Below are 115343 nucleotides of genomic sequence, written 5' to 3'. Positions count from 1 at the left end.
ACCACTCGCGCGTGCCCGTGCTTGAGGCGCTCGAGGCCTTCCGGCGCCGGGGCGACATCGCCTACGGCCCGCCGGGCCACAAGCAGGGCAGGGGAGTGGACCCCCGGGTCGCCGAGATCGTCGGACTGGACGTGTTCCGCTCCGACGTGCTCTCCCTCAACGGACTGGACGACCGCCGCCAGTCGCAGGGGGTCCTGAGCCAGGCGCAGGAGCTCATGGCGGACGCGGTCGGCGCCGAGCACGCGTTCTTCTCGACCTGCGGCAGCTCCCTGTCCGTGAAGACCGCCATGCTGGCCGTGGCCGGGCCGGGCGAGAAACTCCTGCTGTCGCGCAACGCCCACAAGTCCGTCATCGCCGCCGTCGTCGTCAACGGTGTCGAACCGATCTGGGTGCACCCGAAGTTCGACGCCGAACGGCATCTGGCCCACCCGCCCGAGCCGGAGGACGTCCGGCGACGGCTCCGGGAGCACCCGGACGCCAAGGGCATGCTGCTCATCACCCCCACCGACTGGGGATCCTGCGCGGACGTCGGGGGAGTGGCCCGGGTGTGCCACGAGTTCGACGTGCCCGTCATCGTCGACGAGGCCTGGGGCGCCCATCTGCCGTTCCACCCCGCCCTGCCCGCCTGGGGCATGGACGCCGAGGCGGACCTGGTGGTGACCAGCGTGCACAAGATGGGCGGGGCCGTGGAGCAGAGTTCCGTCTTCCACCTGCAGTACGACCGCGTGTCGCCCGAGGTCCTCGCGCAGCGCGAGGACCTGCTCGGCACCACCAGTGCTTCCTCTCTCGTGTTCGCCACGCTCGACGGCTGGCGCCGGCAGATGGTGGAACAGGGCCAGGAGCTGCTGGAGGGGGCCATCCGCCGCGCCGGACGCGTCCGGGAGGCGGTGGCCGAGATGCCGGGCCTGCGCACCATGGGGCGCGAGGTCGTGGAGGAGGGGCTCACCGCCGACCTCGACCCGCTCAAGCTCGTCATCGACGTACGCAAGCTCGGCATGAGCGGTATGCAGGCCGCGGAGTGGCTGCGCACCTACCGGCACGTGGACGTGGGCGGCTCGGACAGCTGCCGCATCAGCGCCTCCATCACCCACGCGGACGACGACGAGACCGAGGAGATCCTGATCGACGCCCTGCGTTCGCTCGTCGAGCACGCCGAATACGTCGAACGGCGCCCCCCGGTCCGGCTCCCCGAACCCTCGGCGCTGGAACTGGAGCAGGCGATGCTGCCCCGCGCGGCGTTCTTCGCCCCGGTCGAGCACGTGCCCGCCGAGCGGGCCGCCGGACGGATCGCCGCGGAGACGATCAGCCCCTACCCGCCGGGCGTGCCCGTGGTGGCGCCCGGCGAGGTCATCACCGACGAGGTCCTGGACTACCTGCGCAGCGGGGCCGAGCACGGCGTCCTCATCCCCGACGCGGCAGACTCCTCCGTCCGGACGCTGCGGGTCGTGGCCCGGAGCTGAGCCGCGGGAGCTGATACCTCGTCACACCCGCTGCCACAGCGCCGGAGTGCGGGCGGGTGCCCAGGCACCCTGCGCCTGGTGGGTCTGCAGGCACTGGTAGCGCGCACCGGCGTGGCTCACCACGGCACCGGCCTCGTAGACACGGCCGGCGGTCCACGTCCGCGCCACGTCGTCCTGCGGGGCCGCGGCTTCGGCGGCCGTGGTTTTCAGGGTGAGGCCGAAGTCGCCGAGCAGCGGGTTGACCGGCTGGTAGAACGTGCTGCCCCCGCGGACGCAGTCGCCGGTACCGCCGGATAGGACGCCCTGCGCCTGGACGCCCGCGACATAGGGCCCGCCGGAGTCGCCCGGCTCGGCGCACACGGTCGTCCGGGTCAGCCCGTTCACCCTGCCCTCGGGGTAGCTGACGCTCGTGTCGTGCTGCTCGATCCGGCCGCAGTGCCACCCGGTGGTGGAGCCGGAGCGGCAGACCGCGGCGCCGACCAGCGCCTGCACCGAGCCGGCGATCCGCACGTTCTGACCGCCCTCGCCCCGCACGTTCGCGGTGGCCGTCCACTGGTCGTTGACGGCCACCCACGACATGTCCTTGCCGGGGAACGTGGACGCCTGGAACCTGCCCTGCGCCGTGTCGTCGTACCCGGTCGTCCTGGCACCCGTCCTGCCGCAGTGGCCCGCCGAGGCGAAACCCTGCTGTGTGCCCCTGGTGACGGAGAAACCGACGGAGCAGCGGGCGGTGCCGTTGATGTAGTAGGCGTCGCCGCCGGTGATGTCCGCCAGCAGACGCGGCCGCGTCGCCGTCACCCTGACACCCACGCTCTTGGCGTCCAGGCCCGCGGCCTTGACGAACGCGGCGGCCGCGGCCTTGCTCCCGGCCTCCACCGCGACCCGGTTCGCCGGGACGTCGACGTACCACAGGGGCGTGTCGCGGGTGTTGAGGCCGACCGCCGCCGTGTCCAGTTTCCGCTTCGCGGCCCGGAGGTCATGGAGCGTCCTCTTCACTACGACCGCCTTGGCCCCCTGGGCGCTGATGGCGGGCACGTCCGTCGGGTGGGTGGTCGCGACGACGAGTTCCTGCGACATCGTGCCGCGCAGCCAGGCCCCCGCGAACCTGCCGCCCAGGGCGTTGCGCAGCCGCCCCGCCCGGGCACCCGCCTCCGCCTCGTTGACCAGCCGCCGTGACGCCTGAGCCGGGGTCAGCCCGAGGTCGCGTTCCATGGCGCGCAGCACCGGAGCCGACGGCCGGTCGGCGCCGAGGGTCTGGGCGGCCGACGGCAGGGGGCCCGCGGGCGGCGCGGGCTCGGCCGCCACGGCGGAGGGGATCCCGGCGACGAGCGCGCCGAGCACGGTCAGGGCCACCCGGCGGCCGGCCCCGGCATGTCTGTGGACCATGCGTTGTGTCTCCTTCGGTCACGGTGAAAGGCTCGTGAACCCATAGGCCTTGCCGGAACGGCCCGGAGTGATGTCCAGCGCTGCCCCGTTTCGCGCTTGGGCGCGGGGAAGGACGCCAAGTGCAGTACTGCGGACGCCGGCCGGGTCAGGCGGGCTTCAGGCCTGGCGAGCCCGCCTCCCTGACGAAGGACCCGGACGTCGTACCGCCGCAAGCGCTGACCGCCGGGAAACGACGGCGGGCGATGTGCGGCGCCGCCGCGCGCGGTACGTCGTCGTGCAGGGGAAGGTGTGCTCGGACAGTGCTCTCCGACGGCCCGTCAGCGCCATCTGACGCCCCTCGTCCGGGCCCGCCCCGCCCCGGGCGGACGCGACGGACCTGGCGGACCTGCAAAGCGCGGAGCACGCATGCCGAGGCGAGCGGACGGGTCGGCGGCACCCGCCGCCACACACGGAGAACGCCGCCGGCGTCGGCCGGCGGCGCAATGGGAGAGGGGCGTCGGTCAGCGGGCGGCCTGTGCGGCGACTCCGGTGGCCGCGTGGTCACGGGTCGGCAGGTGGTAGACGTGGAAGGCCCGCCCGATGACCGGCTGAGCGACGTTGCGCACCCGTACGCCGCCGCTCGTCATGCCGTGCTCCGTGCCGGCGTGCGCGTGCCCGTGCACCGCGAGGTCGGCGCCGGCCGTGTCGATCGCCTCGGCCAGCAGGTAACTGCCCAGGAAGGGATAGATCTCCAGCGGCTCGCCGGCCAGCGTGTCCGGGACGGGGGAGTAGTGGGTCAGGGCGATCCGCGCGTCGCAGCCCTCCTCGCCCAACTCCTGCAGAGCCGCCCGCAGGGCGTCGGCGCGCCGGCGCGAGTACCTGACGAACTCCTTCATGACCGGCTCGCCGAACTCCCCGGCGCAGCGGCCGACGAAGCCGCCGCCGAACCCCTTGGTGCCGGCCACGCCGATCCGGGACCCGCCGCTCTCCACGACTGTTCCCTGCCCCTCCAGGACATGGGCGCCCGCGTCCCGGAGGATGGCCGAGACCTCGTCGGGCCTGTCGTCGTGATGGTCGTGGTTGCCCAGGACGGCGACCACCGGGACGCCGAGGTCCCGGACCTCCCGGGCCACCACCCGCATCTCCTCCGGCGTGCCGTGCCGGGTGAGGTCACCCGCCAGCAGCAGAAGGTCGGCGCACTCGGGCAGGGTCTCGAAGGCAGGGCGGAGCACGCCCTGACTCTCGGGCCCCATGTGGATGTCTCCGACGGCTGCGATGCGGATCATGCGAGTTCCTCCGCGTGGTCGGGGGAGGACGCCTCCGTGACCACGAGGTCGCTGTGCACCGGGATCCCGGCGAGCTCCTCGTGGACGGTGCGCAGAATCTCGTCGCGGCAGGGCGCCGAGGGCACGGTGCCGGTGAGCAGCACCGTCTGGCCGCGGGCCTCGGCCCGCACGCCCAGTTCGCCGAGCTCGCCGGAGGCGAGGCGGTCCTGCAGGTGGGCGATCCGGTAGTCCAGGTTCTGCGCCGGCTCCCCGCCGCCCGCCTGCTCCGGTCCGTGGGTGGTCATGGGTGTTCCCTCCGCTTCAGATGACGTTCAGGCGCTCCAGGAGGAAGAAGAAGGCGGCGGGCATCGGGGCGTCCCCGCACTCGCGCCGCACCCGCTCCCAGTCGACCTTCTCGCGCAGCGCACGCGCGATGGGCAGGGCCGCGCCGAAGTCGCAGTGGTGCTCGGAGAAGGCGGCGAGCAGGCTCCACAGGAGGTCGGTCGGCGCCAGGACGGGCATGCGCACCGAGTCGACCGACACCTCCTCCGCCCGCCGGAGCATGTCCGCGCCGACCGGCTGGTGCGCCAGCTCGAAGATGATGTCGACCGGCTGGCCGAAACACGTGGCCTTGATCAGCCAGTCCTCCGGCGGGGTGTAGACCGTCAGCCCGGCCTCACGCAGAGTGGCCGCCACCGCGTCCGCGTCCTCGGGGCGGATGGCGAAGTCGACGTCGTGCTGGAGGTTCTTCTCGCCGCCGTGCGCGTAGGCGGCGACGCTCCCTGCCAGCGCGAAGAGGTGCCCTTTCCGTTTCAGCAGGGCACCGACCTGCTTGGCCGCCTCCAGCAGCGCCTGGTTGCGGTCCAGGGGCAGCTCCTGTGGCGGTTCCCCGGCCTGCGGGTCCTGTGGTGGCGCGACCTCGGTAGCGTCCGGGTCCATCCGGAGGTCCGGGATCCCCGGTCGCCGGACGAGCGTCGCGTCATCACCGTTCTGCGTCATGACCCCTCCATTCGCCGGACCGGACACCGCGCTGCCCGGACCCTTGACGGCCTGCGTGCCCGCTCTGAGTACCCGGCGCTCCCGGACCGACACGGCAGGCTGTCACCCTCCCCGTCTCCGGACACGGCAAGCGGCCGGTCGCCGAAAAGCGGAATATGGGAAGAAAAGCTGGGAAACCGGTTGAAGGCCGCTGGACAGCGCGCTCGTGGAGGTCGACATGAACCAGGAGACATCACGTTCGCCCGATCTTCCGCAGCCGTTGCGGGCCGTCGCCTCGGGGCTGAGGCATGTGCCGGGTGCGGAGCAGGTGGGCAAGGTGGCCGGTGGCGCACTGGACCGGATCGGCGCGGTGTCACCGCGCGGCCGGCGGGTGGCCGTGTACGCCGGTGCCGGGGTGCTCGGCGTGGCCGGCGTGGTGGAGTGGCCGGTGGCACTGACCGGCGCGGCCGTGGCCTGGCTGACCCGTCCGCGGCCCGGGCACGGGCCCGACGGCGCGGCAGCAGACGGCGCCGCGCAGGCCGAGCGGGCCGGCGAACGCCTCTCCGGGGCCGGTGTGACGGACACCCGGGACGAGCCGGACACCTCGTACGGCCCCGGCGACAAGCTCGCCTCGTCGCACTACCGGCACGACCGGCCGGAGCAGCACGTGCACGAGCAGCCCGCCAAAGTGGGCGACACCGCCACCGCCTCCGCGCTGAAACAGGTCGCCGAGGCCACCACCCACCACGACCCGCACGACGAAGAACCGGACCGGGAGCAGGGCCACCGGCACGGACACGACACTCGCCCCACGAGCTGAGTCGGGACACCAGCAGATGCTCACACGCTTCGACGTCGCCCCGCTCGTCGGGGCCGTGGCCGGGGCGGCCGCAGGCGCCGCCCGCAGCACCGCCCAGGGAGTGACGTCGGCCTACGACACCACGCGCCGCGTCCGCAACGTCGCACGCAACGCCCTGACCGGCGGACAGCACTGGAAGGCCGGGCAGCGCGTCCACGTCGCGCTGCGGCGCTCCGACGGCGACACGGGCGCCCCCGCCCGCAAGCTGGCCGGGGAACTGCTCGAGCACCCGGACGTGTTCTTGGCCTACTGGGACGAGGGACTGTCCCGCCTGGTGGTCACCGCGGTCGAGGAGGCCGCCACCGACCGGGTCACCGAACGGGCCATCGAGCTCGCCGCCCGCCTCGGCCTGACCGAGGGCTCCCACCCACCGGCCCCGGAGGTCTCACACCCCGGCGACCCCGGCGAGGTACGCGTCTCCGCGGCGGGGATCCTGCTGGACGCCGCGGGCGCGGCCGGTGCCCTGGCCGGCCGGTCCCTGCGCCTGCCGCCCACCTCACGCATCGTGACCGCCACCGTCTCGCTGCTGCGTGAGAACCCCCGCTTCCGCGCCCTCCTGAGGCAACGGTTCGGCAGCTCCGGTATGGAACTGGTGCTCGCCGCCGGCAACGCAGCCGCGCACGGAGTCGGCCAGACCCCGCTGGCCCTCGTGCTCGACGGCGTACTGCGCGGCGTCCAGCTGACCGCGGCGGTGTCCAGGGCCGCGGCCTTCGAGGCGCTGCACGACGACATCTGCCTCGAACGGCGCACCAGCCTGCCGTGCCCGGCCGGCACCCGGCCGCCGCTGCGGGTGACACCCGCCCAGGAGTACGCGTCCCATGCGAGCACCGGCAGCATCGCCGGTGCCGCCGCCACCCTCCTCGTCACGCACGACGCGAGGGAAGCGGCCGAAGCGGTCCTGGCCGGATCCCCGAAGGCGGCCCGTTACGGACCCGCCGCCTTCAACGCGACCCTCGGCACCTTCCTGGCCCACTCCGGGATCCTCGTGCGCAGCGCGGAGCGGCTGCGGCAGCTGGAGATCGCCGACGCCCTCGTCCTGCACGCGGACGCCCTGCGCAGCCGGCGTCCCCGGAGCGACGGCGACTTCGGCAGCGCCTCCGACGGCCTGCCCGAGGACCCGGTCGACCCCTTCGCCGAGGCCGTTCTCGACGCCGCCCGCAGGGCGGGGCTGCACGTCGTGATCGCGGGCGGCTCCGACCTGAAGGACATCACCCGGCTCGCCGACGAGGTCGCCCCGAGCGGGACACCGTTCGCGGACGTCGTCCGAGGCCTCCAGGACGACGGGCGCGTGGTCGTGACCGTCGCCCGGCTGAACGAGTCCGGTGAAGGGCACGTCGCGGCCGGGCTGCCCGCCGGCGACGTCGCCGTCGCCCTCACCGACGGGCGGGCGGCCGTCCCGTGGGGCGCCGACGCGCTGGCCCCGGGGGGACTCGCCGACGTCTGGCGGCTGCTGACGGCGATCCCGGCGGCCCGGCGCGTCGGACGACGCTCGCAGACCCTGGCCCGCGCGGGCGCGGCCCTGTCGGGGCTCCTGGTCGCCCGCGGCGGACAGGCCCCGGGCCGGGCCGGCCGGTGGCATCTCACCCGGCACGCCCCCGTCAATATCGCCGCCGCGAACGCCCTGCTCGCCGGCTGGCTCGAAGCCACCCGGGTGGCGCGGGCCACCCCGCCTCCGCCCCGGCTGCACATCCCCTGGCACGCCCTTGAGGCCCACGAGGCCCAAGCCCGGCTGGCACGGGCCGACAGGGAGGAGGAGCCCCGCGGACTCGCCCTGGTCACCGACCGCACGCGACAGCAGACGGCCCGCCTGGCCCGCCACCCCGTGATGACCCCCGCCCGCTGGACCTGGGAGGCGGCCGGCGCCGTACGCCGCGAACTCGACGACCCGCTCACCCCCGTCCTGGCCACGGGCGCCGTCGCCTCCGCGCTGCTCGGCTCGCTCGTCGACGCGCTGCTGGTGGTCGGCGCCATGGACCTCAACGCGGTGACCGGCGGACTCCAACGGCTGCGCGCCGAACAGGCACTGGCCCGGCTGGCCGCCCGGCAGCAGCCCAGGGCCCGCAGGAGGGAAGGCCGCACCGGCACGGTCACCGTCGACGCGGCCCGGCTCCGGCCCGGGGACGAGATCACCCTCGGCGCCGGTGACGTCGTACCCGCCGACGCGCGTCTGCTCGACCTCGACGGGCTCGAAGTCGACGAGTCGGCCCTCACCGGCGAATCGCTGCCGGTCACCAAGGCCCTCGACGCCACCCCCGGCGCGCCGGTGGCGCAACGCGCGTGCATGGTGTTCGAGGGCACGACCGTCGTGGCCGGGAACGCCACCGCGCTCGTCGTCGACACCGGTGACCGGACCGAGGCCGGCCGGGCCGTCACGCTCGCCGCCCGCACCCCGCCGCCCGCCGGCGTACAGGCCCGGCTTCAGGAGCTGACCCGCAAGGCGCTGCCGGTGACCTTCACGGGCGGCGCGGCCGTGACCGGGCTCTCCCTGTTGCGCGGCAGCCCCATTCGACGCGCTGTCAGCGGAGGTGTCGCGGTGGCCGTCGCCGCCGTACCGGAGGGGCTTCCGCTCGTGGCGACGGTCGCGCAGATGGCGGCGGCCCGCCGGCTGTCCCGGCGCGGTGTGCTGGTGCGCACCCCGCGCACCCTGGAGGCGCTCGGGCGGGTCGACACCGTCTGCTTCGACAAGACCGGCACCCTCACCGAGAACAAGCTGCGTCTGATCCGCGTCGCCACCGCTGACGGCACCGTCCTGGACGTGGACGGCGAAGAGGCCGTACCGATCGTGCGCCTGGCCGCGCGCGCCTGCCCGCAGGAGGAGACGGGACAGGGCCGCCGCGTCGCGCACGCCACCGACGAGGCCGTCCTCGAGGTCGCCCCGCCGGACGAGGGCTGGACACCGACCGGCGAACTGCCGTTCGAGGCGCGCCGGGGCTACGCGGCGGCGCTCGGCCGCGACGGCGACCCGGACCTCGGAGAGGTCCTCGTCGTCAAGGGCGCCCCGGAGACAGTCCTGCCCGCGTGCCGGGACCTGCCCGGTCACGCGACCGACACCGCCCACGAACTGGCCGGACTGGGCCTGCGGGTCCTCGCCGTCGCCCACCGCCCCTGCCGGGCCGGCGACGTCGGCGACGCACTCGACGCGCCCCTCGCCGACCTGGAGTTCAGCGGGCTGATCGCGCTCGCCGACGTCCCACGCGACACCTCGCACTCGCTCCTCGCGGAACTGCGCCGCTCCGGCATCCTGCCCGTCATGCTCACCGGCGACCACCCGGAGACCGCCCGCGCGATCGCCCTGCAACTGGGCTGGCCGGAGGAGACCGAAGTCGTCACGGGCGACGAACTGGTCGCCATGGAGCGCCGCGAACGGGTCCGGGTCCTGCGGGGCGCGGGCGTCGTGGCCCGGGTCGCGCCCGAGCAGAAGCTGCACGTGGTGGAGGCCCTGCAGCAGGCCGGCCGGGTCGTGGCGATGGCCGGCGACGGCGCCAACGACGCGGCCGCCATCCGCGCCGCCGACGTCGGGGTCGGCATCGAGGCCCGCGGTTCCGCGGCGGCCCGCAACGCCGCCGACCTCGTGCTCACCACCGGCGACCTGTCCGTCCTGGTGGACGCGGTCGTCGAGGGCCGGGCCCTGTGGCGCAGCGTCGCCGACGCGGTGAGCATCCTCATCGGCGGCAACGCCGGCGAAGTCGGCTTCAGTGTCCTCGGCACCCTGCTGGCCGGGGCCTCGCCCCTGTCGACGCGTCAGCTGCTGCTCGTCAACCTGCTCACCGACATGTTCCCGGCCATGGCGGTGGCGGTCACCCCCAGCGACGACCCCTCGACGGCCGAGCGCGCCGCGACCGGCCCGATGGGCCTCGACGTCCTGGGCGCGCCCCTGCTGCGCTCGATCCGGCGACGAGGCATCACCACCTGCTTCGGCGCCGTCGCGGCCTACCTCATCGGCCGTCTCACCCCCGGCACGGAACGCCGCTCCACCACCATGGCGCTGTGCGGCGTGGTCGGGGCTCAACTCGTGCAGACCCTCTCCGGCCGCCGCCGCAGCCTGCTGGTGTGGGCGACCGCCCTCGGCTCGGCCGCCGTGCTCGCCGCACTCGTCCAGACCCCTGGCGTCAGCCACTTCTTCGGCTGCACGCCGCTCGGCCCGGTGGCCTGGGCGGGCGTGGCCCTGGCCATCGCCCTCTCGGCCCTCGCCCCCCGCCTGGAACGCCTGCAGGCGGTGCACAGCCTGTACGACACGGCGGCGCAGGTCGCCCTGCGCCTCGGCGAGCTGAGCGAGAAGGCCCGGGAGCTGCTGCACAGCGGGATCGCCAAGCCGGTGGTGGCGTAGGGGCATCGCACCTTCGGGCCGGCGAGCCACACGAAGCGGCCGCCACCACGAGTCGTGGTGGCGGCCGCCGCTTCCGCCGGGTCAGACCTCGCCGCGCCAGGCTCCCGTCTCCGACCCACGGGCTTCCATGAACCGCTTGAACCGCTGCAGATCACCGGAGACCTGCCGCTTCACGAACCCGAGCTTGTCGCCCACCGTCTCGGCCACGCCACTGGGGTCGAAGTCCATCTGGAGCATGACCTTGGTCGTGTCGTCCTGGATGCGGTGGAAGGTCACCACACCGGCCTGCCTGGCCTCGCCGCTCACGGTCGTCCAGGCGACCCGCTCATCGGGGATCTGCTCGGTGATCTCCGCGTCGAACTCCCGCTGCTGGCCGCCGACCTTCGTCACCCAGTGCGTCAGGGTGTCGGTGCGCTGCTCGATGCGCTCGACACCGTCCATGAACTCGGGGAACGACTCGAACTGCGTCCACTGGTTGTACGCGGTGTGGACCGGGACGCGGACTTCGACGGATTCCTCTACCTGGGACAAGGCGGTCACCTCTCTTCTCGTACGGAACGCAACCGCCGGGTACCAGATCGCGCGCCGTTCAGTCATGGTCCTCGCGACTTGTAGGGTCGGGCGACGTGGCCACCTTGCTGATCGTTCATCACACTCCCTCACCCAACTGCCAGGCGATGTTCGAAGCCGTCCTCTCGGGTGCGAGCGACCCCGCGATCGAGGACGTACGGGTCGTACGCGTGCCCGCGCTGTCCGCCACCGCTTCCGACGTCCTCGCAGCCGACGGCTACCTCCTCGGCACACCCGCCAACCTGGGATACATGTCGGGTGCCCTCAAGCACTTCTTCGACCAGGTCTACTACCCGTGCCTGGACGCGACCCGCGGACGGCCCTTCGGCTACTGGGTCCACGGCGGGAACGACGTCACGGGTGCGGTGCGGGGCATCGAGGCGATCACGACGGGTCTCGGCTGGCGCCGCACCGCCGAGGCCGTGACGGTGACCGGCGAGCCGGACAAGCGGGATGTCGGGAGGTGCTGGGAACTGGGCGCGACGGTCGCCGCCGGACTCATGGAGTGAGAACCGCGAGGGCGGTCAGCCGTCCTCCATATGGCGCCGGTCCTGTTCGTCCCACGCCTGCGTGTCGCGGGGCTCGGTGTACGGCTCGGCCTCGGGCGGATGCCCACCGGCGATGGCCCGCTGCCGTGCCGTCTCCGCGTCGAACTCCAGGCCCAGCAGGATGGCGAGGTTGGTGATCCACAGCCACACCAGGAAGACGATGACGCCGGCCATGGTGCCGTAGGTCTTGTTGTACGAGGCGAAGTTGGCGACGTAGACGGCGAAGCCCGCGGACGCGACCAGCCAGATCAACAGGGCCAGCACGCTGCCCGGCGTGATCCAGCGGAAGCCCTTCACCTTGGCGTTCGGGGTCGCCCAGTACAGGATCGCGATCATGATGGTGACCAGCACGACAAGGACCGGCCATTTCGCGATCGACCACACCGTCAGCGCGGTGTCACCGATCCCGAGCGCCGTGCCGACCTGCTGGGCCAGCCCGCCCGTGAAGACCACGATCAGCGCGCTGATCGTCGCCAGCGTCATCAGCACGACCGTCACACCCACCCGCACCGGCAGCAGCTTCCACACCGGCCGGCCCTCGGGAATGTCGTAGACGGCGTTGGCGGAGCGGATGAACGCCGCCACGTAGCCGGAGGCCGACCACACCGCAAGCACGAGACCGACGACGGCCATCAGGGAGCCGATGCCGGCGTTGCCCTGCAACTGCTCGACGGCCCGGGTGATGATGTCGCGGGCCGAGCCGGGCGTCAGCTGCCGGAGGTTGTCGAGCACTTTGTCCGTGGCCGATTCGCCGGTGAGGCCCAGCAGCGACACCAGCACCAGCAGTGCCGGGAACAGCGCCAGCACCCCGTAGTACGTCAGCGCGGCGGCCCGGTCGGTGAGTTCGTCGTCCTTGAACTCGCGCAGGCTCCCCTTCAGCACCGCACCCCACGACTTCCGCGGCAGCTCGCCCAGCGTGTCCGGCGCCGCCCGCTCCACTTCGGGAGTCGGCCCGGGCTCCGCCGCGGCGGGCTCCGAACCCGGAGCCTCTGTCGCTTGGTGTTCTTTTCGTCCAGGAATATGCAGCTTCACCATGGGAACCGGGTAACCCCCGCCGGTGCCCTTAAGCCAGGTTCGTAGCGCCGACCTGGGCCTTCTCTCGACGAGGAGCGGGGGAAGCCCCCGGGCCGGGCACGGCCCGAGGCTGCCGCATCGATTGCGCCAGGAGAAGCGGAACTGGCGCAATCGCACATTGCCGACCCGCCTCTTCAGGCGCAGCCTGTGCACTGCGGGAGCGCTCCCACGCGCTCTCGCACTCCCCACGGAAGAGCTCCGGCAACCCCCACACCCGAAAGAGGTAGATCATGAATTGTCATGGTCATGTTCTTAGCCGCGGCCTCAGGTCGCGGTCGCGTCTCACGCTCGCCCTGACCGTGCTGGTCGCCGCCCTGCTGAGCCTGATCCCGTGGAGCGGCACTGCTGTCGCACACGGCTCCGTCGTCGACCCGGCCTCCCGCAACTACGGCTGCTGGCAGCGCTGGGGCAGCGACCACCTGAACCCCGCGATGGCTCAGCAGGACCCCATGTGCTGGCAGGCGTGGCGGGCCGACGCCAACGCCATGTGGAACTGGAACGGCCTCTACCGCAACGGCTCCGGCGGCAACTTCCAGGCCGTGGTCCCCGACGGTCAGCTGTGCAGCGGCGGACGCACCGAGGGTGGCCGGTACAACTCCCTGGACGCGGTCGGGGCGTGGAAGACCACGGACATCAGCGGCGGCAACTTCACCGTGAAGCTGTACGACCAGGCCAGCCACGGCGCCGACTACTTCCTCGTCTACGTCACCCGGCAGGGCTTCAATCCCGCCACCCAGCCGCTGACCTGGAACGACCTGCGGCTCGTGACGCGCACCGGCAGGTACGCGCCCAGCCAGAACTACCAGATCCCCGTCAGCACTTCGGGGCTGAGCGGCCGGCACATCGTCTACACGATCTGGCAGGCCTCGCACATGGACCAGACCTACTTCCTGTGCAGTGACGTGAACTTCCGCTGACCTGCGCTTTCCCGCCGGGCGATCGCGTCCGGCGGGGTTCGCGTGCCGGGTGCTTCCTGAGAGTTTCCGAAGAATTCCGGGGACGCTTGAACGCGCCGGTCCTCCCGCACGTATGGGACGGGGGATTTTCATGCCCGGTACGCCACCAAGCGCAGGAGAGCACCCTTGGGACGCAAGACGCGAAGACGCCCCGCAGGCCCACGACGCGCGACCTTCGCCGCATGCGCGCTGATACTGGGCGGGGGCGGCCTGATGGCGGCGAACGTCTACGCCTCCGCCACCGACGGCGGTTCGGGCGGTGACTCCGCCCAGACGCGGTCCGGTACGGGGGTCCGGACCGCGGGCGCCACGATCGACTGTCCGGACGTCGGCACCGAGCTGACCTCGGTTCCCGGCCCAGCGAGGCCGGAGGTCGACAAGGAACTCGCTCTCCTGGACGAGCAGACGGCCAACGCCTACCAGCGGCTGAGCGAGTCGGCCCAACAGGTGCGGCAGGACGCGGGTTTCGCCGACGACGCCATCATGAACCCGCTGAAGGAGAAGCGGGCCGCGACCCTCGAGCGCATCGCCCTCGCCATCGAGCGCGTGGGGGACCGCCCCGAGGGGCTCGGCGCCCTCGCCGCCTGCACCGTCCGGGACTCCGGCAGCCAGGCTCCCGCGCAGGGTGAAGGCCAGGACGGCGCCGCCGGCGAGCAGCCCGGCCAGGAGCAGGACGGCGGCGGCCAGGACCAGGAGGGCGGCCAGGGCCAGAGCGGAAACGGCGGCCAGGCGGGCAACGGGCCGGTCGCCGCCGACTTCGCGCCCGTCACCAGCGTCCAGCCGGACGCCACCCGCCCGCGTCAGACGGCGGACGCCTCCCGCGGCTCCTTCGCCACCGACTGCGGCGTCAACGACAACGGCCTGTTCAACTCCGACAACATCATCGCCGCCCCGGGCGTCACCAACGGCGCCCACCACTTCCACGACTACATCGGCAACCAGGCCAACAACGCCTTCGCCGCCGACCAGGACCTCGCGAACGCCGAGACCAGCTGCGCCGACCAGGGCGACAAGTCCTCCTACTACTGGCCCGTCCTGCGGCTGCAGAACGGTGCGCAGGAGCAGGACGCCAACTCGCCCGGCGGCGGCATCGAGGGCAACGCCGGCGAGATCGTCACCCCCAAGCAGGTCACGCTGACCTTCCAGGGGAACCCGCGCGGCAAGGTCACCGCCATGCCGCGACTGCTGCGCATCATCACCGGCGACGCCAAGTCGTTCCTCAACGGCCCGGCCAACGCCAACGCCTCGTGGAGCTGCACGGGCTTCGAGGACCGGCGGCTGAAGGACAAGTACCCGCTGTGCCCGCCGGGCAGCGACGTCGTGCGCACCTTCGAGTTCCAGAGCTGCTGGGACGGCCGCAACACCGACAGCGCCAACCACCGTACGCACATGGCGTTCGCGGACGCCGCCGGCGGCTGCCCGTCCGGCTTCCGGCCCGTTCCGCAGCTGGTCCAGCGCATCGTCTACGACGTCGACGCGCCGAGCCTTGAGGACGGCGGCCGCACGACACCGCTGTTCGCGGTGGACTCCTTCCCGGAGCAGCTGCACAAGCCGGTCACGGACCACGGCGACTTCATCAACGTCTTCGACGATGATCTGATGCGGGAGATGGTCGACTGCATCAACGAGGGCCGGACGTGCGGAGCGGGCGCGGAAGCCGAGCCCGGCGAGGAGCCGGGCGCGGGGGAGGAGCCACAGGAGCCCACCAGCACTCCCCAAGCCCCCCAGGAGACGCCGACGAAGGCCCCTGAGGAGCCGCAGGAGCAGCCCACGCGCACGCCGGACGCCCAGCAGGGCGGAAACGCCGGCGGCGAGCCCGGTGACGGGGAGGACTCCGAAGACGGGAAGGGTTCCGACGACGGGAAGGGCGAGGCCGCCCGGCCGCCGGCCACGAACGAGCCGGCCCCCGAACCGGACCCGGACGGTGAGGCCCCCGGCACCGACGCCCCCGACGTGCTGGCGACGGTTACGGCCGAGGCGGGGACCGGGGCCCCGGGTGACGAGGGCGGCTCGAAGGACGAGACCGGCGAGGACACGGACGGTCTCGGCCAGTCGCAGGCAGTCGGCACGGCGACCAGCTCCGCCCCGGCCCCCTCGGCCCCGCCCCGGACCGAGCCCCAGGCGGTCGGCAGCGGCGGCCTGGCCGACACCGGAGCCCAGCTCTGGCCGGCCGCGGCCGGCGCCGTCCTGGTACTGGCGGGCTTCGCGGTCCTTCGCCGCGTCCGGCGCGGCTGACACCACATCACCCTCGCCCCGGGGGCGGCAGGACCCCCACGGGCCCTGCCGCCGTTCCGGCTCCCACCCGGTGCGCCGGCAACCGCCCCCGGGCTACGTCCGTCCCCCCTCGGCGTCGATGTGGGGCAGCACCCGGTCCAGCCAGCGCGGCGTCCACCAGGCGTGCCGCCCCAGCAGCGTCATCACCGCCGGCACCATGAGCAGCCGAACGACGGTGGCGTCGATGAGTACGCTGACGGCCAGCCCCAGCCCGAGCATCTTCACCACGATGTTGTCGCTGACGATGAAAGCCGCGAACACACTCACCATGATCAGCGCGGCACAGGTGATGACCCGGGCAGTGATCTCCAGCGCGTGCGCGACGGCCCCCTTGGCGTCCCCGGTGCGCAGCCAGGCCTCATGGACGCGCGACAGCAGGAAGATCTCGTAGTCCATGCTGAGACCGAAGACGATGGCGAACATCATCATCGGCACGTAGCTCTCGATGGGCACCTTGCCGTGGACGCCGAGAGCGGGACCGCCCCATCCCCACTGGAAGACCGCGACCACCACGCCGTACGAGGCGGCGATCGACAGCACGTTCAGGACGGCGGCCTTGACGGCGACGAGAAGCCCCCGGAACACCGCCAGGATGATCAGGAACGCCAGGCCCACCACGACGGCGATGATCACGGGCAGCTGGGAGGCGACGATGTCACGGAAGTCGACCTGGGTCGCCGTCGTACCGGTGACGTACCCCTTGGCGTCCGTGCCCTGGACGGCGTCCGGCAGCGTGTCGTCGACGAGACGGTTGGACAGGTCCGTGGTCGCGGCGTTCTGCGGGGACTTGGCCGAGTAGACCGTGCCGATCAGGACGTCGCCGTCCTGCGTGGGCGTCAGGGGGGTGACGACGGCGGCGCCCTCGGCCTTGTCGAGCGTCTGCTGGGCCTTCGAGGCCAGGGCCGAGCGCTGCGACTGCGGTACGTCCGTCTGATCGATGACGACCGTGAGGGGGCCGTTCGAGCCCGGCCCGAAGGCGTCGCTCATCAGGTCGTACGCCCGCCGGTCGGTGAAGGAGGCCGGGTCGGCGCCGTCACCGATGTGGCCGAGCTGCATGGAGAACAACGGGATCGCGAGGATGACGACCACGGCGACACCCCCCGACAGGAACCACAGCGGCCTGCGCTCCACTCGCTGGGCGTACCGGTGCCAGGTGCCCTGCGACGTCTCACCCCCCTCGGCCTCGGTCTCCGCGACGGGACGGCGCACGTGGTAGCGGTCGATGTGCCGGCCGATGAGGCCGAGCAGGGCCGGCACCAGGGTGAGGGCGCCGGCGACCGCCGAGACGACGGTGACCGCGGCCGCGAGACCGAGCAGGGAGATGAAGGAGACGCCGGACGCGGACAGGCCCGCAAGAGCGATGATCACCGTGCAGCCGGAGACGAGCACGGCATGGCCGCTGGAGCTCGCGGCCTGCCCGGCCGCCCGCACCGGGTCCGCGCCGTCGATGAGGTTCTGCCGATGCCGGGTGATCATGAACAGCGCGTAGTCGATCCCGACACCCAGGCCGATCATCGTGGCCAGGGTCGGTGAGACCGTCGCGAAGGTGAAGGCCGCCGCCAGCAGCCCGAGGATGGCGAGACCACCGACAACGCTGATCAGCGCGCTCAGCAGCGGTACGACCGCCGCGATCACGCTGCCGAACCCGATCAGCAGCACGATGACGGCCACACCGAAACCGATCAGCTCGCTCACCCGGTCGTCGGCGGCCGGCCGGGCCAGTTCGCCGAGCGGGCCGCCGTATTCGACCTGCGCGCCGGCCGACCGCAGCGGCTGCACGGCCGTGTCGACCCCGTGGAGGTAGTCGTCGCCGAGTGTCGAGGGCTGCACGTCGAAACGGACGGTGATGTAGGCCGTCTTCTTGTCGTCCGACAGCGGCCCCACGTTCTGCTGGGCCTGGCCACTCGGCGAGCTCGGGGCGGACAGCGGGTTCTGGGCGGACAGGACGTGCGGGAGTTTCTCGAGGTCGGCGACCGTGGTGGACATCTGGGAGCTCAGCCCGGTCAGGGGCTGCTGGTCGTCGTGCAGCACGATCTGGCTGCTGTATCCGCCGGCCTGGGGGTCGTGCTCCTTGAGTACGTCCAGGCCTTTCTGGGCCTGCGACTGGGGCAGGCTGAAGTTGTCGGAGTACGTCCCCCCGAATTCACGGCTGACGACCTGCAGAGCCACCAGCGCCACCAGCCAGGCGATGATGACGATCAGGAAGTGGTGCGCACACCACTCGCCCAGCCGCCGCAGCACGCCCGCACGCGCGGGGTCCTTGCCCTTCTCACCGGTGCGGGTGTGCGGCATCGACGTGGCCTCCTGTGCCGGCCGAGACGTTCGGTGCCGTCCATTAGATGCGTGCGGGATCACTCCGGCCTGCCGGAAACGGCGTCGTCACGCCTCCGGGCCGGGCCGTTCCCCCGAAAGGCGGTCAGCCGGCAGGGCGTGGCCGACCGTGCGGCTCACCGCCCGGGGGCCACGCCCAGATCTGCTGACGCGCCGCCCGCCGCTCGCAGAAGGCCGCGTGGAGCGGCGGTCAGTCGATGCGGTAGCTGTCGCCGTAGACCTTCCAGACCAGCGGCGGATCGAGGTCGAGGTTGCGCTCGCGCAGGAAGACGCGCTGCGCCGTGTCGACCCTGCTCGTGTCCCGGTGGGCCTCCTCCTGCCGCATGGCCCACACGCGCGCGTCGAGGAAGGCGTTCAGGTAACTCACCTCGTCACCGCCCCGCGACGGCGCCTTGGCCGTGCGCAGCGCTCGCTTGCGGATGCTGCGGAAGCTCAAGGGGTCGCTGCCGTCGCCGTGCATGACGATGGCGTCGTAGTACGCGAACTGCCCCAGCGCCCGCAGCCCGTCGGCCTTCCCCTGCCGGACCGCCGGATCGAAGTACACCCGGTCGCGTTCGTCGTCCTGCGCCTGCCGGAACCCGGCGTCACGCGCCGCCCTGCGCCAGTCGCCGGGGTAGCCGGGGTCGAGCCCGTCGTGCGAGTCGGAACCGTCGACCCGGCGCAGCGCCGGCAGGTACTCGGCGAGGACGTTCCCGGGCTTGCGGTCGGTGTAGAGCTCGACGAGGTCGAGCATGTCGCCGGTCCCGGAGCAGAACCCGATGATGCCGGCGGTGTAGCCGCGGCCGTCGCCGATGTCCTCGATGTACGGGTACTGCGCCTTCCAGTCGAGCGAGGAGTTCTCCGCGCTCGAAACGAGCCGCATGGCGATCTCCTTCTTCGCCGGGTCGTCGAGCCCCACGGCCCGAACGGTGGCCGTGGCCTGCGGCGGCCTCAGGAACGGGGTGGCGGCCAGGGCGGCACCGAACAACGCCAGGACGGTGCGCCGAGCCGCTGGGCTCGAGGGGTTTCCCACGGATCCTCCAAGCAGGGTGGGGGTGGAAGAGCTGTCCGTGCAGAACTGATAGGAAGGTTTCCTATCATTGGCGGCCCGGGAGGGGAACAGCCGCGCGCGAAGTTGCTCCCACCGCCCCCGCCGAACACCGCCTCACGGCACGACGTCCGGCTGAGCGACTGCACGGGAACCATGGGCCCGTCTCGCACGTCAACTCCTGTACCGGAGCAGGGTCGATCAGGAGGCCGGCCGGAGAGGGGAATCGCCGTGGAGGACGCGACTGTGCAGCAGGGGAGTGAGGCGGAGGCCGCCGCACGCCGGGCCCGCTTCGGGGCGCTGCCGGAGCCGGTGCGCGTGGAGGACATGGTCGAGGAGCGGCCGGCCAGCGTCCCGGACCCGGACCGCACCGCGTACAACCAGGACGAATGGATGGTTCGCTACTGCTTGTGAGCCGGCCGGTCCCACCGCCGGCCGAGAGGCGTGTCCTGTCCTGCGACCCGCTCTGCGCGCCCAGGCCGCGCAGCCACCGCACCACGTCGGCGGCGTCCTGGGCGCGTGCGACACCGAGCGGGGTCCCGCCGTCGTAGCCGCACCGGTCCGTCGGCGCCGTGCCGGTGGAGGTACTGCGCGGTGGCCAGGTGACCACCGTGACAGGCGCCCCAGAAGGCCAGGTGATCTCGTCCGGTGACGGGGGCGGGCCGGTCTCGACGTATGAACGGACCCGGTCGAGCAGTCCCAGCGTGGCGGCGTCCTGGAGGGTGGTGCGGGCGCCGTGCTCGACCAGCCGGTGCGCGGCGCGCCACTGGCCGAACGCGCGGGCGTCGGCCAGCGGGGTACCGCCGGCGATCACCGCCCCGGGCGCCTCGATGCCGGCCCCGGCGGCGATGAGCGCGTCCAGGACGGGCACGTCGTCGTTGCTGGCGGCCCAGTGCAGCGGAGTTTCCTCGTGCGCGCCCTCGAAGCGGGCGTCGGGATCGGCCCCGGCGGCGACGAGTGCGGCCACCACCTCGGGCCCGCGGGGAAGGTGACCGGGCCAGTCGGTCGCGATGTGCAGCAGACTGCGTGTGCCCTCGCCTTCCTCACCCTGCTCGGTGATGCGCGCGGCCGCTAGTGACCTGAGTCAGAGATTCCTCGTCAGATCGGAGGCCGTCAACCGGATGCCGTGCGACTGCCAGGTCCGGACAGGCTTGCTGGAATCCGGCCTCCGGCACGCCAGGCAGCTCGCGAGAACTACCCGAATATCTCCGACTCAGGTCACTGGACCCGGATGATCGCAGAGCAGCTTCCGGAGCCCGGGCAGATCGCCGCGCCGGATCGCCTCGGTGACGGCGACGGCGAGTGGATCCCGCGATGTCAGCGTCCGCAAGTCCAGCCTCCCGCTCGCACGTCAGGCCCTCGATTCTGCCAGTGCGCCACGCCCGACCGCCCACGCTCCCGTCACGAGGTCCCACGACGACATGCCCCCGCGCCCGGCTGGGCGTAGCGTCCGGGTATGAGTGGGAGGACAGTATGTCCGGGAGCAGCGAGCCAGTCAGGGGCGCGGGAACGCTGGACGACGCACTGGGGGTGGCCCTGGCCGACATGGTGCGCGGCACCGGCGCCTCGATCGGTGGCCTGTACCTGATCGAGGAGGCGGAGCCGGTGCTGCGCCTGGTGGCGCTGTGCGGCCTGCCGGTGGCTTTCAGCGCCCCCTGGCAGCGCCTGCCGCTCACCGCGCCCGTCCCGGTCGCCGACGCGATCCACGACGACGCCCTGATCTGCATCGGCAGCCAGGACGAGATGGCCCGCCGCTACCCGCGGGCGGCCGCCGTCCTGCCCTACCCGTTCGCCCTGGCCGCGGTCCCGCTGACCGGTGTACGGCGGAGCTGGGGCGGCATCGTGCTGATGTGGCCCGCGGCGCGTCCCCGCGAGGTCACGCCACGCGAACGGGGACACATCACCTCCGGCGCCCGCCGCACCGCCCGCATACTCGACGACGCCACCCGGCCGCCTACCCTGCCCGACCATCCGCGCATCGTCCCCGTCGACTCCGCACACCACCCGGTGCAGACCGGCCTGGCAGCCGCCGACTACCTCGAACGCCTCCCCGAGGGTGCCCTGGCCCTGGACCTGGAGGGCCGGATCATCATGGCCAGCACCACCGCGGCGTACCTGCTCGGCTGCCGCGCCGACCGGCTGCTGGGGACCCGGCCCTGGCAGTCCCTGTCCTGGCTGGACGACCCCGTCTACGAGGACCACTACCGCACGGCGGTCCTCAGCCGCGCCCCCGTGTCCTTCACCGCGCTGCGCCCGCCGGACCAGTGGCTGACCTTCCAGCTGTACCCCGACACCAGCGGCATCAGCGTCCGCGTCGTCCCGAGGACGGAGCCGCCCGGCGACACGGTCCCACCGCCCGCCCGGCCCGTGGCCGCCTCACCTACGGGTCGCCTCTACCAACTGGTGCACCTGGCCGCGGCGCTCACCGAGGCGGTGACCGTGCGCGACCTCGTGACACTGATCGCCCACCAGATCCTGCCCGCCTTCCGTGCCCAGGGCATGGTGCTCTCCGTCGCCGACGCCGGCCGCCTGAAGATCACCGGCCACCACGGCTACCCGGCCCACACCATGGACCGACTCGACGCCCTGTCACTGGACACCGACCTCACCCCCGCCGGCCAGGTCCTCGCCAGCGGCTCGCCCGCCTTTTTCGCCGACCCGGCCGAACTGGCCGCCACCTACCCCCGGGCACCCCAGATCAGCGGTAAACAGGCCTGGGCGTTCCTGCCGCTGATCATCTCGGGCCGGCCGGTCGGCTGCTGCATCCTGTCCTACGACCGACCGCACACGTTCACCGCCGACGAGCGCGCGGTCCTGACCTCGCTGTCCGGCCTGATCGCCCAGGCCCTCGACCGCGCCCGGCTCTACGACGCCAAGCACCGTCTCGTCCATGAACTGCAACGCGCCCTGCTGCCCCGGGCACTGCCGCACCTGCCCGGACTGGAGGTCGCGGCCCGCTACCTGCCGGCCGGCCACGGTCTCGAGGTCGGCGGCGACTTCTTCGACGTTCTGCGCCTCGACGACACCACCGCGGCGGCCCTGATCGGCGACGTCGAGGGCCACAGCATGGCCGCCGCCGCGCTGATGGGCCAGGTCCGCACCGCCATCCACGCCCACGCCACCGCCGGTGCCGCACCCGGCCAGGTCCTCGCCCGCACCAACCGGCTGCTGGGCGACCTCGACTCCGAGCTGCTCGTCTCCTGCCTCTACGTCCACCTCGATCTGGCACGCCAGGAGGCGGCCTTCGCCAGCGCCGGACACGTGCCCCCGCTCCTGCGCCACGCCGGCCGCCCGGCCGGTGTCCTCGACGCCGAGCCCGGCCCCCTGCTGGGCATCGAAGCCGGCGCGGACTACCCGGTCACCACCGCGCCCCTGCTTCCCGGCACCACCCTCGCCCTGTACACCGACGGACTGGTCGAACTCCCCGGCACCGACACCACGCGGGCCACGTCCGACCTCGCCGGGCGGCTGGACGCAGGCGACGGACACGATCTGGAACGGCTCATCGACCGGCTCGTCCGCCACAGGACACCCACCGGGCAGCACACCGACGACATCGCGGTGCTCCTTCTGCGCGCCACGCGCAGGCCGGACGGTCAGTCCTGAGCAGAGGAGTCCGCCCGCACGTGCCCCGCCACATCGCGCAGCTTGATGTTGTGCTCCTGCGAGAGGCGCCGCAGCACGGCGAAGGCCTCGTCCTCGCTCAGCCCGTGGCGCTCCATGAGGATGCCCATGGCCTCACCGATGGCGTGCCTGGTCTCCAGGGCGTGCTCGAGCTGCTCGACGGTGCGGGCCGTGGACAGCGCGACGGCGGCGTGGGAGGCGAGCAGCCAGCCCGCGGACTCGATGTCCCTGCCGAACGCCCCCGGCCGGCGGGAGTAGAGGTTGAGCGCGCCGAAGTCCTGCTGGTCGGTGTAGAGCAGTACGCCGGTCATGCTGCCGATCCCCAGCTCGCGGGCCTTCTGGCTGAACCGCGGCCAGGACGGCTGCGGCATGGTCATGTCGGCGATACGGAACAGCCGCTCACCGTCCACGCGCCGGGCGGCGTCAAAACACGGCCCCTCGCCCAGCTCGCCCTGCAGCCGGTCGGACTCCTCGACCATGTCCCCGCACGCGGACAGCGTCACGGCCCGGCCCTTGGAGACGGCCAGGATGCCCGCGGCCTCACAGCCCTCGATCAACTTCACCGCCGCCGCCGCGATCTCGTCCAGCGTCCCCTGCACGGAATCCTGCGCCAGCAGGTCCCGGGCGAGCAGCGCCATCTGTTCGGCGTACTGCCGCCACTCCACCACCGACCACCGCCTCGCTCATTCCGGCCAGTCAACAGTACCCCCGCAGCGTGGAAGCGGGCGCCGCGCGGCCGGCCGACGGCCCCACGGGCGCTCAGCGATACGCCGTCAGCAGCAGTGCCACGTCGTCCGGCCGTTCCCTGGCGCCCCGTGCCGTCAGCACCAGCCGGTCGGCGAGGTGCTCCACCGAGTCCGCCTCAGTCCCGGCCAGAACGCGGCGGACCTCCTCGATGCCCGTCTCGATGTCACTGCCCGGCTGCTCGACGAGCCCGTCGGTGTAGAGGGCGAGCACGCTGCCGGGGGTCAGGGTGAGCGCCGTGACGGGATACACCGCGTCGGGCTCCACCCCGAGCATGACGCCGCCCGCGAGGTCCAGCGTCTCGGCATGCCCGTCGGGGTGGCGCAGCAGCGGCGGGGGATGCCCGGCCCGCACGGCCAGCGCACGTCCCGTCCGCGGGTCCAGTTCGATGTAGCAGCAGGTGGCGAAGACGTCCGCCTCCAGCTCGGCCAGCAGCCGGTTGGTGTGCGTGATGACTTCCTGCGGCGGCCGCTCGCTCGCGGCGAAGGCGTGGACGGCGCTGCGCAGCTGGCCCATCACCGCGGCGGCACCGACACTGTGCCCCTCCACGTCCCCGATGATCAGCGCCACTCCACGACCCGTGGTGATCACGTCGTACCAGTCGCCGCCGATGGCCATGCCCTGCGTGCCCGGCAGATAGCGGCCGGTGGTGCGCAGCCCCTCCACGGCGGGCAGCCGGTGCGGCAGCAGACCCTCCTGCAGGCCGCGGGCGACGGCGGACTCCGAGTCGTAGAGCCGCGCCCGCTCCATGGCCTGGGCGGCCAGACCGCTCAGCGCGGTGAGGGCGGAGCGCTCGTCGGCGGTGAAGTGGTGCGGGGTGTCCCAGCCCAGGATGCAGGAGCCGACGGGATGTCCGGAGGCGATCAGCGGCAGGAACGCCCAGGCGTTCATACGGTCCAGCCTGATGCCCGGGTACGCGACGGAGAGGTCCTCGGGCGACTCGAAGAACAGGGGGAGCCGCGTGGTCAGCGCGTGCACGCCGGGCAGGTGCGTGTCGAGCGTGACCCCCTCGAACGTGTCGAGAAAGCCCTCCGGGTAGCCCGACTCCCACAGCAGGTACATCCGGCCCTCGCGGACCGTGTACAGCGCGAGTTCCCGCGCCCCGAAGGCGGGCAGCAGCTGCTCCGACACGGCCCGGCACACGTCCCGCACCGTGACCGCCTCGGTCAGCACGCTCGCCATCTGCACCACGTGGTACAGCGCCCCGGCGCGCGCCGCGGCGACCGGGCCGGGCGGCGCAGTCCCGGCCGCGGCCCCCGGCAGGGGCGTACCGGCTCCGGCCCCGGCTTCGCGCTCCGTCTCGTCCCCGTAGGGCGCGACGGTGGGATAGACACGCCCCGTCAGCCCGTGCACGTCCGGGTACAGCACAAAGCCCAGCCAGTGCGCGTCAGGGTGCCGCACGAGGAAGGACACCTGCTCCTGCGACAGCATCGCCGCCCGGTAGCGGTCCTCGTAGGAGGGATCCCCGAGCCAGGTGATCGCCTCCCAGGGATGGCGGCCCAGGAGCTCCTCCCGGCCGGAGCCCAGCAGTTCCTCGCAGCGGCGGTTGGCGTACGTCAGGCGGCCGTCCTGGTCCAGGGAGAACAGCCCGTCGGGCAGCCGCTCGGTGGCCTCGGCGGCGGTGAGTCCGCCGACCGCGTCGACCAGGGCGCCCACCAGGACCCGGGCGGACCCGGCTTGGCCGCGCACGAGATGCCCCCACAGTTCGACGGGCCGGTAGCCGGTCTCCAGGCCACCCGAGGACTCGTCCCGGATCCGGAAGTGCCGGGACCTGACCCGGCCGTGCGTGAGCGCGTCCTGCCGGCTGGCCCGCAGCTCATGCAGGTCGTCGGGGCTGACGCGGGCCTCGATGTCCGCGATCCGGCCGCTGAAGTGCGCCCGGTCGATGCCGAGGAGGACGAGGGCCTCGTCGTCCGGTGAGCACCGGTCGCTGTCCAGGTCCCAGTCGATGAGTCCGACCCGCACGGGGTGGGAAGCGGGCGTGGGCAGCCGCACGCCGACCGGTTCGTCGTCGTACTCGATCCGGTAGGCGGCGCTCCCCGGAGCGGACCGGGCGGCGGCGAGACGGCCGAGGCGCTGCTCCATGTCCCGTACGGCGGGGCGCAGAGCGAGATCCACGGCCTCCGCGTCCATGGGAGACCGGGCCGCGGAGCGCAGCACGACCAGAACGCCTACGGCCTCGCCGCCGATCCGGACGGGCCGGTGCGCCGACCCGAAGGAGTACGGCAGTCCGGCGGTGAAGTGCGGGAAGCGGACCATGGTGGCCCGCTCGTCCGGCAGCCACAGGCTCTCGCCGTGGCGGTAGGCCTCCGCCATGGGCAGGGCACCGCTCACGGGCACCCGCCACCAGGACCTGAGCAGTGACCGCGGCGCCCCGGTCACCAGCGCGAGCACCAGCGAGCGCCGGTCGCGGGAACGCAGGTAGACCAGTCCGCCGTAGCCCTCCAGGGCCCGGACCGCCTCGATCAGCGGAGCGGCCAGGGCATCCTCGACCCGGCCGGTGTCCCCGGTCCGGGACCGGCCGTCACCACCGCCCCGGCCCCGGCCGCCAGGTGACCTTGGCCCGTCCGGCACGGCGGTTGGCTCATCCATCTCGCGTCCTCCCGGTACGGACGCACCGGACACCCATCGCTCCCCACCAGGATGTGCCATCGGCGGCACTCCGGCGCGGCGGGCGCAACCTTTCGGCGGCAGCGGTCGTCTCACCTCATACCAGCAGCACACGAGCCTCGGGGGCGGCAATGGTACGAATCAGAACAGCATGCGCGACTCTCGCGATCGTCGGCGCCACGGTGGGGGCGGCAGCGGTCCCGGCCGGCGCGGCACCGGCCGCCGCCCGTGCCGCCACAGCGGCCACGGCGTGCCCGACCGGCTGGGGGAGCCTGGCCAAGACCGACACCAGCGCCACGATCTCGCCGGTGCGGGACGTCAGGACCGGCCGTCACGACTGCTTCGACCGGATGGTCATCGACGTGCCCGGCGGGGGCAGCGACGTCGGCTACTCGGTCCGGTACGTCGACCGTCTCTACCAGGACGGCTCGGGCCAGTACATCCCCGTGGCCGGCGGGGCCATCCTCGAGGTACGGGTGTACGCACCCGCCTACGACCCGGAGACCGGCGCCCCCACGTACCCCGGACGGGTCGCGCGCCCGCTGCCGGGCGTGGACCTCACCGGCTACCGCACGTTCAGGGACACCCGCTACGCCGGCAGCTTCGAGGGCGAGACCCAGATCGGCCTCGGCGTCCGCGCGCGGCTGCCCTTCCGGGTCCTGCAACTGGACGGCCGCGTCATCGTGGACGTCGCCCACAGCTGGACCGCCACCCGCTGACCGGGGCGCGCCCGGCTCTCCGGAGCCGGGCGCACCGCCGTCCGGCCCAGGAGCAGAGCCCCCCCTCGCGCCCGCTCGCCCGGACGACGAGCCGCGGGGCACCCGCCGCCCCCCAGGAGGTGTCCGCGAGGTCCCGCCTGCCCGGCGACGCCCGGCACGCCCCAAAGTTCGCGGCTCCGCGCGCGCAGGAAGCACCCACCCCCGTGCGGGGCCCGCACGGGGGTGTCCGTACAGTGACGCCGTCCGCGCCCGTTGCGAACGTGCCCTCCGCCGCGCGGCGCCCCGCGTCCGCGAGCCCGCACCGCGACGCCCGGCAGGCTCTCCGAGCAGGACCCCGCTCGCCGCACCGGACCAACACCCGGTACGGCCGGCACGCTCCCGTTCCGTGTGGCGACCACCGGCCCGGGACCAGCGCCATGGCACGAGAGGCTGGGCGCAGAGCCCGCGTCGCACTCATCGGCCGCGCAGCCGCCCCACACCCTCCAGTGCCCGTGCCGCCGCGCCGGCCAGGCGGGGCCGGTTGCGTACGAAGCCACGGGCGGCCCGTGCCGGTTCCCGGCCCAGCCAGTGCACGGCCCCTCCCGGCACCGGCCGCACCACGGACCCCTCGTACACCCGGAGGTCACGGGTCTTGAACGAGTCCTTGTAGCGGGCCGGACCGCTCCCCAGGTCCACCGTCTCGATCCCGTCGGCGGCCGCGGCCTCCAGCATCCTCAGCTGAAGGACGAGGCCGGGGGAGTACCTCGCGTACGCGCGGTCGTACGCCGGGAACCACCAGGACAGCACGGTGCGCGAGCGCAGCCCGAAGTGCGCGGCCACGGGTCGGTCCGCGGCGTACAGCACGGACAGCACGCCACGGCACTCCGCCTCCTCGCCTTCCCCGAGCAGTCCCACCAACCGGGTGATCCACTCCTGCGCGAACCGGTCCCGCCGGCCGGTGCGCCGGTACTGGGCCGACTTCCACGCCATCAGCGCCCGCAGCGCGTCCGGGTCCCGGGCGTCGTGGACGAACCGCACCTCGCCGGCCCGCCGGGCCAGCTTGCGCTCCCTGGCCAGGGTCTGTCTGAGGAAGCTCGCGGACCGCGCGCGCAGCCGCTGCCTGTACCGCTCGAATCCCTCGCCCAGGTCGACGACGGGGGAGGGGAGTTCCTCCGCCGCGTGCGGCACGAACACCCCCTGGCCGGCTTCGAGGTTGTCGAACTCCCAGGACGACAGCGCGCAGGACCGCAGCAGGCGTCGGGCGTCCAGCCGTATCCCGGGCCGTAACACGGCCCCCTGACAGTCGGACACCCCCAGTCCGATGGCCCGGCCCCGCCCCAGAGGGCCCCTCTCGTACGGGAAGTACCCGACCGGCGAGCCGTCCTCCTGCAGCACCGCCACTCTGGTTCCCGGCCGGACCCGGCCGACGGCCGTGGTGAACACCGGATCCATGAAGGGATTCGACGGGGCCCGGGACTCCGTCCGTAACGCCCGCCACATCTTCCAGTCGTCCGGGCCGAGTTCGTCCGGCCGCAGAACGAGAACGCGCTTTCCAGGCACCTCTGCCTCCTGTGTCATCGGCATGGGGACACACGAGGGCCCGCACATCACCACGTACGGCACCGGGCAGTACTCGGGCCGCACGGTGCGGGCCCCTGTCGGTACTGCCGTCGCTCAGCAGCGGAACGTCTGCAACTCGACGGCGTCCGGGGAGGCTGCGACCGCCCCCGTACGCCCGCCCTTCCTCACCGCGCCGGTGCCCGCGCCGCCCCGGTCCACCCCGGGCGCGGCAGCCACCACGGCGCTCGCCCCGGACGCTCCCGCGGCCCGCGGAGCGCGTGCCACCGGCTGGCGGACCGACGCATCCCTCTCGCACGGACAGGGCTCCCCGGCCCCCTCGGCCTCGGCACTCGCCGTCCCGGCCGTCTCCACCGCGCCCGGGCCGACGGCCGTCGTGACCGCGGCATCGGCCGCGCGCCCGACGTGCCCGAGCCCCAGGACGACGAGAGGCAGCGACAGCAGGCAGGCCACCAGGCCCGCCACCACTGCCCGTCGTCGCCGCACCATCGGCCCCCTGACCTACGTGTCGCGGGGAGGGCGGAGTGGTCCGGCCCGGAAGAGCCGACGCCGGACGGGCCCCCCGACTCGGCCGGCTGCGCCTTCCAGTAGGCCGAGCGCAGTGCGCCCCGTCAAGCCCCTCGTGGACTGATTCGCCCCGCTGGGCCGGTTCCTGCCGAAATCCAACGGAAAGCACCTGCCTCCTGAGAGACCGGGACGACGGCCGCCGCGCTCTCGGTGACGGGTGACGGGTGACGGGTGACGGGACCGGCCGCGCCGTCCCGGTCGTCCGCCTGCCGGTGACTGCGTACCTCCGCCGGGACCTCGCCTCCCCGCCCCAGGCGGGCCCCCGTGCGCGGAACCGCGTGCGAAGGGCCACGTACGCTACCGGTGGCTCCGCCCGGAGGGTCTTCATGTCCGACGTGCCGCCGACGGGGGAGCCGTCAGGGATGGCAGTGGCCGAGCCGATCCGTCGGCGGGCACCATGTTGATGGGCCGGGCGCGGCCCCGAGGGCCGTCCGCGCCGGCCTTCGAGCGGAGGACGAGATGGCAGCGGCGATGAGCGAGCGTTATCACCGCCGGCAGAGATGGGCGGCCCGGGGAGCCCTGGCCGCGGTGGCGCTGGCGGCGTTGCTCCCACTGGTTTCCGGCGGCCTGAGAGGACTCCTGCTGCTCACGGCCGGCATCGCGGGCCTCGCCCTGACCGCGGCCGCACTCTGGTGGGTGCTTTCCCGCCGGGGACCGGCACGCGTGGCGGCGGCGACGCTGGCCGCCGTCACCCCGGTCGCCGTCATCACCCTGTTCGCGATCGCCAATCTGCTCTGGGTCGTCTTCGTCTCCCTGTTGCTGTGGTGCCTCGCGGTGTGGAGCGGCCGCTACGCACTGCGCAGCACGGGCCTGCGGCCGGCCCGGGTCAGGGAGTACCGCACACCACCGCCGCAGCGCCCCTTCCTGCTGCTGAATCCGCGCTCCGGCGGCGGCAAGGTCGAGAAGTTCGCCCTCAAGGAGAAGGCGGAGGCGCTGGGGGCCCGAGTCGTCCTGCTGGACCCGGACCGGCATCAGGACGTCACCGAGCTGGCCAGGGCCGCCGTGGCCGAGGGGGCCGACCTGCTGGGCGTCGCGGGAGGCGACGGCACACAGGCTCTGGTCGCCGCCGTAGCGGCGGAACACGGCCTGCCGTTCCTCGTCATCTCGGCCGGCACCCGCAACCACTTCGCCATGGACCTGGGCCTGGACCGTGACGACCCGTCCACCTGCCTGGACGCCCTCACGGACGGCGTCGAACTCCGCGTGGACCTCGGGTTCGCCGACGACCGTCCCTTCGTCAACAACGCGTCGTTCGGCGTGTACGGGGCGGTCGTCCAGAGCCCCGGCTACCGCGACGACAAGGTGGGCGCGGCGCTGGAGCGGCTGCCGGAGCTGCTCACCCGGCAGGCCGGCCCGCGTCTGACGGCCCGGGCCGACGGCACCACCGTCGCCGATCCGCAGGCCATCCTGGTGAGCAACAACCCGTACCGCATGGACGACCCGTTCGGCTTCGGGCGGCGCGAGCGGCTCGACTCCGGGAAGCTGGGCGTGCTCGCCGTCCGTGTGGACAGCGCCGTGGAGGCGGCCGAACTCCTGCTGTCCCCGAGCCCGGAGGGGCTGACGGTGCTGACCGCGCAGCACGTCCTCGTACAGGGCGACGAACCGCAGCTGCACGTCGGTCTGGACGGCGAGGCGCTCACCCTGCCCGCTCCCGTGCACTGCCGCATCGCACGCCGGGCCCTGCGGGTGCGGGTGCCCCGCGACCGCCCCGGAGTCCCCGAGGCGCCACCGCGCCTGGACTGGCGCCGGCTCCGCAAACTCGCGGCCGCGGTCGGCCGCACTGCCGCCCCCTCACGCTCCTGGCGCCCCTGAGCGCGGGACCGGCCACTCTCCTGTGCGAGGTCCCCGTGCGCACGAGCGGCACGGGGGACCTCGCGACCAGGCGTCCTACGCGCCCTTCGGACCCGCCTGCTGCACGACCTCGAAGGACCAGAGGGTCGAGTCGCTCGCCGCGGGCCTGGGCCGCTCGCCTCCCTCGCCGCCGCCCTGGTGGGCGGCCTTCATCGGCCCCTCCATCCAGGCCTTGAACGACTCCTCGTCACGCCACCGCGTGTAGACGAGGTAGGTGTCGGTGCCCTCCACCGGACGGAGGAGCTCGAACCACTCGAACCCGTCGGAGCTCTCCACGGTGTGCGCGCGGGAGGCGAACCGCTTCTCCAGTGTCTCCCGCTGCTCGGCGGGCACGGTCAGCACATTGATCTTGACTACGCTCATGGCCCCCATCTTGCCCGACGGCACACAGGCGCGGGTTCAAGTGCCGCACCCGGGAGTTCCGGCTCAGCTTCGCCCCTTGCCCTGCTCGCCCTGTTCCAGGGCCTTGCCGGTCATGTCGGTGACCTGCCCGGCCGGGGGCGCGTCCGCCTCCACCTCGGTGCCGAAGTCGGTGAAGTCCATGACGGTGCGCACGGTGGCCTCCCGCTGCGACGACGAGGCGTCGGCGGAGGAACGCTGCGCCGACGGCTGGGCCTTGAGCGTCATGTCGATCTGCTGCCGGCGCATGCGGCCCTCGTCGTCCAGCCACACGTCCATCGGCAGGTTCGGACCGGTCTGCCGGCGCAGCGTGTCGCCACCGGGCAGCTTCGCGACATCGACAAGGACGCGGTAGTGAGTGGTCTTCACCCCGTTGATCGTGTCCGTGCCCTTCTCGGTCACGTCCTTGTCGGTGATCGCCTTCGCGTATGCCGCGGACCGCGCCGGGTCGCTCATGGACCGGTCGCCGACGCCCTGCCGGGCCGCGACCTTCCCCAAGTCGATCTTGATCCAGGGCTTGCCGCCCGGCGTCTGCCCCTTCGGCATCTTCTGGTACAGCACCTGGTCGACGACGCGCTGCTCGATCCGCTGTCCCTGCACCGTGAGCGTCATGACGCTGTCGCCGTCGTCCAGGTCCACCGCGCCCTGCCCGCCGGCGGATCGCGAGGCGCCCTCGGCCGACGTCTGCACCCGCAGCTTCACCCGGGCGGTGTCCTCCTCGGCGGTCTTGGCGTAGGCCGAGCGCACCGCCTGTGTGCCCTGCTCCCGCGCCCCGGCACCCGTCTTCGCCGTGGAGCCCCGAGCACCGCCTCCCGTGTCCCCGTCGTCCCCGCAGCCGACCAGCAATGTTCCCGCCAGGACACCGGCGGCGCCTAAGGCACAGACCCTCCTGCCGTAACCTGCCCTGCCCATCGAACCAGCTCCTCTCCTGCCTTTCCGTGTGGTGCGACCCAGGTGCCCATGTCGGGCATGAACACACTTGTCGCTTCGAGGAGTTGGGCTCGCAAGCTTTCGGCGGCGGGGCCCGCGGACGGTCAGTGGCGACCGCGCAGCCTGCCCAGCAGGCGCTGCGCCTGGGCTCGCTTGCGAGGGTCGGCGGCGGCCCGTCGCGCCTCCGCGATGGCCCGCTGCCCCTGCGGGCTCCGGGCGAACTGCTTGATGCGATTCAGAATGCCGGCCATGACGCACCCTCCTACGTGTCCTGACGCCGTCCTGCCTGTGGCTCGCCTACCCCCTCGGTGGCGTGCTCAGGCCTCCGCCCGGCCGGACGGTGCGCGACCGAATGTGTTTGCCGCCGGAGTCAGAGGCAAGTCGGTGTCCATGACGGAAGAGAACAAGCGCACGAATCAGAAGCCGGCCACGAGCCAGGCGACCCAGTCCAAGGCTCGCCGCACCGCGGACAAGGCGAGTGCGTCGACATCCCGGGCCGCGAACCGCGCGGCGGGCAAGGCCGATGACGCGGCGTCAGCGGTCAAGTCCGGCGCCGAGCGCTCCGCCGAGACGACGTCGGCGGCCGTGCAGACCGCGGCCAAGGGCGTGGAGGCGGGCCGCCAGGCGGTCGTCGCGGCCTCGGGCCAGGTCGCGGCCACCGCCAAGACCGCCTGGACGGTCATCGCTCACCGCAAGCTCGTCGCCGCGGGCGTCGGCGTCGGCCTGACCGCCCTGAGCGCCGCGTCGTACGCGGTGGGGCGCCGCGCGGAACGCCACACGTACGGGCCGCTCACCCGGATGACCGGCGGGCGGATCTGACGACGGCGGGACGCTGGGCACCCGCCCACGAGGCCGTCAGGCGGCGTGGCGCATCCACCGGACCTCCCGGTGGTCCGCCCCGCCGCCTCGTCGTGCCCGAGGGCGCGGTCGTGCGGTCTCTCGCGTGGCGTGGCCCACATCCGTCCCTCACCTTCGTGCCCCTCTCGCGCGCCACCAGGGTGACGGGGAAGGATGTGACCGCAAGCGAAGTATCGACCCATGTGGAGGAGCGGGCCATGCAGCACGAGCGAGCGGGCAGTCCGGCCGGTCCCGAAGATCTCGTCGACGTCGCTCGGCTGGTCACCGCGTACTACGCGCTCCACCCCGACCCGGAGGATCCGGGGCAGCGCGTGACGTTCGGGACCTCCGGACACCGTGGATCGTCACTGGCCGGCGCGTTCAACGACGACCACATCGCCGCGACCAGCCAGGCCATCTGCGAGTACCGGGCCGAGCGGGGAGTCGACGGGCCGCTGTTCCTCGGCGCCGACACGCACGCCCTGTCGGAGCCCGCGCGGGTCACCGCGCTGGAGGTGTTCGCCGCCAACGAGGTGACGGTGCTGATCGACGACGCGGACGGCTACACGCCGACCCCGGCCGTCTCGCACGCCATCCTCACCCACAACCGCGGCCGCGGCACGGGTCTCGCGGACGGTGTCGTCGTCACGCCCTCCCACAACCCGCCCGCGGACGGCGGGTTCAAGTACAACCCGCCCAGCGGCGGTCCCGCCGCCTCCGACGCGACCACCTGGATCCAGGACCGGGCGAACGAGATCATCCGGGGTGGCCTGAAGGACGTACGGCGCATCCCTCACGCCCGGGCCCTGGCCGCCCCCACCACCGGCCGTTACGACTTCCTCGGCACCTACGTCGCCGACCTGCCCGCTGTGCTCGACCTGGACGCGATCCGCGCGGCCGGGGTGCGCATCGGGGCGGATCCGCTGGGCGGGGCGTCCGTCGCCTACTGGGGCCGTATCGCCGAACAGCACGGCCTCGACCTCACGGTGGTCAATCCGCACACCGACCCCACCTGGCGGTTCATGACGCTGGACTGGGACGGCAAGATCCGGATGGACTGCTCGTCGCCGTACGCGATGGCCTCGCTCATCGAGCAGCGCGACCGTTTCCGGATCGCCACCGGAAACGACGCCGACGCCGACCGGCACGGCATCGTCACACCGGACGCGGGTCTGATGAACCCGAACCACTATCTCGCCGTCGCCATCTCCTACCTGTACGCCCACCGCGACGGCTGGCCGGCCGCCACCGGTGTCGGCAAGACGCTGGTGTCCTCCGCCATGATCGACAGGGTCGCCGCCGACCTGGGCCGTGAGCTGGTCGAGGTGCCCGTCGGGTTCAAGTGGTTCGTGGACGGGCTGGCCGGGGGCACCATCGGATTCGGCGGGGAGGAGTCGGCCGGGGCGTCCTTCCTGCGCCGGGACGGCTCGGTGTGGACCACGGACAAGGACGGGATCATCCTGGCGCTGCTCGCCGCCGAGATCACGGCGGTCACCGGCAAGACACCCTCGGAGCACTACGCTGGCCTGACCGCCCGCTTCGGGCAGCCGGCGTACGCCCGCATCGACGCCCCGGCGACCCGTGAGGAGAAGGCCCTGCTCGCCAGGCTGTCCCCGGCGCAGGTCAGCGCGGACACGCTGGCCGGCGACCCGGTCACCGGGGTGCTCACCGAGGCCCCCGGGAACGGCGCGGCCATCGGCGGCATCAAGGTGACCACGGACAACGCCTGGTTCGCGGCCCGCCCTTCGGGCACCGAGGACGTCTACAAGGTCTACGCCGAGTCCTTCCTCGGCCCCGACCACCTCGCCCGGGTCCAGGAGGAGGCGAAGGCCGTGGTCCTGGCGGCACTGTCCGGCTGAGCGCGCTCCCGCTGTACGGGACACTGGAGGAAGATCCGACCCGGGAAGGACCGTCACGTGATCATCTTCGGCACCAAGGGTTACCTGTACCGGCTGGCGATACTGACGCTGGTGTGCGGCCACTGCGGTAACCCCGCCGCCCACACCCTCAGCAAGCGCGTCACGAAGTTCACGCTGTTCTTCGTGCCGCTGTTCCCGATCTCGACGAAGTACCTGACCCAGTGCACCTTCTGCGGGGCGGAACAGAAGGTGACCAGGGAACAGGCGGAGCAGCTCCAGGCCCAGGGGACGGGCGGGAACGGCGCCCAGACGCACGGGCAGCCGCAGCAGCAACCGCGGTTCTGACGCCAGAGCGGCGCAATCCGTGTGGCTACCGGAAGATCTTGGGTACTCGTCGCACGGGCCGATGGGCCTCCAGCAGTCGAGCAGGAAAACGGAGGCATGCAGATGAGCACCGTCAAGGAAACCGTGGAAGTCGGCGTCCCCGTCCACACCGCCTACAACCAGTGGACCCAGTTCGAGGAGTTCCCGAACTTCATGGAGGGCGTCGAGGAGGTCAGGCAGCTGGACGACCGCCACAACCACTGGACCACCAAGATCGGCGGAGTGCGGCGGGAGTTCGACACCGAGATCGTCGACCAGCTGCCCGACGAGCGGGTCACCTGGCGTACGACCAGCGGGGACACCCATCAGAGGGGATCGGTCCGCTTCGAGCGCGTGGACGACACCCACACGAGGGTGGAACTGGTGATGGACATCGAGCCCAGCGGAGCCGTGGAGAAGGTGGCGGACATGATGGGCACGATCGACCGCCGCATCAAGGGCGACATGAAGCGCTTCAAGCAGTACATCGAGGAGCGCGGAGCGGAATCCGGCGCCTGGCGCGGACGTATCCAGCCGGGCGGCGGCAGCGGCCCCACCTTCTGATCACCTCCGGCCGCCGCTCTCCGGACCCGGCCTCCACCGCTGTGGAGGCCGGGTCCGCGTGTGTCCGCCGTGTCCCCGGCGCGGGGAACGCGTGGTGATTCAGTCATCTTTATGACATGCACCTGTCCAAACCGGTCTCCCGGTGGCACGCTGCCCTCTGACTGCGCGCAGCGACACCCCTGCCTGACCGGGTGGATGACCCCTCCACCCGGCCCCCACAGCAGAAGGAGACCGCGTGATAGGCAGACCCCGTAGGCTCCGCCCCTCCGGCGGGACCCGCGTTCGCCACACCGTCCTCGGCGCCCTCGCGGGGATCGCCGCACTGCTGGCGACCGGAGTCACCGCCACGCCGGCGGGCGCCGCGCCGGAGCCCGGCGCGGTGACACCTTCGGCGCGGGAACGCGCCCTCGCCTTCTGGACCCCGCAGCGGATGCGCGAGGCCACCCCGCTCGACGTCCTGTCCGTCGACCGGTCCGACGTGCGGACGTCGGCACCCCGCACGGGCAGGGAGACCGTCGTGGCCCCCAGCGCACCCGGCGCACCCGCCTCCGCCGTGGGCCCCCTGGCGTTCCCCCACGGCGGAGGCCCCTGGTCCGGAGGCGGAGCGGTGTCCCGGACCGCCGGACGGGTGTTCTTCACCTACCAGGGGCGCACCGCCTCCTGTTCCGGCAACGCCGTCACCAGCGCCAACAAGAGCACCGTGATGACCGCGGGCCACTGCGTGAAGCTGGAGGGGGCCTGGCACACCAACTGGGTGTTCGTCCCCGGCTACCACGACGGGCAGCGGCCGTACGGCACCTGGACGGCGTCCCGGACCCTCTCCACACCGCAGTGGACGGCCAGTGAGGACATCAACTACGACATCGGCGCGGCCGTGGTCGCCCCGCTGGACGGCAAGAAGCTGACCGATGTCGTCGGCGGGCAGGGGCTGGCCTTCAACACCGGCTACAACAAGGCCATGTACTCCTTCGGCTTCCCGGCCGCGGCCCCGTACGACGGCGAGAAGTTCATCTACTGCAGCGGCACCACCTTCAGGGACTTCCTGCTGTCCAGCGACCACGGTCTGACCTGCGACATGACCGGCGGATCCAGCGGAGGCCCGTGGTTCACCCGGTTCGACGAGGCGACCGGGACCGGCCTGCAGTCCTCGGTGAACAGCTTCAAGTACAACTTCCTGCCGAACGCCATGTACGGCCCGTACTTCGGCGCGGACGCGCAGAACCTGTACCAGAGCGCGCAGTCGTCCTGAGCCACCGGCCGGCCAGGGGCCGGGTCCCTCCCCGGAGCGGTGGGGGAGGGGCCCGGCCCGGCTCCCGGTCGCTCGGGCGACGGCCAACCGGCCCCTCCCTGACCGCCGCATGACCGCGTGTCGCCGGATCAGCCGGTCGCCTCGGCGAGCAGCCCCACCTGCTCGAGCCCCGACGCCGCGGGCACGAAGACGAGCTCGTCACAGCCGGCGGCGGCGTACGAGTCGGCATACGCCGCGACCATCTTTGCGCTCACCGCGGCACCCGCCGCGATCTGCGCGGCCGTGTCACCGAGGAAACCGTAGTAGTCCCGGAGGTAACCGTCCGCGTGCGCCCGGGCGTCCGGGCCGAGCGCGAAATAGGCCAGCGCCAGCTTGCGCGGCGCTCCGGCCCGCCCCGCCTCCTTCCACGCGGCATCGACGCCGGCCGAGGCCTCCGCGAACATCTCCGGCGTGCCACCGCCCATGATCCAGCCGTCGGCCAGCCGTGCCACACGCCGGAATCCGGCCGGGGTTCCACCTCCCAGGATGAGTTCAGGACCGCCCTCGCGCACGGGTGTCGGCCCGATCGCCCCGGCATAGCCTCGTTCCTCGCCCGACCAGACGCGTTTCATCTCCGTCAGCTGCTCCTCCAGCCGACGCCCGCGGCCCTCGGTGGGCAGTCCGCTCGCGGCATAGTCGTCGTCGCGTCCGCCCAGCCCCACACCGAGCACGAACCGCCCCGCGGACAGCCGGTCGATCGAGGCCGCCTGCTTCGCCAGCAGCGCGGTGTTCGCGTACAGCGGTCCCAGCAGCACACTCGTGGTCAGCCGGATCCGGCTGGTGACCGCCGCCGCCGCACTCAGCGCGACCAGCTCCTCATACCCCGGGTACACCAGCCGCCCGATGGTGCCGAGCGTACTGAACCCCGCCTCCTCGGCCCGCCGGGCCCACTCCACGAGGACCGAACCCTCGGTCCCGGGAACGGTGTTGGGAAGGCCGATGCCGATGTCCATGCGCCACCTCCGGTCATGAGACGGGCCTCCTACCCGCCCCGGGTCCCGTCAACCGGCTGTGACGCACTGATCATCGGAGGGCGGGATTCCTGATCCGCGCAGTGGGCATGCGTCGACCGTGTGTCGCCCTGACAGGGAGTAAAACCGGCCATGAACGCTCCCGCGACGCCCCCACCCGCACGGTCCCGGCGGACTCCCCCTGATCGGCCACGGCCTCCAACTCGCCCGCACCCCCTGTCCTTCAGCGGGTCATCCGGCAGCCGACAGACCCGGGACGCCCGCGGCATGGGCCTCCTCCGGGTCAGCTCCAGCCGAACCGGCGGTCCACCACCGCGCTGAACTCCTCCAGGGTCAGTACCGCGTCCCCGTTCTGGTCGGCGGTGTCGAAGAACGCGGAGGACGCTTCGACGTCCTGCACTCCCCAGAACGGCACGACGCCGGAGGCGGCCAGGGACGGCCCCTTCGTCCGCAGGGCGACGATCACCTCTTCCCGGGTGAGCACCCCGTCGTGGTCGAGGTCCAGCGCCTCGAACAGTCTGCGAGCCTTGTCACTCATCGTCGTCCCCGTCACATGGTCGTAGGCGTATACCCGTCCCGCTCGCCAGGAGAGACGCCGGGCGAGCGGGACGGGTTGCCCGGCGCGGAGGCAGGTTCCAAGCGCACACAGCAGTAGCCGGGACCCGGGGCCAGGCAGGCCTGGAGACCGTTCTGGCCGAGACCCTCGAGGGCACCGCGGAGCAGGTGGAGGTTCATGCCGCAGACCGTCTCGGTGTGTGCGCGGGCGAGCGTGTGGAAGGGGCAGTTGCCCAGCACGATCGCGTCACCCTGCGAGCGCGGCTCGAAGCCGTACCGCTCCAGCAGGTCGAGCACGCCCGAGTCGCTCCGGCCGGCGAGCTGGGCACCGAGCTCGTGGGCCTTGCTGTGCAACACGGCCCGGACCGGTTCCCCGGTGGCCTCCGATTCCTCCACGGCCTGGGCGAGGAGCCGCCCGGCCAGCTCGTAGTGCCGCTCGGGCAGGCTGACGGCGACCTGCTTGGCCGAGCGCTTGTACAGCTTGGCCGGCCTGCCGGCTCCCGGACCGGTACGGCCGCTGCGCCGCTCATAGACGACGTCGAGGAGCGACTCGTCCGCCAGGCGGTCCAGATGGAACGCCGCGGTCCGACGTGCCAGCCCGAGGGCGCCGGCCGCCTCGTCGCGACTGACGGGCCCCGGCTGGCGCACGACGTGGTCGTACAGCCGCCTGCGGGTCGGCTCGTCCAGAGCGGCGACCGCGGAGACGTCGCGGTCGGGTCCTTCTTCCTGGTCCACGAACACCAGTGTAAAACCCACGGCCCTTGACTAAAGACCGGGCCCGCGCTTCTATCGACAGTGAGAGTTGTCAATAGAAAGGTGGGCGTCATGTCGTCCGCAACCACAACCCCGCCCCCCGCCGTCTCCCGCAGGGCCGTGTTCACCGACCCCGGCTACCAGGCGTTCGCCATCCTGCGCGTCGGATTCACCGTGGCGCCGGTCCTGGTCGGGCTGGACAAGTTCGCCAACCTGCTCGTGGACTGGCCCTCCTACCTCGCGCCGTGGATCGACGACGTCGTGCCGGGCAGTGCCCAGGCGGCGATGTACGCCGTGGGCGTCGTCGAGGTTCTCGCGGGGCTCGCCGTGGCCTTCGCCCCGCGCTTCGGGGGCTGGCTGGTGGCCGGATGGCTGGCCGGCGTCATCGTCAACCTGCTGACCATCCCCGGCTTCTACGACATCGCGTTGCGTGACTTCGGTCTTCTGCTCGGCGCGGTCGCCCTCGCCCGCCTCGCCCAGCGCCACCACGGCGAGCGGAAGCCGGGCTGAGAGCCGGGCGGTCGCCCGGCCTCGGCGGCCCCCTCGAGGAAGGAAATGGCCAGGACCACCCCCAGCCACAGAAACGTGACACCGGCACCTGTGGCATGGTGGCCAACCGATGACTGAGACAGAGACATCCCCCGGCGCGGACGGCGCTCCCGAACCGCGTGTGCTGTGCGACACGGAATCGCTCATGGCCGCCGACTCGGCTCCGGCCGGCGCCCTGTGGCGGCTGGCCGAGCCGGGGCGGCAACTCGATGCCAACCTCGTCCGCATCCCGCCCGGAGGGCGCATCGGCGCGCACACCGAGCCCGACCTCGACGTGCTGCTGCTCGTCGTCGCCGGCGACGGCGCCCTCGACCGTGCGGCGGACCCGCAGCCGCTGGCCCCGGGCAGCCTGGTCTGGCTGCCCCGCGGCAGCGCCCGAGGCCTGGTCGCCGGCAGCGGCGGCCTGTCCTACGTCACCGTCCACCGGCGCCGCCCGGGCATGCAGATCGGGACAAGGCCCGGCTGGTGACCGGGCCCGCCGGGTGTCAGCGGCGTCAGGCGACCGCGGCGATCGAGAAGCCGATGGCGATGAACAGCCGGCCGGTCGTCAGCTCCCAGCGCCGGCGGACCCCCGGCCGGGCGAGCAGCGCCCGCGGCCGCGCGGCGACACAAGCGTCGCCGGGTTCCTGCTGGGCGCGGACCCGTTTCGGCCGGGTCCGCTGATCCAGGCGCATGCCGTGAACGCGGCGGCACCGGCCCTGGCCTGCGGCCGCGCCACATGCGCGGTTGTGTCGTGGATCACAGCCGCTGGATTGAGTCGGAGACCTGGGGCGGTTCCGTACCTTCCGGTGACGTGCGGGACCCGGGACTGCGAGGATGAGACGCCATGACCGCTGGGTGGTGTTCTCGCGCGCTCAGAGCCGCTGTCTTCGCGGCCGTCTGCGTGCTGCTCGCCTCCCTGGGCCACGTCATGATGTCGGGGACCGCGGTGCCCCGGTGGGCCATGGCCGCGGGAGCGGTGGCGACCGCCGGCACGGCTTGGGTGCTGGCCGGCCGGGAGCGCGGACCGGTCCTCGTCGGATGCGTCGCGGTCGCCGCCCAGGCCCTGCTGCACGCGGCGTTCTCGCTGGCGCAGGCGGCCGGGCACGCCGATGGGCCCGACGGCGGCGGCGCGCTCGTCATGGACCACACGAGAAGTCACGGTTCGGCTGCTGTACACCCCCTCGGGCCGATGGGGCACGCGGTGGCCGCGCACCCGGTGGACCACGGCACCGGCGGCATGTCGTCGACCGGCATGCTCGCCGCGCATCTGCTGGCCGCGCTGTTGTGCGGCCTGTGGCTCGCCCACGGTGAGCGCGCCGCGTTCCGCGTCCTGCGGGCGCTCCCCGGATGGCTCATGGCGCCGCTGCGTCCGCTCCTCCGGCTGCCCACACCGCCGCACCGTCCGCGCGTCCGCGCCCGGAGCCGCTCCGACCGTATGCCGCGGCGGCTTCTCCCGGCTCGCACGACCATCTCTCGGGCCCCGCCCGCCGGGACGACCGTCACCTGACGGCAGCCGGTTTCCCGGGGCCGCGCAAGCGGGCGCGGCACACCCGTCCGTCACGGCACGCGTTCACCCCGCCGCGACCCCTTCACCTTCACCCCCTCACCGGTTCCGCCGCGCCGCCCGCCGGTCTGCCACGCCGGCGCCCGCCGCTGCCCGACCGCTTCCCCATGCCAGTGCACACGCGTGCACGTCACAGAAACAGGAGCGCTCTCCATGACTCGTAAGACCTGCGCCAGGGCCGTCGCCCTCTCCGCGGCCGCGTTCGCGGTCGCCGTCGCCACCGCGGGACCGGCCGCGGCACACGCGGAGGTGGAAGCGGACGGCGCCCGGGCGCTCGACCGGAACGTCGCGCTGACCTTCTCCGCCGAGTCGGAGTCCTCCACGGCCGGGATCAGCAAGCTGGAGGTCGTCCTGCCCAAGGGCATCACCCCGCGGGACGTCACGTACGAGAAAGGCCCCGAGGGCTGGAAGTTCGCCCCGACCGGCCGTGGTTACACGGTGTCCGGGCCGAAGCTGGCCGCGGGCGAGGACGCCGAACACGTCGTGACGGTGCGGCAGCTGCCCGACGCGAGGGAACTGGTCTTCAAGACCCTGCAGACCTACAGCGACGGCAGGACCGACCGCTGGATCCAGCTCGAGGAGGAAGCCGAGGGGGACGGGCACGGGCACGGCCATCCCGCGCCGCGCCTGAAGCTGAAGGCCGCCGCACCGGGCGCCGAACTCGTGAGCCCCGGCCCCACGGAGAAGCCGAAGACTCCAGCCCCGTCCACGGGAACGGCCTCCAGTGAGCGCGCCGACCGGCCGTCCGCGGAGCCGGTGGCGAAGGACGCCGAGGGTGACGGCATGTCCACAGCCGTGCCCGTGGGCATCGGCGCGGTCGTCCTCGTCCTGGGCGGCGTCGGCGCCTGGTGGCTCAACAGCCGTCGGAGCCGGTCCGGGGACGGCACCGTCTAAGAGGATATTTATTCCAATTTTCATGATTATACTGAAGTTCATGCCATGTCGGTCCGATGGTGTGCCACGTCGGGCCCGTGCTTGCTACAGGCAGGACGAGCGCGATGCCGCGACGAGGAACGACCGGAAACGACGGGACGGGCCCGCAGTCGGTACCGGTCGTCGACGACACGGCCACGGCCCGGGCCGTCGTGGACGCGCGCGGCACGGTGACCGGGTGGAGCGAAGGCGCACACCGTCTGGTGGGCTACCCGGCATCGGAGATCGTCGGCCGCCCGGCGGCCGTGCTGCTCGCCGGGGAAGCTCCCGCCCGCGAATTGCGATCCCTCGACGGGATGCGGCGGTGGAACGGTACGGCGACCCTGAGACACCGCGACGGACATGTCCTCCCGGTGACCTTGCTGGCGCACCGCCGTGAGCGGAACCGGAGAACCGACGGCGACGCCCATGAGTGGTTGCTGGTCTCACCGGTGGCACGCACCCGTGCCGAGTTCGACGAGGACGTCCTGATCGGCTGGTCGCTCACCCAGTCGCCGTGCACCACCGCCCTGTACGACACCCGGCTGCGGCTGCTCAGGGCAAACGCCGACATGGAACGCGTGATGGGACTCTCCGAGGCGGAGATGCGGGGGCTGCGGGTGTCGGAGCTCATTCTCGACCCGCAGGGCGAACGCACCGAAGAGCTGATGCTGAAGGTCCTCAGCAGCGGCGAACAGCAGCACCTGAGGGCGTCCCTGCAGTTGGCCGGCCATGATCACGAGAGTGTGTGGTCGGTGTCCCTGGCGCCGGTGAACGACGACCACGGGGTGGTGCGCGGGGTGCTGCTGTCCGCGCACGACATGACCGAACAGCACCAGGCCCGGCAGCGGCTCGCCCTGGTCGCCGAGGCCGGCGTCCGCATCGGCACCACCCTCGACCTGGCCCGCACCGCCCAGGAAATGGCCGACGTCGCCGCCGGGCACCTTGCCGACTTCGTCACGGTGGATCTGCTTCCCGACATCGAGGACGACCGGGAACTGCGGGCCGTGACACTCCCCAGCCCGGTCCTGCTGCGGCGAGTGGCCAACCAGTCGGTGCTGCCGGGCTGCCCCGAGGCCGTGGTCCCGTTGGGCGAGGTCGCCACCTACCCGAGCACCTCGCCCGCGGCCGAATGCCTGGTCGCCGGACAGCCACTGATCCATCAGATCACATCGGACGGGGTGGACCGATGGGCGGACCTGGCCCCTGACCGGGCGGAACGCGTGCGGCGCTTCGGCTTCCACTCGGTGCTGGCGGTGCCGATGAGCGCCCGCGGCATCACTCTCGGCGTGGCCACCTTCTCCCGCCACCGCCGTCCCGAGCCCTTCGAGCAGGACGATCTGCTGCTGGCCCAGGAGATCACCGCCCGGGCCGCCCTGAGCATCGACAACGCCCGCCGCTACACCCGTGAGCGTGACACCGCGCTGACCCTGCAGAGCAGCCTGCTGCCGCAGCGACTGCCCCGGCAGCCCGCCGTGGAAGTCGCCTCCCGCTATCTGCCGGCCAGCGCGCAGGTCGGTGTGGGCGGCGACTGGTTCGACGTCATCCCCCTCTCCGGCGCCCGCGTGGCCCTGGTCGTCGGCGACGTCGTCGGCCACGGCATCCAGGCCTCCGCCGCCATGGGACGGCTGCGGACCGCCGTACGCACCCTCGCCGACGTCGACCTGCCTCCCGACGAGCTGCTGACACATCTGGACGACCTGGTCAACCGGCTGTCGGCGGAGACCGACGGCACGCCCGGCGCCGCCCCCGACACCGGCACCACCTGCCTGTACGCCGTGTACGACCCGGTCTCCCGGCGCTGCACCCTGGCCCGCGCCGGCCATCCGGAGCCGGTGCTGCTCACCCCGGACGGCGAGGCTCGTGTCCTCGAGCTGCCCGCCGGCCCCCCGCTGGGACTCGGCGGCCTGCCGTTCGAGGCGGCCGAGATCGAGTTGCCCGAGGGCAGCCTGCTGGCGCTGTACACCGACGGCCTGATCGAGGCCCGGGGCCGCGACATCGACGACGGCGTGGCCCTCCTGCTGCAGGCGCTGGTCAGGTCGGACACGTCCCTGGAGAGCGCCTGCGACACCGTCCTGCGGGACGTTCTCCCGGCCCGGCCCGCGGACGACGTGGCGCTGCTCCTGGCCCGCACACACGTCCTGGACACGGCCCACGTGGCCACCTGGGACGTACGGCCGGAACCGTCCGCGGTGGCCGAGATCCGCGACAGCGCGAACCGGCAGCTCAAGGAGTGGGGTCTGGAGGAGTCGGCGTACGTCACCGAGCTGGTCATCAGCGAACTGGTCACGAACGCCATCCGGTACGGCGAGCCGCCCCTGCAGCTGCGCCTGATCCTCGACCGCAACCTCATCTGCGAAGTCTCCGACGCCAGCAGCACGGCACCGCACCTGCGCCGCGCTCGCGTCTACGACGAGGGAGGGCGCGGCCTCATGCTGGTCGCCCAGCTGTGCGAGCGATGGGGCACCCGCCACACGTACCACGGCAAGACGATCTGGGCGGAACAGGCCCTGTCGGCGGACTGACGACCGCGGCGCTCCGAAATCGCCAAATGCGGACCGGAAGTCGTCTGGACCACCCCCGAGTCTTGAACGCTTCGGTTCGGTTCTGCTTGGGTTGCGGACCAATGGCCGCTGTCCGGCGGCGTATTGGGGGGATGGTTCCTGCGCAGCCGCTTCCCCGTGGCGCGCGCGACGGGGCGACAGGGCGATCCCGGACCCCATAGCCACACCCTTCGTGCGGACCCGAGGGAAGGTGCATGAGGTACTTCCGTCTGCTCGTCCTGGGCAACGGCATCTCGGCGTACGGCAGTTACCTGAACATGGTGGCGCTGAACGTCTTCGTCTACGACGCCACCGGCAGCGCGCTGGCCGCCGGCCTGTTCATGGCCGTACGCCTGGCGACCAGCGTCGTGTCGGGCTGGGTGAGCGGGCGGCTCGTCTCGGTCTGCGACCGCAAGCGCCTGATGGTCGGCGCCGACCTGTGCCAGGCGCTGGCACTGCTGTCCCTGCTGCTCGCCCCCGACGGCGTGCGCCCCGGCCTGCTGTACGTCCTGGCCGTGGTCACGGGCGGCTGCTCGACCCTCTCCCAGGTGGCCCTGCGCACCAGCATCCCCGAGATCGTCGGCGCGGAGCACCGCGTCCGGGCCAACGGGCTGCTGGTGACGGGGCGTTCGCTCGCCATGATCGCGGGCTTCGCCTCGTCGGGCGTGGTCGTGGCGCAACTCGGCTACTCCGCCGCGTTCGCCCTGGACGCCGCGACGTTCCTGGTCTCCGCGACGGTGCTGTTCCTGCTGCCGGTACGCACCCGGGCGGCCATGGACGCCGCGGGCGGTGACTCAGCGAAGGCATCGGGCGCCGCGCGCCTGACGGTCCGGATGCTGCTGGGCACCGCTCCGCTGCTGATGGCCATGATCGCCATCCGGGCGGTCGACGGACTGGGTTCCTCGTCCCACAACGTCGCCCTGCCCATCTACTCCAGCAGCCTGGACCCCGACCACCCGGCCACGTTCATCAGCCAGTTCTGGGCCACCTGGGCCATCGGCAACATCGTCGCCCAGCAGGTGATCGGCCGGGTCACCGGGAAATCCGGGCGGACACCGGGGGAGCGGGCCTTCGCGCTCGGCGCCTGCGTGATGTCGGCCGGGTTCATCATGGTCTTCAGCGGGATGCCGACCGTGCCCGCCGTCATCGCCGCGCTCGTCGCCGGAGCCGCCGACGGATTCACCGAGATCGTCTACGTGTCGAGGCTGCAGACCGCCCCCGACGACCAGCGTGGCCGCCTCTTCGGGCTGTCCGCCTCCGCCGAGAACACCGGCTTCGGCCTCGGCATGCTCGTGAGCGGCGCGCTCCTGGAGAACTTCTCCCCGCTGCAGGTGGTGGCCGCCTTCCACGGCCTCGCGATCGTCCTGTGCGCGGCCCTGCTGGTGTGGCTGGCCGGGCGGGGCGGACCCACCCCGCCAGCGGGGGATGCGGCAGGCCGTGACCAGCCCACGGTGACGGAGGGGCACGACAGATGAGCACCACCGATCTGGACCCGCGGATGGCCGTCATCGGAATGGCCTTCCGGCTGCCGGGCGCCGACACACCCGAGGAACTCTGGCGGATCGTCCGGGACGGCACGGACTGCGTCACCCGCTTCACCGACGAGGAGCTGGCCGCCGCCGGCGTCCCCGCCGCGGAGTACGGCGCGGAGGACTTCGTCGGCGCTTCCGGAGTGCTGGACGACATCGCCGGCTTCGACGCCCAGCACTTCGGGATGAGCGCCCGCGAGGCCCGGCTCACGGACCCGCAGCACCGCATGTTCCTGGAGTGCGCCCAGCACGCCCTGGAGAACGCCGGCTATCCGGACGAACGGGACGGCACCCGCGTCGGCGTCTACGCCAGCACCGGATATCACCTGTACACGTTCCAGAACTACCTCCTCAACAACGTGTTCCCGGCCCACACGGTCTCCGACTGGACGGCCGGCATGCAGATCACGGTCGGCAACCAAGCCGACTTCACGGCCACCCGGGTCGCCTACCGACTGGGCCTGACCGGACCCGCCGTCAACCTCCAGACCGGCTGCTCCAGTTCTCTCGTCGGTGTGCAGACGGCCGCCCAGTCGCTGCTCATGGGTGACTGCGACATCGCCCTCGTCGGCGCCACCGCCGTCCATGTGCCGCAGATCCTGGGCTACCGTTACGTCAAGGGATCGATCCTGTCCCGGTCCGGCCGGCTGAGGGCCTTCGACGCCCGCGCCGACGGCACCGTGGGAGGCACGGGCGTCCTGGCCGTCGTACTGAAGCGGCTGGCCCGGGCCGTCGCCGACGGCGACACCGTCCACGGCGTCGTCCGGGGCTGGGGCATCAGCAACGACGGCGCTGGCAAGAAGGCGTTCACCGCCCCGAGCGCCGAGGGCCAGCGCGCGGCCATCCGCCAGGCGCTGCGGCGCGCGGGCGTCGGCGCGGACACCATCGGCTACCTGGAGACCCACGGCACCGGCACCCTCAAGGGCGACCCGATCGAGTTCGACGGCGCGGCCCGCGCCTACCGCGAGGACACCGACCGCGACGGCTACTGCGCCCTCGGCTCCACTAAGGCCAACATCGGCCATCTCGACGCCGCCTCCGGCCTCGCCGGCCTCGTCAAGGCCCTGCTGGTGCTGCGCCACGCGGTGATCCCGCCGATGGCGAACTTCAGCGAGCCCAACCCGCTCATCGACCTCGACCACAGCCCCTTCTACATCCCCAGGACCGCACGGCCCTGGCCCGCGAGCGGCGTACCGCGCCGAGCGGGCCTCACCTCACTCGGCGTCGGCGGCACCAACGTCCATCTGATCCTGGAAGAGGCGCCCGAACCGGCGCCCAGGACCGGCGCGTTCTCCCCGCCGGACGTACTGCTGGTGTCAGGCAGCAGCCCGCAGGCCCTCGCGGACAACGCCCGCGCCTTCAGCGACCGGTTACGCAGGCCACCAGCCCCGCACCTGGCGGACCTGGTCACCACCGCCGCCCTCGGCCGTGCCCACGGCCGCCACCGGCTCGCGGTCCGCGGCTCCACCCCCCGATCCCTCGCAGACGCCCTCGATGCCTGGCTTGCCGGAACAGCCGGAACGGCGGCGACCACCGGGACGAAGCCCGCGGAGGGCGCCCCGCGTGTGGCGTTCCAGTTCACCGGACAGGGCAGCCAGTACCCCGGCATGGCCGCCGCCCTCTACGCGCGTTTCCCAGCCGCCCGCGAGGTCCTCGACACCTGCGACCAGCTCCACCGCGACCTCACCGGTGACTCACTGCTCACCGCGCTGTGCGCGGATGACCTGCCGGACGGCCCACGCGAGGTGCCGCCCGACACGGACACCGCGCAGCCGGCGCTGTTCGCCCTGCAATGCGCCCTCGTCCGGCTGTGGCGCGACGCAGGCGCCGAACCGTACGCCGTGACCGCGCACAGCGTCGGGGAATACGCCGCGCTGTACGCGGCCGGAGCTCTGTCGATCGAGGACGGCGTACGGCTGACCACCCGACGCGGCCGGCTGATGCGGCGGCGCTGCGCGCCGGGCGCGATGGTGGCCGTGGCGCTCGACCGGGCGGCCGCACTCGCCCTGACGGCCGAGGTCGACCAACTGGAGGCGGCCGTGACCAACGGGGACCACGCCCAGGTCCTCGCCGGCCCCGTCGCCGCCGTCGACCGGGCGTGCGCGCTGCTGGACGAACGCGGCACCCCGGGGCAACGGCTGCCGGTGACCCGCGCCTTCCACACCGCGCTGATGGAACCGATGCTGGAGGAGTTCCGGAAGGTCCTGGACGACGTGGAGTTCCGGCCCGTGCGGGTCCCGTTCGTCAGCGCGCTGGACGGATCGGCCCGCCCGCCCGGCTGGAGGCCGGACTCGGAGCACCTCCTGCGGCACACCCGCGAGCCCGTCCGTTTCGACAAGGCGCTGCGCGGCGTCGGCGCACAGCGGCCCCGCCTGCTGCTCGAGATCGGACCGCACACCACCCTCAGCGGCCTGGCCCGCCGGGCGCTGCCCGACGTGCGGGTACTGCCGTCCCTGCGCCGAGGCACCGGGCTCGGCGCGCTCTGGGGCGCGGCCGCAGAACTGCACTGTGCCGGAGTGGACGTCGGCTGGGAGGCACTCCTGGCCGGCAGCGGAGGCAGACGCATCCCGCTGCCCGGATACCGGTTCCAGCACAAGGACCACTGGACGGGGCCCCGGTTGACGCCCCTGAGCAAGAGAACAGCAGCGAGAAAGGGAACAGAAGTGGTGCAGCAAGAGGCAGCGGTCGCACGCGTACTCCACAGCATCGTCGAAGCCACCGCCCGGCACCTCGGCGAGGACCCGTCGCAGATCGCCGCGGACGCGTCCTTCTTCGACCTCGGTGCCGACTCGCTGCAGATGATCAGTGTACTGCGCGAGCTGGAGCAGAGACATCAGGTCAAGGTGACGATGCGGCAGCTGTTCGAGGAGACGGGAACGCCGCGCCGGCTCGCGGAGTTCATCGTCGCCCACATGCCGGGCGGTACCGGGACGGCGCCCACCGAGTCCCCGGCGCGGCGGTCCGAGCCGGCGCAGCCCGCCGCAGCGGCGCCGGCTGCGGAACCCGCCCCCTCCGGCACGGCAGCCGCTCCCCGGTACGCGACCCGTGAAGAGCTGGAGGGCCTCGCCGACAAGATCCACCAGATATCACAGATACAGCTGCAGATGATGTCCCAGCTCTCCCAGCTGCTCGCCCTCCAGACCGCCTCGGTGACGGACCGGCTCAACGGCAAGGCGGCCAAGTGACCGGGCTGAGCGGTATATCCGCGGCACTGGACCAGGACCTGGCGGCGATGACCGAGCTGTCGCAGCGCATCGCCGAGCAGATGGGCGGGGCCGCCGCTCCGGCCCCGCCGCCGCGGGTCCACGGGCCCCGGGTGACGGTCGCGAGATCCTCCGGCATGGTGCGGGACGCCTCCCCGCGCTCCCAGCAGGAGCACCTGGACGACCTCGTCCGCCGGTACACCGCCAGGACGCCCACCTCCAAGCGGATCGCCCAGCGTTACCGCCGCGTCCTGGCCGACAGCCGTGCCGTCGTCGGCTTCCGCAGCGGCACCAAGGAGATGCTGTACCCGATCGCGGGCCGCCGCGCCGGCGGGGCACGTCTGGAGGACGTCGACGGCAACGAGTACGTCGACATCACCATGGGCTTCGGCGTTCTTCTCTTCGGCCACGAGCCGGACTTCGTCACGGAGGCCGTGCGTGAGCACCTGTCCCGCGGCATTCAGCTCGGTCCCCGCACCGTCGAGACCGGCGAGGCGGCGGAACTCCTCGCCGAACTCACCGGACTCGAACGGGTGGCCTTCGCCAACTCCGGTACGGAGGCCAACTCGGCGGCCATCCGCCTCGCCCGCGCCGCCACCGGCCGCGACAAGATCGTCACCTTCCTCGGCGCGTACCACGGCCACGCCGACAACGTCCTCGGCCGGGCCTCCGGCAGCGGCGCCGGCACCGCCACCGTGCCCGTCTCCCGGGGCATACCGCAGGCCGCCGTCTCCGATCTGCTGGTCCTCGACTACGGCAGCGACACCGCCTTGGAGACCATCGCCCGGCACGCCGACGACATCGCCGCGGTCGTCGTGGAGCCGGTGCAGAGCCGGCACCCCTCGCTCCAGCCGGCCGGGTTCGTCCGCCGACTGCGGGAGCTGACCCGCCGTCACGGCATCGTGCTGCTCTTCGACGAGATGCTGACCGGCTTCCGTCCGGCGCCGCGCGGCGCGCAGGAGCTGTACGGCGTCACCCCCGACCTCGCCACCTACGGCAAGCTGCTCGGCGGTGGCTTCCCCATCGGCGCGATCGCCGGCCGCGCCGACATCATGGACGGGGTCGACGGCGGATACTGGTCGTACGGAGACGACAGCTATCCGCCCGCCGACACCACCTTCTTCGGGGGCACGTACATCCAGCATCCGGTGTCGATGGTCGCCGCACGCGCCGTACTGACCCACCTCAGGGAACACAGCCCACGCCTCCAGGAGCGCCTCAACGCGCGCACCGCCGAACTGGCCGCCACGCTCAACGGCTTCTTCGAGGCCGAGGAGTACCCGCTGCGCATGACCCACTTCGGCTCGCAGTTCCGCTTCGAGCACCGCGCGGACATGGAGCTCCTCTACCACCACCTGATGCTGCGCGGCGTGCACGTCTGGGAGTGGCGCAACTTCTTCCTGTCCACCGCCCACGCGGACTCGGACATCGAGTTCATCGCCGACGCCGTACGGGACTCGCTGCGCGAGCTGCGGTCGGCGGGCTTCTTCCCGGGCACGCCACCGGTGGCCCCGAGGACAGCGCAACGAAGGCCGGTACCCACCGTGCCCGCGCCACCGCGGCCGACCCCGCCCGAGGCCACTACAGCGCCACCGGCACCGGCCCCGTCCACGCCTCCGCGACCGGCATCCACCGCCTCGGCCCCACCGCGCCCGCAGCCACCGGCCGCCACCCCCGTGGCCGCCATGGCCTGGAACGCCGCGGCCGCATCCGCCCCGCGCACGCACGCCGTGAAGGAAGTCACCCCGCGCACACCCGACTTCAGCGTCTACTTCTTCGGCGACTACCCACAGGACACCTCCGCCCCCCGCCAGGGCCAGTACGAACTCCTCATGGAGGTCGCCCGGTTCGCGGACCGGCACGACTTCCACGCGCTCTGGATGCCGGAGCGCCACTTCCACTCCTTCGGCGGCCTCTTCCCCAACCCGGCCGTGCTCGCGGCCGCGCTGTCCCGGGAGACCGAGCGCATCCGTCTCAACGCCGGCTCCGTCGTCCTGCCCCTCCACGACCCGATCCGGGTCGCCGAGGAGTGGTCGATGGTGGACAACCTCTCCGGCGGACGGGTCGGCATCGGCGTCGCCAGTGGCTGGAGCGCCAAGGACTTCGCCTTCTTCCCCGACCGCTTCGGCCGGCACAAGGAGCTGATGTACGAGCAGCTGCAGGAGGTACGAAGGTTCTGGCGCGGCGACGCCGTGCGCCGCACCACCGGTGACGGCGAGGCCGGCCTGCGGCTCTTCCCACGGCCCGTGCAGGACGCCCCGCCCCTGTACACCGCCGTGGTCGCCAACCCCGCCTCGTACGAACTGGCCGCCCGCCACGACCTGGGTGTCGTCACCAACCTGATGACCCAGACCGTCGAACAGCTCCAGGAGAACATCACCCGCTACCGGAGCACCCGGGCCCGCCACGGCCTGGACCCGGACACCGGCCGGGTGGCCGTCCTGCTCCACACCTACCTGGCCGCGGACCGCGACACCGCGCGCACGGAGGCGTACGAACCGCTGTCCCGCTACATGCGCGCGTCCCTGTCCCTGTTCAGCGGCGTCACCAACAGCCTGGGGCACAGCGTCGACCTGGCCGCGCTCAGCGAGGACGACCTGGAGACGGTGTTCCGCCGCGCCTACGGCCGCTACTGCGACCAGCGCGCCCTCATCGGCACGGCGGACAGCGTCCGCCCGGTGGTGGACGCGGTGACGGCGGCGGGAGCCGACGAGATCGTGGCGCTCGTCGACTTCGGGGTCGCGGCGCACGAACTGCGCGCCGGCCTTTCACACCTGGACGCCCTGCGCCGCCACTACCGGCATCCGTCCGCTGCCGGCGCGGCACCCGAGACGACGACGCCGGAGCGCCCACCGGCCGGCCCCGCACCCTCGGCCGCCGGACCCGCCCCCGCCGACGCCCCCTTGTCGCCGGGCCAGGAACGGATCTGGTTCCTGGAGCGACTGCTCCCGGGCCGTACCGCCTACAACGAGATCAAGGCGGTACGTCTCGACGGCCCCCTCGACGTGCCCGCGCTCCGGGTGGCGCTGCGCGGCCTCGTCGCCAGGCACGAGGGCCTGCGCACGGTCTTCCGGGAGCTGGGAGGCGAGCCCCGGCAGGTGGTGCGGGCCTCCGCCGAACCCGACTTCGAACTCGTGGACGCCACCGGCGACCCACGGACCGTTCTCCACGACGTCCTGTCGGCCGAGAGCGCACGCCGCTTCGACCTGGCGGACGGCCCGCTGTTCGTCACCCGGCTGGTCAGGCTCGCCGACGCGGAGCACGTCCTCGTCCTTTCCCTCCATCACATCGTCGTCGACGCGGCCTCCGCCACCGTCCTCGCCCGCGACCTGTCCGCCCTCTACCGGGCCGAACGCGAGGGCGGCACCCCCCGCCTCCCGGCCCTCACCTTCAGCTACGCCGACCACGCCCGCGAACAGGCGGCGTCCGCGAGCGGCGGCGGGACCGAGGAGGACCTGGCGTACTGGCGCCGCATCCTGGGCGGCGAGCTGCCCGTCCTGGCGCTGCCCACCGACCGGCCGCGCCCGTCGCGGATGACCTCCAACGGCCGTGCGGTCTTCCACACCCTGGACCCGGAACTCTCCAGCCGCTTACGCGAGTTGAGCAGGAACAGCCGCGGCACCCTGTTCATGACCCTGCTCGCCGGCTACGCGGCGACGCTGCACCGCGTCACCGGACAGACGGACATCGTCGTCGGCACCCCGATCTCGGACCGCCCCGAACGGGCCGAGCACCTGCTCGGTTTCTTCGTGAACACGCTCGCGCTGCGCCTCGACCTGTCCGGAGACCCCGCCTTCACCGCGCTGCTGGCCCGCGTGCGCGCGGTCGCCCTCGACGCGTACGACCACGCGCGGGTGCCCTTCGAGACGGTGGTCCGCGAGCTCGCCCCGGCCAGGGCGATCGACCGGACACCGGTGTTCCAGACCATGGCCGAGTTCCAGCGCGCCGAACCGTTCCGCTTCGACCTGCCCGGTATCGAGGCCACACCGCTGGACATCGGCCCCGACAAGTCCCTCATGGACCTCACCGTCTACTTCACCGACCAGCCGCACGGCATCCGCTGCCATCTGGAGTACAACACCGACCTGTTCGACCAGCACACCGTGGACCGGTTCTTCGTCACCTTCCGGGACCTGCTCACGGCAGCGGTCGACGCACCTGAGGCACCTCTGTCACAGCTCGCCCCCGCGGCCGCCGGCACGGCGGTCGCCGGGGACCCCGTACCGCGGTCCTGGCAGCACGGTCCGTCCCGCCCGCCCGAGGACACCACGGTTCACGCCCTCTTCGCCAGGCAGGCAGCCGCACAACCGAACAGCACGGCTGTGATCAGCGGCGACCACCGGCTGACCTACCGCGAACTGGACGACCGGGCAGAGCAGCTCGCCGCCGCCCTGCGGGAACAGCACACGGCGAGCGGCGACGAGGCGGTGGCGCTGTGGCTGCCGCGCTCAGCCGACCTCGTCGTCGCCATGCTCGCCGCGCTCAAGTCGGGCCGCCCCTATGTCCCGCTCGACCCCTGCCTCGGCCGGGCACGCGCCGAGCAGGTCATCACCGAGTGCGGGGCCCGGACGCTGGTGTCGACCCGTGAGGAGGCGGCCGCCCTGAGGCTGCCCGGGCAGGTGACCGTCGTACCGCCGGACGCCACCGCACCCCGCGGGCAGGTCCTCGCGCCCGCCACCGACGGCCGGTCCCCGTGCTGCGTCCTCTACACCTCGGGCAGCACCGGCACCCCCAAGGGGGTCGTCGTGGCGCACCGCGGCGTCGTCGACCTGTGCGCGTGGCAGCACCGGCGCTTCGGCTTCACCCGGGCCGACCGCAGCGCCGCCGTCTGCAGCCAGAGCTTCGACGCCTCGATCCTGGAGATCTGGCCGGCGCTGACCGCGGGGGCATCGGTCGCGATCGCCGACGAGGAACTGCGCAGGGACCCGCGGTCCCTGGCCCGCTGGTGCGCCGAGCAGGGCATCACCTTCTCCATCCTGCCGACCGCCCTCGGCGAACAGGTGCTCCGCCTGCCCCCGGCCGACCAGCCGCCCCTGCGTCACCTGCTGCTCGGCGGCGACGTGCTGCGCACCCGGCCGCGGCCCGAGGCACCGTACGAGACGGTGAACGTGTACGGGCCCACCGAGGTCACCGTCCTGTGCACCACGCACACCGTGTCCCCTCAAGGCGGGGATCCCACCCGCACGATCGCCATCGGCCGCCCGGTCGACAACGTGACGCTGAGCGTGCTGGACGCCTCCGGCAGCCCGGTACCCGCCGGCGCGGTGGGGGAGTTGTACGTCGGCGGCCCCGGCGTGGCCCTCGGATATCTGCACCGCCCGGACCTCACGGAAGGGCGCTTCCTGCCGGACCCGCACGGGGGCGAGGACGCCCGCCGGTACCGCACCGGCGACCTGGTCCGCTGGAACGACGACGGGGAACTGGAGTTCTGCGGCAGGGCCGACGACCAGGTGAAGATCCGTGGCTTCCGGGTCGAGCCGGAAGAGGTCGCCCGCCGGCTCAACGCCCTGGACGGGGTGAGCGAGGCGGCCGTCCTGGCCCGCCGCAACGACCGTTCAGAGGCGTACCTGGCGGCCTACGCCGTCCCCGCCGACCCGATCGGCGCGGCGGCCGACGACCGGCAGGCGTGGGCCGACCTCCTGGCGGAGGAACTGGCCTCCCGGTTGCCGGAGTACCTGGTACCGCGTGCCTGGCGGGTCCTGCCCGCCCTGCCCCGGACGGACAACGGCAAGCTGGACCGGTCCGCGCTGCCGGCGCCCGACCTCCTCACGACCGCCCCGCACCACAGGCCGGGCGCCCCCGGCGACCCTCAGCCGACGGCCGCTCACCGCACGGACCTCGAGCGGCGCGTGCGGAGACTGTGGGCGGCCGAGTTCGGCATCGACGCCGACGACATCGCGGACGACGCCTCGTTCTTCGACCTGGGCGGCCACTCGATCACCGCGATGCGACTGATCAACCAGGTGCGGGAGGAGTTCGGCACGGAGTACCCGATGCTGAGCTTCTACCAGGAGCCGACACCGAAGGCCATGACAGCCTGGCTGGCCACCAAAGGGGAGGAGACGGAGCCCGTCTCGGTTCCCGCTCCCGACGCCGCCCCCGGCACAGTGGAACGCCGGGCGCCGGCCACCGCCCAGCAGTCCCGCTTCGCTGCGGTCCACGCCGACCATCCCCTCCCACAGGTCTTCAACGTCGCTCTGCGGATCACCCTCTCCGGCCACCTGGACGTATCGGCCCTGCGCACCGCGCTGACTCGGCTGACCGACCGGCACGAGGGGCTGCGGACCCGGCTGGCCCGCAGCGGCGACGGCTGGGAACAGCAGGTACTGCGGCCCCGCCCGGTGGCGCTGCCGACCAAGGACCTCACCGCACGGCCCGCGCACGAGCGGCAGGCGGCCCTGGAGCGGGCCAGTACGGAGGCCGCCGAAACACCCATCGACCCCGCCGGCGGAACACCGATGGCCGTGCGCCTCCTGCGCACCGGGGAGAGCACCTGGGCTCTGCTCCTCGTCCTGCATCACTCCGCCTGTGACGGGTGGTCCGTCAGCCTGCTGCTGAAGGAGCTTGCGGCGCTCTACGGCTCCGCCGTGCGGGGCGGACCCGACACCCTGCCGCCCGTGCGGTGCCAGCCCGTCGAGTACGCCCGTTGGCAACGGGACCAGGCGGACCGGGCCGCCGAGGAAGGCAAGCTGCGGTTCTGGCTGCGCGCACTCGACGGCGTGCCGTTCACCGTCGACCTGCCCCTGGACCGTCCCCGGCCGGAGAAGCCGAGCGGCCGGGGCGGTGCCGTGACGTTCACCGTGCCGGCCGGCGTACGGGCCGCCGTGGAACGCCTGGCAAGGCAGCGGGGGACGACGCCGTTCGTGGTCACGGCGGCGGCCCTGGGCCGGATGCTGGCGCGGAAGTCCGGGCAGGCGGACGTGGTGTTCAACATCTCCTACGCCAATCGTGAGCGCCGTGCGTTCGAGTCGCTGCTGGCCTGCACGATCACCGGCTTCCCGCTGCCCGTGCGGGACGCGGCCACCGGTTCCTTCGCCACCCTGACGGACCGCGTCGCCCGGACGGCGGTGGAGTGCATGGACCGGGCCATGCCGGTACGCCTCATCGCCCCCGCGCTGCAGGAGCGCACGGGCGTCGACGTGCCGGACCGGCTGGACGTGGGCTTCGCGTACCAGAGCTCGCTGGAGGCCGAGGTGGAACTGGATGGGCTGACCACGGCCGTGGAGGACCTCGCCCCTGCCGCGTCCCGCACGGAACTGACCTTCGGACTCGTGCCGGCGGGGGACGCACTGCAGGGCTTCGTGGAGTACTCGGCCGACCTGTGGGACCGCGCCACGATCGAGGGCTGGACCCGCGACTACGTCGGCCTCCTGCTCGACGAGACCGAACGGGACCTTTGGAGCTGACCCTTCCACGACGCCGACAGGAGGTGCGCCGGCACCGGCGCACCTCCGCCCCCACTCAACCGACTGGCGCACAACTCATTGACAGGTCCGGACCAAAGCGCAACGCTTGAGAGCGCTCTCAGAACTCCCGGAGCGGCCCGTCGTCGAACGGAGGCAGAGCATGTTACGGAAACTCAGGCGCGGAACCACCACCATGAGCCTGGCCCTCGCCGCGGCCCTGACCGGCTCCCTGCTCGCGGCCGGAGCAAGCGCACCTGCCCACGCCGAGGTCCCGGCGACCGTCCCTCTGAAGATCACCAACAACTCGTCACGCGGCGAGCGTGTGTACCTCTACAACCTCGGCACGGAACTCTCGACCGGCCGCCAGGGCTGGGCCGACGCGGCAGGCGCCTTCCACCCCTGGCCGGCAGGCGGAAACCCGCCGACCCCCGCCCCCGACGCCTCGATTCCCGGCCCGGCGGCCGGACAGTCGGCAATCATCCGCATCCCGAAGTTCTCCGGCCGCGTCTACTTCTCCTACGGACAGAAACTGGTCTTCAGGCTCACCCCCACAGGCCTGGTCCAGCCCGCCGTGCAGAACCCGGCCGACCCCAACCGGAACATCCTGTTCAACTGGTCGGAGTACACACTCAACGACTCGGGCCTGTGGATCAACAGCACACAGGTCGACATGTTCTCCGCGCCGTACGCCGTCGGCGTGCAGCGGGCCGACGGCAGCACCACGAGCACCGGCCGGCTCAGGCCCGGGGGGTACAACGGCTTCTTCAGCGCCCTCAGGGGACAGCCCGGAGGCTGGGCCAACCTGATCCAGACCCGCCCCGACGGCACCGTGCTGCGCGCGCTGTCGCCGCTGTACGGACTGGAGACCGGAGCGCTGCCCGCCACCGTCATGGACGACTACATCGACCGCGTCTGGCGGAAGTACTCCACCTCCACCCTGACGGTCACGCCGTTCGCCGACCAGCCCGGCACCAGGTACTACGGCCGGGTCTCCGGCGACGTCATGCACTTCACCAACAGCTCCGGCGTCACCGTCACCAGCTTCGAGAAGCCGGACGCCTCCTCCGTCTTCGGCTGCCACAGGAAACTCGACGCACCGAACGACCTGGTGCGCGGCCCGATCTCACGCACCCTGTGCGCCGGCTTCAACCGCTCCACGCTCCTGGTCAACCCCAGTCAGCCGGACGCCGACGCCGGCTCCTTCTACAAGGACGGCGTCACCAACCGCTACGCCGGCCAGATCCACGCGAACATGGCCGACGGCAAGGCGTACGCATTCGCCTTTGACGACGTGGGCCACCACGAGTCACTCGTGCACGACGGCAGTCCGCGCCAGGCCTACCTCACCCTCGACCCCCTCGACTGACGGCAGGCGGCAAGTCGACGTCCTACACGTCATGTTGACGGCTCATCATTTCGGGTTATCAAGTACAACTTTGCCTTTCCTTGGTGTAGCTGGGCTGCGGTTTACGTGAGCCTCGTTGGCACCAGGCGGTGGTTGCAGGCCCTCCTGCAACAGGGGGCCTCGTCACCGACCCCCCACGCAATGGTGAGAGGCACCGACGATGACGATGAATCGCACGCTGCGGTACGGCGGCCGCACGCTGGCACTGACGGCGACAGCGCTCGGGGTGATCGCGGCGGGCGTACCCGCTTCGGCCGAGGAACAGCCCACCGCTGAGCAGATCATGGCCGACTGCGCTTCCGGGGAAGGCAAGTGCACCTTCAACTCCCCCAAGATCGGCGCGGCTTACCTCGGTGAGCCCCGTCAGGTCTCCGAGCTGCTGTTCAACTGCACCGATTCGCCCGCCGCCCAGTCCATGTCATGGGCCGACACCGTGGGCTCCTCCCACTCGGTGGGAGGCTCCGTCACCGTGGGCGGAGGCATCGAAGGCATCATCACGGCCAGCGTCACCGCGACCTACAACTACACCTGGCAGAGCTCCCACACGGAGACGAGTTCCTTCACCGTGAACGTGCGGCCGGGGGAGGTCGGCTGGATCTCCCGGGCCCAGGTGATGCAGCAGGTGTCCGGCACGTGGCAGACCCACTACGACGACCCGAAGTGGGGCCACTACTACTGGTTCGTCCCCGACGTGGTCACCGGCCCGGCCCCGAACGGCACGGACGGCAAGCACAGCGCGGTCGTGGTCAAGTCCCGCAAGATGACGCCCGCCGAGAAGAAGCTGTGCACCACCGGCTCCACTCAGGACAGGGTCTTCACCCGCGGCAGCTGACGACCGGGCAGGAGCCCGCCGGAGAACTTCGCCGGCGGGCTTCGCCGCCTCCTCGGTGGCGCAGGCACGGGCCGACCACGAGCAGGGGAGCCGTAGGTACGCCTACGGGGCCGCGGTCAGGCCGTCGTGCCGGTCACCGACGCTTCCCGACTCGTTTCCTCGTCATCACATGCACCTTCCATGGGGGGAACCCACGGAGAAACACTTTCGTTTGGCGGGGTGGCTGGCGTCGCCGGCCTCGCTGGTAACTGTCCGCTGGTCTTCCGCGAAGGTTTCTTCCGGAGTTTCGGTTCTTCCGCGAAAGGACTCGATGAGGGTGTCGAGCGTCTCCGAGCCGGGCACCACCTTCAGCAACCCCGTGATCCCCGGCTTCCATCCGGATCCGAGCATCTGCCGGGCGGGCGACGACTACTACCTCGCGTGCTCCAGCTTCGAGTACTTCCCCGGCGTGCCCCTCTTCCACAGCCGGGACCTGGTGCACTGGACCCAGATCGGCAATGCCCTGGACCGGCCGAGCCAACTGCGCCTGCCGCCCCGCTCGCCGTCCTCAGGGGGTGTCTACGCGCCGACGCTGCGCCACCACGACGGCCGGTTCTGGCTGATCGTCACAAACGTGAGCGGCGACGGGAACCTGCTGTTCACGGCCACGGATCCGGCGGGCCCCTGGTCCGACCCCGTCCGGCTGCCCGGCGTGCACGGCATCGACCCCGATCTCGCCTGGGACGACGACGGCACCTGCTGGTGCACCACGGCCGGAGTGGCGCAGATCCGCATCGACACCCGCACGGGGGAGACCCTCGGCGAGCGGCGGGGCATCTGGTCCGGCACCCCCGGCGCCAAGGCCCCCGAAGCCCCGCACCTCTACCACATCGGCGACCACTGGTACCTGCTCATCGCCGAGGGCGGCACCGAGCGGTGCCACGGCGTCTCGATCGCCCGCGGCAGCTCCCCGCAGGGCCCGTTCGAGCCCTGCCCGGCCAACCCCGTCCTGACGCACCGGGGCACCGACCATCCCATCCAGAACACCGGCCACGCCGACCTGGTGCAGGGTCCGGACGGCTCATGGTGGATGGTCCTGCTCGGGGTGCGGCCGCAGGGCGGCACGCCCGGATGGCACGTGCTGGGCCGCGAGACCTTTCTGGCCCCGGTGACCTGGTCCGACGGCTGGCCGGTCGTAGGGGAGCTCTCACCCGTGATGGCCGAACCGCCGTGGCCGCTTCAGCCGCCCGCCGCCTCCCCACTGGTTCGCGACGACTTCGATGCCGGGGAACTCGCCCCCCTCTGGATCTCGCTTCGCTCCCGTCCCGCGCAGGACTGCACCACGAAGGAACGGGCCGGCTGGCTCACCCTGCGCGCCCGGGGGCAGTCCCTCGACGAGCCCGACGTCACCTTCGTGGGCCGCCGCCAGCAGCATCTCTCCTGCCGTGCCCGGGTGCTGGCCGACCCTGCCGACGGCCGCGGCGGACTGGCCGTACGGCTTGACGAGCGGCACCACTACGAGATCGAGGCGACGCCGGGCGAGGTGCGGGTACATGTCCGGGTGGGACCCCTGCGCTCCCTGGTGACGTCCCGTCCGGCGACCGGCGGACCGGTCGTGCTCAGGATCGAGGCAAGCGCCTCCCGGGAAGTCACCGACGCGCGCCAGGGACCGGACACCGTCTCCCTCGGCGTGGAGGACGCGGAGGGCACGTACACCGAACTCGCCGCACTCGACGGCCGTTACCTGTCCACCGAGGTCGCCGGCGGCTTCACCGGCCGCGTCATCGGCATGTACGCCGCCGCGGGGACCGTCCACTTCGACTGGTTCGACTACGAGCCGCTCGACGACTGAGGGGCGTGATGACGCCGTTCCCGGCGCGGCGGGGGAGCCGGCAGGCAGGACGGCCTCCAGGGCGGGGCCGGACGGCTGAGCCGCGCCTTTCGCCGTCGGCCGACACCGGGACGAGTCAGAGCGCGGTGCCCGTTTCCTCTGCCAACGTCTCGACCAGGCGATCCTGGAACGCCTCGTCGTGGACCGCGCCGTGCGGCTCCTGCCGGCGGCCGTGATACCAGTACCCGCCGGTGGTGAGGGCCTCGGGCTCGTCGCTCGTCGCGAGCCACTCCTGCGTGCGGTGGCCGAGCTCGAGGTCGTCCGGTGCGCTCGGCCCGCCCATCTTCGTCGGCACCCAACCGGGATCCACGGCGTTGCTCAGCACTCCGGGGCGCAGACGGGCCACGGCGGCCGCGAGGGTCGTGACGAAGAGCTTGCTGTCGGAGTACGAGCCCGCGCTGTCGCCCCGCCAGTCGACGCCTTCCAGTGCGGGGCGCCCGCTGAAGTGAGAGCCGCTGCTCAGGTACACCAGCCGGCGCGGCCCACGGAGCAGGGCAGTCAGCAGGTACGGGGCGATGATGTTGACCGGCATGACCGCCCGGCCGCTCCACACGCCCGCGTTGTGGATGACCGCGTCGAGCGGCCCGCCCTCGTTCAGCTCGTCGGCCATGCGGCGTACCGCGTCCCGGTCGGTGAAGTCGCCGGTCACGAGGCGTGCCCCGCGGCCGACCAGCACGTCGAGGACGGCGGCCCGCTCCCGGTCGCGGGCGTGTACCACCACCTCGTGTCCCGAGGACAGCAGAGCATCCGCCGCATGCCGTCCGAGGCCGTCCGCGGAACCGGTCACCAGGATCCGACTCAAGATCGCTCCACTCCTTGGACGCTCTGCCTTCGCACTGAGCTCCGGCCGGGATTCGATGGACCTCCACTGTGCACGACCGCCCCGGGTCCTGCCGGACAGCGGTGAGCCGCTGCTCAGGCCGCAGCGGCGAACGCGGCGGCGACGGCGGTGTCGGTACGGGCGTGGACGACCAGCCGGGTACCGGCGGTGTCGGCGTTCTCCTCCAGCGCCCGGCGGGTGGGCGCGCTGCTCGAGGCCACCGACATCAGAACGCCCAGGTGGCTGCAGAGCCGGTGGGCGCGGAGAACCACGCTGACCACCGCACCCGCCGGGGCCGGGCAGTCGAGGACGACGACCACGGGCGCCGGCCGGAAGGCGTGCACCAGGTCGCTGATGCTCGTGAGCAGCGTGGCTCGCCCGCCGATGCCGGGATCGCGGTGGACCGTGATGACGAGAACTCCGTGATCGAGAGAATGGGAAAGCAACACGGCCTCCGTGCCTCCGTTTCCACCTTCGGCGGGTCGTTCCACCTGGAAGTACCCGGAGGTGCCCCTCCGAAGCGTCGCTCGGCATTGAGGGATGAGACCGTCACGGCCACAGGTGCCTCTCCCGCTCCCGCTGATCGCCCTCGGGGTGCGCACCGCCCCGGGCGCTTCCCGCACCGTGGTGGCCCCTACCCTGATCGCCGGCCGGCTGGTAGCCGCTGATGTCGTAGCGGACCTCGTCGTCGACCGCGTTCTCCTCCCGGTCCAGCGAGATCCGCACCGGATGCCCGTCCTTGGCGTACTGCGCCTCGGCCGTCTCCGCGTCGTCCCGGCGTGCCTGTTCCAGCTCCCCGAGGAGTTGCCCGATGCTCGGCACCGCGTCGGCGGACCCTTCGACCGAACGCCGGCCGGTGTCGTCGAGACCCACCGCCTTCACCACGGCGCCGTCGCGCACCGAAATCCGGAGGGTGCCCAGCAGGGCTCGCTCTCCCCCGCTCGACCGGAGTGTGTAGGCGTAGGAGGCGGGCTCCTGCCAGGGTGTCCGGTGCTGAACGAGGCCGCACCGTACGCGGGAAGACCGAACGTCCGCCCGTGGTGTGCGCTGATCGTCCGTCACCAGGTCATCTGTCCCGGACTCTTGACTCGTGATGCGGAACTGGCCATCCTCGTCCCACCATGGACGGGGTCATGACAATCGGGTGTCGCCCCGAGACGGCCGTCGGGCCCAGAGGGGCCCGCGACGTCGACCGTGCCATCCCGCCGACCGAGGACGTGGGCCGTGACCAGTGCCGAACGCCCGTACCGCAGACGCAGGAACGTCACCGCTGTGTCGCTCCTTCTGCTCGTGCTCGCCGTCGTGCTCGGCCCGTCACCCAGTTCGGCGGCCGGCACCGACTGGTGGGAACCGGCCGCGCGGCCCGCGCCGGACTCCCGGGTCGACGTCACGGGCGAGCCCTTCACCGGCACCGATGCCAGGGGCGAGGTACGCGGCTTCGTCGACGCGCACGACCACATCTTCGCCAACGAGGCCTTCGGCGGTCGTCTGATCTGCGGGAAGCCGTTCTCCGACAAGGGCGTCGCCGACGCGCTCAGGGACTGCCCCGAGCACTACCCGGACGGTTCCCTCGCGGTCTTCGACTTCATCACCAAAGGCGGCGACGGCAAGCACGACCCCGTCGGCTGGCCCACCTTCAAGGACTGGCCGGCCCACGACTCGATGACCCACCAGCAGAACTACTACGCATGGGTGGAGCGGGCCTGGCGTGGCGGCCAGCGCGTGCTGGTCAACGACCTCGTCACCAACGGCGTCATCTGCTCGGTGTACTTCTTCAAGGACCGCGGCTGCGACGAGATGACGTCCATCCGGCTCCAGGCCAAGCTGTCCTACGACATGCAGGCGTACATCGACAAGATCTACGGGGGGCCCGGCAAGGGATTCTTCCGCATCGTCACCGACAGCGCGCAGGCCCGTGCGGTCATCGAACAGGGCAAGCTGGCCGTCGTCCTGGGCGTCGAGACCTCCGAGCCCTTCGGCTGCAAGCAGGTCCTCGACATCGCCCAGTGCAGCAAGGCGGACATCGACAAGGGCCTGGACGAGCTGCACGCGCTGGGCGTGCGCAGCATGTTCCTCTGCCACAAGTTCGACAACGCGCTGTGCGGGGTCCGCTTCGACTCGGGCACGCTCGGAACGGCCATCAACGTCGGCCAGTTCCTGTCGACCGGCACCTTCTGGAAGACGGAGAAGTGCACCGGCCCGCAAGCCGACAACCCCATCGGCGACGCCTCCGCGGCCGAGGCGGAGAAGAAGCTCCCGGCGGGCCAGGAGGTCCCCTCGTACAGCGCGGACGCCCAGTGCAACGTCCGAGGCCTCACCGGACTCGGTGAGTACGCGGTCCGGGGCATGATGCGACGCGGGATGATGCTGGAGATCGACCACATGAGCGTCAAGGCCACGGCCCGGGTGCTCGACATCTTCGAGGCCGAGTCCTACCCCGGCGTCCTCTCCTCGCACAGCTGGATGGACATGGACTGGACGGAGCGGGTCTACGGCCTTGGCGGTTTCATCGCCCAGTACATGCATGGCTCCGAGGGCTTCGTCTCGGAGGCGAAACGCACCGAGGCCCTGCGCGACAAGTTCGGCGTGGGTTACGGCTACGGCACCGACATGAACGGCGTCGGCGGCTGGCCGGCCCCGCGCGGAGCGGACGCGCCCAACAAGGTCACCTACCCCTTCAAGAGCGTCGACGGCGGCTCCGTCATCGACCGTCAGACCACCGGCGAACGCACCTGGGACCTGAACACCGACGGAGCAGCCCACTACGGCCTCGTCCCGGACTGGATCGAGGACATCCGCCGGGTCGGCGGCCAGGACGTGGTGGACGACCTCTTCCGCGGCGCCGAGTCCTACCTCGACACCTGGAAGGCCTCCGAGAACCACGAGGCAGGAGTCAATCTCGCGACCGGCTCCACCGCGTCGGCCAGTTCCTCGGAGTGGAGCCTGTTCACGAGCTACGGACCGGACCGGGCCGTCGACGGCGACAGCGGCACCCGCTGGGCGAGCGACTGGAGCGACGACCAGTGGTACCAGGTCGACCTCGGGTCCACCCGGCTCGTCAAGCGGGTCACCCTCGACTGGGAACGCGCCTACGGCAAGGCGTACCGCATCGACCTCTCCACCGACGGAGTGAACTGGCGCACCGTCTGGTCCACGACGGCCGGCGACGGGGGCCTGGACACGGCCGGCTTCACCGCCACCCCGGCCAGATACGTCCGCGTCCAGGGGCTGGCACGCGGCACCGAATGGGGCTACTCCCTCCAAGAGGTCGGCGTCCACAGCACCTGACACCCACGCAAGAAGAGGGCACCATGGCACGGTTGCCGTCCGCCGAGCGGCGGCGACAGCTCACCGAAGCGGCGATCAGAGCGATGGCCCGGGACGGCGTCCCCAGGACGACGACCCGGTCCATCGCCGCCGAAGCCGGCGTCTCGCTGAGCGTCTTCCACTACTGCTTCGACTCCAAGCAGGAGCTGATCGAGTCCGTCATCACGACCATCACCGGGCACTACGTGACAGTGGTCAAGCAGGCCCTACGGCCCAGGGCCACCCTCGAGGAGACCGTCCGGGCCGGCTTCCAGGCCTACTGGGACCACGTCCGCGCCCACCCCGACGAGCACATGCTCACCTACGAGCTCACGCAGTACGCCCTGCGCCAGCCGGGCTTCCACCATCTGGCAAGACGCCAGTACGAGTTGTACGCCGAGACGTACAACGAGCTCATCGACCGACTGCGGGAGACGATGGGATTGCGTCTGCGGGTACCCGCCCCGGTCCTGGCGCGCTATCTGGCCGCGATGACCGACGGCCTGACCCTCAACTACCTCGTGCTCGGCGACGACGCCGCCTGGGAGGGCATCCTCGACACGGTCACCGCGCACGTCGCCGGCCTGGTGCGCGAACTCTGAAGCAGCCCCGTGCGGCGGCCGCGCCGCCCGCCTGCGCACCCGTCCGCTGACGCGGTGCACCGCATCGACACGCCATGGCCTCGTGTCATCCCCACCCTGGCGTCCGATTTGTCGTATTTTCCGATCGTACGACGTCTCTCTTGACACGAATACAGAGGCCTGCACCGCCATGCCCGACGGACGGAACCGGACGCACACCCTGAGGATCTGCGCCGCCTGCGCCGCCACCGCGATCGTGGCGTCGCTCGCCGCCTGTTCCGCGGCCGACACGTCCTACGAGGCGCCCTCGCCCCTGACGCGCGCGGGGGCGCCGGCCCCCGGAGCGGCGGTACCGCCACGCGAGAACCGCGGCGCGACTCTCGCGAGGGCGCTCAGGCCCATCCTGCCGGGAGGTGACGCGCGCCTGGCGGTGGCGGTGCTCGACCTGGACAGCCCCGGCCAGGAGATCGTGTCCTACGGGCGTGACGCGGTGTTCGACACCGCCAGCATCATCAAGGTGGGCATCCTCGCGGCGCTGCTGCTTCAGGCACAGGACGAGGGCCGCGAACTGACGGCGACGGAGCGCCGGAATGCCGAGGCGATGATCCGGGCGAGCGACAACGAGGCCACGAACGTGCTGTGGCAGGTCATCGGCGAGGCGGAAGGGCTCGACGCGGCGAACGAACGGCTGGGGCTCACCTCGACCCGGGGCGGCCCGGGCATCAGATGGGGCCTCACCCAGACGACAGCGACCGACCAGGTCAAGCTGTTGCGCGCGGTCTTCGGCCGAGGGCCGGCAGTCTCCGCCCGCTCGTCCGAAGGGCTGAGCCGGACCTCACGCGCGTACATCCGGGGTTTGATGAGCCAGATCGAGGAAGACCAGGACTGGGGAATCTCCGCGGCCGGCTCCCGAGGCAGCCGATGGGCCCTCAAGAACGGCTGGCTGCAGCGGAGCACGACCGGCCGGTGGGTCATCAACAGCATCGGTCAGGTCACGGTGCACGGGCGTCGGTACCTGGTCTCGGTCCTCAGTAACGGCAACACCTCGATGGAGAGCGGGGTGGCGCTCGTCGAACGGGCGGCGAAAGCGGCGATCGGCGCGGCAGGCGCACGCGTCCGCCCGTGGCCCTGGCCACAGTGAACGGCCCGGAGCGACACCGGGGCGGACCACGCGGCACGAGACCCGCATGCACCGGTCGTGCTCATACATGGGACAGGGCGAACGAGACCAGAAAGCCGCTCACGGTGACGAGCCCGATCGCCAGATGCGCTTCCCGGAACGCCTCCGGGATCATCGTATCGGCGATCATGGCCAGGATCGCGCCCGCCGCAACGGCAGTCACCGCGGCCACCACAGCCGTGGAGAAGCCCCCCACCACCGTGTAGCCGAGCACCGCCGACACGGTGCTCGCTGCGGCGATGGCCCCCCACACGTTGAAGACGTAGCCCTTGCCGCGTCCGGCCTTCTTCATACCGGCCGAGCTGGACAAGCCCTCGGGAACGTTGCTGATGAACACCGCCGCCACGGTGACCGCGCTGACGGCACCGCCGTCGAGCAGGCTCACACCGATCACCGCCGACTCGGGCACACCGTCCAGCAGCGCCCCCAGCGCCAGGGCCAGCCCCGAGCCGCCCTGGTCCTCCTCGGAAGGCTGAGCCTGACCGGCGTGATGGCCCGAACGTTTGCGGTGACGGGCACCGCGGCGGGCCAGCCACAGGTTTCCGGCCGTGTAGGCCCCCGCTCCGGCCAGCGTCCCGACGGCGGCCGGGCCCAGTCCCCCCTCCTCGTAGGCTTCGCCGACCAACTCGAAGGAGACGGCCGAGAGCAGCACTCCGGCACCGAAGGCCATCACCAGCGCGATGACCTTCTCCGGCACGCGCAGCCTGTAGCCGAACACCGCTCCCAACAGCAGGGCGGAGCCGGCCAGCATTCCCCAGCCGCCTGCTTGGATCACCTCGGACATGCGGCCCGTCTACCCGCATCGAGCGGTATTCATCGCTCACGACTGCTGGTCCCGGCCCGGGCATCACCCGGTCCCTCACATGTACCGGACGAGGCGGGGCATCTGTGTAGCCGCCCACCAGCGAACACCAGCGAAGGGAACAGATCGTGGCAGTCGCCGCCGTCATCGCCGTGTGCGCGGTCCCGGCCGTACCGGCCTTGGGCCGCACGTCCTTCCGACCGGTGGTAAGGAACGAGCGGGGAGGCTGGTCATGAACGCCGAAGACGCGGACCGGTTGCTGGACGGGCTGACCGTGGACACCAGCCGCCGCGAGCGGCCGATCGTGCTGGACGCGGACGGACGTCCCATCCAGACCTGGCGGGAGAACCACCCCTACGACCGGAAGGTGGGCCGCAAGGAGTACGAGCGGACCAAACGCATCCTGCAGATCGAGCTGCTCAAGCTCCAACGGTGGGTCAAGGACAGCGGCGCGCGTGTGGTCGTCGTCTGCGAAGGGCGTGACGCGGCGGGCAAGGGCGGGACGATCCAGCGGCTCACCGAGCGGCTCAACCCGCGCGGCGCACGCGTTGTCGCCCTGGACAAGCCCACCGATCGCGAGGCGGGCCAGTGGTACTTCCAGCGGTACGTCGCGCACCTGCCGACAGCCGGGGAGATCGTCTTCTTCGACCGCTCCTGGTACAACCGGGCCGGTGTGGAGCGAGTCATGGGGTACTGCTCCAAGGACGAGTACGAGCTGTTCCTCGACCAGTGCCCGGCCTTCGAGCGGATGCTGGTCGACGACGGGATCCTGCTGGTGAAGTTCTGGTTCTCGGTGTCCCGCTCCGAGCAGCGCACGCGCTTCGCGATCCGGCAGGTCGACCCGGTGCGCCAGTGGAAGCTCTCGCCCACCGACCTGGCCTCGCTCGACCTCTGGGACGCCTACACCGAGGCGAAGGTCGACATGTTCCGTGCCACGGACACCGCTCACGCCCCCTGGACCGTCGTCAAGAGCAACGACAAGCGGCGCGCCCGGCTGGAGACCATGCGCAGTCTGCTGTCGCGCATCGACTACGCCAGCAAGGACGACGATGCCGTCGGTACCCCCGACCCTCTCATCGTCGGCGCCGCCGACACCCTTCTGGAGCCGGGCGAGGAGGACACCAAGCTGTCCCCCACTCCGCTGTCTCCCGGCGCCCACGGGCCGGGCAACCACCCCGGGACAACCGACTGACACGCACGAGCCCCCCGGCCCGTCCGCTACTCAACTGCCGCCATCGGGCCGGTCGGAACTCACATCGGAGCTCACATCGGCGTCGGCATCGGCGTCGGCGGGACGGAAGCACGCCGTCACTGTCTTGCCGTGCCGCTGGCACTTCATCCCCCACTCATCGGCGAGCTCCCGCACGATCGCCACACCGCGGCCCGACACCTCCTCCGGCTCGGGTTCGCGCTGTCGCGGCAGTGCCGGGTCCTCGTCGTGGACGCTCACATGCAGACAGTCGCCGTCCCAGGTGAGGACCAGGTGGGCGTCGCTGTGCGCGTGGATGTGCGCATTGGTGATCAGCTCGGACACAGCCAGCACGACGGAATCCACTGTGTCCGGCTCGGCGGCGGCCCAGGGCAGGGACTTCAGGCGCTCACGCGTCCACTCCCGCCCGGCGCGCGCACCCTCGGACATGGGGAACGAGTGTGCCCACCCCATCGCCTTCACTGCCACTGCCCGGCCCCTTCTCCTCAGCCCACACAAAACTCGCGTGGGAACCGATTACCCGGCGCCCGCTGCGACAGACATCAGCGCATCGCTGCGTCCCGGGCCGGATCCCCGGGTATCCGGGATGGATCGACTGGGAGGTGCCGTTGCTGATCGGTGAGGGCTTGGGCCTGGATGACGTGCTGCGGGCGGCGGAGGACGCCGCCCCGGTGGAGTCGGTGGACGTGGTGGCCCGGAACCTGGAGAAGCGGGTCTCGGCGAGCGAGGTGTCGTTCTGGTTCGTCGACATGCTCGGACGGGAAGCCGTCCGGCTGCCCAGAGCCGGCACGGCCGCGCAGGCGGGAGGCCGGGTGGCGAAAACCGGGCTTGCGGGCAGCGTCTACGACCGGGTGCTGCGTTCCCAGCGCCTGCATCAGGAGCCGGACGAGGAGGGCGGCAGCCGGTTGGTGGCCCCGGTGACGAACCGCGGCGACTGCATCGGCGTCCTGGACCTGGTCGTGCCCTACGCGGACGACGGCGTGCGTGACGCGGTGGCGGAGGCGGCGCACGCACTCGCGTACATCGTGGTCACCGACCGACGTTTCACCGACGTCTATCACTGGGGCCGGCGCACCACCACGGTGAGCCTGGCAGCGGAGATCCAGCACCAGCTGCTGCCCTCGGCGCCCTGCTGCGAGGCAGCCCAGTTCACCCTGGCCTGCGGCCTGGTCCCGGCCGACGACATCGGCGGCGACACCTACGACTACGCCCTGGACCAGGACACCCTGCACCTGTCCATCACCGACGCGATGGGGCACGACACTGCGTCCGCCCTGCTGGCCACGCTGGCCGTCAACGCCCTGCGCGGAGCCCGCCGGGCGGGACGCGGCATCCTCGACCAGGCGTACACCGCCCACCGCGCGATCATCAGCCACGGCCGCGGCATCACCACCGGCCAGCTTCTGCGCATCGAGCTGGAAACCGGCGCCTGTGAGCTGGTCAACGCCGGCCACCCCTGGCCGCTGCGGCTGCGCGGCAGCCGGGTGGAGGAACTGACCGTCAAGGTCAACATGCCGTTCGGCGTGCCCGCCCCGGTCACCTACGAGGTGCAGCGGCTGCACCTGGAGCCCGGCGACCGCCTGGTACTGATCACCGACGGCATGCATGAACGCGCCGCAGCCGCCGTCGACCTGCCCGCCCTCCTTCACGCCACCCGCGACGAACATCCCCGTGAAGTGGTCCGGACCCTGACCTCAGCAGTCCACGACGCCTGTGGGGGATCGCTGCCCGACGATGCCACCACCCTGGTGCTGGACTGGCGGGGCAGCCGTTCAGGCCGGCGTTGGCGGCGACGGCTCTGACACCGGCCCCTGTCTCACCTGAGCCCTTCATCCGGGCGCCGCGGCATCTCGCGGGCGGTCCGGAGCAGGCCGCAGCGCCCCTGCGGCAGGGGCCGCCTGCCCCGCACGGCTCACGATCCGGCACCTGCCTTCCCCCGCCCCGCTGCCCAGCCTCCCGCCGGGGCGGCCTCCCAGGGCCGGGGACCGGTGCCGTCCGTCCACGCCTGCAGGCATTCCCGGTCCACGCACACGATGCCGCAACTCTCGGCGTACTCCGCCGCCGGCGCGGTGAAGTCGCTGGTCGTGACCAGCACGGCGACATCGGCCTCGTGGACGGTGAAACACGTACCGCCGAAACGCTGCAGATCCTGGGAGCCGACCCGGTGGGAACCGCCGTAATGCTTGCACTGGATGACGATCCGGCGCCCGTCGGGGGTCAGGGCCACGACGTCGGCGCCCAGGTCCCCGGCCCCTCCCACGACGTCGACGGCGGAACAGCCGTCGCGTTCACACAGAGCGCCGATCGCCTCCTCGAACTCCTCGGGCGTCAGGTCGTCGTAACGGACGCCGGCTTCGGCGCCCGCGCGCTGAGGCGGAATCGTGAGAGCCTCCAACTCGTCGGCCGCCTCCCTCGCAGCCGCGTCGAGCGCTGCCGCGGCCCGGCGGGCCGCCCTCGCCACATGCCACCGGCGCCGCAGGCCGACGAGACTCGCGACCCCCACGACGACCAGGACGGCCACCCAGGCGGGACGTCGCTCGACAGTGCCCGCCACCATGCGCGCCGCGAACCCCAGGACGCTCACCACCACAGCGAGGAAGACGAAGAACAGGGTGGTCGAGCGAAGATCGAATCCCCCGCGGCGCCGGTTCACAGCCGATTTGCCAAACGCACGTGCGGTCACGACATGCCCCTCCTCATGGGACCGATGAAAGATCACTTCCACCGTCTTCCCAAGATCAGCACCTTCATCGTCCCGCCGCCGCTCTCCTGGACGCACGCGGTCGGACAGCGTGAGGCGCGACCGGGGCGCTATGCCTGTGCGAGCAGCGGGTCGAAGGGGGTGGAACGCCGGCGGCCGGACATGAAGGACAGGAAGTCCCTGACGAACGCGCTGCGCGTGTACGCCGCCTCGGCGCCCGCTGTGTCGCGGTGGAAGGCAGTTCGGAACAGGGCGCGGTGTTCGTCGGCGTCGATGGTCTGGTTGCCGTCCTTGTCGGTGGCGTCGAAGAGGACTTCGGCGACTTTGATCAGTGCGGGCCCCGCCAGGGAGGGGACGGCCGCCGCGTACTCGCGGGCGCTGATGCGGCCGTCGCCGTCGGCGTCGAGGGCGGCCTGCAGTTCCCGCCACCAGTCGGCGAAGGCGTCGTAGAGCCTGGTCTCCTCGGGTTCGTCCAGGTCGAGGCGGCCGGCGAGCTCGCGGGCCATGGCGGCGAGGTCGGGCCAGTCCAGGTAGCCGTTGCCGGACTGGTCCAGCACCTGCGCGAAGAACTCTTCCGCGCTGCGCTGCAGCCCGCCGTCCGCGGTGCCGGGCACCGGCTCCGGGGGAAGAGGGGTGATGAGCCGGATGAGGGCTCCTGCCCGGTTCATCCTGTCGCGCAGGGCGCTGATCGTGCGCGCTCGTGGGTCGTCGCTGTCGGGGGAGAGGGCGAGCAGATCGATGACGCTGTCCGCTTTGATCCAGCCGCCGGGGAGGAAACGGGCCAGGCCGGCAGCGAGGTAGGCGCCCTGCATCGCTGTCTGTGCGCCGGGCAGTTCGGGCAGCCCGGCCCGTCGGCGGAATGGTTCGGGCAGGGACGCCACGGTGATCGCCCCGAGGACGGGACCGGCCACGGTGCGGCCTGCCGCCCACAGAGTGGGCAGCCCGTTCAGCAGCGGCGGCGCCGGCAGGTGGTCGAAGAGCTTGTAGAGGATGATGCGCATCGCCTCCGTGTTCTCCAGTTCCTCCTCGACCACCTGGTCGTAGTAGCTCCAGAACTCCTGCAAGGAAGGCGGCAGGTGACCGGCTTCGTCCCCCAAGGCCGCGAGGAACGCCTGGAACTCCGCGTACAGCCGCTCCATGGCCCTCTGTTCCAGGGGCTGTCCGCTCAGCCGGCACATCGTGACGGCACTCTCGAAGAGCGTCGCCACCACCCAGGCCCGCACGTCCGGGTCCATCGCGTCGTAGGGACGGTTGCGCGCGTCCGTGCCGCCCAGCCGCGCGTGCAGGCGGTTGAGCCGCGCCGCCTCCCGCTGCCGGACGTGATCGTCGGCGCCGAACATGCGCTGCAGGCTCACGAGGGTGTTGCGCAGCCGCCGCCAGGGATGGGCGACGAAAGTGGAGTTGTCGATCAGGGCCGCGCCGATCTGCGGGTGGGCCGCCTCCAGGACGGTCGCCCTGACCATCGCCATGGCCCAGCGGGGGTCGTTGAAGAACTCGTGGAACTGCGAGCCGGGCCCGAACACGGGCGGTGTACGGTCGTCTGTTCCGGACCACGATGACCTGCCGTGGGGAGACGCAGCGCCGGCGCCGATGCGGCCGGCGGAGCCGCTGTCTGTGTGGGTCACGGTCGGGATTCTCCGTTCTGGTGCGGCAGCACGCCGCCGAAGCGGCGATCGCGTTGCTGATAGGTGTGCAGGCATTCCAGGAAGTGCGGTGCCCGGAAGTCGGGCCACAGCACGGGAGGGAAGACCCACTCGGCGTAGGCGACCTGCCAGAGCATGAAGTTGGAGATGCGCTGCTCTCCCGAGGTCCGGATGACCAGGTCGACGTCGGGGGTGTCGGGGAAGGGCAGGTGCGCGGCGAAGCACTCCTCGTCCACCGCCTCGGCCGGTACACCACCGCGGATGAGCGAGCGCGCGGCCTCCACGATGTCCCTGCGCCCGCCGTGGTCGAAAGCGACGGTCAGCGTCATGCCCCGGTTGTCGCAGGTCAGCGTCATCAGGTCGGCGAAGTCCCGGGCCAGCGCCGCGGGCACCCGCGGATCGGTCACACCGAGGAAGCGGCAGCGGATACCCCGGGCGTGCAGCAGCGGGGCGTGTTTGCGTACCACGCGGCGCACCAGGTGCATGAGGAAGTCGACCTCGGCGTGCGGGCGGCGCCAGTTCTCGGTGGAGAACGCGTACAGGCTCAGCCATCCGACGCCGGCCGAACGGGCCGCCTCGATGACGTCGATGACCGCCGTCTCCGCGGCACGGTGGCCCGATGTCCGCGGCAGTGACCGCTGCGCGGCCCACCGGCCGTTGCCGTCCATGACACAGGCGACATGACGGGGCACACGCCGCGGTCTTACGTCGCCCGGAACAGACGAATGGGAAGTCGTGCCAGCAGCTTGGCGACGCGTCACATCCACCCCCTCAGCACCCGACCGGGACGTCTCGGTTGCACGAGAAGACCCGGCAGACCCACGCGACATCGCACATCGGCACGACAAGCTCGACGCTACGCACCGACCCCAGCCCCTCAAGAGGGTGCCAGTACGCCTCCCGGCAGGCGGTGCCGCTTCCGACACTTCACCCTTGGCACTCCAGTCCGAGCCGGTGAGCCCGCCGCGCGCGGCGAACGCCGGCACCTGCCTGGCTCCGGCCGTCGCATTCCACCCGACAGGCCGCCGGAGAATGCCTGCAGCCGACCATACGGACGGTTACTGGTCGTAGCGCCTGAAGGCCTGCCGCAGGGTCTGCCTCCTGTGGCCGTTCACGGCCGGCCTCACCGGCGCTGCGGGGCGGACGGAGTCCGAATCGGTGTCGTCCTCGAAGCCGCGCGACGGCCCCCTGACATTGCTGATGACCTTCTGGCCCTGTTGGTCGATCAGCCGGGTCACCGATTCCTGGGCGACACCGAAGAGGAGCGACCAGGAGAGCACCTGCGCCGAGCTGTCCAGATTGGAGAATCCCGGAATGAACCCGCCCTGGATGATCAGCAGGCCGAACACGGCGGCCAGGGCGCCGACCGGCAGCCGCAGCAGCAAGAGAAGCATGGGCACCATGTAGGGCGTGGCCGTACCTCGCATTTTCCGCAGGGAGACAGCGCCCGCCAGGGCCGCTCCGCCCAGGCCGAAGAACTCCACTATCAGCACGTCTCCGCCTGACGGACTGGTACCGATCGGGCAGAACGGGTCGCTGTCAGGGGGTGGTGTGGTGAAGCAGAGGTTCTTCGCCACCGCCCGCGGTTCGACGTACCCCCACAGCACGAGCGTCCCCGCGATGAGGGTGGCCAGGATGACCGATGTCAGCAGGATGTTGCCGAAACTCCGTAGCCGTGACCGCTCGAGATCTTCCGCGTCGTTCGCCGCACGCAGGGCTCTGACAGCCAGGTCCTTGAATCGCCAGCCGAGTCTTCGGTTGTGCGCCTTGACCTGTGACTCCAGTTCCTTGCGGATCGGGTCCCCGGCGCCCAGATGCTGTTCGGCGCGCGCCAGCACCTCAGTTCCCCACCAGGCGAGGTCCTCCTCGTCGGTGAGCTTGAGGATGGTCAACTCGGCCCGATGGATGTTCGCCCATGATCGGTCCACCAGCGAGCCGGAGAACCTGGCGTGCAGTGTGTCCCTCTCGTTCAGGGCCTCCCGGGCGGCATTGAGCTGTACCTCTGCCTTCTCCAGCAGGCTCTTCGTGTCCCTCGGCAGATGTCCCGAACTCTCGCTGCGAATCTTGAACCTGTCCAGTTCCGCCTGGAGTTCGGCGACATAGGCCGAGGCACGTTGATGCCACGAAGATCTCCGACGCCCTGCGACGTCCCCGGCCGCATCCGGAATCGTGCTGTGCTGGACGCTTGGCATGTCTCGGCCCTCCGTAAGGGGCGAACCGGTCGCAAGGCCCGCACGGGCTCGGCGCATCCGACCTGCACCACCTCCTCATCCCAGTCTCCGATGTGCTCTGGCGATCGCAACCGGAGGTGCGATCTCACGGGGGCCGTGCTGTCAGGAGATGCGGATGTCCGACCAGTCGGTGGTCCTGGCGACCTGGGAGCGGCTGTCGAAACCACCCCTGCCGTTGCCCCGGTTCAGCCAGGCTCGGCCGTCCTTGTCGAGTGAGACAAGGTCGGCCCGGCCGTCGCCGGACAGGTCGAGTCCTCCGACCACGTCCTTGTAGGAGGTGCCCCAGTCTCTGAAGACCAGCGACCGCGGCTTGAAGGTGCCCGCACCGGTCCCGTCGTACCGCCACAGCTCGTTCGACGCGTCGATGGCCAGGAGATCGTTCTTGCCGTCGCCGTTGAGGTCTCCCGCGCCGATCAGCCTCTTGTAGCCGCCGAAGCCGGACCCGGCGAGCGCTCGGCCCCTGAAGCCGCCGGCGCCGCTGTTCGCGTACATGTACAGCTTCCCCGTCGAAGCGGACCGGGTCAGCAGGTCGGCCCTGCCGTCGCCCGTCACGTCGCCGGACGAGACGACCGCGTTGTACGCGCTCCAGTCCGAGGAGACCTTCACGAAGAACGACTGCTGGTCGGGCAGCCCGCCGCCGCAGATCGTCGGGTGGACGCGGGCCTCGCCCTTCGGGTAGCGGACGAACACGTCGTTGCAGCGGTCGCCGTCGAGGTCGCCGAAGGGCAGCACGAGCGTGCCCGTCGGCCAGCCGCTCGCGCGCTGCCCCGCGGTCAGCTTCGTCGCGTCACCCGCGTACACCTTGAGTCCGGCGCTGCCCCGGCCGAACAGGTCGGCCTTGCCGTCGTCCGTGTAGTCACGCCACTTGGGCAGCGCGCGGCCGGTGGTGGTGGCCTGGTACACGCCGTCCAGGACGGTGTTGTTCGTCTCGCCCACCAGGTACTCGTCCCACAGCACCACGGGGCGGCCGAGCGCGTCGGCGGCCACCTGGGGCGCCCCGGTGAACTGGGCGCTCTTCGCGCTCAGCCGGCGCGGGGTGGACCAGGTGCCGTCCTTGAACACGGCGGCCATCGTGTACTCCTCGTACGAGTAGCCCTCCCGCCACGTCACCGTGACCGTGCCGCCCGAGGTGGCGGCCGCGGCGACATGACGCACCTTCTGGTGAGTGGAGAAGCGCTGGGAGTACGGCAGCCAGTGGCCCGCGGCCGCCGAACGCACCGCGTACCAGGGGGTGGTGGGCCCGCCGGCCACGAAGAGGTCGCCGTTGGGCAGGTAGATGGGCGCCGTCATCCGGTACGTGCTGCCACGGCTTTCGGCGGACTGCGGGGGGCTCCACTGCGTCGCGCCGGCGGGCCGGCGGGAGTGCATGAGGTGCGCGTAGTCGTCGTAGAAGACGTCGAAGCCGCCCTTCGGTTCGGCGAACACCTTCGGACGCGCGAGATCCTTGTCGGGGACGGGAAAGCCCTGGACCGCGGTCCAGGCGGCCGCGCCGGGGGCCTTCTCCAGGGCGACGACGGCCTTGCTCGCCTGCCACTGCCACACCAGCAGGGCGGAGCCGTCCTTGGCGACCGCGAGGTCCATGTTGGCGATGTCGCGGCTGCCGGACGGCGGCTGCTCGTTGAGGTCGGCCGGAGCGGTCCACGCGGCCAGCGGACCGCTCTTCTCGGCGGCCCTCACGACACCGGAGACCGACCACACAGCGACCAACCGGCCGTCGGGGGCCGCCGCCAGATGGTGGTAGCCCTTCTCAGGGACCGCGGCGACGTATTCCGGCTCGGAGAAGGCGGTCGCACCGGGCGTGAGGGTGGCGACCCTCAGCCAGTGGTTGCCATGGTCGTCGGCCCGCTTGGCCCGCCAGGCCAGGCGCACCGAGCCGTCGCCGAGCGAGACCAGCTCGGTGTTGTATCCGCCGGCGTCCGGCCAGGTCTGCGGGGTGAGCCAGCGGGTGCTGCCGGCGGGCCGGATCCGGGTGGAACGCCCGTCGCCGGCAAGAGAGACGAGGGTGCCGTCGCCGGCCGACACCAGGGCGTTCAGCCCGCCCGAGGCGGAACCGGGGTCGGGGGCGGGAGCGTGGAGGGCGCGGGTGCTCCACGGGCCCGGAGCACGGGCCTCGACGGACGCCACAGCGGTGCCGGCGGTGGTGGCGGTGTCAGTGGCCGCGGCGCTGTGGGCGGCGCTCGGCTCGGCGGCCGCCAGAGCCAGGACGGGAACGAGCGCGATGCCGAGCACCGCGCGGGACTGCGAAGTCATGGGAATGCCCCCCCCGGGCAGGACGAATCGGTTGGCATGGATTCGCCGAACTGTTCGAACAGGTCGGACGCAGCGTATATCAACCAAGATCGTCCCGCGTCGGGAATTCCTTCACGTTCTGCCTGTGAACCGCCGGGCCCCACCGCGGATCCCGCGGGTCCGGCAGCAGGGCGGGATCAGCCGCTGACTTCCCGGGCCACGCGCTCCAGTCTGCTTCGGTGGCCCTCCCACCAAGCCTGATCCTGTGGTGGGATGCCGTCCTTGCCTCGCAGATGCCCGACGGATCCGTCGATGAGCTCTCGCACGATGTCGGCATGGCCGGCGTGCCGCTGAGTATCGGAGATCACGCGCACCAGGACGTGGTGCAGTGTCACCTCTCGTCGTTCCTCCGGCCACCACGGGACGTGGCCCTTGGAGTCGAGCGCCAGCGTCGCGATGGTGCTGTCGGAGTGCTTCCACGCCTGCCGGTACAACCCGACGATCTGTTCCCGTGACTCGTCCGCGGCGGCCCACATGTCCGAGCCCGCTTCCGGCTCCTCGGTATACCACCAGGCGGGCGGCTCCTCGCCGAAGAACGGCCGCCCGAACGCGTCACCGAGGTAGCCCAGTTCCACGCCGGCGACATGCTTGACCAGCCCCAGCAGGTTCGTGCCCGTGGGGGTCAGCGGACGACGGACGTCGTACTCCGAGAGCCCTTCGAGCTTCCACACCAGGGCATCACGTGCCTCTTGCAGGTATCGGAGAAGGTCCGCTTTCGGGTTCGGTTCGCTCATGCCGGGAGTTTTCCACCCGGCACTGACAGTGGGGAGTGACACCGGACCGCTGCGGTGTGGTCGCCGCGGTCGTATCTGTGCGACGGTGGGGAAGACAACGAGACCGACCGGCATCCCTGGTGCCGGTCTTTCGGGGAATTCGGGCGTTGCCCCCACCCCGGGCACCCGAGCCCCGCCATCGTCGTACACCCGTTTCCAAGGGGTGTTTCGCCTTTGGGCTCACAACCCCCGAAAAGGGGGGCACGCTCCGCATGAACATCACCACCACCATCGACGGCACCCACGCACGCATCTCCCTCAGCGGGGAGATCGACTTCGACACCCTGCCTCCGCTGCGCGCCGCCGTGGACGCGCTGCCGCAGCAGGTGACCGACCTGCAGTGGGACCTGACCCGCACGCCCTTCATGGACGTCGCCGGCCTCCACCTCTTCTTCGACCCCACGACCAGCGGCCCGGGCCGCCGGGCGACCGTGACCGGACTGCGCGCTCAGCCGCTGTGGCTGCTGCTCACCGCGGCCGACGTCAACCCCACCGTCTTCGAGCTCTCACGTCTCCTGCCCGACACACCCCCGGTCGGCTTCCGGCCCGCGGCCCCGTGAGCGCCACCAGCGCGGCAGCACTCCCGACGACAGCCGCGTCAGCCCCGACCGATGAAACACATCGGCTTACCGTCAGGGGAGGAGGGTCCTGCCGATGCCGGAAGCGGAGGAAACGGCGTACTGCTTGGGGCCGTGGACGCTGACGCTGTCGGTGCTCAGGCCGCTGCCGGTGCCGCGCAGCTGCCACACGGCGCCGTTGCCGCGGTCTTCATAAGGGGCGGAGACGGCGAGGTCCGCCTTGCCGTCCCTGTTGTAGTCCGCGAGGTGGACCTGGGAGCCGAAGACGTCCGCGCTCTCGGCGCTACCGGGGATCCCGGTGGTGTCCTGTGAGTAGCGTGCCGCGCCGGTGGTGGTGAGCCCGTTGGAGCCGCCGCGCAGCACGAGTACGTCGCCTCCGCTGACGGCCCTGCCGAGGGTCTCGTGCGGAACGCCGACAGCGAGGTCCGCGCGGTGGTCGCCGTTGATGTCGCCCATGGACATCGCCGCGCCGAACTCGTCCTCCTTCTCATCGGCGCCGGGGATGCCGGGGGAGTCCTGGTGGTAGACGCGGCCTGAAGGGGCAAGGCCGCTGTCGTACGACGGATCGCCGTATCGAACGGTGATGTAGCCGGAGCCGTTGCTGGGATCGGCCAGTCCGTTGGGATTGAGGCGGGGATTGGACAGGGCGACGGCGAGGTCGTCGCGGCCGTCCCCGTTGAGGTCGCCTGCGGCCACGTTGTCTCCGCCGGGAAGGCGCGACTCGGCGGTGAAATGGTCAGTGCCGGTCGTGCCGGGGACCTGGCCGTAGATGAGGGTGGTCTTCTGCTGGACGACGGCCAGTTCGTCCTTGCCGTCGCCGGTGAAGTCGCCGGCTGCGAGGTGGCCGCCGGCGATGGGGTCGGGGCTGCTGACGTCATGGCCCGCGGGGGCTTTGGTGCGGGTGAACGTACCGGAGTACAGGCGCAGCGACGTCTGCCCGGTGACGGCGATGTCCGGGCGTGAGTCGCCGGTGAAGTCGCCGACGGCGATCTCGCCGCCGAACAGGCGCGAGGGATACGACGGTCCCGAGGGCAGCGCGAGAGCACTGCCGAACGGTGAGGTTCCGCCCCACAGCACGGTGACCGAGCCGTTCCCTGACGCATCCCCCTCGCTGCCGACCAGCAGGTCCGCGTACCCGTCGCGGTCGAAGTCGCCACTGGCGAAGCTGCTACCGAAGTAGTCCTGGTAACCGGGCGTGCCGGGCACGCCTGAGGAGTTCTGCGTGACGTAGACGCGCTTGCTGGTCAGGCCACTGGCTGAGCCGAAGGCGACGAGGACTGCGCCGGCGTCCTGCTTTCCGCTGATCGTCTTCCCCGGCATGCCTACGGCCAGGTCGCGGTAGCCGTCGCCGTTGAAGTCGTCGGACAGCCTGGACCCGGCGGCCACGGCCTGGTCGGCCGACACGGCCACCAGACTGCCGGTCAGGCAGGCCGCGAGGGCCGCCGCCACGGCAAGACGGACTGAATGACGCACGAATACCTCCTGCTGCACCGCAGACGCCGACGGCATCCGCGAAGGGGAACGGTGGCTCGCGACGCCGTGCCCAGCGTGCAATCCGCTCGAGCACACGCGCGAAGCAATCAACAGACGCCCCGACAGCACCGATGGTTGTACCGCCTTCCGAGACGAAACGCGCGGGGACCTCAACCGCACCGCCCTCGACCGCGCGCCGCCGCAGGTACGCCCCCCTCAACCCGCCTCATCAGCAGCGAGATCAAGCGCGGTGGAAACCCCGCTCGCGCTCGACGTCGGTGACCTGCCCGCGGTGCCAGGTGAGTTCGGACTGGGCCGCGCGGGCGTAGTGGCTCATGACCGTCTCCCCGAGTGCGTCGTACACGAGCTTGTTGCCGATGAAGTTGTTCACGGCTTCGGTGAGGTCGGCCGGCACGGGGGTGGCGTCGCTTGCCGTGTAGGCGTCTCCGCCGCAGGGCGCCGGAAGCTCGGGGCGGTCCTGGATACCGTGGATGATGGCGGCGCAGGCGGCAGTGAGGGCGAGGTAGAGGTTGGCGTCGGCGCCCGGCAGACGGACTTCGAGGTGGGCGCTCCGGCCGACACCGGTGACACGAACGGCGCAGGTGCGGTTGTCGAAGCCCCAGGTGTAACTGGTCGGGGCGAAGGTGTGCGGAGCGTACCGCTTGTAGGCGTTGGGGGTGGGGGCATACAGCGGAGCCAGGTGTGGCATGCCGGACACCAGACCGGCAATGGCCCGTTCCAACACCGCAGGCAGATCCGCGCTCCGGTGGTAGGCGAACGCGTTGCCGCCGGCGGACCACAGTGACAGGTGCAAGTGCAGGCCGCTGCCGATGCCGGTCGCGGGTGCGGCCATGAACGTCGGAGTCATACCGCGCCGCTGAGCGAGGTCCGGCACGATGAGCCGGAAGGCGGTGTAGGCGTCGCACGCCGACATCACCTCGCCATAGGCGAAGGTCACTTCGACCTGGCCTGCCGCACCCTCGGTCTTGATCGCCTCGACGGGAACCCCAGCTTTCCGCAGAGCATCGTGGAGGTGCTGGAGGAAGTCGGCGACCTCCGGGGGATGGCTGAGGGCGTAGTCGAGGTCGCCGGACCAGGCCGGGCGCAGATCACGGTATGCCGACCTGTGTGCCTCCTGGCCGGTGCCCTGGTACAGCACGAATTCAACCTCCGTGCCCAGCGCCACGTGATAGCCGAGATCGGCCAGGCGCTCCAGCTGAGTGCGCAGCATCTGGCGGGGAGCGACCTCGACGGGTCGGCCGTCGTGGTGGAAGACGTCACCCATGATGAGGGCCGTGCCAGGCTGGTGGGGCAGGAGGCGGATGCTGCTCGGATCCGCCTTCACACCGAGGTCGCCGTAGCCCTGCTCCCAGCCGGTGAGGGCGAAGCCGTCGAGCGGGGTCATGTCGACGTCTGTGGCCAGGACGTAGGCGCACATCTCCGCCCCGGAGTTCATCCGGTCCACGAAGACGGGAGCGGTGAGGATCTTGCCCTTGGGCCGACCCTGCATGTCCGGCACGGCGAGTCTCACCGCTGTGATCTCCCCACTTCGGACGGATTCCTTGAACGCCCCCGGCGTGACGGCTCCAGTGGGCCAGGACCCGAGTGCCGTGCGTTGCTCGTCGTGCTGTTCGTCGTGGCTGTGCATCAGACGTCCTCCTCTAGTCAGCCCTGCTGGGCGGTGCTGGCGGCTCATACCGCCGGCGAGGTCGCAGATGACGCAGAAGCTGATCGCGAAGTCGCCGAAGGCGGCTGTCTTTCGGGCGAGTCCGGCCTCGACGCCGAGCTGGGCCAGGATGGCGTCTGAAGATACGGGCGACGAAAAGAGGACGGAAAGGAGGCAGTCTCAGCCAAGGGGAGGGGTCCGGAGGGGTGCCCCGGGGACGCCGTACCGCTGGAGCACCGCGGTGTCCGGCTTCCCGGTGTGCACAAGCCGAGCCGGTGCAGTGAGGCTTCCAGGTTTCGTTCCGCTGCGTCGCGGAAGCCGGGATTTTCCGGCAGGGCGTCGAAGAACGCCGTGAAATCGATGTCCGCACCGCGGACCAGGCCCCGGCTCGTTCACGCAGCCGAGGCCGGCCAGAGGAGGGTGGGCTGGCGGAGTCCGACCTGGAAACTTTCCTTCGGCCGCCTCCCGCCAGGCAGTACGAGGCTGGGTGGAGTGACGATGGAGGGGAACCGATCCACCCCTCTACCGGGAAGGTGAGGCGGCATGACATCCCCCTCCGCAACCCCAGCAGGCACCGGCACCATGCCCGCGCCCGGCACCGCATTCCAGGCCCCTTGCTCGGCGGAAGCCTGGCGCCCTCGGCGAACATGGGCCGGCAATTCCTTCTCGCCTCCTGAACACAGGGAGTGGATGCGGTGATGGCCGGCGCTCGGACGCGTGCCCGGGTGGTGATCGTGATGAATCCACGCTCGGGCGGCGGCAAGACGGCTCGTTACGGCCTGGCACAGCGGGCCGAGGGCATGGGAGCCCAGGTCTGGACGACCAGCACGGAGGGGGACGCGGTGTCGCTCGCGAGGAACGCCGTGGCGGAGGGGGCGCAGTTGCTGGGGGTCGCCGGCGGTGACGGCACCGTGTCGGCGGTCGCCGCGGTGGCCGCCGACACGGGCCGGCCGCTGGTCGTGGTCCCGGCGGGTACCCGCAACCACTTCGCCCGGGACCTGGGCCTCGATCTGCGCGATCCGGGACGGGCGCTGGACGCCCTGGTCGACGGTGAGCCCGCGCAGGTGGACCTGGGGATGCTCGGTTCGCGTGTCTTCGTGAACAACGTCTCTTTCGGCGTGTACGCCGACGCCCTGCTGGAGCCCGGGTACCGGCAGGACAAGCCGCGCGCGTTCGCCGCAGTGGCACCCGACTACGTCAAGGGCAAGCAGTGGGTCGAGGCCCGCGTGGACACACCGAGGGGAACCGTCGAGTTCCCGCAAGTGGTGCTGATCTCCAACAACCCTTACCACCTGGCCACACCGCGTTGGCTGGGGCGTCGCTTCTCCCTCAGCACGGGCCGGCTGGGCGTCATCGTTCTCAAGCGCCCGGCGCAGGCTCCCCCGGATCTCCTGCGGCATCTGCGGGGCGAACTGCGACAGGACGAGCGCGGTGCCGGGTCGGCGGGGGACGGAGCCGTCATCTGGTCTGCTCCCGGCATCACGCTGCACGGTGAGGTGCCGCACCTTGACGCAGGCGTCGACGGCGAAGCGGTGCGGCTTGCTCCGCCCGTCGTCTGCGCCATCCGGCCGGGTGCCCTGCGTGTGCTGCTGCCGAAGGACCGGCCGGGGACGCCGCCGGAGCACGCGATGCGTCACTGAGGGAAGTCCTTGACTGCCGGACTCCCGTATCCCTTGCCGTCCCTTGCCGGAGGCGGCCGGGTGCTGACCGAGGTGCCCGCCCACTGCACGGGGTGCCGCTTCGCCGCTCGTCCGTGGTGGGCCGGTCCGGTCCCGGTGATCAGTGCTGGGGGTGCGGGCGATGGAACAGGGGCCGCCGCTCGGTGGCAGTGCCGCCCGGAGCGAGGTGGCCGAGCTCGACGCGCATCCTGATGGCCTGGAACACCTCGACCACCCCGAGCACCAGGGCCATGACGCCCACCGCCAGGGTGAGTGCGGCGATCGAGGTGAACGGCGAGACGATCAGCACGATGCCCGCCAGAGTGCTGAGGATCCCGTAGAACAGCTGCCAGCCGCGTGCCGGCATGTCGTCGGCGGAGGCCGCCGCAGCCGTCACCATGATGCCGCGCAGCAGCCAGCTGAAGCCGATCCACAGGGCGAGCAGGAAGATCGACTGCACGGTGCCCCGGAAGCAGATCAGCCCCAGCAGGACGGAGAGCGCACCCGTGAGGAAGTGCAGCACCCGAAGATGCCGGGGGACGTGCGTACCGAAGGCGGCGGCCAGCTGGAACACGCCGGTAGCCAGCAGGTAGATGCCGAAGAGTACGCCGACGACCCGCAGCGTCTCCTCCGGCCAGGCGAAGACCACGACGCCCAGACCGATCGTGGCCAGGCCCGTGGTGAGCAACATCTGCCAGCCCATGTTCGCCAGCGCGCCCAGGCCATCGGTCAAGGGGGCGTCCTGTGGCTCGGTGCCGCGCGGAGGGCCGGTGCCCGAGGATTCAGAGGGATAATTCATGCCACTGCCTCCTTCTGGACAAGCGCGGTCGGGTCGTACACCTCCATCGTCACCCAACCGGCTCCGATTCTCCTGGCGGCGGCCTTGGAAAGCCCGCTCAGGAACGGCCGTTGCGGCGCAGCAGACCGCGCAGCCGCGCGACAGCGGCAGACCGTCCGTGCGCGGGTAGCGCCGGCCGTCCTGTGTCTGCAGAGCATCCGCCACGTCGTACCGGCTTCGGGCCGGTGTACGTCCGGCGCCCCGGGCGGTCATGCTTCGGCCACGAAGAAGGCTTCGGGGGACCCTGGTCGTCGCGAGGCCGGCGAGAGACCGGATGGCGGTGGCGTACTCGTGGCGCTCCGCCCCGACGGCGGCCTACGCGCTGGGCACCGAGGGCGCCGGGTGGGCGGCAGCGCGGTGGACGCCGGACGGGGCGTCCTGCGGTCGGGGCGCCCGTCCAGTCGGCGGATAGGGCATGTCATGTGGCGGCAGCCTGTGCAGGCCTCCCTGGCTCCGTCCGCTCGGCGGCGTCCTGCTGACCCTGATCATGCCCGGCGCGCTGCCGTGAGGCGTGCTCACGTGTGATCACTTCGGTGGCTCCGCCGACGGCGACCGCGACCGGCCATGCGATGAATCCGCCTGCGGCCATGCCGCCGAGGACGCCGTAGAGGAACAGCTTGCGGGGCGAGGGAAGCAGGGAGGTCGCCGTGGAAGTGGCCGTGCGCGCGTTGCGGAACGCGTCGCCCGGCGTGACGTACGGGATGGGCACTCGAGGGTGCGCGGTATGCATGTGCAGTACCTTGCCGCCCTTCCGCTCCTCCTGCGTCTCTTCGGCCGGCCTCTCCGGCGAGGGCTGGGTCGGCTGCTGCTCTTGCTGGGGTTGTGGCTGGGTGTTCGCGGGCATCGTCTCCGCCCTCCCGTGCTTGCTGGGAAGTGAGATCGACGGGGTTTTCCTCACCGGCTTCCATCCCCCAGCGCATATAAACCACTCAAAAAGGACAAATAGGTGAGAGGCTCGTTCAGGCACGCGAGATGTGAGAGGCACGTACATGTACCTGTTCCGTAGACCTGCGGCCACCGCCGCCCTGGCGACCGCCGTGCTGCTGACCGTGGGCTCGTGCGGTGGTGCCGCGAGCAGCGAACCCGGTGACAGCGGTGTCGAGGGAGACCTGTCCGGCACGGTCCGGATCGACGGTTCCAGCACGGTGGCGCCATTGTCGACGGCGGCGGCCCAGCTGTTCCAGGGGGAGAACCCCGGCGTCAGGGTGACCGTGGGCACCTCGGGCACGGGCGGCGGGTTCGAGAAGTTCTGCGCGGGAGAGACGGACATCTCCGACGCCTCACGTCCCATCGAGGACGACGAGAAGGCGGCCTGCCAGGAGAACGGCATCAAGTACGAGCAGCTCCAGGTGGCCAACGACGGGCTGTCGGTCGTGGTCAACAAGGACAACGACTTCGTGCAGTGCCTGACCGTCGGGCAACTGAAGAAGATCTGGGAACCGGGTTCAAAGATCGACAACTGGAACCAGGTCGACCCGAAGTTCCCGGACGAGAAACTCGAGCTGTTCGGTCCGGGCACCGACTCCGGCACCTTCGACTACTTCACCAAGGCCATCAACGGCAAGGAAGGCGCCTCCCGCACCGACTACTCGCCGAGCGAGGACGACAACGTCATCGTCCAGGGCGTCGCCGGCTCCCCGGGCGGCATGGGCTACTTCGGCCTGTCGTACTTCGAGGAGAACAAGGACAAGCTCAAGGTCCTCAAGATCGACGGCGGTGACGGCTGCGTCGCGCCGGACACGCAGACGGTGCAGAACGGCACGTACAAACCGCTGTCGAGGCCCCTGTTCATCTACCCGAACGCCGCCTCCCTGGACAAGCCGGAAGTCGAGGCGTTCGTCGAGTTCTACGTCGGCAACGACGCGGAGATCGCCGAGAAGGCCCAGTTCGTGCCGCTGAACCAGCAGCAGCAGGCGCAGCTCGACAAGGACCTGGACAGACTGAAGGAGCAGCACGGGTCATGAGGCCCCCCGGCGCCGGACACAGGGCCGCTTCGGGAAGGCCGGACTTCCTGAAGCGGGCCCAGCCGCGCTACGGCGAAAAGGCCGTGAAGGTGCTGCTCGTGGCCGCCTCGCTGGTCTCGGTCGCGACCACGGTCGGCATCATCGCGGCCCTGGTTCCGCCGGCCCTGGACTTCTTCGGAGAGGTGGGGTTCGGCGACTTCATCACCGGAACCGACTGGTCCCCGCTGTTCAAGCCGCCGCACTTCGGTGTGCTCCCGCTGGTGACCGGCACGCTGGTGGTCACGGCCATCGCGCTCGTGGTCGCGGTGCCGCTCGGGCTGGGTGCGGCCGTGTACCTGAGCGAGTACGCCCGGCCGCGGGTCCGCTCCTTCTTCAAGCCGGTCCTGGAGGTCCTCGCCGGCATCCCCACCGTCGTGTACGGCTTCTTCGCGCTGCAGGCCATCACCCCGCTGCTGCAGGACATCTGGCCCGGCGGCAGGGGCCCGGAGGTCTTCAACGCGCTCTCGGCGGGCTTCGTCATGGGCATCATGATCATCCCGACGATCGCGTCGCTCTCCGAGGACGCCATGAACGCCGTCCCGAACGACCTGCGCGACGGCGGCTTCGCGCTCGGATCGTCCCGTATGCAGGTCGCCACCCGGGTGGTCTTCCCCGCCGCGCTGTCCGGCATCGTCGCCGCGAGCGTGCTGGGCGTCTCGCGCGCGATCGGCGAGACGATGATCGTCGCCGTCGCCGCCGGCGGCCGTCCCAACCTGTCGTTCAACCCGCTCGAGGGAATGCAGACCATGACCGCGTTCATCGCCGCCGCCGGCATCGGCGACCTGCCCACCGGCTCCCTCGGCTACCAGACGATCTTCGCGGTCGGCTCCCTGCTGTTCGTGATGACGCTGGTGATGAACCTGGTCAGCATTCGCCTGGTGCGCAGGTACCGGGAGGTGTACGAGTGATGGGTTCCCGTGTTCTCGGCGAGGGAGTCGCGACAGGCGTGCCCGAGGGGCGCCGGCTCGAACGCCGAAGGACCCCGTGGCGGGAGCGGCTGTTCCAGCTGAGCCTCGGGGCCTCGCTGGCCGTCGGTGTGGTCTTCCTCGGCTCCCTCCTCACCTACGTCGTGGTGGAGGCGTGGCCCCGGCTGGACTTCCGGATCCTGACGGACTTCCCCGACATCATCGACCCGACGCAGGCCGGGGCCCAGTCGGCGATCACGGGGACCATCTGGGTGATCGCCTTCACCGCGCTGTACTGCCTGCCCGTCGGCTTCCTCACCGCCATCCACCTGGAGGAGTACGCCGACCGGCACCGCTGGTACAACCGCGCGATCGAGATCAACATCCAGAATCTGGCGGCGGTCCCGTCGATCGTCTACGGCATCCTCGGGCTCGGCATCATCTCCCGCGGCCTGGGCTTCGGACAGACCGTGCTCACCGCCTCGCTCACCCTGTCGCTGCTGGTCCTGCCCACCGTGATCATCGCTGCCCGGGAGGCGATCCGTGCCGTACCGCAGTCCATCCGTGAGGCTTCCCTGGCGCTGGGCGCCACCCAGTGGCAGACGATCTGGCGCCAGGTGCTGCCCGCCGCCGTGCCCGGCATGGCCACCGGCGCCATCCTCGCCCTGTCCCGTGCCATCGGCGAGGCCGCACCCCTGCTGCTGCTCGGCGGCCTGACCTTCATCACCTTCAACCCGACCGGACTGGACAGCGCGTACACCGTGCTGCCGATCCAGATCTTCAACTGGATCAGCCAGTCCCGTGCCGAGTTCGCCCCTCTCGCCGCCGCCGCGATCGTGATCCTTCTGGTGATTCTTCTGGCCATGAACTCCCTGGCCATCTGGCTCCGCAACCGCTACTCCCGCCGCTGGTGACCACGCCATGAGCTCCGAGATTCCCCCGACTGCGCAGACACCCACGACGCCAGGGGCGGCCGGGGAACCTCCCTCGGCCTCCCCTGGCGACTCCGGCAACGGCACTCTGACCCCGCAGGTCTCCTTCCGTGACGCTCCGCCCCTGGCCGGCCCGGTCTTCGAGGTCGGCAGCCTGTCGGTCTTCTACGGTGCCCACGAGGCCGTCCGAGACGTCAACATGACCATCGGCGACCGTCAGATCACCGCGATGATCGGCCCCTCCGGCTGCGGCAAGTCCACCATGATCCGCTGCTTCAACCGGATGAACGACCTCATCCCCACGGCCCGCGTAACCGGCAAGATCCGCTACCACGACCAGGACCTCTACGGCCGGGACGTCGACCCCATCGAGGTACGCCGCCGCATCGGCATGGTCTTCCAGAAGCCCAACCCGTTCCCCAAGTCGATCTACGACAACATCGCCTACGGGCCACGGGTGGGCGGCTTCAAGGGCAACCTCGACGACCTGGTCGAGGAGACCCTCACCCACGCCGCGCTGTGGGAGGAGGTCAAGGACAAGCTCAAGACGTCCGCGCTGGCCCTGTCCGGCGGCCAGCAGCAGCGGCTGTGCATCGCCCGCACCATCGCGGTCGAGCCCGAGGTGATCCTCATGGACGAGCCGTGCTCGGCTCTGGACCCGATCGCCACGGCGAAGATCGAGGACCTGATGGAGCACCTGGCCCAGGAGTTCACGATCGTGGTCGTCACCCACAACATGCAGCAGGCCGCGCGCGTCTCGCACCGCACCGCCTTCTTCGGCTCGGACGTGGACGACAAGGGCGAACGGCACGGCCGTCTCGTCGAGTACGACGAGACGGCACGCATCTTCTCCAACCCCTCGGACCCGCGGACCGAGGACTACATCTCGGGCCGATTCGGCTGACGCCTCCGCGGCCGCGGCGACGGCCGCGCCGTCCCGCGCGTCGTGCGCCGGGGAGTTCGGGACCGCTCACGCGCGGGTGCTGAGGCGAAAGCTCCGCCCGGACCCTCGCCGGTCAGGCCTGAGCAGCCACCGGACGCCTGCTCCCGGCGAAGGCCTTCGAGAGCTGCAGGAACAGCCGCACCAGGGCGGCCTCGACCAGGGCGACCGCGACCTGGGCCAGGACGCCCCGGCAGTATCGCCCCGATGAGGGACTCGGACGCCCCCGGGGCGGCTTCACCAGCAAGATCCGCCTCGCTGGGGAGGGTTCTGAAAACCTTTCGGGCGGTAGCCACGAGGTTCGACAAGCGCGCCTATGTCTTCCACGGCACCGTCACTGTCGCCGCTATCCGTCTGTGGCTCAGGCCGTGACGTGACCAGCCCGGCAGTCCCTGGACGGCTTCAGGAACACGGCAAGAAGCGAGCGATCTCCGCTGCCACGGCTTCGGGGACAACCGACGGTGCGAAGTGCATCTGGCCGGGGAACGTCGTGTAGGTGACGTGAGACAGTGCGGTCGCGAGCCGGTCGAGAGTTGCCGGCATCGGCTGCCAGGTGTCGGCGCCCCGCATCAGCAGCGTCGGGACGGTGACCGTGGACCAGCGCTCCACGTCCACCGAGTCGACGGCCATCGATTCGAGGTCACGGCACCAACCGGGCGCTTCCTCGGGTTCGTTGTCGGCGGACTCGCCCGCATCCATGAGGTCCAGCAGCGCGGCCGGGACGCGGGCCACCTTCTCCGCCAGCAGCCGATCGGCTCGCCGCCGGTCGCCGTTTGCGGTCAGTTCCTCGAACTCGCCCAACACGGGTGCCAGTTCATTGCCGGCCGCGTACAGCGGCGGTTCCCACAGCACCAGCGAGCGAATCGGCAGTCCGGCTGTTGCGGCGTGCAGGGCGACGGTGGCGCCATAGGACATGCCGACCAGGTGCACAGGGCTGCCGATCTTGGCGATCAGTGCCTCAAGATCGTCCACCTCGTCGGCAAAGCGCTTCGGTGATCGGCCCGGCCCGCTTGGGGCGTACCCCCGGCGGGCGGGCATCCAGAGCTCGAAGTGGTCGGCGAGGTGCTCGGCCACCGGCTGCCAGGAGTGCAGTCCACCGCCGGAACCATGGACCATGACGACCGGTGGCCCCGAGCCGAGCTGCCGGTAGCTGATGGCGGTGCCGTCGAAGGACTCAAACGACGCAATGACCCCGAAGGCCCCTGACAACTCGATCTCGCTCGGCATGCCAGCACCGTTGCACGGTCCATCCGGGCCGGTCCACCGAGTTTCCGCAGCTGAAGCAGACGCCGGCTCCATGATCCGCCGGACAGGCCCTGGGTTCGGACCATGACGATCACGTATGAGTGGCGAGGGGACGTCGACACCTCAGCTCTGAACGAGTTGCATGCCGAGGGGTTCGATCACCGGTCGGGCAGACGGACTGGGGTGCAAGGCCTCAGAAGCCGGGGAGCCTCCCCCTGAGTGGTGGACACCCTCGGCTGAACGGACTTCAACGGCTGGCTGCCAACTCTGCGGTTCGGGAACCAGGCATGCGCCAGCAGCGCAGCCTGTGTGGTGAAGCAACTCAGCTCGGCGATGGCCCGTTGGGTTCCCTGTAGGGAACCGGCCGACCTGTGTAGGCGTCCAGAAGTACACGGTCGCCCACCGGCCGGTCGAGCTTCACCGTTACGGACCGGGCCCGCAGCTCACTGCTGCATGGGCCGTCGCTCGAGTCGACGAGATACGCCGACAGCACCACGCTGCCGCTTGTTTCCCACACGTCTATGGCGGAGCCGTTATCGCAGGAGCCCTGGTTGGCCGTCACGGTGACGGAGCGGCCGTCCTCGGCGATCCTGGACAGGCCTCGCAGCGGTTCCAACTCCCTGGCGGACAACTGCCGCGCCGATGTGATCGGCGGATCGGGAAGTTTCGAGGGGGCCACAGCTGTGCGCCTGAGCGGTGTGTCGTAGCCCTGCACGGTGAACAGCCAGGCTGGGACCGTGGCTTTCCCACGGCTGGTGGGCACAGTCATCTCGCCGAGCTTCGCCCCCGTCACCACCAGACGCGGCTGTTCGGCGCCGTTGCGGTCCATGGCCTCGAACGCTGTCCTGGCCTCCAGGAGTGGGAGCTTGATCGAGCCTCCGCTCGACCAAGTCACTTCGACGTTCTTGGGCGCGCCCTCGGGCAGGTCCCCCTGCAGCACGAAGTTCTGCGACTCGAAGGCCTGCTGGTCGGCTTTGTTGTGCAGTCCCGTCTCAGGGAGTTGGACCGTTTCCCCCATCGGGTAGTAGCCGTTGCGCCATGCCGCAGCGGCGCTCGAGCCGTCCCAGGCTTTGGCGACGGCGTGGGCCCGGGCCGTCCGTGCTGGTGCCGGGTCTGTCTCCGGCGCCAGTGTGCCACGCTTGTCTGCCTTGTCATCGGCGCAGCTGGCTGTGGTTGCGCAGACCACAGTGAGCAGGGCGAGGATGAGCAGTGGCCGGACGGCGTTCTTGGCACTCGTTTGCATGGTTCCTCCCGGAGGAAAGGCATCAATGTGAAACGGCGCGCGTAGGACCGAGCCGGCCTGTCTTCTCTTCAGGACGAGGGCAGACAGAGGCCGCTAGTAGGCGGCGAGATCGTGGGTGATGAGCACTTGCTGCACCGGGTGGTAGAACGATGACCGGTCCGCCTGGGAATCAGTGTCGCCGCAGGGTTCGTCGACGTAGTTGCCACCGGACGTGATGCCCAGTGCCGTCGTGCCCGTGAACATGGCTCCTCCACTGTCGCCGCGGACGTTGCAAAGGCTGCTTTCGATCATGTTGTGGAGAGTCGCGCCTGTGTCATAGTTCACGGTCACGCTGGGATTGAGCACCATGCCATCAAGGTCCTGGCTCATGGTCCCCACACGCTTGACCTTCTCGTTGTCCACGACCCAGCGAGAACCTGTGATCTGCGACGCCGTTCCATCCTTGTACTGGACCATGCCGTCGGCGGCGACATCGGGATTGGTGTACTTGATCACGGCCCAGTCGCCGGGCTCGTAGGACCAGTCGGTCACGCTTCCCAGTGAAATGCCGCCGCTCCATCGATGCCAGGTGGTATTACCGCCAACCACGCAGTGTCCGGCGGTGAGCAGGTACCGCTGCCCGGTGCTGAGGTCGCCGTCGTTCGGAGTGACGCTGAACGCCGCACTGCAGAGGGTGCCTTGGCTGGACTCGATACCGAGGCCGCCGCGCATCTCGTAGGCGGTTTGCTCGATCCTGCCGGAGTGCCGCTCGACGCGCACGGCGTCACCATGAGCCGCGGCCACCTCGTTGATCCGCTCCCGGTCGGCGGCCGATACGCCGTCGTATATCTTGACGACCACCTGGTTGCTGCTGGGATTGGCACCCCACGAGGTGTTCGGAATGCCTGCCAACTCGTCGAGATCGTTTTGTGCTGAGGTGAGCGCCGCCGTGCTGTGGGCGACGACCTTTGCCGTTCCGCCTGCTTCACGGACGGATGCTGCGGCGGCTTGGTCGGTCACGGCAAAGACGAGACGCCCGTCTTGGCGGTAGACACCGGCAGTGCGGTTGGGGCCGAGCTCCGCTGTCAGGGCGTCCGCCTGGGCAGGATCAGTGAGTGGTGCAGGTACCGCATGGGCGGCGGATACGGTCCACGCCGAGGGCAGCACGCTGATTGCCATCGCCATGAAAGCCGCGTACAGACCAGATCTTCTCATCTTCTCCCCTGGGGCTTGTGGTGATCAACAAGCCAGAGGAGGGTGTCTGTCGCTGGTTGCCCGTGAATGAACGGCAGTTGGACAACCTGCCAGGTGAGAGCACGTTGGCTCATTTTGTCAGAGACATGGCGAAAATTGCCGCATCCCGGCATCGTTCCGTGGCGGTTCCCTGGCCTGCTGAACCCGCTTGCTCTGGAGCAGTGGAACAAAGCAACGCCCCGCTGCCTTGCGGCAAGCCCCGTGCAGCAAGCAACGGCAAGAGAGAGACGCCGACAACGTCGAGAAGCCAACGTTCTCGCTCTGGTCAGGAGCGAACCCTGAGCAGGGTCGCGAGGGCCGAGCTGGGCGATCTCGCCCTCGGCGCCGGCGAGGCTGACCCTCAGTCCCTCGACCTCGCCGAGCCAGCCCCCTCGTTCGGCCTCGGTGACGCGGTCGACCAGGTTGTCTCGGATCTCGACCAGTCGGCCGCGCTAAGCGCGGTCGGATCAGAGCATCGGGCTGCGGACGCAGGCGTGTCTGGTTGGTGAGGACGCCCTGGTCGGCGCGGCAGACGAGGTAGCCGCGTGAGGTCAGGCCACCTGGAGAAAGCCATTGGTTCCACGGACCCATGGGTCGTCTCCTTCGTCGTGCAGCCGGTTGGCGAGTACCTCTTGGAGACGCCTCCTGGTGCCGCGCCTCGTGGTGGAGTGGGGCTGTCGGGCGCTGCTGTAAAAGGCGTGGCTGCCCGTCAGTCGTGATGCGACGATCAGTTCCGCATCTTGATCCATATCCGCATCCCGGAGGTCCGTATGGACGTCACCTCGCTGCTGCCGCTGATCACGCCCCGGTTGTCGCTGCGTCTGTTCACTCCCGGCGACGCCGAAGACCTGTACGCCTACCAGAGCCTGCCGAGCGTGGCGCGCTACTTGTACCGGCCGGCGCACACGCGGGAGCGCAGTGAGCAGGTTGCGGCCGAGCGCGCGGCGCACTCGGTTTGGCGCGCCGACGGGGACAAGCTGGCGCTTGCTGTGTGCCGACGCGATGAGCCAGGAGTCCTTGGCGAGGTGACACTCACCCTGGCCAATGCCCGCGCCGCCCAGGCCGAGATCGGCTGGACTCTCGACCCACGTCACCAGGGGCACGGCTATGCGACGGAGGCGGCCAAGGCGCTGGCCCGGTTTGCCTTCGACAGGCTGGGCGCGCACCGGCTCTACGCACGGCTGGATGTGGAGAACGCCGGGTCTGTGCGGGTCTGTGAACGCCTCGGGATGCGTCGGGAGGCGCACCTGGTCGAGAACGACCTCGACGGGGATCGCTGGGGCAGCGAGTACATCTACGCGGCGCTGGCCGCGGACATTGGCGGTCAAGTGGGCAGTTGAGCCCGACGCCGCCTCCTGTTCGTCACCTTCCATATGGAGGAATCCTGGTATGTCGGGTGGAGGTGGCCTGTTCGAGGTAGTTGCGGCGGTGGTGGCGGAGCCGCAGACCGCGCCGATGGTGCCGGCGAAGAAGACGTTCCGGGTGTTCGTCCCGATCAGATGATGTCGCTACCGCCGTCGCTGGATGAGTGGTTGCCGCAGGACCACATGCCGCGGTTCGTCGCCGAGTTGGTCCGAGATCCTGGACGTGGTCCCGACACAACCGGGGGCGCTCGTCGCGGGCGATCGAGCGCCGGTGCGTGGACGACATGTGGCCTTCCACTACCTGGCCGCCGGGCCGCCCCGGATTACCGGTCGATATCCAGGTTCCGGGCCCGGCACCTGGATGCCCTGGCCGGGATCTTCACCCAGTCGCTGCTCGCCGCCGGCGTGCGAGCTGCTTCACCGCGTTCTCACGGATGATCTCGTTTTCGGCGTCGCGCAAGCCCTCGAGGGCTTCCCGGGCCTCCGGGCCGGGAATGCCGCCGAGCGCCCAGATCGCCTTCACCGCGAGCGCCCGGCAGTCGTCGAAGTCCAGGTGCTCGGGAACCCAGCGAGTCGCCAAGACCAGCGTCGGCACCGTCCTGGGCGAGTGGAGCGTGCCCAGCATGGACACGATGTCCTCGTGGCCCCTGTGCCATTCGGCAGGGAACAGCTCTATCAACAGCTCCAGGAACTCCTCGACCGAGGCGTCGGCGGCGCCATGAACGATCAGCGCCATCTCGACGTCGTCGGCGTCCTGGCGCTCCATGGCATCCTGGAACAGCCGGAGCGCCAGGGCCCCACCGTCGGACTCGCCGAAGTGGGCGAGCACCTCGTCGAGCGTGCGCGTCGGACCGTCACCCAGTCCGACCGCCAGGTCCATGATCAGATCCTGCTCCTCAGGGGTCATCGCCCCACCACCTTCCATGCGTTGAACGGCCGCCACCCCGGGTGGAAGGGATGCAGATCCGCCAGGAGCCACGTCCGAGCCAGGATCCAGCGGGACTGGGCCGGAGCGTTCCCCACAATGTTCCGTTCAAAGGCATCGGTGCGATTCTCGCTGCCACCGCCGAGCAGGGCCGAGTCGATAGAGGCACCTGAACACCCGGGCCTGGAAACTTTACCTCGCCCGCCTGGCCGCCGAGACCGGCCTGACCATCACGGTCTGCCATCTGCCGCCGGGCACCTCGAAGTGGAACAAGATCGAGCACCGGCTCTTCCCGCACATCACCATGAACTGGCGCGGCCGCCCGCTGACCAGCCACGAAGTCATCCTCGAATCGATCGCCGCGACCACCACCCGCACCGGACTGCGCGTGAAGGCCCGGCTGGACACCGATATCCCACCGGCATGGGTGTCGGCGACGCGGAGATGGCAGCCTGCCGCTGACCCGACACACCTTCCACGGCGAGTGGAACCATGCCCTGGGCGCGCACGCGGTCAGGAGCTCGTCGGCGTCAGGTCCTGCAAGCCCACCACCCGCAGCAACTGCAAGCGCTCGGACGACTCCGTGCCCGGGCGGGCCGTGTGGATGACGAGTTGCTGGTTGTGGTCGGAGTTGACGAGGATCTCGCAGTCGAGTTCGAGGATGCCGATCGCAGGGTGCCGGAAGCGTTTTGTGGCGGCGCGGCGTACGGCGACCTCGTGTTCGTCCCAGAGGTGGGCGAACTCCTCGCTCGCGGCGCGCAGTTCGGCGACGAGGGAGGCGGGTTCGGGGTCCGTGGGGCGGGCCGAGGCCACCGCTCGCAGGCCGGCGACCTGCTCGCGGGCGCGCTCCGGGCGGTCCTCGGGCGGGAACAGCTCCTGGACCGCCGGGTCCAGGAAGAAGCGGCGGATCATGTTGCGTCCTCGGGGCGGGCGGGCGAGCACGTCTCCGCTGAGCGCCCGCGACAGCGCGTTCTGGGCCAGGACCTCGCCGCAGTCGGTCACCACCATCGCCGGGGTGTCGTGCAGCCGGTCCAGCACCAGGAGCAGGCCCGGGCGCACGTGCGTGCTGGTCGCCTCCCGGCGCGGCGGCTCTTCACCGGTGAGGTGGAAGAGGTGGTCGCGTTCGTCCTCCGTCAGGCGCAGGGCGCGGGCCAGTGCGGTGAGCATCTGGCGGGACGGGCGCGGGCCCCGGGACTGTTCCAGCCGCGTGTAGTAATCCACGGACATGCCGGCCAGCTGGGCCACCTCCTCGCGGCGCAGCCCCGGCGTACGGCGCCGGACTCCGGCTGTGAGACCCACGTCGGAGGGGTCCAGGCGGGCGCGAGCACGGCGCAGGAAGTCGGCGAGTTCGGCTCGGTTCACCCCTCCAGGGTGTGGGACGCCGGCCGGCTTATCCAGGGACTCTCGATCCCCTGATGAAGAGGTCTCTCCCGGTCGTCCCCGCATCCACCGAGGCTGGTCACCGACGAAAGGCGACACAGTGCGTGAGGAGCACATCATGCTGACCTTGGTGACCGGTACAACGGGACAGATCGGACGCCGCTTCGTGCCGAGGCTGCTGGCCCAGCGGCAGCCGGGCGAGCAGGTGCGGGTCCTGGTACGGGACGCGGCCCGCGGCGAGCGCTTCGCGGAGCTGGGCGCCCAGGTCGCCGTAGGAGACATGCGCGGCGAGGAGACACTCGGTAAGGCGCTCGCCGGCGTGCACGCCGTCGTGAACGTCGCCGCATCCTTCCGCGGGGTGCCCGACGAGGAGGCGTGGGCCGTCAACCGGGACGCCGCGGTAGCCCTCGGCCGCGCCGCGCAGGCCTCCGGCGTGGAGCGGTTCGTCCAAGTCAGCACGAACAATGTGTACGGCGTCGGACGGGGCCGCCCGCTGACCGAGGCGGACGAGAGCCGGCCGGGCGGCGAGATGTGGGGCGCCTACCCCGAGTCCAAGGCCGAGGCCGAGCGCGAACTGCTCGCGCTCAAGAGCCTGGACGTACGCATCGGGCGGCTCCCCTTCGTCTACGGCGAGGGCGACCCGCACCTCGCCGACTCCTTGCACTGGGCCGCCCGTTGGGCGCCGCACCAGCGCCTGCAGATGGCCCACCACGCGGACGTCGCCCAGGGCCTGATGCGCCTGCTGTACGCGCCGGGCATCGCCGGCCGGATCTACAACATCGCCGATGACGCCCCCGTCACGACGGTCGAGCTGTACCAGCTCAACGGCGTCGAGGTGCCCGCCGGGCTCCACGAGCTCACGGACCCCGACCCGTGGTTCGGGATCATGTCCAACCAGCGGATCCGCCGGGAGCTCGGCTTCCGGCCGATCTACCCGAGCGTCTGGACGGCCCGGGACGCCGGAGCCCTGTGACGGTCACTGCGCCGGGTCAGTCCACCCCTGTGATCCGCCCCACCAGCACCGCCTCCGCCACGCCGATCACGGCCACCACCAGGGTACGGCACCCGATAGCCGCCCAGGTACGTCACGATCGGCGCGGCAGGGGCGGGCGCCACGACCTGCGGCAGCGCGTTCACCACGTTGATCACGCCGGGGTCTGCTGGTGACACGTAACGCGCCGTATCGGTGACAACCACTGTGCTTCGCCCGACTGAAGCCGCAGTTCAGCGGATGCCAGGTAGGTGTCACATAGGCAGGCTGGTTGTCACTGACGGCGTTGTGGGTGGTTGTCGATGTGACTGAGCGCTTCAGTTGGCCGGTGAGCGGCCGAGTCGGCCGGCCGAGCGTTCGACGTCAGGCGCCTGGCGGGTCCAGAGGGTTAGGTCGCTGCTGGTGGCGACGGCGAGGGTGCGTCCGGACGGCGAGAAGCCGGCGGCTCGCAGTTCGGAGTAGTTGGAGTCGAAGATGTGCCACCAGCTTTCGCCGTGCGGTCCGTTGTGGGGGATGCCTCCGTCAGCGGACAGCAGGACGCGGTCGTGCGGCCACTCGGGGCTGACGACCTCCAGGGTCCAGCCGTCCTCGGTGGTGGTGTGCAGGCCGCCTCCGAAGAGTCCCGCGATGCGTACTCGGCTCGAGGCGATGGGGCCGAGCCCTGGGCAGGAGAGATCTGGCACTGCGTCCGGGGTGCTGCCGTCGGGGTCAGGGTCACGGTCCCGGGCGATCCTCTCGCCGGTGACGGTGTCGAAGAGCCCGTGGCCGTCGACGGAGACAACCATGACCAGGTCGCGGCCATCGTCGGGAGCGAGAGCGAAGCCGACGCCGAGCAGGCCACCGATAGGGATGAGCCCGTTCGGGACCGCGTGCCACGGGACAGGCGGCGCAACGACAGGGACGGACAGAAACTGCTCTCGCAGACGCCGCTGGTAGTCGGAGATCAAAGTTCCTCCAGTAGGGCTGGTGATCAGTTGTGCGGTGCCGGTGGAACACGTTGTGTCGCTCCCTGGTCCAGACGGCGCGTAGTGCCGGGTCGGGGGAGAGGTGCGGTGGGCAGGGTGCGAAGTCGGGATCGCCTTCGGTGACGAGGGTCCACATGTAGGCGCTGACGGCCAGGCGCCTGCGGTCGTCGCTGAGGGGCTTTCGGTGGCTGGTGAGGTCCGGGAGCCGGGTGAGCATGTGCTGCCAGTGTCGCTCACCGTGTCCTCAGCGCCGTTGTAGTGTCCACGCTCATCGCGGTCGGCGGGGTTGTACTTGGTTATCCGGTAGGCGAGGACGGCGGCACGCTGCTCCCTGGCCTGTGGGAAGGGGATGTCAGCGTAGTTCCTGACAACGGCCTGCCGGATGCCTGGCGCGACCTTGTGCGCGGTGCACGCTGCGCCGCGGAGAACGTAAATGCGTCGACAGCGCCCCTCGGCACCCTGCAGAGTGGCCCTCCGTGACGAGCAGTGAGCTGTGGACCCGTGCGACCGCCGACCGCTACGACGCCGAGGAAACCGAAATGTCCTCGGCTGCCGTTCTCGGACCGACTCTCGCCTTCCTCACCGACCTCGCCGGAGAAGGCCGGGCACTGGAGTTCGCCATCGGAACCGGACGAGTGGGAGTCCCGCTCCGGGAACGCGGCGTGCCGGTAGTGGGCATCGAACTGTCCGAGCACATGGCAGCGGTGCTGCGGCGCAAAATCGACGAGGACAGGCTCCCGGTGGTCATCGGGGACATGGCCACCACCGTCGTTCCCGGTGAGTTCACCCTGGTCTATCTCGTCTACAACACCATCACGAACCTGCTCACCCAGGACGAGCAGGTCGAGTGCTTCCGCAACGCCGCACGGCATCTGGAGCCCGGCGGCCGATTCGTCATCGAGCTGGGTGTGCCGCCGCTGCGGCTCCTGCCACCCGGCCAGGTCGCGGTGCCGTTCGATGTCTCCGAGCAGCATCTCGGCTTCGACACCTTCGACCTGGTCGAGCAGATCCTCGTCTCCCACCACCTCACCCGCGACGGCGACGACGGCCACTACCGCCGCGACAACTCCCGGCACCGGTACGCCTGGCCGGCAGAGCTCGACCTGATGGCACGGATCGCCGGGCTCGAGCTGGAAAGTCGCGTCGCGGACTGGGACGGGTCCCCGTTCACCCAGGACTCCACGAAGCACATCTCTGTGTGGCGCAAGCCAACCTGAGGTCGGCCACCGGGCTGTCAATGTAGCCGCGCCTGTCTTGAAACTTCTCAATCACGTTGCTCGGGGGCCTCGTTGAGCGGATCTCCACGGCGAACAGGCTGAAGCCCCGCGTGTCCCACTCACGCTCCATTGCCTCGATGCCGCGGCGAGTCTGCTGTTCGTCACGGACACCGCCGTCACCGATCCACCGCATCACCTCGGGATCTGCATTGACAGCTGCCATGGGCACAACGTCATCCGCGCGCCAACGACGCAGGACTCATCGGGGAGTCTCAACCATGACCATCCGAGCATTCTGGCTTACGGACGAACCCCGAACCTTCCTACCTGGGACTTCCGACACACGGCCTAGCAGTCGTTCATCACCGGCTGTCATCCTGCCGCCGGACAGCCGCTACGGCTGTCCGGCGACGCCTCCACCCGATTGGGCAGCGCAGTACTGAGGAAACGAGTGGTTGATCAGGGGCAGTTGACGGCCGTATCGCCGGTGTCGCGGTTGCAGGTGTCGAAACCGAGGCCGCCATCGAGGCCGTCGTTGGCGATGACGTTGTCCACGGCGTTGAGGGTGTCGCTTCCCTCGCCGCCGATGTGCGTGTCGTTGCCGCGGCCTCCGGTGAGGGTGTCGTTGCCCTGGGCACCCTCGAGTGTGTCGTTGCCGTCGTCGCCGTTGAGAGTGTCGTTGCCGGCATTGCCGTAGATGGTGTCGTTGCCGGCCAGCCCGGAGATCGTGTCGTTGCCGGGGCCACCGTTGATGGTGTCGTTGCCCGGCGTCGCCCGCAGGCCAGTGGCATCCGGGTCGTCGCCGACGAGCCGGTCCGCCCGGGGACCGCCGTTGAGGCGGTCGTCACCCGCACCGCCGATCACCGTTCCGGCGGCTTCCAGGTTCGGGGAGATGCTGACGCTGTCATCGGAGTCGTTGGCGTTGACCCGTATCGATGTGACGGGCAGCGGACACTCCGCCGTGTGCGTCCCCGTCGACTGACAGGGGGCAACGGCGGACACGGTGTCCCCCGCGTCCGTCACCACGACAACGTTGCCCTGACGCCGGATGGTGATGTCATTCGCCACACCCTGGGCGGCCGTGACGCTAAGGGTGTCGCCCACCGCCTGCACGACCGTGGTGTCCGCCAGGCTTCCGCCGGGGGCCGCACCGGGCGCGGCGGAGGCGGCGGTCAGCGGAGCGCAGGTGAGTGCGCCGAGGGCCACCACCGTGGTGCAGATACCTCGTGTTCTCATCGGTGCCCGCCTTTCGTGTTGTCTCGCCGTGTACGGGTGCTGGCGTGCTGCTCACTCACGCTGGTCAGGGGCATCCGCTGACGTTGTCTCCCAAGTCGGCGCGGCAGTCGTCCACGTCAGCGCCGCCTTCGACGTAGTCGTTGCCGCTGACGTTGTCCACGGTGTCGATGGTGTCCCGGCCGTTGCCGCCCTCGGCGTAGTCGTTGCCGGCGCCAGCGACGATGCGCTCGTTGCCGCTGCCGCCGTAGATCACATCGTTGTCGGCACCGCCGTCCACGATGTCCGAGCCGCCGCGTCCCTCGATGGAGTCGTTGCCGGAGCCGCCGAAGATCCTGTCCGCCTCGGCTCCACCGGTCAGGGTGTCGTTTCCTGCGACGCCGGAAAGGAAGTCGGATCCCTCGTCGCCTTCGAGGGTGTCGTTGGCGGATCCGCCGTAGAGGTTGTCGTTGCCGGCACCGCCGATGAGGGTGACGCCGAGGGCCGCCAACGAGGAGGTGACGGTGTCGTCCTGGTCGCCGGCGTTGACCACCAGTTCGGTCGTGTCGGCGGCCCTGCAGGCGACTTCGGTCGTGCTGATGGCGGTGCAGTCGCCGGACGGTGCGACCGTGTCTCCGGTGTCTCTGATTCTGATGTTGCTGCCCGACTGCCAGACGCTGATCGTGTTGCCCCGGCCGACTCCGGCGGTGACCGTGATCGTGGTGCCGGTCTTGTTCACCAGCGTCGTGGCGAAGAGATGTGGCGTCGGTGCGTCGGCCGCGTGGGCCACGCCAGGGAGGCACAGAGCGAAACCGCACACCGTGGCCAGAAGTGCCCCGGTGCGATGGTGCGTTCTCTTCATGACCTGCTCCTGAAATAGGGCGTTGAATGTCGATCTCGCAACAGTGCGCAGTGCTTCCCGGCCGAAAATGCCGTGTTCGCTCGAAGGAGCGTTGCCGTTTGCCGTTTGCCTTCTGCTGACCGCGGCCGGGACCTGATAACCGGCTCCGGCGGAGTACCGGGGGAAAGGGTGTGGCCGCAAGCGCCGAACGTTCGGTGCGGCCCACCCCGGCGCGACACCCGAATGTCCCTGCTGCATTTAATAGCCTCAGTCCGCGCAGACTCCTCCCATTCCGCCATGGCCGACGCCTGCTCGACCGGTGATCGGCGCTGGCGCTTGGGCACCCAGAGCATGTCGGGATGTGAAGCCGTGCTGAAGCCGAATTTGCGCCATTGCCGAACACAAGGGTCTCCGCGCGTGGATCGTCGCCCTGGCCGGGAATGGGATCACCTGGGGCATGCCGTCGTTTGACTTGCATCTGCCCCGGAGGTGTCAATCAACGATTCACTCGTACCGCATTCAATTGTCGCGGTACGGGTGATCCGCGCAGCCCGCGAGCTGGACCTGCCGATTGTGGCGCTGCGCTCCCGCGACGAGGCGGACGCGCTGCACGCCCGCATGGCCGACGAGGTGTGGTGCTCGACGAACGCGAACTGCTGCACTGGACCCGCCCCCGGAGCCACTGGCACCTCACGACGCCCCGCCACAGGCCCACCCCCTTGAATGGCACTCACATGCCGGCGAGCCAGGCTACGAAGCCCGGACAACTCTCGCAAAGACCGTCCCACGCCATTGTTTGGTTGCCGCAGTGGCCCTCCCGAACAATCCGCCGGCCGTTGGAATTGATGCCGCAAGCCCGGAAGACCTGTCCGGGCAGGGGCTGCCAAGACAGCCGTCAGGAACCAGGCGCAAGCCTGCACGCAGCCCTCCACCGTTCCGAAGCCGTGGAGTCGTACCTGATCCAGAGCTGGCCCGCCGCACACCAGGACGCTCTCCTGGTGAAGGCGACAGACACCTACGGGGTCCAGGTACGAGCCCAGCCGGCCAACGACACGACCGTCATCGACCACGAGGACTCACTCGACACCCAGACCGGCCGGGAACGCGACATCCTGCGCAGGGCTGGACGCGGCGACTACTCCTGACCCGCGAATCCTGCGCGCCTTCGGTTGGGGCGGCACAGCCGCCCCAACCGAAGAACGCTGGGTAACCTGGCAGGGCGTTGAAGGCATGATCTACGGCCCCGCGATACGCGGTGGAGGTCACGATGGTGCAGAAGGCCCGGCAGCGTGCAGGTGAGCACGGCTGGACTGCCGACGTACCGCAGGGCCCCGGTGTGCGCAGCGTCCCGGGCCGCACCGGAACGGCTTGAGGGCCGGCTGCGTGCCCCGCAGCCGGCCCTCGCCTCTATCTCATCCGGTTCGTGGTCAGCCGTGGAAGGTGATGTGCCCGTTGCCGTCGCGGTCGTTGCCGGACTTGGTGTAGGAGTGCACAGCGGCGCGGGCGCCGGACGGCTTGTAGAAGTAGACCGTGAGCGTTTTCAGAGTGGCCACCGGTCGGGTGACGGGGTGGCTGGCATTGTTCACGAGTTTCGACAGCAGATGTACGCCTCACCGCGCAGCGCGGTGGACGGCGGCGTGTTCGATGTTCATGAGAAGTGACAGCGGCCGTGAGGCGGCTGGCCGAGCAGTCGCCTCCGCCGGTCGAGGACTGAGCCACGGTCACGGCCTGGTGGCCAACCAGACGGTCACGGCCGCGGTGGCGGTGAGTGCGACATTGAGTGTGATCCGGCGATCTTCTCCGGTCAGGTGAACGGCGATCGCACCGGTCTGCAGAAGTACGAAGCCGAGGGCTGCGGCCGACGCCAGCCAAGGAGCGGTACCGGTCAGCGGTGGCAGGACCAGACCGGCCGCGCCGAGTATTTCGACCGCCCCCAGCGCCCTGAGGGCGGGCAGGGGAATACGGTCGACCCAAGCCATCATCGGTCGGAGTTGATCGCGGCTGCGGATCACCTTCAGCGTGCCTGCGTAGAAGTAGAAGAGCGCGAGCAGTCCCGCGACGATCCAGTAGGCGATGTTCATGGTTTCCGTTCACGGGGCCCCGGTTCGCGGGGTCCTGTCGATTGCGTCGAGTGCCAGGAAAGCCCCTGGAGACGGCCGGTCCGTCGTCCGACGGGTTCGGAACGCGAAGGCGGGAGCGCCACGGCCCCAGAGGCCGAAAGGAGGGCGGCCGGGCCGTTCCGTCCCGCCGACTTCAGGCGAGGTCGGTCGCGGGCTGTGTCGCGTAGCGGCTCATTGTGGCGACGTTGGCCTGTGGCGTCAGCGGCTGTCCGGATGCGAGCACCTCATGAAGGTCTCGGAAGTACTGCACATACAGGTCGGGTGTGAATGTGCTGAGCATGACGGCGGGTTGGTCGGTCAGGTTGGCGAAGGTGTGCGGGGTGCCGGGCGGAACCATGACGAGCGTCCCCGCGGCGGCGTTGTAGTCTTCGTACCCGACGGTGAACCGCACGGTGCCGGAGAGGACATAGAAGCCCTCGTCGTGTTGGCCATGGCGGTGCTGCGGCGGGCCCTGCGTGTGCGGGGCGAGGACGGACTCGGCGATCGCGAGGCGGTGCCCGGTGTGGCTGCCGTCCTCCAGAACGCGCATGCGCGTGGCGCCCAGTACGATCGTCTCGCCGTCGTGGGGACCCACCACCGATACGGCGGGGTCGGCCTGCGGCTCTCTGGTCTTCGCTTTTTCGGTCATGGTCACGAGTGCACCTCCGGGACCTCGCCGGTGTCCAAGACCTATTCAGCAGAGCCGATACCTCATGGGTATCGTTGCAGCGTGGAGCTACGGACCTTGCGCTACTTCGTGGCGGTCGCCGAGGAACTCCACTTCGGCCGGGCCGCCACCCGACTGCATATGAGTCAGCCGCCGCTGAGCCGGGCGATCAAGCAGTTGGAAGCCGAGGTCGGGGCCCTGCTCTTCGCCCGCTCGACCACCGGCGTCACGCTCACTCCAGTGGGCGCGCTGCTGCTCGACGAGGCGCGAGCCCTACTCGACCACGCCGACCGCGTCCGGTTGCGTGTGAGCGCAGCAGCCGGCGTCGCGACTATCACCGTCGGCATCTTGGGCGACGGCACCGACCCGGGAGTGGCCAGGCTTGCCGCGGCCTACCGCCGAAACCACCCCGGAGTCGACATCCGCATCCGCGACACCGATCTGACTGACCCGACGTGCGGACTGCGCGCTGGACTGGTCGACGTCGCCCTCACCCGGGCACCGTTCGACGAGACCGCCCTGACGGTGCGTGCGCTGCGGACCGATCCGGTCGGCGTGGTCCTGCGCGCCGACGATCCGCTGGCCCGCCACGATGAGCTGCGGCTGGCCGAGCTGCGCGACCGCCGGTGGTTCCAGTTCCCGCAGGGCACAGACCCCATCTGGCAGTCGTACTGGAACGGTGGCAGGCCGCGGGAGGGACCAGTGGTGCGCGCCGTCCAGGAATGCCTGCAGGCTGTGCTGTGGAACGGCACGGTCGGCCTGGCCCCGCTCGGACACGACCTGCCCGCGGAGTTCACCGTGGTGCCGCTGATCGACATGGCGCCGAGCCGAGTGGTGGCGGTGTGTAACGAAGGAGACACCAACCCGTTGACCCGATCATTCATCAAGATCGCGACAGCCGCGTACCGCCACTGAGGATCGGCAATGGCGCTGCCGCAGCTCGTGAACGATGCGAACGCCGCAGCCCTCGTGACCGCCTCCGGAAATGGTGAAGATCTGCTGTCGCTTCTCGTGAACAAAGCCAGACGGGCACAGTGCCGCACAGCCGTACGCCGTGCAGCGCGCCCATGAGTTCGCTGGTTGTCTCCCACAACTGGGGCAGCTGGCCCAGCAGTACCTTGTCCGCCGCACGTCCGGCCTCGCGCCGCAGGTGGGCGAACTGGTAGGCGTAGCCGAACGAGCGCGTGGAGGCGTCCAGCAGCCGCCGGTACGCCTCCGCCCGGTCTTCCTTGCTGCCCAACCGGGGGACGCCCGTGGGCCGGTAACGCCCGATCAGCGCGGAGGTGACGCTGCCCGTGGCCTTGACACCGGCAGCGGCGACACCCGACGTCGTGAAGGTCATGCCCGGTTCTACCACCTGGCGAACGCGGCGCGGTCCGGGTCGGCGCAACAACCGCACCACGCGGGCCGCGCACTTCAGCCGCTCCTGGTGCTGTGGCGGGCGCGCGCGAGAGGGCTGGGAGCAAAGCCGGACGCTCGCCCCATCCGGAGCCGTTTCGCGCCGAATCCCTCGCCCGGCACGGAAGTTGGTGATCCGCTGACTCCGCCGGGGCCGCCGTGACACGATGCTGACCTTGGGTGCGCGGGCGATCACGGGGGTGCGGCGGTGTCGCGCAGGTTGCTTTCGTTCGGGGACGCGCTGGCGCTCCTCGGGCAGGATCCACCCGCGACGGCCTCCGTGGACCGGGCGGTCGGTGGCGCGCTGAACCTGGCCACAGGCGGCCTGAGCGGCGAGGTGCTCGGCATGCTGGGCGAACGCGGACGCATCCTGGGGCTGGGTCGGGCGGCGACCCGGAGCCTGGGGGACCGCCTGCGCGGCGCCGACGGGCGCGCGGCGCGCACCCGGCTGCTGGAGGCGGCCCATACGGTCATCGTCGTGCTGGCATTCTTCGAAGTGCTCCAGGAGACTGAGCTCCCTTTCTCTTGGGACGACGTACGCCTCACTCGCCGGGAACAGATGCGGCTCGTGACCGGCCGGCCGCCCGCACCGGAGGGGCTGGCACAGACTCTGGCTCAGGTCGATGCACCCTGTCCGGCCCCGCATCTCCCCTACGAGGACACCCTCGTCGCGCTCGGGCAGTGGTACGAGTCCCTGGGCGGCCGCATCACGCGCTTCCTGGAGGGACTCGACCTGTGGGCCCGGCTGCCGAGCCGTGAAAGGCAGACAGCCACGGACATCGTGCACCAGAGACTGCCGCGCCGTGCGGTGGAGCGGTACGAGGAGCTGTACCGCCGACTCGTCCAGGAGGCCCCGGAGTTCCTCTACTGGACCGGTCAGCTGGAGCACCAGGCGACGAGGGCCGAACTGCGCCGGGCGCTCGCGCAACTGGAACAGGTCCTGGCGTCCTCCGCCGCTCTGAGCCACCCCCCGGAGCATGCGGCGCAGGCACTGGCACGCGCCCACCAGGCGGCGCTCGGCCGCCGCATCCTCGCCGCTGACTCGCCTCCCGAAGGCATGCGCATGCCCACCCTGGACGAGGTCTACCTGGACCCCGACTTCAAGGTGCGCGCCGTCGGCGACCACGACAACCCCGCCGACGAGGAGTGGTGGGCCGGGGTACCGGTGCGCAGCGACCTGACGGACTACCTGGCCGGCGCCCTCACCTCACCGGGTCTCTGGGACGTTCCGCTGCTGGTGCTCGGGCAGCCGGGCGCGGGCAAGTCCGTCCTCACCCTGATCCTTGCGGCCCGGCTGCCCGCCACGGGCTTCCTGCCCGTCCGGGTGGCGCTGCGCGACGTGCGGGCCGACCACGACCTCCAGGACCAACTGGAGCAGGCCGTGCGCGACGCGACGGGGGAGCGGGTCGGCTGGCCGGAACTGGTCCGTTCGGCCGGTACGGCAGTCCCCGTCCTGCTGCTGGACGGCTTCGACGAACTCCTGCAGACCACCGGAGTGCGGCAGAGCGACTTCCTCACACGCGTCGCCCGCTTCCAGGAGAGGGAGCGCGAACAAGGCAGGCCCGTACTGGCGTTGGTGACCAGCCGGACCGCGGTCGCGGACCGGGCCCAGCATCCGCCCGGCACGGTCGCCCTCCGGCTCGAACCCTTCCAGCCGGACCAGATCAGGGTGTGGATCCAGCAGTGGAACAACCGCAATGCCCGCAGCCTCGTCGCCCGTGGAATATCCACCCTCAGCTGGGAGTTGCTGGCACCGCACCGCAGACTGGCCGAACAGCCCCTGCTGCTGACCATGCTCGCTCTCTTCCACGGCGCCGGAAACGACTTCCAGGGCGAGGACGGCCGTCCCCTGGACGAGGCCGAACTCTACGAGGCTCTGCTGATCTCGTTCGCGCGGCGTGAGGTGCGCAAGAGCGCCGGGGACACCCTGTGGGACAGCCAGGTCGACGAGCGCGTCGAGAGCGAGTTGCAGCGGTTGTCGATCGTGGCCTTCTCCATGCTCAACCGCAGGCGCCAATGGGTGTCCAGCAAGGAACTGCAGGACGACCTCCAAGCCATCTACGGGCAGTCGGAGGAGCGGTCGGACAGCTTCCGCAAGCCGCTGGACCAGGCCGAGGCTGCGCTCGGCCGGTTCTTCTTCGTGCAGCGGGCCCAGTCCATCCGGGACGGGGAGCGGCTGTCCAGCTACGAGTTCCTGCACGCCACGTTCGGCGAGTACCTCGCCGTGCGCCTGGCGGTCCAGCAACTGGTACGGCTCCTCGGCCATCGGCCTGCCCTGCTGCGGAGCGCGGAGCCCCTGGACGACGACCTCCTCTACGCCTTGGTGTCGTTCGCGCCCCTGTTCTCACGGCAGATGCTGAGATTCGCGCACGCGTGCGTCGCCCGGCTCTCGGCGGAGGAGCGGGAGCGGATCGCCGACCTGGTGGTGCGGGTGCACTGGGAGCGGGGCCGGGAGGAGCGGGGGGACAAGCGGTCGTACCCGACGTACAGCCCGCGCCGCATGCGTGTCTCCTCGCGGCACGGCATCTACAGCGCGAACCTCGTCATGCTGGTCGTCCTGCTGACCAGCGAGACGACGGCGGCAACCCTGTTCCCTGCTGAGGACGACCCCGGTGAGGCCTGGCACGCCCACACACTGCTGTGGCGCGCCTCGCTCCCGGAAGTGGAGTGGGCGGACTTCGCCCTGGCCCTGAACGTCAGTCACGTCAGGGACGCCGCGGGCCGGGACCTGCGTATCTGCCTGCGGCAGGAGGACGACACCGCACGCCCCGAAGTCGTCGACGCCCACTGGATGTACCAGGTAACGCCGCGCGAGGCAGGGGACGTGACCTGGCACGTCGCCTACTGGGACGACATGTGGCACAAGGCCCGTCTCGCCGCCGGGACGACCGAGGGCGTGCTGCTCCAGGTCGCCCAGCCGCTGCTGGAGTCGCTGGGGCCGCTGGTGACCACCTTCAACGGTGGCGGGGGCCGCCCCGCGACCTCCGTCGTGCACGACTTGCTGCGGCTATGGCTGGACGCCGGGTCGGCACTACCGGACGAGGAGGTCAGGCAGTTGTACGCGCGCGTTGCCGCCGGACTCGACACCGCCGGGCCGGACGTCACGGTGGGTCGGCGCCTGCTGCCCCTGCTGTCCGACCTGGTTGACCGGGACCGCGACCGGTTAGGGTCGCACGCCCGCCCGATCGTGGAGGCCTTGGTCTCCTGCCTTCCCGCGGAATTGAGCGAGCACATGAACAGGCACCACGCCGACCTGTTCGGCCTTCCCTCCGGATGAGCCGTGACCACGGGGCCGGCCGCACGGACCGCGCACCGGACTTCCGCGCACCCGTAAGAACGGCCGCGCCTGGGCGTGGCCGGGACGTGGATGCCGCGGCAGCCGGACCTGCTGGGAGCTTCTTTGTGGACGATCGCGAAACTCCCCAGGCGGAAGTTCACGTAATTCCCCAGCTACTGACGTGAGCTGACGGTGAGGCAGACCGTGAGCTGTTTCCAGCCTCAGCTTGAGCAGGTCAGATGCAAGGTGAGGACCGCACCCGCAGCAACCGCTTCAAGCGCTGAACACTTCGCGAAGAACCCGCTGCAGGCGGTCGCGAGCTGGCAGGTCGGCAACGACGACGAAAGGCGGATCAGCGCGCCGGCTCAGACGTGCCTCGCGCCTAATCGCGGCTGGCGACCACCAGGTATCCATCGCTCTCGGGGTCGAAGGTGGTGGACTGCACCGTGAGCCCAACGCTCCGCAACTGCGCCACGAGGTCCTCGTACCGGTAGGGCCAGATGGACAACCGCTCCGAGCAGGCTCGCACCGCCCCATCCGGCTCGATCTGGGCGACCGCGATCTCGAGGAAGTGTTCCTGCTCCCAGCGCTGCTCGATCTGCCAGTAGTAGCTGACGACCGCATCGCGGTCGTTACGGCGGATGAGTCGATCGCGGACGTCTACCCGTGAGCCGGCGGAGCGCACGAGCTCCCAGTTGCGTGAGTGGAGCACAAGGCGTCCGCCCGGATTCAGCAGCCGCGACATCGCGTCCAGTGCGGTCAGGCGCCCGGCTGCGCCCTCAGCGTGCCCGAGCGAATTGCCGACACAGAACACCAGATCGAACGTGGAGTCCTCCAGGTGGTCGGGCAGCTCGTCCCAACTCGCGCGGAGGGCTCGAAGCGAGACACCCTGCTCGTCGGCGACCTTCTCGGTCCGGCGAACCATCCCATCACTGGCGTCTGCGGCGACCACGTCAAGGCCAAGACTCGCGAGACCGACGGCGAGCTGGCCGGTTCCACACGCGCAGTCGAGGACGCGCGCGTTGGGCGGCAGAGAGCCCACGACATCGCTGTAGTAAACCGCGGCTGCCTTGGCGGGGGTCAACCTGTCGTCCCCGATCAGCCACTCGTACACGTCGGAAAGCGCCTCATAACCAGCCACCGCGATAACCTCCATCACTCGACGACACCGCGGGCCAGACCGCGCCTGAGATTCGGACCTTGCGCCTCGCACTGTGCCGGGCCGTGTCAGCGAAGCATTGAGCAGGACCCAACCACTTCCGGCCGCTGAGACTCCACCGGATTTCGTGGGCAACCGCGACACGCCGCACAGACGCAGGTCCCCACTCCACCGGCGCCCCATCGGCCACGATGGGGGCCGCGGCCGGCAAGCGCGCGTTCACTGCGGAGCGCTTTTAGGCACTGCCATCCAAACTGATTGCCGAAACGCCGCCTCCGGATGAAGGACCGCCAGCGACCGCCTCTACTGCCAAGTATCCCGACGACGTCCACGGGTTTTTCCTATTTGGTCTTGTCGGTGGGGTGGTTCCTGGGCCGCTTGTTCGGGCGGTAGCTGGGTCCGTTCGTGATCACCTGATGGCTGGTGTTGATGAGCCGGTCCAGGAGGGACTCGGCGACGACGGGGTTGGGGAAGAGGGGATACCAGTCGCTGGGCGCCCTGTTGCTCGTGATGATCAGAGACCGTCCCTGCCGCTCGGAGACGAGTTCGTAGAGGTCGTCGGCCTGGGCCGCGGACAGCTGGCGCACGGCGAAGTCGTCGAGGATGAGGACGTCGGGGCGCACGAGTTCGTGGACGCGTTCCTCCCATGTGCGGTCCGCGTGGCCGCCGGCGAGGTCGGCGAGGATGCGGCTGGTCTTGGCGAAGCGGACGTGGGCGCACTGGCGGACGGCGAGGTGGCCGAGGGCCTGGGCGATGTGGGTCTTGCCGACGCCGACGGGGCCGAAGAGGATGACCGATTCGCCGGCGTGGAGCCAGCGCAGGGCTCCCAGGTCGCGGATCTGGGCGGCGGGCAGTTTCGAGGAGGCGGTGTGATGTCGAACTCCTCCAGGGTGACCTGCTGCTCGAACCCAGCCCGCTGCAAACGCCGTTGGAACGCGACGGTCTCCCGGCGGGTGATCTCGTCCTGACAGACATCTGGAGGAAGTCGAGGTGGCCGAGCTCGCCTCCGTGGGCCTGGGCGAGGCGAGCGTCGAGGGTCTCCAACATGCCGGACAGTCGCAGGGCCTTGAGCGACTCCCGCAGGGCGGCGTCCATCACGGTCATCGGGCTTCCACCTCGGCTTCGTCGTGCACCTGGTCGTCGTGGTCGTCATCCGTCGCGTCGGGGGTCGCGACGGTGGCGAAGAGCCGGGCGGGGCCGTGCAGGAAGGCCGCAGCCCGGCATCACCGCTGGTCTCGGGCTCGGGCTCGGGGTCGGTTTCGGTGCCAGCGATGAGGTGCGCGACTTCCCCGAACTCGCGGAAGAGGTCGGACGACGCGCCGTCACGATGAGCCAGGCCGACGCCGACGCCGCCCACCGTGAGCGCACCGCGCAGATGATCCGGCTGGCAGAGCTGATGGCCGCGGGGGGCCCCGGGTTCCGGGCCGGGCTGGCCCCAGTTGGCGGTTGTCAACGGAGCTTGTGACCGGGCACGTTGTTATCTGCTGACGGCGAAGCGGAGAGTGCACGGCTTCGACGGTGCCTAGGTTGTTCGTATGGAGATCGTTGAGCTGTTGCCGGAACTGCATATGCTCCGGTTCGAGGTCGGGCAGGCGTATCTGTGGCGTGACGCGGACGGGGTCACGTTGATCGATTCTGGGGTTGCGGGGGCCGGTCCGGCAGTCGCCGATGCCATCTTGAGCATGGGCTCGAAGCCCGGGGACCTGCGGCGTATCGTGCTCACCCACTTTCATGAGGACCATGCTGGCGGTGCTGCCGAGATCGCCGAGTGGGGTGGGGTCGAGGTGTTCGCGCACCGTTTGGACGCCGGGGTGATCCGTGGGGAGTCACCGGCTCCGTCACCGGTCTTCACGGATGCTCCGGCCTGGGAACGTGCCTTGTTCGAGAGCAAGCCGAAGCTGCCACCGGCACCTCCGGTGCCGGTGGACCACGAGGTGGGTGATCAAGATGTGCTTCCCTTCGGTGGCGGGGCTCGCGTGGTGGCTGCGCCAGGTCATACTCCGGGCAGCACTGCGTTTCATCTCCCTGCCTTCGGGGTGCTCTTCCTGGGCGACGCTGCAGCGAACGTGGGAGGCAAGACCATGGTCGGCGTGTTCAACACCGACCGCTCTCGTGCACTGGAATCCTTGCGGGCCTTGAGCCGGCTGGATGCGGAAGTGGCATGCTTCGGTCACGGCGAGGCGATTGTGGGATCGGCTTCGGCAGCTCTGCGTACTGCGGCAGCTTCCTCAAGCGGCAGTTGAGGATGTGGCGGACATGACGGTGGATCATTTGTCCGAACCTTGCTGCTTGGCTTTGGTCCGGGCAAGGCGGTAGGACTCGGTGCCGGTCTCGATGATCGTGCCGTTGAAGGTGAGGTCGACGATGGCCGCGCAGAGCCGTGGGTCGGTGAAGGTCTTCGTCCAGCCTCCGACCGACTCGTTCGAGGCGATGGCCACGCTGTTTTTCTCCTCGCGTTCGGTCAGAGCCCGGAACAGCATCTCGGCTCCGCGACGGTCGAGTTCGAGGTAGCCAAGTTCATCGATGCAGAGCAGGTCGACGCGTCCGTAGCGGGCGATGGTCTTGGTCAGCTATTTGTCGTCGGTTGCCTCGACCAGCTCGTTGACGAGTTTTCGCCTCCTGGGCGGCCGGGCCGGCCGCCTGGCCGCCGACCTTGCCCGCGGCATCGATCCCCACCCGGTCATCCCCCGTACGCCGCCCGCCTCCGCCACCGTCCGCTCGACCTTCCCCCCGGCACACCCTGGACGGCGCCGAAGTCCGCACTACCCTCCTCCAGACCGGCGAGCAGCGGGCGGATCTCGCCGATGGCTTCGGTGACGGTGGAGCGGCCGACCCTGTACAGCTCGGCGAGCGCGGGGTGCGGGAGCTGGGTACGCAGGTGGACCAGTGCGACCAGCACCCGGTCGGTGAGCACCAGTTCGTGCTTGCGGCCCGCCTCCGAGGCACGGTGACGCTTCCCTCCTCGCCGCTGATGCACTGCCGATTCCCGCTGGGCCTGCCACGGCCCGGCCAACTCCTCGATCAAACTGCCGAGGTGTGCACGCGAGACGCCTGTGAAGGCAGGATGGGACAACACCGGGCCCACTTCTTGGTCACACTCGAAGAACCGTGCGGCCGTTCACACGTCACGGCCTGTGACCGTGCTCATGGTTGGCGGGCAGGATGGAGGTTCTCCTGCAGGAACGCCGAAACCGCCTCGGTGAACGCCTCCGGCGCTGCGTGGTGGATCAGGTGTCCGACTGGGATGGTGACCAATCGCCCGCCGGGGATGCGGCGGGCCAGCTCGGCGACGCCGTCCTGGGGAACATGGCTGTGTGGGCCGCCTGCGAGCACGAGGGTCTTGGCGGTGATCTGGCTGAGTCGCTCCAGCCATCTGGGGTCAGGCACATCGATCTGCCGCCTGACTGCCAGCACCATCTCCCAGTCGAAGGTCAGGGCGCCGTCCGGCCTGGTCGGGGGGGTCTGCTCGCGGGGACGCGGGATGGGAACGTCCTCCAGGATGAGCCGGCTCACCCGCTGCGGATGGTGCTGTGCGAGCAGGTAGGCCACGATTCCGCCCATGGAGTGCCCGATCAGATCCACTGGGCCAAGTCCCAGTGTGTCCATGAACCGGAGCACATCGGCCTGCATGAGTTCGAGCGAGTAGTCCCCCGGCCAGTCGCTTCGGCCGTGACCGCGAAGATCGAGGGCATACGCCCGTCGACTCCGGGCGAGGACGGGCACGACCGCCTCCCAGTCGGTGGCATCCTCGCCCAGCGCGTGCAACAGGACGAGCGGCGGAGCATCCGGCGGACCCGAGATCTGATAGGCCAGCCGGAGCCCGCCAACGTCGACCGAGCGTTGATCAACCATGTCCGGAGGATATGCGGGCGGGTCCTGTCGGAGGATCGGCGTTCACCAGCGGCCGAACCACCATCCCAAGTCAGCACCCCGGGCCCTCAGCCACACGGTTCTCGCCCCGACCTTCAATAGCCGACAACACCGTTAGGTCCCGAGAAGCGGCTCGTGCCCCCTGAGGCCAGCACGTCGAGAGGGCCAATCTCGTTCGCTAACGGATCTGATCGGGAGCACCTGGTCCAGGCCACCAGCCCCCCTGCCGAGACGCCTGCACGCAGTCGGCGCACCGACACAGGCCGCGGCCGGTTCGCAGTCCGAACCGCAAGCTCACACCCTGGGCCTGTGAGCTGGTGGAACCACTCGTGTGACACGACGTCAACTCCCATGGAGGGAAGTGACATCAGGTGCGACTTCCTCACCCGCGACGAGGGTCGACACCCTACGGACACGAACATCCTTCCCAGCTTGTGTCCCCCGTCGCCCTGACCGAGGACAACATCAAGCCACGGTCATCAGGGACGGCATCTGCAAGGTGTCCTAGATCGGCACGAGGGACAAGGCGCACTGCTCGGAGACATGCTGAAATGGGGAGCCTCCTCCGCAACGGCTAGATTCGGCACGCCAACCACGAGTTGCTGGGGGACGCCATGACAGATGAACCGCAGCAACACTCCGAGCCCGGGCCCCTGTTGAACTTGGGCTGCCTGATGTTGCTGGTGGTATTCGGCGGCCTGGCGACGATGCTGTACGGCCTGGGAGTGC

Annotated in this window: 95 protein-coding genes and 6 pseudogenes (1 of these 101 running past the window's edge); 48 read left to right on the top strand and 53 right to left on the bottom strand. The window is 70.8% G+C overall.

Annotated elements, in window-relative coordinates; all coding sequences use genetic code 11:
* Positions 1-1460, top strand: the 3' portion of a protein-coding gene (locus IE212_RS27665; RefSeq protein WP_190200686.1) for an aminotransferase class I/II-fold pyridoxal phosphate-dependent enzyme. 4 nt of this gene lie to the left of the window's left edge; 1460 of the gene's 1464 nt are visible here — the last part of the coding sequence; its start codon lies off the left edge, out of view; it ends in the stop codon at positions 1458-1460.
* A gap of 21 nt (positions 1461-1481) precedes the next feature.
* Here the strand turns inward: IE212_RS27665 and IE212_RS27660 are convergent, their stop codons facing one another.
* The 4 genes from IE212_RS27660 to IE212_RS27645 all read right to left on the bottom strand — a co-directional run bounded on the left by IE212_RS27660 (position 1482) and on the right by IE212_RS27645 (position 5089).
* The gene (locus IE212_RS27660; RefSeq protein WP_190200685.1) at positions 1482-2846 is read right to left on the bottom strand and encodes a carbohydrate-binding protein; all 1365 of its coding nucleotides are present in this window, start codon (positions 2844-2846) and stop codon (positions 1482-1484) included.
* A gap of 500 nt (positions 2847-3346) precedes the next feature.
* Positions 3347-4111 (bottom strand): metallophosphoesterase family protein, encoded by a 765-nt coding sequence (locus IE212_RS27655; RefSeq protein WP_190200684.1) that lies wholly within the window; start codon positions 4109-4111, stop codon positions 3347-3349.
* Positions 4108-4395, bottom strand: a complete 288-nt coding sequence (locus IE212_RS27650) for a BON domain-containing protein (protein ID WP_190200683.1) — start codon at positions 4393-4395, stop codon at positions 4108-4110. Before IE212_RS27650 ends, IE212_RS27655 begins: the two co-directional genes overlap by 4 nt.
* A gap of 16 nt (positions 4396-4411) precedes the next feature.
* A complete protein-coding gene (locus tag IE212_RS27645; RefSeq protein WP_190200682.1) occupies positions 4412-5089 on the bottom strand; it encodes a nucleotidyltransferase family protein in 678 nt (225 codons plus the stop codon).
* A gap of 217 nt (positions 5090-5306) precedes the next feature.
* Between IE212_RS27645 and IE212_RS27640 the strand changes: the two genes are divergently transcribed.
* The gene (locus IE212_RS27640) at positions 5307-5888 is read left to right on the top strand and encodes a hypothetical protein (protein WP_190200681.1); all 582 of its coding nucleotides are present in this window, start codon (positions 5307-5309) and stop codon (positions 5886-5888) included.
* Positions 5889-5904: 16 nt separating this feature from the next.
* Complete coding sequence (locus tag IE212_RS27635; protein WP_190200680.1) at positions 5905-10254, top strand: cation-translocating P-type ATPase; 4350 nt, start codon at positions 5905-5907, stop codon at positions 10252-10254.
* Positions 10255-10335: 81 nt separating this feature from the next.
* Here the strand turns inward: IE212_RS27635 and IE212_RS27630 are convergent, their stop codons facing one another.
* Positions 10336-10785: an SRPBCC family protein gene (locus IE212_RS27630; RefSeq protein ID WP_190200679.1), complete on the bottom strand. Its 450-nt coding sequence runs from the start codon at positions 10783-10785 to the stop codon at positions 10336-10338.
* 95 nt (positions 10786-10880) lie between these two features.
* On the opposite strand from IE212_RS27630, the gene IE212_RS27625 reads away from it, so the two are divergent.
* On the top strand, positions 10881-11333 hold the full coding sequence (locus tag IE212_RS27625) for a flavodoxin family protein (RefSeq protein ID WP_190200678.1): 453 nt from the start codon (positions 10881-10883) through the stop codon (positions 11331-11333).
* A 15-nt stretch (positions 11334-11348) separates the two neighbouring features.
* Here the strand turns inward: IE212_RS27625 and IE212_RS27620 are convergent, their stop codons facing one another.
* Entirely contained in the window at positions 11349-12404 is a 1056-nt protein-coding gene (locus IE212_RS27620) for a YihY/virulence factor BrkB family protein (RefSeq protein ID WP_373301436.1), read from the bottom strand.
* A gap of 272 nt (positions 12405-12676) precedes the next feature.
* Here IE212_RS27620 and IE212_RS27615 point away from each other — a divergent pair, with 272 nt between their 5' ends.
* The gene (locus IE212_RS27615; RefSeq protein WP_190200676.1) at positions 12677-13363 is read left to right on the top strand and encodes a lytic polysaccharide monooxygenase auxiliary activity family 9 protein; all 687 of its coding nucleotides are present in this window, start codon (positions 12677-12679) and stop codon (positions 13361-13363) included.
* Between the two features lie 252 nt (positions 13364-13615).
* The gene (locus tag IE212_RS27610) at positions 13616-15637 is read left to right on the top strand and encodes a DUF1996 domain-containing protein (protein ID WP_190200710.1); all 2022 of its coding nucleotides are present in this window, start codon (positions 13616-13618) and stop codon (positions 15635-15637) included.
* Positions 15638-15730: 93 nt separating this feature from the next.
* On the opposite strand, the gene IE212_RS27605 is transcribed toward IE212_RS27610, so the two are convergent.
* Together IE212_RS27605 and IE212_RS27600 are read right to left on the bottom strand one after the other, a co-directional pair.
* On the bottom strand, positions 15731-17968 hold the full coding sequence (locus IE212_RS27605; RefSeq protein WP_190200675.1) for an MMPL family transporter: 2238 nt from the start codon (positions 17966-17968) through the stop codon (positions 15731-15733).
* A 229-nt stretch (positions 17969-18197) separates the two neighbouring features.
* Entirely contained in the window at positions 18198-19019 is an 822-nt protein-coding gene (locus IE212_RS27600) for a chitosanase (RefSeq protein WP_190200674.1), read from the bottom strand.
* 246 nt (positions 19020-19265) lie between these two features.
* Between IE212_RS27600 and IE212_RS27595 the strand changes: the two genes are divergently transcribed.
* On the top strand, positions 19266-19448 hold the full coding sequence (locus tag IE212_RS27595) for a hypothetical protein (protein WP_190200673.1): 183 nt from the start codon (positions 19266-19268) through the stop codon (positions 19446-19448).
* Between the two features lie 1059 nt (positions 19449-20507).
* Positions 20508-22640, top strand: coding sequence for a SpoIIE family protein phosphatase (locus IE212_RS27585; protein WP_190200672.1), 2133 nt, complete (start codon positions 20508-20510; stop codon positions 22638-22640).
* On the opposite strand, the gene IE212_RS27580 is transcribed toward IE212_RS27585, so the two are convergent.
* Both IE212_RS27580 and IE212_RS27575 read right to left on the bottom strand, forming a co-directional pair.
* On the bottom strand, positions 22631-23323 hold the full coding sequence (locus tag IE212_RS27580; RefSeq protein WP_229864622.1) for a GAF and ANTAR domain-containing protein: 693 nt from the start codon (positions 23321-23323) through the stop codon (positions 22631-22633). The two genes, IE212_RS27585 and IE212_RS27580, sit on opposite strands and share 10 nt — an antisense overlap.
* Before the next feature lie 94 nt (positions 23324-23417).
* Complete coding sequence (locus IE212_RS27575) at positions 23418-25994, bottom strand: SpoIIE family protein phosphatase (protein WP_190200671.1); 2577 nt, start codon at positions 25992-25994, stop codon at positions 23418-23420.
* A gap of 149 nt (positions 25995-26143) precedes the next feature.
* On the opposite strand from IE212_RS27575, the gene IE212_RS27570 reads away from it, so the two are divergent.
* Entirely contained in the window at positions 26144-26731 is a 588-nt protein-coding gene (locus tag IE212_RS27570; RefSeq protein WP_190200670.1) for an AMIN-like domain-containing (lipo)protein, read from the top strand.
* Positions 26732-27184: 453 nt separating this feature from the next.
* Here the strand turns inward: IE212_RS27570 and IE212_RS27565 are convergent, their stop codons facing one another.
* A complete protein-coding gene (locus IE212_RS27565) occupies positions 27185-28288 on the bottom strand; it encodes a GNAT family N-acetyltransferase (RefSeq protein ID WP_190200708.1) in 1104 nt (367 codons plus the stop codon).
* A gap of 96 nt (positions 28289-28384) precedes the next feature.
* Entirely contained in the window at positions 28385-28777 is a 393-nt protein-coding gene (locus tag IE212_RS27560; RefSeq protein WP_229864616.1) for a hypothetical protein, read from the bottom strand.
* A gap of 537 nt (positions 28778-29314) precedes the next feature.
* On the opposite strand from IE212_RS27560, the gene IE212_RS27555 reads away from it, so the two are divergent.
* A complete protein-coding gene (locus tag IE212_RS27555; RefSeq protein ID WP_190200669.1) occupies positions 29315-30667 on the top strand; it encodes a diacylglycerol/lipid kinase family protein in 1353 nt (450 codons plus the stop codon).
* A gap of 75 nt (positions 30668-30742) precedes the next feature.
* Here IE212_RS27555 and IE212_RS27550 read toward each other — a convergent pair whose 3' ends face one another.
* The 3 genes from IE212_RS27550 to IE212_RS27540 form a co-directional block, all read right to left on the bottom strand.
* Positions 30743-31069, bottom strand: a complete 327-nt coding sequence (locus tag IE212_RS27550) for an antibiotic biosynthesis monooxygenase family protein (RefSeq protein ID WP_114249954.1) — start codon at positions 31067-31069, stop codon at positions 30743-30745.
* 63 nt (positions 31070-31132) lie between these two features.
* Entirely contained in the window at positions 31133-32017 is an 885-nt protein-coding gene (locus IE212_RS27545) for an SCO4651 family lipoprotein (RefSeq protein ID WP_190200668.1), read from the bottom strand.
* A 122-nt stretch (positions 32018-32139) separates the two neighbouring features.
* Positions 32140-32286, bottom strand: a complete 147-nt coding sequence (locus IE212_RS27540) for a hypothetical protein (RefSeq protein WP_190200667.1) — start codon at positions 32284-32286, stop codon at positions 32140-32142.
* Positions 32287-32425: 139 nt separating this feature from the next.
* Here IE212_RS27540 and IE212_RS27535 point away from each other — a divergent pair, with 139 nt between their 5' ends.
* The 5 genes from IE212_RS27535 (at position 32426) to IE212_RS27515 (ending at position 36907) form a co-directional block, all read left to right on the top strand.
* The gene (locus tag IE212_RS27535) at positions 32426-32854 is read left to right on the top strand and encodes a hypothetical protein (protein WP_190200666.1); all 429 of its coding nucleotides are present in this window, start codon (positions 32426-32428) and stop codon (positions 32852-32854) included.
* A 236-nt stretch (positions 32855-33090) separates the two neighbouring features.
* Positions 33091-34731, top strand: a complete 1641-nt coding sequence (gene pgm, locus IE212_RS27530) for a phosphoglucomutase (alpha-D-glucose-1,6-bisphosphate-dependent) (protein ID WP_190200665.1) — start codon at positions 33091-33093, stop codon at positions 34729-34731.
* Between the two features lie 57 nt (positions 34732-34788).
* Positions 34789-35076: a zinc-ribbon domain-containing protein gene (locus IE212_RS27525; RefSeq protein ID WP_190200664.1), complete on the top strand. Its 288-nt coding sequence runs from the start codon at positions 34789-34791 to the stop codon at positions 35074-35076.
* Positions 35077-35178: 102 nt separating this feature from the next.
* Entirely contained in the window at positions 35179-35658 is a 480-nt protein-coding gene (locus tag IE212_RS27520) for an SRPBCC family protein (RefSeq protein WP_190200663.1), read from the top strand.
* A 235-nt stretch (positions 35659-35893) separates the two neighbouring features.
* The gene (locus IE212_RS27515; RefSeq protein WP_190200662.1) at positions 35894-36907 is read left to right on the top strand and encodes a trypsin-like serine peptidase; all 1014 of its coding nucleotides are present in this window, start codon (positions 35894-35896) and stop codon (positions 36905-36907) included.
* Positions 36908-37035: 128 nt separating this feature from the next.
* Here IE212_RS27515 and IE212_RS27510 read toward each other — a convergent pair whose 3' ends face one another.
* The 3 genes from IE212_RS27510 to IE212_RS27500 form a co-directional block, all read right to left on the bottom strand.
* Positions 37036-37899, bottom strand: a complete 864-nt coding sequence (locus IE212_RS27510; RefSeq protein WP_190200661.1) for an LLM class flavin-dependent oxidoreductase — start codon at positions 37897-37899, stop codon at positions 37036-37038.
* A 301-nt stretch (positions 37900-38200) separates the two neighbouring features.
* Positions 38201-38455, bottom strand: coding sequence for an EF-hand domain-containing protein (locus IE212_RS27505; RefSeq protein ID WP_190200660.1), 255 nt, complete (start codon positions 38453-38455; stop codon positions 38201-38203).
* An 11-nt stretch (positions 38456-38466) separates the two neighbouring features.
* On the bottom strand, positions 38467-39213 hold the full coding sequence (locus IE212_RS27500) for a helix-turn-helix transcriptional regulator (protein WP_190200706.1): 747 nt from the start codon (positions 39211-39213) through the stop codon (positions 38467-38469).
* A gap of 84 nt (positions 39214-39297) precedes the next feature.
* On the opposite strand from IE212_RS27500, the gene IE212_RS27495 reads away from it, so the two are divergent.
* Together IE212_RS27495 and IE212_RS27490 are read left to right on the top strand one after the other, a co-directional pair.
* Complete coding sequence (locus tag IE212_RS27495; RefSeq protein ID WP_190200659.1) at positions 39298-39735, top strand: hypothetical protein; 438 nt, start codon at positions 39298-39300, stop codon at positions 39733-39735.
* A 109-nt stretch (positions 39736-39844) separates the two neighbouring features.
* Positions 39845-40243, top strand: a complete 399-nt coding sequence (locus IE212_RS27490; protein ID WP_190200658.1) for a cupin domain-containing protein — start codon at positions 39845-39847, stop codon at positions 40241-40243.
* A 25-nt stretch (positions 40244-40268) separates the two neighbouring features.
* Here the strand turns inward: IE212_RS27490 and IE212_RS35155 are convergent, their stop codons facing one another.
* Positions 40269-40448, bottom strand: coding sequence for a hypothetical protein (locus IE212_RS35155; protein WP_229864615.1), 180 nt, complete (start codon positions 40446-40448; stop codon positions 40269-40271).
* A gap of 152 nt (positions 40449-40600) precedes the next feature.
* Here IE212_RS35155 and IE212_RS27480 point away from each other — a divergent pair, with 152 nt between their 5' ends.
* From IE212_RS27480 to IE212_RS27440, 9 genes are all read left to right on the top strand, one after another.
* Positions 40601-41263 (top strand): hypothetical protein, encoded by a 663-nt coding sequence (locus IE212_RS27480; RefSeq protein WP_190200657.1) that lies wholly within the window; start codon positions 40601-40603, stop codon positions 41261-41263.
* Positions 41264-41473: 210 nt separating this feature from the next.
* Complete coding sequence (locus IE212_RS27475) at positions 41474-42214, top strand: DUF1775 domain-containing protein (protein ID WP_190200656.1); 741 nt, start codon at positions 41474-41476, stop codon at positions 42212-42214.
* Positions 42215-42318: 104 nt separating this feature from the next.
* Positions 42319-44757, top strand: a complete 2439-nt coding sequence (locus IE212_RS27470) for a SpoIIE family protein phosphatase (protein ID WP_190200655.1) — start codon at positions 42319-42321, stop codon at positions 44755-44757.
* 233 nt (positions 44758-44990) lie between these two features.
* Positions 44991-46250: an MFS transporter gene (locus IE212_RS27465; RefSeq protein ID WP_190200654.1), complete on the top strand. Its 1260-nt coding sequence runs from the start codon at positions 44991-44993 to the stop codon at positions 46248-46250.
* Positions 46247-49489 (top strand): type I polyketide synthase, encoded by a 3243-nt coding sequence (locus tag IE212_RS27460; protein ID WP_190200653.1) that lies wholly within the window; start codon positions 46247-46249, stop codon positions 49487-49489. Before IE212_RS27465 ends, IE212_RS27460 begins: the two co-directional genes overlap by 4 nt.
* Positions 49490-49536: 47 nt before the next feature.
* Complete coding sequence (locus IE212_RS27455) at positions 49537-56913, top strand: non-ribosomal peptide synthetase (RefSeq protein ID WP_190200705.1); 7377 nt, start codon at positions 49537-49539, stop codon at positions 56911-56913.
* 160 nt (positions 56914-57073) lie between these two features.
* Positions 57074-58279: a glycoside hydrolase family 64 protein gene (locus IE212_RS27450; protein ID WP_190200652.1), complete on the top strand. Its 1206-nt coding sequence runs from the start codon at positions 57074-57076 to the stop codon at positions 58277-58279.
* Positions 58280-58478: 199 nt separating this feature from the next.
* On the top strand, positions 58479-59150 hold the full coding sequence (locus tag IE212_RS27445) for a hypothetical protein (RefSeq protein WP_190200651.1): 672 nt from the start codon (positions 58479-58481) through the stop codon (positions 59148-59150).
* 310 nt (positions 59151-59460) lie between these two features.
* Complete coding sequence (locus tag IE212_RS27440) at positions 59461-60981, top strand: glycoside hydrolase family 43 protein (protein ID WP_190200650.1); 1521 nt, start codon at positions 59461-59463, stop codon at positions 60979-60981.
* Positions 60982-61096: 115 nt separating this feature from the next.
* Here IE212_RS27440 and IE212_RS27435 read toward each other — a convergent pair whose 3' ends face one another.
* The 3 genes from IE212_RS27435 to IE212_RS27425 form a co-directional block, all read right to left on the bottom strand.
* Positions 61097-61822 carry an SDR family NAD(P)-dependent oxidoreductase gene (locus IE212_RS27435; RefSeq protein ID WP_190200649.1) on the bottom strand — a complete coding sequence of 242 codons (726 nt, stop codon included), beginning with the start codon at positions 61820-61822 and terminating at the stop codon, positions 61097-61099.
* A 113-nt stretch (positions 61823-61935) separates the two neighbouring features.
* The gene (locus IE212_RS27430; protein ID WP_190200648.1) at positions 61936-62286 is read right to left on the bottom strand and encodes a hypothetical protein; all 351 of its coding nucleotides are present in this window, start codon (positions 62284-62286) and stop codon (positions 61936-61938) included.
* A gap of 103 nt (positions 62287-62389) precedes the next feature.
* The gene (locus IE212_RS27425; RefSeq protein ID WP_229864613.1) at positions 62390-62902 is read right to left on the bottom strand and encodes a DUF6174 domain-containing protein; all 513 of its coding nucleotides are present in this window, start codon (positions 62900-62902) and stop codon (positions 62390-62392) included.
* A 162-nt stretch (positions 62903-63064) separates the two neighbouring features.
* Between IE212_RS27425 and IE212_RS27420 the strand changes: the two genes are divergently transcribed.
* The 3 genes from IE212_RS27420 to IE212_RS27410 all read left to right on the top strand — a co-directional run bounded on the left by IE212_RS27420 (position 63065) and on the right by IE212_RS27410 (position 66868).
* Positions 63065-65128 (top strand): discoidin domain-containing protein, encoded by a 2064-nt coding sequence (locus IE212_RS27420; RefSeq protein WP_190200647.1) that lies wholly within the window; start codon positions 63065-63067, stop codon positions 65126-65128.
* Between the two features lie 23 nt (positions 65129-65151).
* A complete protein-coding gene (locus IE212_RS27415; protein ID WP_190200646.1) occupies positions 65152-65748 on the top strand; it encodes a TetR/AcrR family transcriptional regulator in 597 nt (198 codons plus the stop codon).
* A gap of 169 nt (positions 65749-65917) precedes the next feature.
* On the top strand, positions 65918-66868 hold the full coding sequence (locus IE212_RS27410; protein ID WP_190200645.1) for a serine hydrolase: 951 nt from the start codon (positions 65918-65920) through the stop codon (positions 66866-66868).
* A 61-nt stretch (positions 66869-66929) separates the two neighbouring features.
* On the opposite strand, the gene IE212_RS27405 is transcribed toward IE212_RS27410, so the two are convergent.
* Positions 66930-67691, bottom strand: coding sequence for a ZIP family metal transporter (locus tag IE212_RS27405; RefSeq protein ID WP_190200644.1), 762 nt, complete (start codon positions 67689-67691; stop codon positions 66930-66932).
* Between the two features lie 250 nt (positions 67692-67941).
* Here IE212_RS27405 and ppk2 point away from each other — a divergent pair, with 250 nt between their 5' ends.
* Positions 67942-68901 (top strand): polyphosphate kinase 2, encoded by a 960-nt coding sequence (ppk2, locus tag IE212_RS27400; RefSeq protein ID WP_190200643.1) that lies wholly within the window; start codon positions 67942-67944, stop codon positions 68899-68901.
* Positions 68902-68931: 30 nt separating this feature from the next.
* Here the strand turns inward: ppk2 and IE212_RS27395 are convergent, their stop codons facing one another.
* Positions 68932-69387, bottom strand: coding sequence for an ATP-binding protein (locus IE212_RS27395; RefSeq protein ID WP_190200642.1), 456 nt, complete (start codon positions 69385-69387; stop codon positions 68932-68934).
* 143 nt (positions 69388-69530) lie between these two features.
* Here IE212_RS27395 and IE212_RS27390 point away from each other — a divergent pair, with 143 nt between their 5' ends.
* Positions 69531-70721, top strand: coding sequence for a PP2C family protein-serine/threonine phosphatase (locus IE212_RS27390; RefSeq protein WP_190200704.1), 1191 nt, complete (start codon positions 69531-69533; stop codon positions 70719-70721).
* 110 nt (positions 70722-70831) lie between these two features.
* On the opposite strand, the gene IE212_RS27385 is transcribed toward IE212_RS27390, so the two are convergent.
* The 6 genes from IE212_RS27385 to IE212_RS27360 all read right to left on the bottom strand — a co-directional run bounded on the left by IE212_RS27385 (position 70832) and on the right by IE212_RS27360 (position 78517).
* Positions 70832-71602: a restriction endonuclease gene (locus IE212_RS27385; RefSeq protein ID WP_229864612.1), complete on the bottom strand. Its 771-nt coding sequence runs from the start codon at positions 71600-71602 to the stop codon at positions 70832-70834.
* A 128-nt stretch (positions 71603-71730) separates the two neighbouring features.
* Positions 71731-73143: an oxygenase MpaB family protein gene (locus IE212_RS27380; RefSeq protein ID WP_229864621.1), complete on the bottom strand. Its 1413-nt coding sequence runs from the start codon at positions 73141-73143 to the stop codon at positions 71731-71733.
* 98 nt (positions 73144-73241) lie between these two features.
* Positions 73242-74093 (bottom strand): polyprenyl diphosphate synthase, encoded by an 852-nt coding sequence (uppS, locus tag IE212_RS27375; RefSeq protein ID WP_373301434.1) that lies wholly within the window; start codon positions 74091-74093, stop codon positions 73242-73244.
* A 228-nt stretch (positions 74094-74321) separates the two neighbouring features.
* The gene (locus IE212_RS27370) at positions 74322-75455 is read right to left on the bottom strand and encodes a hypothetical protein (protein ID WP_190200639.1); all 1134 of its coding nucleotides are present in this window, start codon (positions 75453-75455) and stop codon (positions 74322-74324) included.
* A gap of 141 nt (positions 75456-75596) precedes the next feature.
* Positions 75597-77744, bottom strand: a complete 2148-nt coding sequence (locus IE212_RS27365; protein ID WP_190200638.1) for an FG-GAP repeat domain-containing protein — start codon at positions 77742-77744, stop codon at positions 75597-75599.
* 176 nt (positions 77745-77920) lie between these two features.
* Positions 77921-78517: a DinB family protein gene (locus IE212_RS27360; protein WP_190200637.1), complete on the bottom strand. Its 597-nt coding sequence runs from the start codon at positions 78515-78517 to the stop codon at positions 77921-77923.
* A 251-nt stretch (positions 78518-78768) separates the two neighbouring features.
* On the opposite strand from IE212_RS27360, the gene IE212_RS27355 reads away from it, so the two are divergent.
* Positions 78769-79116, top strand: coding sequence for an STAS domain-containing protein (locus IE212_RS27355; RefSeq protein WP_190200636.1), 348 nt, complete (start codon positions 78769-78771; stop codon positions 79114-79116).
* A 72-nt stretch (positions 79117-79188) separates the two neighbouring features.
* Here the strand turns inward: IE212_RS27355 and IE212_RS27350 are convergent, their stop codons facing one another.
* Positions 79189-80607 (bottom strand): FG-GAP-like repeat-containing protein, encoded by a 1419-nt coding sequence (locus tag IE212_RS27350; protein WP_229864611.1) that lies wholly within the window; start codon positions 80605-80607, stop codon positions 79189-79191.
* A 241-nt stretch (positions 80608-80848) separates the two neighbouring features.
* Positions 80849-82255, bottom strand: a complete 1407-nt coding sequence (locus tag IE212_RS27345) for a glutamine synthetase family protein (RefSeq protein ID WP_190200635.1) — start codon at positions 82253-82255, stop codon at positions 80849-80851.
* A gap of 716 nt (positions 82256-82971) precedes the next feature.
* Here IE212_RS27345 and IE212_RS27340 point away from each other — a divergent pair.
* Positions 82972-83913: a diacylglycerol/lipid kinase family protein gene (locus IE212_RS27340; RefSeq protein WP_229864610.1), complete on the top strand. Its 942-nt coding sequence runs from the start codon at positions 82972-82974 to the stop codon at positions 83911-83913.
* Between the two features lie 139 nt (positions 83914-84052).
* Here the strand turns inward: IE212_RS27340 and IE212_RS27335 are convergent, their stop codons facing one another.
* Both IE212_RS27335 and IE212_RS27330 read right to left on the bottom strand, forming a co-directional pair.
* Positions 84053-84730: an HdeD family acid-resistance protein gene (locus IE212_RS27335; RefSeq protein WP_190200633.1), complete on the bottom strand. Its 678-nt coding sequence runs from the start codon at positions 84728-84730 to the stop codon at positions 84053-84055.
* Between the two features lie 457 nt (positions 84731-85187).
* A complete protein-coding gene (locus tag IE212_RS27330) occupies positions 85188-85613 on the bottom strand; it encodes a hypothetical protein (protein WP_190200632.1) in 426 nt (141 codons plus the stop codon).
* Between the two features lie 145 nt (positions 85614-85758).
* Here IE212_RS27330 and IE212_RS27325 point away from each other — a divergent pair, with 145 nt between their 5' ends.
* From IE212_RS27325 to pstB, 4 genes are read left to right on the top strand one after another with little or no spacing between them, the layout of a single operon-like run.
* Positions 85759-86733 (top strand): PstS family phosphate ABC transporter substrate-binding protein, encoded by a 975-nt coding sequence (locus IE212_RS27325; RefSeq protein WP_190200631.1) that lies wholly within the window; start codon positions 85759-85761, stop codon positions 86731-86733.
* The gene (gene pstC, locus IE212_RS27320; protein ID WP_190200630.1) at positions 86730-87680 is read left to right on the top strand and encodes a phosphate ABC transporter permease subunit PstC; all 951 of its coding nucleotides are present in this window, start codon (positions 86730-86732) and stop codon (positions 87678-87680) included. Before IE212_RS27325 ends, pstC begins: the two co-directional genes overlap by 4 nt.
* Entirely contained in the window at positions 87680-88591 is a 912-nt protein-coding gene (pstA, locus tag IE212_RS27315; RefSeq protein ID WP_190200629.1) for a phosphate ABC transporter permease PstA, read from the top strand. The genes pstC and pstA overlap by 1 nt, the downstream gene beginning before the upstream one ends.
* A 7-nt stretch (positions 88592-88598) precedes the next feature.
* A complete protein-coding gene (gene pstB / locus IE212_RS27310) occupies positions 88599-89513 on the top strand; it encodes a phosphate ABC transporter ATP-binding protein PstB (RefSeq protein ID WP_190200628.1) in 915 nt (304 codons plus the stop codon).
* Positions 89514-89625: 112 nt separating this feature from the next.
* Here pstB and IE212_RS27305 read toward each other — a convergent pair whose 3' ends face one another.
* Positions 89626-89790 (bottom strand): hypothetical protein, encoded by a 165-nt coding sequence (locus IE212_RS27305; RefSeq protein ID WP_190200712.1) that lies wholly within the window; start codon positions 89788-89790, stop codon positions 89626-89628.
* Positions 89791-89819: 29 nt separating this feature from the next.
* Here IE212_RS27305 and IE212_RS35150 point away from each other — a divergent pair.
* A pseudogene (locus tag IE212_RS35150) lies at positions 89820-89921 on the top strand (IS5/IS1182 family transposase); the annotation flags it as partial.
* A gap of 30 nt (positions 89922-89951) precedes the next feature.
* Here the strand turns inward: IE212_RS35150 and IE212_RS27300 are convergent.
* The 3 genes from IE212_RS27300 to IE212_RS27290 form a co-directional block, all read right to left on the bottom strand.
* Positions 89952-90776 carry an alpha/beta fold hydrolase gene (locus IE212_RS27300; protein WP_190200627.1) on the bottom strand — a complete coding sequence of 275 codons (825 nt, stop codon included), beginning with the start codon at positions 90774-90776 and terminating at the stop codon, positions 89952-89954.
* A gap of 340 nt (positions 90777-91116) precedes the next feature.
* Positions 91117-92037, bottom strand: a complete 921-nt coding sequence (locus IE212_RS27295) for a hypothetical protein (protein WP_190200626.1) — start codon at positions 92035-92037, stop codon at positions 91117-91119.
* Between the two features lie 93 nt (positions 92038-92130).
* Positions 92131-93201 carry a S1 family peptidase gene (locus IE212_RS27290; protein WP_190200625.1) on the bottom strand — a complete coding sequence of 357 codons (1071 nt, stop codon included), beginning with the start codon at positions 93199-93201 and terminating at the stop codon, positions 92131-92133.
* Positions 93202-94019: 818 nt separating this feature from the next.
* On the opposite strand from IE212_RS27290, the gene IE212_RS27285 reads away from it, so the two are divergent.
* Positions 94020-94589 carry a GNAT family N-acetyltransferase gene (locus IE212_RS27285; protein WP_190200624.1) on the top strand — a complete coding sequence of 190 codons (570 nt, stop codon included), beginning with the start codon at positions 94020-94022 and terminating at the stop codon, positions 94587-94589.
* A 159-nt stretch (positions 94590-94748) separates the two neighbouring features.
* A pseudogene (locus IE212_RS35145) lies at positions 94749-95015 on the top strand (transposase); the annotation flags it as partial.
* On the opposite strand, the gene IE212_RS27280 reads toward IE212_RS35145, so the two are convergent.
* Complete coding sequence (locus IE212_RS27280) at positions 94993-95520, bottom strand: hypothetical protein (RefSeq protein WP_190200623.1); 528 nt, start codon at positions 95518-95520, stop codon at positions 94993-94995. The pseudogene IE212_RS35145 and the gene IE212_RS27280 overlap by 23 nt on opposite strands.
* A 193-nt stretch (positions 95521-95713) precedes the next feature.
* Between IE212_RS27280 and IE212_RS27275 the strand changes: the two are divergent.
* Positions 95714-96146, top strand: a pseudogene (locus tag IE212_RS27275) (ISAzo13-like element transposase-related protein); the annotation flags it as partial.
* Here the strand turns inward: IE212_RS27275 and IE212_RS27270 are convergent.
* The gene (locus tag IE212_RS27270; protein ID WP_190200622.1) at positions 96052-96900 is read right to left on the bottom strand and encodes a helix-turn-helix transcriptional regulator; all 849 of its coding nucleotides are present in this window, start codon (positions 96898-96900) and stop codon (positions 96052-96054) included. The pseudogene IE212_RS27275 and the gene IE212_RS27270 sit on opposite strands and share 95 nt — an antisense overlap.
* 136 nt (positions 96901-97036) lie before the next feature.
* Between IE212_RS27270 and IE212_RS27265 the strand changes: the two genes are divergently transcribed.
* Complete coding sequence (locus tag IE212_RS27265; RefSeq protein ID WP_190200621.1) at positions 97037-97891, top strand: NAD-dependent epimerase/dehydratase family protein; 855 nt, start codon at positions 97037-97039, stop codon at positions 97889-97891.
* A gap of 335 nt (positions 97892-98226) precedes the next feature.
* Here IE212_RS27265 and IE212_RS27260 read toward each other — a convergent pair whose 3' ends face one another.
* Positions 98227-98856: a hypothetical protein gene (locus IE212_RS27260; protein WP_190200620.1), complete on the bottom strand. Its 630-nt coding sequence runs from the start codon at positions 98854-98856 to the stop codon at positions 98227-98229.
* Between the two features lie 494 nt (positions 98857-99350).
* Between IE212_RS27260 and IE212_RS27255 the strand changes: the two genes are divergently transcribed.
* Complete coding sequence (locus tag IE212_RS27255; protein ID WP_190200619.1) at positions 99351-100091, top strand: class I SAM-dependent DNA methyltransferase; 741 nt, start codon at positions 99351-99353, stop codon at positions 100089-100091.
* Here IE212_RS27255 and IE212_RS35135 read toward each other — a convergent pair.
* From IE212_RS35135 to IE212_RS27240, 3 genes are all read right to left on the bottom strand, one after another.
* Positions 100042-100347 (bottom strand): GNAT family N-acetyltransferase, encoded by a 306-nt coding sequence (locus tag IE212_RS35135; RefSeq protein ID WP_268250801.1) that lies wholly within the window; start codon positions 100345-100347, stop codon positions 100042-100044. The genes IE212_RS27255 and IE212_RS35135 overlap by 50 nt on opposite strands.
* A gap of 203 nt (positions 100348-100550) precedes the next feature.
* On the bottom strand, positions 100551-101327 hold the full coding sequence (locus tag IE212_RS35465) for a calcium-binding protein (protein WP_190200618.1): 777 nt from the start codon (positions 101325-101327) through the stop codon (positions 100551-100553).
* Positions 101328-101391: 64 nt separating this feature from the next.
* Positions 101392-102165, bottom strand: a complete 774-nt coding sequence (locus tag IE212_RS27240) for a calcium-binding protein (RefSeq protein ID WP_190200617.1) — start codon at positions 102163-102165, stop codon at positions 101392-101394.
* 468 nt (positions 102166-102633) lie between these two features.
* On the opposite strand from IE212_RS27240, the gene IE212_RS35680 reads away from it, so the two are divergent.
* Both IE212_RS35680 and IE212_RS27230 read left to right on the top strand, forming a co-directional pair.
* Positions 102634-102867, top strand: a complete 234-nt coding sequence (locus IE212_RS35680) for a biotin carboxylase N-terminal domain-containing protein (RefSeq protein ID WP_190200616.1) — start codon at positions 102634-102636, stop codon at positions 102865-102867.
* Between the two features lie 221 nt (positions 102868-103088).
* Positions 103089-103289, top strand: coding sequence for a hypothetical protein (locus tag IE212_RS27230; RefSeq protein ID WP_229864608.1), 201 nt, complete (start codon positions 103089-103091; stop codon positions 103287-103289).
* 282 nt (positions 103290-103571) lie between these two features.
* Here the strand turns inward: IE212_RS27230 and IE212_RS27225 are convergent.
* The 3 genes and pseudogenes from IE212_RS27225 to IE212_RS27215 all read right to left on the bottom strand — a co-directional run.
* A pseudogene (locus IE212_RS27225) lies at positions 103572-103676 on the bottom strand (lamin tail domain-containing protein); the annotation flags it as partial.
* A 189-nt stretch (positions 103677-103865) separates the two neighbouring features.
* Positions 103866-104225: a DoxX family protein gene (locus tag IE212_RS27220; protein ID WP_190200615.1), complete on the bottom strand. Its 360-nt coding sequence runs from the start codon at positions 104223-104225 to the stop codon at positions 103866-103868.
* A gap of 172 nt (positions 104226-104397) precedes the next feature.
* Complete coding sequence (locus IE212_RS27215) at positions 104398-104892, bottom strand: cupin domain-containing protein (RefSeq protein ID WP_190200614.1); 495 nt, start codon at positions 104890-104892, stop codon at positions 104398-104400.
* Between the two features lie 81 nt (positions 104893-104973).
* Between IE212_RS27215 and IE212_RS27210 the strand changes: the two genes are divergently transcribed.
* Positions 104974-105825: a LysR family transcriptional regulator gene (locus IE212_RS27210; RefSeq protein WP_229864607.1), complete on the top strand. Its 852-nt coding sequence runs from the start codon at positions 104974-104976 to the stop codon at positions 105823-105825.
* Here IE212_RS27210 and IE212_RS27205 read toward each other — a convergent pair.
* Positions 105794-106252: a hypothetical protein gene (locus tag IE212_RS27205; RefSeq protein ID WP_229864606.1), complete on the bottom strand. Its 459-nt coding sequence runs from the start codon at positions 106250-106252 to the stop codon at positions 105794-105796. The genes IE212_RS27210 and IE212_RS27205 overlap by 32 nt on opposite strands.
* Positions 106253-106516: 264 nt before the next feature.
* Here IE212_RS27205 and IE212_RS27200 point away from each other — a divergent pair, with 264 nt between their 5' ends.
* Complete coding sequence (locus IE212_RS27200; protein WP_190200613.1) at positions 106517-109585, top strand: NACHT domain-containing protein; 3069 nt, start codon at positions 106517-106519, stop codon at positions 109583-109585.
* Between the two features lie 382 nt (positions 109586-109967).
* On the opposite strand, the gene IE212_RS27195 is transcribed toward IE212_RS27200, so the two are convergent.
* Both IE212_RS27195 and istB read right to left on the bottom strand, forming a co-directional pair.
* The gene (locus IE212_RS27195) at positions 109968-110741 is read right to left on the bottom strand and encodes a class I SAM-dependent methyltransferase (RefSeq protein ID WP_190200612.1); all 774 of its coding nucleotides are present in this window, start codon (positions 110739-110741) and stop codon (positions 109968-109970) included.
* Positions 110742-111085: 344 nt separating this feature from the next.
* Positions 111086-111848 (bottom strand): annotated as a pseudogene (gene istB, locus IE212_RS35755) (IS21-like element helper ATPase IstB).
* Between the two features lie 431 nt (positions 111849-112279).
* Here istB and IE212_RS27185 point away from each other — a divergent pair.
* Positions 112280-112987 carry an MBL fold metallo-hydrolase gene (locus IE212_RS27185; protein WP_190200611.1) on the top strand — a complete coding sequence of 236 codons (708 nt, stop codon included), beginning with the start codon at positions 112280-112282 and terminating at the stop codon, positions 112985-112987.
* Between the two features lie 24 nt (positions 112988-113011).
* Here the strand turns inward: IE212_RS27185 and IE212_RS27180 are convergent.
* The 3 genes and pseudogenes from IE212_RS27180 to IE212_RS27170 form a co-directional block, all read right to left on the bottom strand.
* Positions 113012-113356, bottom strand: a pseudogene (locus IE212_RS27180) (ATP-binding protein); the annotation flags it as partial.
* Between the two features lie 68 nt (positions 113357-113424).
* Positions 113425-113721, bottom strand: coding sequence for a transposase family protein (locus IE212_RS27175; protein WP_190200610.1), 297 nt, complete (start codon positions 113719-113721; stop codon positions 113425-113427).
* Between the two features lie 167 nt (positions 113722-113888).
* Positions 113889-114596, bottom strand: coding sequence for an alpha/beta fold hydrolase (locus IE212_RS27170; protein ID WP_190200609.1), 708 nt, complete (start codon positions 114594-114596; stop codon positions 113889-113891).
* Positions 114597-115343: the final 747 nt, after the last annotated feature.

Source organism: Streptomyces djakartensis (assembly GCF_014651075.1).
Lineage (GTDB): Bacteria > Actinomycetota > Actinomycetes > Streptomycetales > Streptomycetaceae > Streptomyces > Streptomyces djakartensis.
The sequence above is the reverse complement of the archived record's forward strand: the minus strand, read 5'-3'. Positions and strand labels throughout refer to the sequence as shown.

Coding starts and splice junctions, on each gene's coding strand:
- IE212_RS27660 (WP_190200685.1), bottom strand. CDS start 2,846: ATGGTCCACAGACATGCCGGGGCCGGCCGCCGGGTGGCCCTGACCGTG.
- IE212_RS27655 (WP_190200684.1), bottom strand. CDS start 4,111: ATGATCCGCATCGCAGCCGTCGGAGACATCCACATGGGGCCCGAGAGT.
- IE212_RS27650 (WP_190200683.1), bottom strand. CDS start 4,395: ATGACCACCCACGGACCGGAGCAGGCGGGCGGCGGGGAGCCGGCGCAG.
- IE212_RS27645 (WP_190200682.1), bottom strand. CDS start 5,089: ATGACGCAGAACGGTGATGACGCGACGCTCGTCCGGCGACCGGGGATC.
- IE212_RS27640 (WP_190200681.1), top strand. CDS start 5,307: ATGAACCAGGAGACATCACGTTCGCCCGATCTTCCGCAGCCGTTGCGG.
- IE212_RS27635 (WP_190200680.1), top strand. CDS start 5,905: ATGCTCACACGCTTCGACGTCGCCCCGCTCGTCGGGGCCGTGGCCGGG.
- IE212_RS27615 (WP_190200676.1), top strand. CDS start 12,677: ATGAATTGTCATGGTCATGTTCTTAGCCGCGGCCTCAGGTCGCGGTCG.
- IE212_RS27610 (WP_190200710.1), top strand. CDS start 13,616: ATGGCGGCGAACGTCTACGCCTCCGCCACCGACGGCGGTTCGGGCGGT.
- IE212_RS27605 (WP_190200675.1), bottom strand. CDS start 17,968: ATGCCGCACACCCGCACCGGTGAGAAGGGCAAGGACCCCGCGCGTGCG.
- IE212_RS27585 (WP_190200672.1), top strand. CDS start 20,508: ATGTCCGGGAGCAGCGAGCCAGTCAGGGGCGCGGGAACGCTGGACGAC.
- IE212_RS27575 (WP_190200671.1), bottom strand. CDS start 25,994: ATGGATGAGCCAACCGCCGTGCCGGACGGGCCAAGGTCACCTGGCGGC.
- IE212_RS27570 (WP_190200670.1), top strand. CDS start 26,144: ATGGTACGAATCAGAACAGCATGCGCGACTCTCGCGATCGTCGGCGCC.
- IE212_RS27565 (WP_190200708.1), bottom strand. CDS start 28,288: ATGACACAGGAGGCAGAGGTGCCTGGAAAGCGCGTTCTCGTTCTGCGG.
- IE212_RS27560 (WP_229864616.1), bottom strand. CDS start 28,777: ATGGTGCGGCGACGACGGGCAGTGGTGGCGGGCCTGGTGGCCTGCCTG.
- IE212_RS27555 (WP_190200669.1), top strand. CDS start 29,315: ATGGCAGCGGCGATGAGCGAGCGTTATCACCGCCGGCAGAGATGGGCG.
- IE212_RS27550 (WP_114249954.1), bottom strand. CDS start 31,069: ATGAGCGTAGTCAAGATCAATGTGCTGACCGTGCCCGCCGAGCAGCGG.
- IE212_RS27545 (WP_190200668.1), bottom strand. CDS start 32,017: ATGGGCAGGGCAGGTTACGGCAGGAGGGTCTGTGCCTTAGGCGCCGCC.
- IE212_RS27540 (WP_190200667.1), bottom strand. CDS start 32,286: ATGGCCGGCATTCTGAATCGCATCAAGCAGTTCGCCCGGAGCCCGCAG.
- IE212_RS27535 (WP_190200666.1), top strand. CDS start 32,426: ATGACGGAAGAGAACAAGCGCACGAATCAGAAGCCGGCCACGAGCCAG.
- pgm (WP_190200665.1), top strand. CDS start 33,091: ATGCAGCACGAGCGAGCGGGCAGTCCGGCCGGTCCCGAAGATCTCGTC.
- IE212_RS27520 (WP_190200663.1), top strand. CDS start 35,179: ATGAGCACCGTCAAGGAAACCGTGGAAGTCGGCGTCCCCGTCCACACC.
- IE212_RS27510 (WP_190200661.1), bottom strand. CDS start 37,899: ATGGACATCGGCATCGGCCTTCCCAACACCGTTCCCGGGACCGAGGGT.
- IE212_RS27505 (WP_190200660.1), bottom strand. CDS start 38,455: ATGAGTGACAAGGCTCGCAGACTGTTCGAGGCGCTGGACCTCGACCAC.
- IE212_RS27495 (WP_190200659.1), top strand. CDS start 39,298: ATGTCGTCCGCAACCACAACCCCGCCCCCCGCCGTCTCCCGCAGGGCC.
- IE212_RS27490 (WP_190200658.1), top strand. CDS start 39,845: ATGACTGAGACAGAGACATCCCCCGGCGCGGACGGCGCTCCCGAACCG.
- IE212_RS35155 (WP_229864615.1), bottom strand. CDS start 40,448: ATGCGCCTGGATCAGCGGACCCGGCCGAAACGGGTCCGCGCCCAGCAG.
- IE212_RS27480 (WP_190200657.1), top strand. CDS start 40,601: ATGACCGCTGGGTGGTGTTCTCGCGCGCTCAGAGCCGCTGTCTTCGCG.
- IE212_RS27475 (WP_190200656.1), top strand. CDS start 41,474: ATGACTCGTAAGACCTGCGCCAGGGCCGTCGCCCTCTCCGCGGCCGCG.
- IE212_RS27470 (WP_190200655.1), top strand. CDS start 42,319: ATGCCGCGACGAGGAACGACCGGAAACGACGGGACGGGCCCGCAGTCG.
- IE212_RS27465 (WP_190200654.1), top strand. CDS start 44,991: ATGAGGTACTTCCGTCTGCTCGTCCTGGGCAACGGCATCTCGGCGTAC.
- IE212_RS27460 (WP_190200653.1), top strand. CDS start 46,247: ATGAGCACCACCGATCTGGACCCGCGGATGGCCGTCATCGGAATGGCC.
- IE212_RS27455 (WP_190200705.1), top strand. CDS start 49,537: ATGACCGAGCTGTCGCAGCGCATCGCCGAGCAGATGGGCGGGGCCGCC.
- IE212_RS27450 (WP_190200652.1), top strand. CDS start 57,074: ATGTTACGGAAACTCAGGCGCGGAACCACCACCATGAGCCTGGCCCTC.
- IE212_RS27445 (WP_190200651.1), top strand. CDS start 58,479: ATGACGATGAATCGCACGCTGCGGTACGGCGGCCGCACGCTGGCACTG.
- IE212_RS27440 (WP_190200650.1), top strand. CDS start 59,461: ATGAGGGTGTCGAGCGTCTCCGAGCCGGGCACCACCTTCAGCAACCCC.
- IE212_RS27415 (WP_190200646.1), top strand. CDS start 65,152: ATGGCACGGTTGCCGTCCGCCGAGCGGCGGCGACAGCTCACCGAAGCG.
- IE212_RS27410 (WP_190200645.1), top strand. CDS start 65,918: ATGCCCGACGGACGGAACCGGACGCACACCCTGAGGATCTGCGCCGCC.
- IE212_RS27405 (WP_190200644.1), bottom strand. CDS start 67,691: ATGTCCGAGGTGATCCAAGCAGGCGGCTGGGGAATGCTGGCCGGCTCC.
- ppk2 (WP_190200643.1), top strand. CDS start 67,942: ATGAACGCCGAAGACGCGGACCGGTTGCTGGACGGGCTGACCGTGGAC.
- uppS (WP_373301434.1), bottom strand. CDS start 74,093: ATGTCGCGTGGGTCTGCCGGGTCTTCTCGTGCAACCGAGACGTCCCGG.
- IE212_RS27370 (WP_190200639.1), bottom strand. CDS start 75,455: ATGCCAAGCGTCCAGCACAGCACGATTCCGGATGCGGCCGGGGACGTC.
- IE212_RS27365 (WP_190200638.1), bottom strand. CDS start 77,744: ATGACTTCGCAGTCCCGCGCGGTGCTCGGCATCGCGCTCGTTCCCGTC.
- IE212_RS27360 (WP_190200637.1), bottom strand. CDS start 78,517: ATGAGCGAACCGAACCCGAAAGCGGACCTTCTCCGATACCTGCAAGAG.
- IE212_RS27355 (WP_190200636.1), top strand. CDS start 78,769: ATGAACATCACCACCACCATCGACGGCACCCACGCACGCATCTCCCTC.
- IE212_RS27345 (WP_190200635.1), bottom strand. CDS start 82,255: ATGCACAGCCACGACGAACAGCACGACGAGCAACGCACGGCACTCGGG.
- IE212_RS27340 (WP_229864610.1), top strand. CDS start 82,972: ATGGCCGGCGCTCGGACGCGTGCCCGGGTGGTGATCGTGATGAATCCA.
- IE212_RS27335 (WP_190200633.1), bottom strand. CDS start 84,730: ATGAATTATCCCTCTGAATCCTCGGGCACCGGCCCTCCGCGCGGCACC.
- IE212_RS27330 (WP_190200632.1), bottom strand. CDS start 85,613: ATGCCCGCGAACACCCAGCCACAACCCCAGCAAGAGCAGCAGCCGACC.
- IE212_RS27325 (WP_190200631.1), top strand. CDS start 85,759: ATGTACCTGTTCCGTAGACCTGCGGCCACCGCCGCCCTGGCGACCGCC.
- pstC (WP_190200630.1), top strand. CDS start 86,730: ATGAGGCCCCCCGGCGCCGGACACAGGGCCGCTTCGGGAAGGCCGGAC.
- pstA (WP_190200629.1), top strand. CDS start 87,680: ATGGGTTCCCGTGTTCTCGGCGAGGGAGTCGCGACAGGCGTGCCCGAG.
- pstB (WP_190200628.1), top strand. CDS start 88,599: ATGAGCTCCGAGATTCCCCCGACTGCGCAGACACCCACGACGCCAGGG.
- IE212_RS27300 (WP_190200627.1), bottom strand. CDS start 90,776: ATGCCGAGCGAGATCGAGTTGTCAGGGGCCTTCGGGGTCATTGCGTCG.
- IE212_RS27295 (WP_190200626.1), bottom strand. CDS start 92,037: ATGCAAACGAGTGCCAAGAACGCCGTCCGGCCACTGCTCATCCTCGCC.
- IE212_RS27290 (WP_190200625.1), bottom strand. CDS start 93,201: ATGGCGATGGCAATCAGCGTGCTGCCCTCGGCGTGGACCGTATCCGCC.
- IE212_RS27285 (WP_190200624.1), top strand. CDS start 94,020: ATGGACGTCACCTCGCTGCTGCCGCTGATCACGCCCCGGTTGTCGCTG.
- IE212_RS27280 (WP_190200623.1), bottom strand. CDS start 95,520: ATGACCCCTGAGGAGCAGGATCTGATCATGGACCTGGCGGTCGGACTG.
- IE212_RS27265 (WP_190200621.1), top strand. CDS start 97,037: ATGCTGACCTTGGTGACCGGTACAACGGGACAGATCGGACGCCGCTTC.
- IE212_RS35465 (WP_190200618.1), bottom strand. CDS start 101,327: ATGAGAACACGAGGTATCTGCACCACGGTGGTGGCCCTCGGCGCACTC.
- IE212_RS27240 (WP_190200617.1), bottom strand. CDS start 102,165: ATGAAGAGAACGCACCATCGCACCGGGGCACTTCTGGCCACGGTGTGC.
- IE212_RS27220 (WP_190200615.1), bottom strand. CDS start 104,225: ATGAACATCGCCTACTGGATCGTCGCGGGACTGCTCGCGCTCTTCTAC.
- IE212_RS27215 (WP_190200614.1), bottom strand. CDS start 104,892: ATGACCGAAAAAGCGAAGACCAGAGAGCCGCAGGCCGACCCCGCCGTA.
- IE212_RS27205 (WP_229864606.1), bottom strand. CDS start 106,252: ATGACCTTCACGACGTCGGGTGTCGCCGCTGCCGGTGTCAAGGCCACG.
- IE212_RS27195 (WP_190200612.1), bottom strand. CDS start 110,741: ATGGAGGTTATCGCGGTGGCTGGTTATGAGGCGCTTTCCGACGTGTAC.
- IE212_RS27185 (WP_190200611.1), top strand. CDS start 112,280: ATGGAGATCGTTGAGCTGTTGCCGGAACTGCATATGCTCCGGTTCGAG.
- IE212_RS27170 (WP_190200609.1), bottom strand. CDS start 114,596: ATGGTTGATCAACGCTCGGTCGACGTTGGCGGGCTCCGGCTGGCCTAT.